The 115,343-nt window shown below is 38.2% G+C and carries 114 protein-coding genes, 1 pseudogene, 1 riboswitch and 2 other annotated features; of the genes and pseudogenes, 81 read left to right on the forward strand and 34 right to left on the reverse strand.

All coding sequences use genetic code 11. The features are described 5' to 3' along the window. Window positions 1–1,434: 1,434 nt before the first annotated feature. Entirely contained in the window at window positions 1,435–2,148 is a 714-nt protein-coding gene (locus AC1FXP_RS08330; RefSeq protein WP_480060263.1) for a YitT family protein, read from the forward strand. 275 nt (window positions 2,149–2,423) lie between these two features. Here the strand turns inward: AC1FXP_RS08330 and AC1FXP_RS08335 are convergent, their stop codons facing one another. Then, the gene (locus tag AC1FXP_RS08335) at window positions 2,424–3,467 is read right to left on the reverse strand and encodes a lactonase family protein (protein WP_480060265.1); all 1,044 of its coding nucleotides are present in this window, start codon (window positions 3,465–3,467) and stop codon (window positions 2,424–2,426) included. A 181-nt stretch (window positions 3,468–3,648) separates the two neighbouring features. Here AC1FXP_RS08335 and AC1FXP_RS08340 point away from each other — a divergent pair, with 181 nt between their 5' ends. Continuing rightward, a complete protein-coding gene (locus tag AC1FXP_RS08340; RefSeq protein ID WP_480060267.1) occupies window positions 3,649–4,485 on the forward strand; it encodes a tyrosine-type recombinase/integrase in 837 nt (278 codons plus the stop codon). A gap of 170 nt (window positions 4,486–4,655) precedes the next feature. Here AC1FXP_RS08340 and AC1FXP_RS08345 read toward each other — a convergent pair whose 3' ends face one another. Continuing rightward, window positions 4,656–5,285: a restriction endonuclease gene (locus tag AC1FXP_RS08345; RefSeq protein ID WP_480060269.1), complete on the reverse strand. Its 630-nt coding sequence runs from the start codon at window positions 5,283–5,285 to the stop codon at window positions 4,656–4,658. Between the two features lie 60 nt (window positions 5,286–5,345). Then, window positions 5,346–5,579 carry an SDR family NAD(P)-dependent oxidoreductase gene (locus AC1FXP_RS08350; RefSeq protein WP_480060271.1) on the reverse strand — a complete coding sequence of 78 codons (234 nt, stop codon included), beginning with the start codon at window positions 5,577–5,579 and terminating at the stop codon, window positions 5,346–5,348. A 248-nt stretch (window positions 5,580–5,827) separates the two neighbouring features. Here AC1FXP_RS08350 and AC1FXP_RS08355 point away from each other — a divergent pair, with 248 nt between their 5' ends. Both AC1FXP_RS08355 and AC1FXP_RS08360 read left to right on the forward strand, forming a co-directional pair. Beyond that, window positions 5,828–6,475, forward strand: a complete 648-nt coding sequence (locus AC1FXP_RS08355; RefSeq protein WP_480060273.1) for a restriction endonuclease — start codon at window positions 5,828–5,830, stop codon at window positions 6,473–6,475. A 54-nt stretch (window positions 6,476–6,529) separates the two neighbouring features. Continuing rightward, window positions 6,530–6,673: a hypothetical protein gene (locus AC1FXP_RS08360; protein WP_480060275.1), complete on the forward strand. Its 144-nt coding sequence runs from the start codon at window positions 6,530–6,532 to the stop codon at window positions 6,671–6,673. Between the two features lie 26 nt (window positions 6,674–6,699). On the opposite strand, the pseudogene AC1FXP_RS08365 reads toward AC1FXP_RS08360, so the two are convergent. Continuing rightward, window positions 6,700–6,954: pseudogene (locus AC1FXP_RS08365) on the reverse strand (deoxynucleoside kinase); the annotation flags it as partial. Window positions 6,955–7,000: 46 nt separating this feature from the next. Continuing rightward, complete coding sequence (locus AC1FXP_RS08370; RefSeq protein WP_480060277.1) at window positions 7,001–8,554, reverse strand: ABC-F family ATP-binding cassette domain-containing protein; 1,554 nt, start codon at window positions 8,552–8,554, stop codon at window positions 7,001–7,003. Window positions 8,555–8,837: 283 nt separating this feature from the next. Here AC1FXP_RS08370 and AC1FXP_RS08375 point away from each other — a divergent pair, with 283 nt between their 5' ends. From AC1FXP_RS08375 to ytkD, 5 genes are all read left to right on the forward strand, one after another. Beyond that, window positions 8,838–10,016, forward strand: a complete 1,179-nt coding sequence (locus AC1FXP_RS08375) for a MalY/PatB family protein (RefSeq protein ID WP_480060279.1) — start codon at window positions 8,838–8,840, stop codon at window positions 10,014–10,016. A 29-nt stretch (window positions 10,017–10,045) separates the two neighbouring features. Then, window positions 10,046–10,198 carry a sporulation histidine kinase inhibitor Sda gene (gene sda / locus AC1FXP_RS08380; protein WP_480060281.1) on the forward strand — a complete coding sequence of 51 codons (153 nt, stop codon included), beginning with the start codon at window positions 10,046–10,048 and terminating at the stop codon, window positions 10,196–10,198. Window positions 10,199–10,608: 410 nt separating this feature from the next. After that, entirely contained in the window at window positions 10,609–11,106 is a 498-nt protein-coding gene (locus tag AC1FXP_RS08385) for a YwpF-like family protein (protein ID WP_480060283.1), read from the forward strand. Between the two features lie 171 nt (window positions 11,107–11,277). After that, the gene (bcbE, locus tag AC1FXP_RS08390; protein ID WP_480060285.1) at window positions 11,278–12,489 is read left to right on the forward strand and encodes a bacillibactin exporter BcbE; all 1,212 of its coding nucleotides are present in this window, start codon (window positions 11,278–11,280) and stop codon (window positions 12,487–12,489) included. Window positions 12,490–12,655: 166 nt separating this feature from the next. After that, a complete protein-coding gene (gene ytkD / locus AC1FXP_RS08395) occupies window positions 12,656–13,129 on the forward strand; it encodes an RNA deprotection pyrophosphohydrolase (RefSeq protein ID WP_480060287.1) in 474 nt (157 codons plus the stop codon). A gap of 176 nt (window positions 13,130–13,305) precedes the next feature. On the opposite strand, the gene AC1FXP_RS08400 is transcribed toward ytkD, so the two are convergent. From AC1FXP_RS08400 to AC1FXP_RS08410, 3 genes are read right to left on the reverse strand one after another with little or no spacing between them, the layout of a single operon-like run. Then, a complete protein-coding gene (locus tag AC1FXP_RS08400; protein ID WP_480060289.1) occupies window positions 13,306–14,106 on the reverse strand; it encodes an ABC transporter permease in 801 nt (266 codons plus the stop codon). After that, window positions 14,090–14,860: an ABC transporter ATP-binding protein gene (locus tag AC1FXP_RS08405; RefSeq protein ID WP_480060291.1), complete on the reverse strand. Its 771-nt coding sequence runs from the start codon at window positions 14,858–14,860 to the stop codon at window positions 14,090–14,092. Before AC1FXP_RS08405 ends, AC1FXP_RS08400 begins: the two co-directional genes overlap by 17 nt. 13 nt (window positions 14,861–14,873) lie before the next feature. Then, window positions 14,874–15,869 (reverse strand): ABC transporter substrate-binding protein, encoded by a 996-nt coding sequence (locus AC1FXP_RS08410; protein ID WP_480060293.1) that lies wholly within the window; start codon window positions 15,867–15,869, stop codon window positions 14,874–14,876. Window positions 15,870–16,040: 171 nt separating this feature from the next. Here AC1FXP_RS08410 and AC1FXP_RS08415 point away from each other — a divergent pair, with 171 nt between their 5' ends. Then, on the forward strand, window positions 16,041–16,820 hold the full coding sequence (locus AC1FXP_RS08415) for an alpha/beta hydrolase family protein (protein WP_480060295.1): 780 nt from the start codon (window positions 16,041–16,043) through the stop codon (window positions 16,818–16,820). A 73-nt stretch (window positions 16,821–16,893) separates the two neighbouring features. After that, a complete protein-coding gene (locus tag AC1FXP_RS08420; RefSeq protein WP_480060297.1) occupies window positions 16,894–17,709 on the forward strand; it encodes an alpha/beta fold hydrolase in 816 nt (271 codons plus the stop codon). 33 nt (window positions 17,710–17,742) lie between these two features. Here the strand turns inward: AC1FXP_RS08420 and AC1FXP_RS08425 are convergent, their stop codons facing one another. Then, window positions 17,743–18,273 (reverse strand): phosphatase PAP2 family protein, encoded by a 531-nt coding sequence (locus AC1FXP_RS08425; protein WP_480060299.1) that lies wholly within the window; start codon window positions 18,271–18,273, stop codon window positions 17,743–17,745. 190 nt (window positions 18,274–18,463) lie between these two features. On the opposite strand from AC1FXP_RS08425, the gene AC1FXP_RS08430 reads away from it, so the two are divergent. From AC1FXP_RS08430 to AC1FXP_RS08440, 3 genes are all read left to right on the forward strand, one after another. Further along, complete coding sequence (locus AC1FXP_RS08430) at window positions 18,464–19,615, forward strand: glycosyltransferase family 4 protein (protein WP_480060301.1); 1,152 nt, start codon at window positions 18,464–18,466, stop codon at window positions 19,613–19,615. Between the two features lie 87 nt (window positions 19,616–19,702). Beyond that, on the forward strand, window positions 19,703–19,882 hold the full coding sequence (locus tag AC1FXP_RS08435; RefSeq protein ID WP_480060303.1) for a hypothetical protein: 180 nt from the start codon (window positions 19,703–19,705) through the stop codon (window positions 19,880–19,882). A 92-nt stretch (window positions 19,883–19,974) separates the two neighbouring features. Then, window positions 19,975–20,097 (forward strand): hypothetical protein, encoded by a 123-nt coding sequence (locus AC1FXP_RS08440; RefSeq protein ID WP_480060305.1) that lies wholly within the window; start codon window positions 19,975–19,977, stop codon window positions 20,095–20,097. Between the two features lie 65 nt (window positions 20,098–20,162). Here AC1FXP_RS08440 and pckA read toward each other — a convergent pair whose 3' ends face one another. Then, window positions 20,163–21,743: a phosphoenolpyruvate carboxykinase (ATP) gene (pckA, locus tag AC1FXP_RS08445; RefSeq protein ID WP_480060307.1), complete on the reverse strand. Its 1,581-nt coding sequence runs from the start codon at window positions 21,741–21,743 to the stop codon at window positions 20,163–20,165. A gap of 256 nt (window positions 21,744–21,999) precedes the next feature. On the opposite strand from pckA, the gene AC1FXP_RS08450 reads away from it, so the two are divergent. From AC1FXP_RS08450 to AC1FXP_RS08460, 3 genes are all read left to right on the forward strand, one after another. After that, window positions 22,000–22,374 (forward strand): hypothetical protein, encoded by a 375-nt coding sequence (locus AC1FXP_RS08450; RefSeq protein WP_480060309.1) that lies wholly within the window; start codon window positions 22,000–22,002, stop codon window positions 22,372–22,374. 261 nt (window positions 22,375–22,635) lie between these two features. Then, window positions 22,636–22,747: riboswitch (SAM riboswitch) on the forward strand. Between the two features lie 371 nt (window positions 22,748–23,118). Next, on the forward strand, window positions 23,119–24,324 hold the full coding sequence (gene metK / locus AC1FXP_RS08455; protein ID WP_480060311.1) for a methionine adenosyltransferase: 1,206 nt from the start codon (window positions 23,119–23,121) through the stop codon (window positions 24,322–24,324). A 503-nt stretch (window positions 24,325–24,827) separates the two neighbouring features. Further along, the gene (locus AC1FXP_RS08460) at window positions 24,828–24,983 is read left to right on the forward strand and encodes a DUF1540 domain-containing protein (RefSeq protein WP_480060313.1); all 156 of its coding nucleotides are present in this window, start codon (window positions 24,828–24,830) and stop codon (window positions 24,981–24,983) included. Window positions 24,984–25,076: 93 nt separating this feature from the next. Here AC1FXP_RS08460 and AC1FXP_RS08465 read toward each other — a convergent pair whose 3' ends face one another. Continuing rightward, window positions 25,077–25,604 carry a gamma carbonic anhydrase gene (locus tag AC1FXP_RS08465; protein ID WP_480060315.1) on the reverse strand — a complete coding sequence of 176 codons (528 nt, stop codon included), beginning with the start codon at window positions 25,602–25,604 and terminating at the stop codon, window positions 25,077–25,079. Between the two features lie 156 nt (window positions 25,605–25,760). Here AC1FXP_RS08465 and AC1FXP_RS08470 point away from each other — a divergent pair, with 156 nt between their 5' ends. Both AC1FXP_RS08470 and AC1FXP_RS08475 read left to right on the forward strand, forming a co-directional pair. Continuing rightward, window positions 25,761–26,543, forward strand: a complete 783-nt coding sequence (locus AC1FXP_RS08470; protein ID WP_480060317.1) for an alpha/beta hydrolase — start codon at window positions 25,761–25,763, stop codon at window positions 26,541–26,543. An 80-nt stretch (window positions 26,544–26,623) separates the two neighbouring features. Beyond that, window positions 26,624–27,679: a tetraprenyl-beta-curcumene synthase family protein gene (locus AC1FXP_RS08475; protein ID WP_480060319.1), complete on the forward strand. Its 1,056-nt coding sequence runs from the start codon at window positions 26,624–26,626 to the stop codon at window positions 27,677–27,679. Window positions 27,680–27,892: 213 nt separating this feature from the next. Here the strand turns inward: AC1FXP_RS08475 and mnmM are convergent, their stop codons facing one another. Both mnmM and mnmL read right to left on the reverse strand, forming a co-directional pair. Further along, a complete protein-coding gene (mnmM, locus tag AC1FXP_RS08480) occupies window positions 27,893–28,465 on the reverse strand; it encodes a tRNA 5-(aminomethyl)-2-thiouridylate-methyltransferase MnmM (RefSeq protein WP_480060321.1) in 573 nt (190 codons plus the stop codon). After that, window positions 28,462–29,412: a tRNA modification radical SAM protein MnmL/YtqA gene (gene mnmL, locus AC1FXP_RS08485; protein WP_480060323.1), complete on the reverse strand. Its 951-nt coding sequence runs from the start codon at window positions 29,410–29,412 to the stop codon at window positions 28,462–28,464. Before mnmL ends, mnmM begins: the two co-directional genes overlap by 4 nt. A gap of 166 nt (window positions 29,413–29,578) precedes the next feature. Here mnmL and AC1FXP_RS08490 point away from each other — a divergent pair, with 166 nt between their 5' ends. From AC1FXP_RS08490 to AC1FXP_RS08500, 3 genes are all read left to right on the forward strand, one after another. Beyond that, window positions 29,579–30,784, forward strand: a complete 1,206-nt coding sequence (locus AC1FXP_RS08490; protein WP_480060325.1) for an MDR family MFS transporter — start codon at window positions 29,579–29,581, stop codon at window positions 30,782–30,784. 57 nt (window positions 30,785–30,841) lie between these two features. After that, window positions 30,842–31,065: a binding site (T-box leader), on the forward strand. Window positions 31,066–31,189: 124 nt separating this feature from the next. Next, window positions 31,190–33,613: a leucine--tRNA ligase gene (gene leuS, locus AC1FXP_RS08495; RefSeq protein WP_480060327.1), complete on the forward strand. Its 2,424-nt coding sequence runs from the start codon at window positions 31,190–31,192 to the stop codon at window positions 33,611–33,613. A gap of 160 nt (window positions 33,614–33,773) precedes the next feature. Next, on the forward strand, window positions 33,774–34,238 hold the full coding sequence (locus AC1FXP_RS08500; RefSeq protein ID WP_480060329.1) for a hypothetical protein: 465 nt from the start codon (window positions 33,774–33,776) through the stop codon (window positions 34,236–34,238). A gap of 168 nt (window positions 34,239–34,406) precedes the next feature. On the opposite strand, the gene AC1FXP_RS08505 is transcribed toward AC1FXP_RS08500, so the two are convergent. Both AC1FXP_RS08505 and AC1FXP_RS08510 read right to left on the reverse strand, forming a co-directional pair. Continuing rightward, complete coding sequence (locus tag AC1FXP_RS08505) at window positions 34,407–34,586, reverse strand: H-type small acid-soluble spore protein (RefSeq protein ID WP_480060331.1); 180 nt, start codon at window positions 34,584–34,586, stop codon at window positions 34,407–34,409. 324 nt (window positions 34,587–34,910) lie between these two features. Then, on the reverse strand, window positions 34,911–36,182 hold the full coding sequence (locus AC1FXP_RS08510; protein ID WP_480060333.1) for a BaiN/RdsA family NAD(P)/FAD-dependent oxidoreductase: 1,272 nt from the start codon (window positions 36,180–36,182) through the stop codon (window positions 34,911–34,913). Between the two features lie 165 nt (window positions 36,183–36,347). Here AC1FXP_RS08510 and AC1FXP_RS08515 point away from each other — a divergent pair, with 165 nt between their 5' ends. The 5 genes from AC1FXP_RS08515 to AC1FXP_RS08535 all read left to right on the forward strand — a co-directional run bounded on the left by AC1FXP_RS08515 (window position 36,348) and on the right by AC1FXP_RS08535 (window position 42,655). Continuing rightward, window positions 36,348–37,991 carry a putative polysaccharide biosynthesis protein gene (locus AC1FXP_RS08515; protein ID WP_480060335.1) on the forward strand — a complete coding sequence of 548 codons (1,644 nt, stop codon included), beginning with the start codon at window positions 36,348–36,350 and terminating at the stop codon, window positions 37,989–37,991. Window positions 37,992–38,821: 830 nt separating this feature from the next. Further along, the gene (gene ftsW / locus AC1FXP_RS08520; RefSeq protein WP_480060337.1) at window positions 38,822–39,976 is read left to right on the forward strand and encodes a putative lipid II flippase FtsW; all 1,155 of its coding nucleotides are present in this window, start codon (window positions 38,822–38,824) and stop codon (window positions 39,974–39,976) included. 38 nt (window positions 39,977–40,014) lie between these two features. Continuing rightward, window positions 40,015–41,199: a rod shape-determining protein RodA gene (rodA, locus tag AC1FXP_RS08525; protein ID WP_480060339.1), complete on the forward strand. Its 1,185-nt coding sequence runs from the start codon at window positions 40,015–40,017 to the stop codon at window positions 41,197–41,199. A 69-nt stretch (window positions 41,200–41,268) separates the two neighbouring features. After that, entirely contained in the window at window positions 41,269–41,958 is a 690-nt protein-coding gene (locus tag AC1FXP_RS08530) for an NAD(P)-binding domain-containing protein (protein ID WP_480060341.1), read from the forward strand. Beyond that, window positions 41,945–42,655 (forward strand): pseudouridine synthase, encoded by a 711-nt coding sequence (locus AC1FXP_RS08535; RefSeq protein WP_480060343.1) that lies wholly within the window; start codon window positions 41,945–41,947, stop codon window positions 42,653–42,655. Before AC1FXP_RS08530 ends, AC1FXP_RS08535 begins: the two co-directional genes overlap by 14 nt. 84 nt (window positions 42,656–42,739) lie before the next feature. Here AC1FXP_RS08535 and AC1FXP_RS08540 read toward each other — a convergent pair whose 3' ends face one another. Beyond that, window positions 42,740–42,958 (reverse strand): DeoR family transcriptional regulator, encoded by a 219-nt coding sequence (locus AC1FXP_RS08540; RefSeq protein ID WP_250096752.1) that lies wholly within the window; start codon window positions 42,956–42,958, stop codon window positions 42,740–42,742. Window positions 42,959–43,237: 279 nt separating this feature from the next. Here AC1FXP_RS08540 and pepV point away from each other — a divergent pair, with 279 nt between their 5' ends. Next, window positions 43,238–44,656, forward strand: a complete 1,419-nt coding sequence (gene pepV, locus AC1FXP_RS08545; protein ID WP_480060345.1) for a dipeptidase PepV — start codon at window positions 43,238–43,240, stop codon at window positions 44,654–44,656. Window positions 44,657–44,784: 128 nt separating this feature from the next. Here pepV and cysK read toward each other — a convergent pair whose 3' ends face one another. After that, the gene (gene cysK / locus AC1FXP_RS08550; protein ID WP_480060347.1) at window positions 44,785–45,720 is read right to left on the reverse strand and encodes a cysteine synthase A; all 936 of its coding nucleotides are present in this window, start codon (window positions 45,718–45,720) and stop codon (window positions 44,785–44,787) included. 163 nt (window positions 45,721–45,883) lie between these two features. On the opposite strand from cysK, the gene thpR reads away from it, so the two are divergent. From thpR to AC1FXP_RS08575, 5 genes are all read left to right on the forward strand, one after another. Further along, window positions 45,884–46,444: an RNA 2',3'-cyclic phosphodiesterase gene (gene thpR / locus AC1FXP_RS08555; RefSeq protein WP_480060349.1), complete on the forward strand. Its 561-nt coding sequence runs from the start codon at window positions 45,884–45,886 to the stop codon at window positions 46,442–46,444. Beyond that, window positions 46,431–46,799, forward strand: coding sequence for a CidA/LrgA family protein (locus AC1FXP_RS08560; RefSeq protein WP_480060960.1), 369 nt, complete (start codon window positions 46,431–46,433; stop codon window positions 46,797–46,799). Before thpR ends, AC1FXP_RS08560 begins: the two co-directional genes overlap by 14 nt. Next, a complete protein-coding gene (locus tag AC1FXP_RS08565; RefSeq protein WP_480060351.1) occupies window positions 46,796–47,482 on the forward strand; it encodes an LrgB family protein in 687 nt (228 codons plus the stop codon). The genes AC1FXP_RS08560 and AC1FXP_RS08565 overlap by 4 nt, the downstream gene beginning before the upstream one ends. Window positions 47,483–47,547: 65 nt before the next feature. Beyond that, complete coding sequence (locus tag AC1FXP_RS08570; RefSeq protein WP_480060353.1) at window positions 47,548–48,483, forward strand: NERD domain-containing protein; 936 nt, start codon at window positions 47,548–47,550, stop codon at window positions 48,481–48,483. A 77-nt stretch (window positions 48,484–48,560) separates the two neighbouring features. After that, entirely contained in the window at window positions 48,561–48,881 is a 321-nt protein-coding gene (locus AC1FXP_RS08575) for a type II toxin-antitoxin system HicB family antitoxin (RefSeq protein ID WP_480060355.1), read from the forward strand. A gap of 170 nt (window positions 48,882–49,051) precedes the next feature. Here the strand turns inward: AC1FXP_RS08575 and purU are convergent, their stop codons facing one another. Then, window positions 49,052–49,921 (reverse strand): formyltetrahydrofolate deformylase, encoded by an 870-nt coding sequence (gene purU, locus AC1FXP_RS08580; protein ID WP_480060357.1) that lies wholly within the window; start codon window positions 49,919–49,921, stop codon window positions 49,052–49,054. Between the two features lie 181 nt (window positions 49,922–50,102). On the opposite strand from purU, the gene pulA reads away from it, so the two are divergent. Beyond that, a complete protein-coding gene (pulA, locus tag AC1FXP_RS08585; RefSeq protein ID WP_480060359.1) occupies window positions 50,103–52,256 on the forward strand; it encodes a type I pullulanase in 2,154 nt (717 codons plus the stop codon). A 133-nt stretch (window positions 52,257–52,389) separates the two neighbouring features. Further along, a complete protein-coding gene (locus tag AC1FXP_RS08590; RefSeq protein ID WP_480060962.1) occupies window positions 52,390–53,184 on the forward strand; it encodes a phosphotransferase family protein in 795 nt (264 codons plus the stop codon). A gap of 108 nt (window positions 53,185–53,292) precedes the next feature. Here AC1FXP_RS08590 and AC1FXP_RS08595 read toward each other — a convergent pair whose 3' ends face one another. Continuing rightward, window positions 53,293–53,544: a YtzH-like family protein gene (locus AC1FXP_RS08595; protein WP_480060361.1), complete on the reverse strand. Its 252-nt coding sequence runs from the start codon at window positions 53,542–53,544 to the stop codon at window positions 53,293–53,295. A 172-nt stretch (window positions 53,545–53,716) separates the two neighbouring features. Between AC1FXP_RS08595 and trmB the strand changes: the two genes are divergently transcribed. Together trmB and AC1FXP_RS08605 are read left to right on the forward strand one after the other, a co-directional pair. Beyond that, complete coding sequence (trmB, locus tag AC1FXP_RS08600) at window positions 53,717–54,358, forward strand: tRNA (guanosine(46)-N7)-methyltransferase TrmB (protein WP_480060363.1); 642 nt, start codon at window positions 53,717–53,719, stop codon at window positions 54,356–54,358. A gap of 127 nt (window positions 54,359–54,485) precedes the next feature. Next, on the forward strand, window positions 54,486–55,328 hold the full coding sequence (locus AC1FXP_RS08605) for a YtnP family quorum-quenching lactonase (RefSeq protein WP_480060365.1): 843 nt from the start codon (window positions 54,486–54,488) through the stop codon (window positions 55,326–55,328). A gap of 66 nt (window positions 55,329–55,394) precedes the next feature. On the opposite strand, the gene AC1FXP_RS08610 is transcribed toward AC1FXP_RS08605, so the two are convergent. After that, window positions 55,395–55,700: a PepSY domain-containing protein gene (locus tag AC1FXP_RS08610; protein ID WP_480060367.1), complete on the reverse strand. Its 306-nt coding sequence runs from the start codon at window positions 55,698–55,700 to the stop codon at window positions 55,395–55,397. 178 nt (window positions 55,701–55,878) lie between these two features. Between AC1FXP_RS08610 and AC1FXP_RS08615 the strand changes: the two genes are divergently transcribed. Both AC1FXP_RS08615 and AC1FXP_RS08620 read left to right on the forward strand, forming a co-directional pair. Then, window positions 55,879–56,952, forward strand: coding sequence for a M42 family metallopeptidase (locus AC1FXP_RS08615; protein WP_480060369.1), 1,074 nt, complete (start codon window positions 55,879–55,881; stop codon window positions 56,950–56,952). 113 nt (window positions 56,953–57,065) lie between these two features. Beyond that, window positions 57,066–57,587, forward strand: a complete 522-nt coding sequence (locus tag AC1FXP_RS08620) for a DUF84 family protein (RefSeq protein WP_480060371.1) — start codon at window positions 57,066–57,068, stop codon at window positions 57,585–57,587. A 458-nt stretch (window positions 57,588–58,045) separates the two neighbouring features. On the opposite strand, the gene AC1FXP_RS08625 is transcribed toward AC1FXP_RS08620, so the two are convergent. Continuing rightward, a complete protein-coding gene (locus AC1FXP_RS08625; RefSeq protein ID WP_480060373.1) occupies window positions 58,046–58,486 on the reverse strand; it encodes a YtoQ family protein in 441 nt (146 codons plus the stop codon). A 132-nt stretch (window positions 58,487–58,618) separates the two neighbouring features. Here AC1FXP_RS08625 and AC1FXP_RS08630 point away from each other — a divergent pair, with 132 nt between their 5' ends. The 7 genes from AC1FXP_RS08630 to murC all read left to right on the forward strand — a co-directional run bounded on the left by AC1FXP_RS08630 (window position 58,619) and on the right by murC (window position 67,483). Beyond that, window positions 58,619–59,128, forward strand: coding sequence for a hypothetical protein (locus AC1FXP_RS08630; RefSeq protein WP_480060375.1), 510 nt, complete (start codon window positions 58,619–58,621; stop codon window positions 59,126–59,128). A 33-nt stretch (window positions 59,129–59,161) separates the two neighbouring features. Beyond that, window positions 59,162–60,193, forward strand: coding sequence for a PTS sugar transporter subunit IIC (locus tag AC1FXP_RS08635; RefSeq protein WP_480060377.1), 1,032 nt, complete (start codon window positions 59,162–59,164; stop codon window positions 60,191–60,193). Between the two features lie 21 nt (window positions 60,194–60,214). Next, window positions 60,215–60,538, forward strand: coding sequence for a thioredoxin family protein (locus tag AC1FXP_RS08640; RefSeq protein ID WP_250096734.1), 324 nt, complete (start codon window positions 60,215–60,217; stop codon window positions 60,536–60,538). A 222-nt stretch (window positions 60,539–60,760) separates the two neighbouring features. Beyond that, window positions 60,761–61,555 (forward strand): DUF1444 domain-containing protein, encoded by a 795-nt coding sequence (locus tag AC1FXP_RS08645; RefSeq protein ID WP_480060380.1) that lies wholly within the window; start codon window positions 60,761–60,763, stop codon window positions 61,553–61,555. 350 nt (window positions 61,556–61,905) lie between these two features. Continuing rightward, entirely contained in the window at window positions 61,906–64,608 is a 2,703-nt protein-coding gene (locus tag AC1FXP_RS08650; RefSeq protein ID WP_480060382.1) for a DNA translocase FtsK, read from the forward strand. Between the two features lie 112 nt (window positions 64,609–64,720). Beyond that, window positions 64,721–65,818, forward strand: coding sequence for a nicotinate phosphoribosyltransferase (locus AC1FXP_RS08655; protein ID WP_480060384.1), 1,098 nt, complete (start codon window positions 64,721–64,723; stop codon window positions 65,816–65,818). 363 nt (window positions 65,819–66,181) lie between these two features. Further along, complete coding sequence (gene murC / locus AC1FXP_RS08660) at window positions 66,182–67,483, forward strand: UDP-N-acetylmuramate--L-alanine ligase (RefSeq protein WP_480060386.1); 1,302 nt, start codon at window positions 66,182–66,184, stop codon at window positions 67,481–67,483. 43 nt (window positions 67,484–67,526) lie between these two features. On the opposite strand, the gene AC1FXP_RS08665 is transcribed toward murC, so the two are convergent. Continuing rightward, complete coding sequence (locus tag AC1FXP_RS08665; protein ID WP_480060388.1) at window positions 67,527–68,642, reverse strand: aminopeptidase; 1,116 nt, start codon at window positions 68,640–68,642, stop codon at window positions 67,527–67,529. Between the two features lie 185 nt (window positions 68,643–68,827). Between AC1FXP_RS08665 and AC1FXP_RS08670 the strand changes: the two genes are divergently transcribed. From AC1FXP_RS08670 to AC1FXP_RS08700, 7 genes are all read left to right on the forward strand, one after another. Then, window positions 68,828–69,277, forward strand: coding sequence for a DUF948 domain-containing protein (locus AC1FXP_RS08670; RefSeq protein ID WP_480060390.1), 450 nt, complete (start codon window positions 68,828–68,830; stop codon window positions 69,275–69,277). Continuing rightward, on the forward strand, window positions 69,267–69,737 hold the full coding sequence (locus tag AC1FXP_RS08675) for a YtxH domain-containing protein (RefSeq protein WP_480060392.1): 471 nt from the start codon (window positions 69,267–69,269) through the stop codon (window positions 69,735–69,737). The genes AC1FXP_RS08670 and AC1FXP_RS08675 overlap by 11 nt, the downstream gene beginning before the upstream one ends. Window positions 69,738–69,976: 239 nt before the next feature. Then, window positions 69,977–71,053, forward strand: a complete 1,077-nt coding sequence (locus AC1FXP_RS08680) for a bifunctional 3-deoxy-7-phosphoheptulonate synthase/chorismate mutase (protein WP_480060394.1) — start codon at window positions 69,977–69,979, stop codon at window positions 71,051–71,053. A 356-nt stretch (window positions 71,054–71,409) separates the two neighbouring features. Further along, on the forward strand, window positions 71,410–72,411 hold the full coding sequence (gene ccpA / locus AC1FXP_RS08685; RefSeq protein WP_480060396.1) for a catabolite control protein A: 1,002 nt from the start codon (window positions 71,410–71,412) through the stop codon (window positions 72,409–72,411). A gap of 100 nt (window positions 72,412–72,511) precedes the next feature. Further along, window positions 72,512–73,324, forward strand: coding sequence for a flagellar motor protein MotP (gene motP / locus AC1FXP_RS08690; protein WP_480060398.1), 813 nt, complete (start codon window positions 72,512–72,514; stop codon window positions 73,322–73,324). Then, entirely contained in the window at window positions 73,311–74,081 is a 771-nt protein-coding gene (gene motS / locus AC1FXP_RS08695) for a flagellar motor protein MotS (protein ID WP_480060964.1), read from the forward strand. Before motP ends, motS begins: the two co-directional genes overlap by 14 nt. A gap of 171 nt (window positions 74,082–74,252) precedes the next feature. Beyond that, window positions 74,253–74,957: a 5'-methylthioadenosine/adenosylhomocysteine nucleosidase gene (locus AC1FXP_RS08700; protein ID WP_480060400.1), complete on the forward strand. Its 705-nt coding sequence runs from the start codon at window positions 74,253–74,255 to the stop codon at window positions 74,955–74,957. Window positions 74,958–75,050: 93 nt separating this feature from the next. Here the strand turns inward: AC1FXP_RS08700 and AC1FXP_RS08705 are convergent, their stop codons facing one another. From AC1FXP_RS08705 to AC1FXP_RS08715, 3 genes are read right to left on the reverse strand one after another with little or no spacing between them, the layout of a single operon-like run. Next, a complete protein-coding gene (locus AC1FXP_RS08705) occupies window positions 75,051–76,214 on the reverse strand; it encodes an acetoin utilization protein AcuC (RefSeq protein WP_480060966.1) in 1,164 nt (387 codons plus the stop codon). After that, the gene (locus AC1FXP_RS08710; RefSeq protein WP_480060402.1) at window positions 76,214–76,855 is read right to left on the reverse strand and encodes an acetoin utilization AcuB family protein; all 642 of its coding nucleotides are present in this window, start codon (window positions 76,853–76,855) and stop codon (window positions 76,214–76,216) included. Before AC1FXP_RS08710 ends, AC1FXP_RS08705 begins: the two co-directional genes overlap by 1 nt. Before the next feature lie 14 nt (window positions 76,856–76,869). Further along, entirely contained in the window at window positions 76,870–77,502 is a 633-nt protein-coding gene (locus AC1FXP_RS08715; protein ID WP_480060404.1) for a GNAT family N-acetyltransferase, read from the reverse strand. Window positions 77,503–77,710: 208 nt separating this feature from the next. Between AC1FXP_RS08715 and acsA the strand changes: the two genes are divergently transcribed. Beyond that, window positions 77,711–79,426: an acetate--CoA ligase gene (gene acsA, locus AC1FXP_RS08720; RefSeq protein WP_480060406.1), complete on the forward strand. Its 1,716-nt coding sequence runs from the start codon at window positions 77,711–77,713 to the stop codon at window positions 79,424–79,426. 46 nt (window positions 79,427–79,472) lie between these two features. Here acsA and AC1FXP_RS08725 read toward each other — a convergent pair whose 3' ends face one another. Together AC1FXP_RS08725 and AC1FXP_RS08730 are read right to left on the reverse strand one after the other, a co-directional pair. Then, window positions 79,473–80,105 (reverse strand): hypothetical protein, encoded by a 633-nt coding sequence (locus tag AC1FXP_RS08725; RefSeq protein ID WP_480060408.1) that lies wholly within the window; start codon window positions 80,103–80,105, stop codon window positions 79,473–79,475. Window positions 80,106–80,267: 162 nt separating this feature from the next. Further along, window positions 80,268–83,081, reverse strand: a complete 2,814-nt coding sequence (locus AC1FXP_RS08730; RefSeq protein ID WP_480060410.1) for a transglycosylase domain-containing protein — start codon at window positions 83,079–83,081, stop codon at window positions 80,268–80,270. A 145-nt stretch (window positions 83,082–83,226) separates the two neighbouring features. After that, window positions 83,227–83,460, forward strand: a binding site (T-box leader). A 51-nt stretch (window positions 83,461–83,511) separates the two neighbouring features. On the opposite strand from AC1FXP_RS08730, the gene tyrS reads away from it, so the two are divergent. Next, on the forward strand, window positions 83,512–84,753 hold the full coding sequence (gene tyrS, locus AC1FXP_RS08735) for a tyrosine--tRNA ligase (protein ID WP_480060412.1): 1,242 nt from the start codon (window positions 83,512–83,514) through the stop codon (window positions 84,751–84,753). Between the two features lie 277 nt (window positions 84,754–85,030). Here tyrS and rpsD read toward each other — a convergent pair whose 3' ends face one another. Next, on the reverse strand, window positions 85,031–85,633 hold the full coding sequence (rpsD, locus tag AC1FXP_RS08740; RefSeq protein ID WP_480060414.1) for a 30S ribosomal protein S4: 603 nt from the start codon (window positions 85,631–85,633) through the stop codon (window positions 85,031–85,033). A gap of 329 nt (window positions 85,634–85,962) precedes the next feature. Next, window positions 85,963–86,448, reverse strand: a complete 486-nt coding sequence (locus AC1FXP_RS08745) for a GAF domain-containing protein (protein ID WP_480060416.1) — start codon at window positions 86,446–86,448, stop codon at window positions 85,963–85,965. 228 nt (window positions 86,449–86,676) lie between these two features. Here AC1FXP_RS08745 and refZ point away from each other — a divergent pair, with 228 nt between their 5' ends. Beyond that, the gene (refZ, locus tag AC1FXP_RS08750) at window positions 86,677–87,330 is read left to right on the forward strand and encodes a forespore capture DNA-binding protein RefZ (RefSeq protein ID WP_480060418.1); all 654 of its coding nucleotides are present in this window, start codon (window positions 86,677–86,679) and stop codon (window positions 87,328–87,330) included. A gap of 6 nt (window positions 87,331–87,336) precedes the next feature. Here refZ and hisJ read toward each other — a convergent pair whose 3' ends face one another. After that, window positions 87,337–88,149 carry a histidinol-phosphatase HisJ gene (gene hisJ, locus AC1FXP_RS08755; RefSeq protein WP_480060420.1) on the reverse strand — a complete coding sequence of 271 codons (813 nt, stop codon included), beginning with the start codon at window positions 88,147–88,149 and terminating at the stop codon, window positions 87,337–87,339. A gap of 242 nt (window positions 88,150–88,391) precedes the next feature. Here hisJ and ezrA point away from each other — a divergent pair, with 242 nt between their 5' ends. From ezrA to AC1FXP_RS08780, 5 genes are all read left to right on the forward strand, one after another. Then, window positions 88,392–90,083, forward strand: a complete 1,692-nt coding sequence (gene ezrA / locus AC1FXP_RS08760) for a septation ring formation regulator EzrA (protein WP_480060422.1) — start codon at window positions 88,392–88,394, stop codon at window positions 90,081–90,083. Between the two features lie 198 nt (window positions 90,084–90,281). Then, on the forward strand, window positions 90,282–91,424 hold the full coding sequence (locus AC1FXP_RS08765) for a cysteine desulfurase family protein (RefSeq protein ID WP_480060968.1): 1,143 nt from the start codon (window positions 90,282–90,284) through the stop codon (window positions 91,422–91,424). After that, on the forward strand, window positions 91,421–92,623 hold the full coding sequence (gene thiI, locus AC1FXP_RS08770) for a tRNA uracil 4-sulfurtransferase ThiI (protein WP_480060424.1): 1,203 nt from the start codon (window positions 91,421–91,423) through the stop codon (window positions 92,621–92,623). Before AC1FXP_RS08765 ends, thiI begins: the two co-directional genes overlap by 4 nt. 257 nt (window positions 92,624–92,880) lie before the next feature. After that, complete coding sequence (locus AC1FXP_RS08775) at window positions 92,881–93,090, forward strand: alpha/beta-type small acid-soluble spore protein (protein ID WP_480060426.1); 210 nt, start codon at window positions 92,881–92,883, stop codon at window positions 93,088–93,090. 142 nt (window positions 93,091–93,232) lie between these two features. After that, complete coding sequence (locus tag AC1FXP_RS08780; protein WP_480060428.1) at window positions 93,233–94,822, forward strand: amidohydrolase; 1,590 nt, start codon at window positions 93,233–93,235, stop codon at window positions 94,820–94,822. 50 nt (window positions 94,823–94,872) lie between these two features. Here AC1FXP_RS08780 and AC1FXP_RS08785 read toward each other — a convergent pair whose 3' ends face one another. Beyond that, the gene (locus AC1FXP_RS08785) at window positions 94,873–95,682 is read right to left on the reverse strand and encodes an NAD kinase (RefSeq protein ID WP_480060430.1); all 810 of its coding nucleotides are present in this window, start codon (window positions 95,680–95,682) and stop codon (window positions 94,873–94,875) included. Window positions 95,683–95,782: 100 nt separating this feature from the next. Here AC1FXP_RS08785 and sppA point away from each other — a divergent pair, with 100 nt between their 5' ends. The 9 genes from sppA to AC1FXP_RS08830 all read left to right on the forward strand — a co-directional run bounded on the left by sppA (window position 95,783) and on the right by AC1FXP_RS08830 (window position 103,765). Beyond that, window positions 95,783–96,778, forward strand: coding sequence for a signal peptide peptidase SppA (sppA, locus tag AC1FXP_RS08790; RefSeq protein WP_480060432.1), 996 nt, complete (start codon window positions 95,783–95,785; stop codon window positions 96,776–96,778). A 13-nt stretch (window positions 96,779–96,791) separates the two neighbouring features. After that, the gene (locus AC1FXP_RS08795) at window positions 96,792–97,367 is read left to right on the forward strand and encodes an RDD family protein (protein WP_480060434.1); all 576 of its coding nucleotides are present in this window, start codon (window positions 96,792–96,794) and stop codon (window positions 97,365–97,367) included. An 89-nt stretch (window positions 97,368–97,456) separates the two neighbouring features. Further along, entirely contained in the window at window positions 97,457–98,116 is a 660-nt protein-coding gene (locus AC1FXP_RS08800; RefSeq protein WP_480060436.1) for a DUF2953 domain-containing protein, read from the forward strand. Between the two features lie 21 nt (window positions 98,117–98,137). After that, on the forward strand, window positions 98,138–98,605 hold the full coding sequence (gene ytfJ, locus AC1FXP_RS08805) for a GerW family sporulation protein (RefSeq protein ID WP_480060438.1): 468 nt from the start codon (window positions 98,138–98,140) through the stop codon (window positions 98,603–98,605). A 113-nt stretch (window positions 98,606–98,718) separates the two neighbouring features. Continuing rightward, a complete protein-coding gene (tpx, locus tag AC1FXP_RS08810) occupies window positions 98,719–99,219 on the forward strand; it encodes a thiol peroxidase (RefSeq protein WP_250096704.1) in 501 nt (166 codons plus the stop codon). A 213-nt stretch (window positions 99,220–99,432) separates the two neighbouring features. Next, on the forward strand, window positions 99,433–100,422 hold the full coding sequence (locus tag AC1FXP_RS08815; protein WP_480060440.1) for a class I SAM-dependent methyltransferase: 990 nt from the start codon (window positions 99,433–99,435) through the stop codon (window positions 100,420–100,422). 212 nt (window positions 100,423–100,634) lie between these two features. After that, complete coding sequence (locus tag AC1FXP_RS08820) at window positions 100,635–101,822, forward strand: acetate kinase (RefSeq protein ID WP_480060442.1); 1,188 nt, start codon at window positions 100,635–100,637, stop codon at window positions 101,820–101,822. Window positions 101,823–101,970: 148 nt separating this feature from the next. Beyond that, the gene (locus AC1FXP_RS08825; protein ID WP_480060444.1) at window positions 101,971–102,927 is read left to right on the forward strand and encodes an HD domain-containing protein; all 957 of its coding nucleotides are present in this window, start codon (window positions 101,971–101,973) and stop codon (window positions 102,925–102,927) included. 4 nt (window positions 102,928–102,931) lie between these two features. Next, window positions 102,932–103,765, forward strand: coding sequence for an EcsC family protein (locus tag AC1FXP_RS08830; RefSeq protein ID WP_480060446.1), 834 nt, complete (start codon window positions 102,932–102,934; stop codon window positions 103,763–103,765). Between the two features lie 236 nt (window positions 103,766–104,001). Here the strand turns inward: AC1FXP_RS08830 and AC1FXP_RS08835 are convergent, their stop codons facing one another. After that, window positions 104,002–104,313 carry a hypothetical protein gene (locus tag AC1FXP_RS08835; RefSeq protein ID WP_480060448.1) on the reverse strand — a complete coding sequence of 104 codons (312 nt, stop codon included), beginning with the start codon at window positions 104,311–104,313 and terminating at the stop codon, window positions 104,002–104,004. 237 nt (window positions 104,314–104,550) lie between these two features. On the opposite strand from AC1FXP_RS08835, the gene AC1FXP_RS08840 reads away from it, so the two are divergent. From AC1FXP_RS08840 to AC1FXP_RS08870, 7 genes are all read left to right on the forward strand, one after another. Beyond that, window positions 104,551–105,762: an argininosuccinate synthase gene (locus AC1FXP_RS08840; protein WP_480060450.1), complete on the forward strand. Its 1,212-nt coding sequence runs from the start codon at window positions 104,551–104,553 to the stop codon at window positions 105,760–105,762. Continuing rightward, window positions 105,762–107,138 (forward strand): argininosuccinate lyase, encoded by a 1,377-nt coding sequence (gene argH / locus AC1FXP_RS08845; protein ID WP_480060452.1) that lies wholly within the window; start codon window positions 105,762–105,764, stop codon window positions 107,136–107,138. The genes AC1FXP_RS08840 and argH overlap by 1 nt, the downstream gene beginning before the upstream one ends. Before the next feature lie 89 nt (window positions 107,139–107,227). After that, complete coding sequence (locus tag AC1FXP_RS08850) at window positions 107,228–107,377, forward strand: hypothetical protein (protein ID WP_480060454.1); 150 nt, start codon at window positions 107,228–107,230, stop codon at window positions 107,375–107,377. A gap of 162 nt (window positions 107,378–107,539) precedes the next feature. Next, entirely contained in the window at window positions 107,540–108,298 is a 759-nt protein-coding gene (locus tag AC1FXP_RS08855) for an SDR family oxidoreductase (RefSeq protein ID WP_480060455.1), read from the forward strand. A 238-nt stretch (window positions 108,299–108,536) separates the two neighbouring features. Beyond that, window positions 108,537–108,911, forward strand: coding sequence for a hypothetical protein (locus AC1FXP_RS08860; RefSeq protein ID WP_480060457.1), 375 nt, complete (start codon window positions 108,537–108,539; stop codon window positions 108,909–108,911). A 256-nt stretch (window positions 108,912–109,167) separates the two neighbouring features. Then, entirely contained in the window at window positions 109,168–109,755 is a 588-nt protein-coding gene (locus AC1FXP_RS08865; protein ID WP_480060459.1) for a cell wall hydrolase, read from the forward strand. A gap of 195 nt (window positions 109,756–109,950) precedes the next feature. Further along, entirely contained in the window at window positions 109,951–110,109 is a 159-nt protein-coding gene (locus tag AC1FXP_RS08870) for a hypothetical protein (RefSeq protein ID WP_480060461.1), read from the forward strand. 47 nt (window positions 110,110–110,156) lie between these two features. Here the strand turns inward: AC1FXP_RS08870 and AC1FXP_RS08875 are convergent, their stop codons facing one another. Then, window positions 110,157–111,254, reverse strand: a complete 1,098-nt coding sequence (locus AC1FXP_RS08875) for a M24 family metallopeptidase (RefSeq protein ID WP_480060970.1) — start codon at window positions 111,252–111,254, stop codon at window positions 110,157–110,159. 89 nt (window positions 111,255–111,343) lie between these two features. Between AC1FXP_RS08875 and AC1FXP_RS08880 the strand changes: the two genes are divergently transcribed. The 4 genes from AC1FXP_RS08880 to AC1FXP_RS08895 all read left to right on the forward strand — a co-directional run bounded on the left by AC1FXP_RS08880 (window position 111,344) and on the right by AC1FXP_RS08895 (window position 114,915). Then, on the forward strand, window positions 111,344–112,198 hold the full coding sequence (locus tag AC1FXP_RS08880) for a YitT family protein (protein WP_480060463.1): 855 nt from the start codon (window positions 111,344–111,346) through the stop codon (window positions 112,196–112,198). Between the two features lie 78 nt (window positions 112,199–112,276). Continuing rightward, window positions 112,277–112,960 (forward strand): metal-dependent hydrolase, encoded by a 684-nt coding sequence (locus AC1FXP_RS08885; RefSeq protein ID WP_480060465.1) that lies wholly within the window; start codon window positions 112,277–112,279, stop codon window positions 112,958–112,960. A gap of 309 nt (window positions 112,961–113,269) precedes the next feature. Then, entirely contained in the window at window positions 113,270–113,509 is a 240-nt protein-coding gene (locus AC1FXP_RS08890) for a hypothetical protein (RefSeq protein ID WP_480060467.1), read from the forward strand. A gap of 98 nt (window positions 113,510–113,607) precedes the next feature. Further along, window positions 113,608–114,915: a DRTGG domain-containing protein gene (locus tag AC1FXP_RS08895; protein WP_480060469.1), complete on the forward strand. Its 1,308-nt coding sequence runs from the start codon at window positions 113,608–113,610 to the stop codon at window positions 114,913–114,915. A gap of 94 nt (window positions 114,916–115,009) precedes the next feature. Here the strand turns inward: AC1FXP_RS08895 and AC1FXP_RS08900 are convergent, their stop codons facing one another. After that, window positions 115,010–115,294, reverse strand: a complete 285-nt coding sequence (locus tag AC1FXP_RS08900) for a YtpI family protein (RefSeq protein WP_480060471.1) — start codon at window positions 115,292–115,294, stop codon at window positions 115,010–115,012. Window positions 115,295–115,343 lie beyond the last annotated feature (49 nt).

Genomic DNA, 115,343 nt, shown 5'->3' on the forward strand with positions numbered 1-115,343 from the left:
GGCCGATGGTTACAACATGAGTAAGCTTCTCGAAATACTCCATGTCCCCCTGTGAGACGAACCCTTTCTCTTCGTAATACAACGTGAATTACTTCTAAGAATAACTCCATGAATAATCATCCCCGTAGAAGAGAAAGGGTGAGCCAGGACGTTGCCAGGCGGGAACGCACCTTATAGAAATAGGAGAGACGGACATACGCTGCATAATGGTAGAGCGCCTGAAGGAGCAACATCTTCTTTGAATAAGCCGATGGTTACATCGTGAAAAGACATCTTGAAAAACATCATGCCCCCCTGTGAGACGAGCCGTTTCTCTTCGTAAAACAACGTGAGAAACGTCGAAGAAATAACACCATGCCTAATCCGACCCCGTAGAAGAGAATTGGTGAGCCAGGACGTTGCCAGGCAGGGCACGCTCCGTATAGAAATAGGAGCGATGAGATCTAAGCTGCATGTAAGTAGAGTGCCTGAAGGAGCAACATCTTCTTTGAATGAGCCGAGGGTTACTACATGAATCACTTCTCTGAAAAAACATCGTGTCCCCCTGTGAGACGAACTTCTTTTTTTCGTAAACTTCACAGAGTACTTCTATGAAAAGTATCGTGCCTTCCTTGTAGAAGAAAAGAAGTAAGTCCGAACCCTTTCTCTTCGTAACACGGCATGAGACACTTCGAAGAACAACTGCATGCCCAATCATCCCCGTAGAAGAGAAAGGGTGAGCCAGGACGTTGCCAGGCAGGGCACGCTCCGTATAGAAATAGGAGCGAGGATCTAAGCTGCATGTAAGTAGAGCGCCTGAAGGAGCAACATCTTCCTTGAATGAGCCAATGGTTAATACATGAATAAACGCCTTGAGCTACTTCATGTCCCCCTGTGAGACGAACTTCTTTTTTTCGTAAACTTCACAGAGTACTTCTATGAAAAGTATCGTGCCTTCCTTGTAGAAGAAAAGAAGTAAGTCCGAACCCTTTCTCTTCGTAACACGGCATGAGACATTTCGAAGAACAACTACATGTCCAATCATCCCCGTAGAAGAGAAATAGCGAGCCAGGACGTAGCCAGGCAGGGCACGCTCGCATGGAAATAGGAGTGATATATATTAACTGTATGTTAGTAATGAGCTCGAAGTAGCAGCATTTTTTATAAATGCTAATTTAATAATGTACATCATCTCCTAGTAGCCTATGGTTACAACATGATTATACTTTTCTGAAAAAACTCAGTGCCTCCTGTGAGACGAGCGGTTTCTCTTCAAAATACAATGTTATGGAGTTGCTTCTAAGAACAACTCCATAAGTCAAGCAGGCTCCAACTTGACAGAAGTAATTGTTATAGTAGAGAAAAAAACAGATCATATCACTTGATATAACACTCGGAGACACTCAAAGAGAACCGACAGCAAGTGAACTACTTTAGAAAGCAAAAATTCCTCAGATGCAAACTAATAGAAAATGTATTATAGTATTAATATTCAGTTTTTTAAAGGAGGGAGGATTTACTATAAAACGCTTTATTCTTATTTCTATAGGCATTGTTAACTTCTCCCTCGCAACCATAATCTTTGCTGTTCCCAACACCATTATGGCGGGGGGGATTACGGGAATGGCAACCATGAGTTATTACTTATTCGATTTAAATATCGGATTAGGAATGTTTTTGTTTAATTTCCCTTTATTCTTAGCAGCCTTTATTTGGTATCGTGACCTATTTTATAAGTCGATTGTCAGCATGGTCTCTGCATCTATCCTTATTGGAATTCTTCAAGAGCCAATGATACGCTTCGGTGTTGAGAATATTGTAATCGGTGCTCTAGTTGGCGGGTTATGGATGGGAATTGGATTAGGTCTGATGGGAATAGCCAATTCAAGTTTAGGTGGCGGTTCCATGTTGGGAAAAATGATTAACTTAAAATACGGATTTTCTTTTGGTTTAGCAGTCTTTTTAATCGATAGTTCTGTTTTTCCTTTAAGCTTTTTCCTAATAGGTGCCAAAGAAACTCTCTTTTCACTTCTATTAGCAGCTTCTAGCGCATTTGGAATAACATTGGTAGGGAGAATTCACCAGGCATTGATTAAAAAGAAACTTATATTATCACCCAACCTCGGTTCAAAAGGCGTCTCTAAAGAGCGTGAATATATGAATGGTTAGGTAACTAGTGAAAAGCACCTTCCTTTTTATAAGAATATCCAAATTTAATGTTTTTTCATATAAGTGAAAATGATACTCACTTACAGTTCAGTCAAATTATAGCGATAGTCAGGGAGCTTACTAATTAAAATTGTTATATGCGTGACGGAATAATAACCAATTGAACAAAGAAACATGCAAACTAGCTGTGATTAACTAGCTAATAACATAAAAGGGGGTGTCTCAAAAACAAACCTTTTGAGACACCCTTTTTGAATATAGCAATATTATTAGAGTTAGCTTGTAAAAACAACACATACAGGGTTAGGTACGGAAACAGTAACACCTGTCGGACTTAACTTTCCTGTTGATTGATCAATTGTATATTGAACGATATTGCTTGTGTCTTGATTCGCGGCTAAAAGGAACTTTCCAGTAGGATCTATTGTGAAATCTCTTGGAAAAGATCCTTCCGTTGATGTATGGTCAACTAACGTAAGATAACCTGTGTCTGCATCGATTTGGAAGACTGCAATGCTGTCATGACCACGATTCGATGCATACAAAAACTTTCCATCAGCAGATAGCTTTATAGCTCCCCCGATGCTTTCTTCTCCAAAACCAGCTGGAAGAGAAGATATGTATTGAAGTTCATTAAATGAGCCAGTTTCAGAGTCATAGCTTAAAGCAATTACTTCTGAACTAAGTTCACCATTTACGTATGCAAATTTTCCACTTGGATGAAATTGAATATGTCTTGGACCTGTACCTGGTTTAAAAGTTTGTTCACTATGTTTCGTTAATGTACCATTATCGAAAGAGTAAACAACCATCTCATCAATCCCTAAATCTACAACACAAAGATAATTTTCGTCAGGAGTTAATCCAGCATAGTGAGCATGAGGCTTTTCTTGTCTTTCGTGTGGCCCATTTCCAGCATGTGTAACTGTTGATGTAACTGCTGCAATTTCACCGTTATCGGTTAACTTATAAGCAATTCCTGTACCTTGATGGTAATTGGCTGAGAAGAGGAAATCGTTATGATGATTTAAGCTAACGTGACATGGTGGGCTCCCATCAGCTACATCATAATTTAATAAAGATAATTGTCCATCTGGTTCGATCGAATAGGCTCCAACACCACCTTCATTTTCCACCTTCGTAACCGAATATAAATACTTTTGATCACTAGTAACTGCAAGGAATGTTGGATTTTCTAGTTCTGCAGCAACTTGAACATCATCTATCGTACCTGATGAGTCGTCCATAGATAAACGGTAAATCCCTTTGCTATCTCCCTTTGTATATGTTCCAATATAGGCTGTTAACTTATTAGTCACGACATATTCCTCCTTAGAAAGTACTCCTTTTAACTATAGCATAGGAAAAAGGGAAGTGCATTTATGTGTTATTTTAAATGAAAAAATTAATAAAAAATAACAATTTAAACCAATTGCTTGCGCAGAACTTGACAAACTTTGAAATCCCTTTTATAGTTATGGTAGTTAGGGGGAATTCATTTTGGATAAGAAATGCGCTGGAACCACAAAAGACGTCATAGATTCTTTTGCTGTCTATCTCTCTCAAAAAGGAAGGTCAGAAAATACAATTAAAACGTATTGTGGTGTGATCCATACATTTTCTAGCTGGTTAGAGGCCCAAGAAAAGGAACTACATGAACTTACACAGCAAGATGTACAATCGTATATTGACTTTTTGGAAACAGAAAAACGAAGTGTTTCAACAATTAATAAAATTTTTAATACAATAAATACTTTTGCCAAGTCACAAAACCGTCCAGAAATGACTGAAAATATCAAAAGGTCAAAAACAAAAATTGATTACGTTGCTCCAGATTTTCTAACGGAAGAAGAAGTTAATGTCCTTCTTAAGAAAGCGAAAGCTGATTCAAGCAAGCGCAATACAGCGATTGTTTTTGCCTTGCTTTATACAGGGGTACGAGTTTCTGAACTGTGTATGTTGAATCGAGCCGACATTAAATTAAATCATAAGAGCCAAACGGGTCAAATGGTTGTAAAAAATATAGAACAAGAAAATGAACGAATCATTCCTTTATCAAAAGAGCTCGTTCATAAGCTCCACGATTACCTTACGTCTAGAAATGATGAGCATGAAGCTCTTTTTGTTTCAAATTATCAGAAACGAATTGCAGCTCGTACAGTGCAGCACATGTTAAAAGAAGAGTATGGTGTCTATCCTCATAAGCTTCGCCATACGTTTTGTTATGACTTAGTTCGTAAAGGTGTCGATCTTTCTATTGTTGCACAACTATCCGGGCACTCAGATGTAAACGTGACACGACAATATTTAACAGCGATTGCTGATATAGTTAGTTAATTGGTTATAGACAACGCCTAGTCTTAACTCTGATCGATTCAGAGTTAAGACTAGGCGTTGTTGCAGCTTAGGAAAACTTGGTAATGCCCTGTGGGTGGATATGAGTAAAATATTAGACGAGTAAAAGAAATCGCTAGAATTTTTTTCTAGCGATTTTCTTATATCGAAGGTTATTCCTGTGTTTCTCTATTTACTTCATCTTTTATAAGCAGCGTACGGACACGTTGGATAAAACGGTGTGACTTTTTTTGTTCTAAGTATGCATCAAGCATAGCATCTAGTGAATCACGATCGATAAGAGTTATTTTATTTGCACGTGCAATACGTTTTGCTGATTTAGTAAAGTGACTATTTGTTACGATGATCACTCGTCTTGCTTGGTAATTTGGTTTTAAAGCAAGACTATCTTGGACAAAATTTGCACTTACTTGATTCGTTTGACGTTTAGCAACGACGATTGCTTTTAGTCCTTTTTTCCGAAGAATTAGATCTGGTTGTGTTTTGCGGTTCACTTTCGTTCTACTTACTGAATAGCCTTGTTTTTGAAAAAGTGGGACTAATAGTTGTTGAAATTCCCGATCAGGTATCTCATCAATATTTAATAACTCAGAAGATAGATGACGTGAAATCCATTTCGATGTTTTTAAGAGATGTGTGATTCCTAACGTGGAAAGGATCGCAGCAAGTACAAATCCAAATATCGTAAAACTGTAATTATATAAATGAACGAGAATATATGTAGTTAAAAAAAGATAGATAGGCAAAAGGGAATTTTGCTTTTTACGTTTAGGAGTTTTCATGCTTTTCACATCCTTTAGACGTTTTTCATCATTAGTCTATCCAATGATTGGATTAATATGTCATAGTTGACGACAGAAATAATTTTCTGTTACTGAGACAAAACGTTCAACATTACTAGGATTAGAAACATCTGTAGAAAGTGCAACGACCTCAACCCCGTATTTCTCCAATTCGTGTTGAACCGTTTTAATTTCGGTTTCCCCTCTAGCAGCACATATTGCTAAATTAGCTCCTCGCTTGGCAAAGTGTTGAGCAAGAGCATAGCCTAGGCCACGTGTGACTCCTGTTATCATACTTGTTTTTGATCAAACATTTGTTTAACTCCCTTCGTTTCTTTGATTACTCTCATTTTATGAAAACAAACAACAACCAACATCGAGAAGAAGACTGAAAAAACCTACAACTTTTTTCCTCGACTCTGCTAAAAATAACTTTTTAAATGCCGTCCTTTTGGATTAGGGGTCTGACCTATTAACAAACAAGTGTTTGCATTTTTGGTTTTCACCACTTAAGATAAAGAACGAAGGGAGTTGGGACGAGTATGAATGAAAGTGTACCAACATGGCTCGCTGTAGCGGGGATTAGTGTTCTCTTATTACTCATCGTTACAATAGTAGCGGTTATATTACATATTCGAAAAAAGAAACGCTTTGATGTAAGCAAGATTTCGATTACGGATATTGACCGAATGTCTGGTCACGAATTTGAGGATTATTTATATGTCTTATTTGTAGCTCTTGGGTATGATGAGACGTTTTTAACGAAGAAAAGTCGGGACTTTGGAGCGGACTTGCTTTTTCGGGATCGATTAGAGGTCCAAACCGTTATCCAAGCTAAGCGGATTACTGAAAAGATTGGTTTAGAAGCTATCCAGGAAATTTATGCAGCTAAAGCCTATTATGATGCCGATCAAGCTATTGTTATAACATCAGCGAATGATGTATCCGATCCTTGCAGGAAGCTTGCTGCAGCGACAAAAGTTAGGATCCTTACACGAGATGATTTGATTGAGGTTATCCGTTTGTTTAAAAAAGGGAGGCTGACCGAGGCACAAGCTGTCATTGAACTCCCATATGACGATATAGATTATAATGCAGAAGATAGCATAGACGACTTAGATCATCAGCGGGGACTAATTAAGGCTGGAGAATACTTTTATAAACTAACGAAAACAAGAAAAAGCATGTAGAGATCATAAGACAACTTCTTATTGGCATAACTTTCGATATGGGGGGATGTGCTTATGTTAAAAGGAGTTGATTGGCAAATGATCGCATTTGTTGGAGGGTCATTACTCCAAGAATATTTACGCTTTCCACATTTACCGCGTATTTATTATTTTTTAGAAAAAAAAGAAGACGAAGAAGAGGATGACCGGGTAGCTTAACAGCTCGGTTATCCTCTTCTCTTTAATTAAATCGTCACTTTTGAATTAATCGTATTGGAAATTCGCTCTATAATCAATTCAATGGCTTGTTTATCCTTTAACAAATCATATTCTTTAATATTTAGGCGCAATACCGGGCAAGAAGTGAAGTTATTAATCCATTCTTCGTAACGTCTATGCATTTCTTCCCAATAGGAAAGTGGAGTCTTTTGTTCCATCTCACGGCCACGTTTTTGAATACGGCTAATAATATTATCCAAGTCACCTTCGAGGTAAATAAGGGTCAGACCCCTCTTTACTACACTAAAGAGGGGTCTGACCCTTATACTATACTAATTTTGTTGTCCACGATTCGCAGTTCCAGACGTCTGTAGCAACATCTTGATAAAACTCTGGTTCGTGACTAATAAGCAAAATACTTCCTTTGTATCCTATCAGCGCGCGTTTTAACTCTTCTTTTGCGTCAACGTCTAAGTGATTTGTCGGCTCATCGAGAACAAGGATGTTTGTTTCACGATTGATTAATTTACAAAGACGGACCTTGGCTTTTTCTCCACCACTTAAAACGACAACCTTACTTTCAATATGCTTTGTCGTTAATCCGCACTTAGCGAGGGCTGCGCGCACTTCAGCTTGTGTGAATGAAGGGAAATCTTGCCATACTTCGTCAATACATGTTTTATCAGGGTCTTTTGCTTCCTGTTCAAAATAGCCAATTTCTTGATAATCTCCACGTTCAACGGTGCCATCTACAGGTTTAATTAAGCCTAGGATGCTCTTAAGCAATGTCGTTTTTCCTATCCCATTCGCTCCAACGAGAGCGACCTTTTGTCCACGCTCCATTCGAAGGTTGAGAGGGCGTGAAAGTGGCTCAGCATAGCCAATAACAAGATCCTTCGTTTCAAAGATCAGTTTGCTTGTCGTTCTTGCTTCTTTGAAGTTAAAATGCGGCTTTGGCTTTTCTTGAGCAAGTTCAATCATATCCATCTTATCTAGTTTCTTTTGACGAGACATTGCCATATTACGTGTCGACACACGCGCTTTGTTCCTAGCAACAAAGTCTTTTAATTGAGCAACTTCTTGCTGTTGTCTCTTGTAAGCTGCCTCAAGCTGCTGTTTCTTCATTTCATGTACTTCTTTAAAATGCTCGTAATCCCCTACATAACGATTAAGCTCTTGGTTTTCCATATGATAAATCAAGTTGATCACGCTGTTTAAAAATGGAATGTCATGTGAAATCAAGATAAACGCATTTTCGTACTCTTGTAAGTAGCGCTTTAACCATTCAATATGCTGTTCATCTAAATAGTTCGTAGGTTCGTCCAATAGCAGGATATCAGGTTTCTCGAGTAAAAGCTTCGCAAGCAATACCTTTGTTCGTTGACCACCACTAAGGTCTGTGACATCACGGTCTAATCCAACATCATCAAGACCAAGCCCTCTAGCAATTTCTTCAACCTTCGCATCAATCGTATAGAAGTCATTGTTTGTTAATGTATCTTGAATAATACCAACTTCTTCAAGCATCTTCTCGAGTTGTTCAGGATTAGCTTCTCCCATTTTGTCATACATTTCATTCATTTCAGCTTCCATGTCAAACATATATTGAAACGCGCTTTTTAACACATCACGCATGGTCATCCCGCGTTCTAAAACAGAATGCTGGTCTAAATAGCCGACACGAACCTTTTTAGACCATTCTACTTTTCCTGCATCAGGCATTAACTTACCTGTAATGATATTCATAAATGTCGATTTCCCTTCACCATTGGCACCAATTAAACCAATGTGCTCTCCCTTAAGTAAACGGAAGGACACGTCATGAAAAATCGCACGATCCCCAAACCCATGGCTTAAGTTTTTAACGGTTAACACACTCATTCCAAACACCTATCCTTTAGTAAATACGTACTTTTTTGCTTTTTTCATCTTATCATAAGAGAGGGTGAATGTCTGTTTGGAATTAGACTTTCTCACTGAATGTACTTTCCAAAATAACCACTCTTTTTTATCATTTTGAACTACAAGAATATTAAATAAAAATTTGAAAAAATATAAATTTAAAAAGGAATTGATTGTTCTTCGTTGAATAGTAAATATTGACCTAAAGGCAAAAAAAATATTTAATGGAGGTATGTGTTTTAATAGGGAGGAATTATAAGTTATGAGTAAGCAATTCGATGAAATAATTGAACGTCGTGGTACGAACTCAATGAAGTGGGATATGACCAAGCAACGTTTTGGTGAGGAAGATCTTTTGCCGATGTGGGTAGCAGATATGGATTTTCGAGCACCAAAAGAAGTATTAGATGCCTTACATGCTACAGTTGAACATGGTATTTTTGGATATCCTGCTCATTCAAAAACGGTCGATCAAGCCGTTCAAGGTTGGTTAAAAAGAAGATATAGTTGGTCGGTTGAAACAGACTCACTTATATATACATCTGGCATTGTGCCAACGATTAGTTACATTATTCAAGCATTCACTGAACCTGGTGAAGGTGTTATTATCCAAACCCCCGTTTACTACCCGTTTTATGATGTTGTGAAAAAAAATAATCGTGAGTTAATCAAAAATCCACTCTCATTTGACGGAGATCACTATGATATCGATTTCAATCAATTAGAGTCCGTAATTACAGATAACACCAAAATGCTTGTTCTCTGTCATCCTCATAATCCAGTTGGGCGCGTTTGGAAGCGTGATGATTTAGAAAAGCTCGCTGCGATATGTGAAAAGCATAATTTACTTGTTGTATCAGATGAAATCCATGCTGACTTATTGTTTAAAGAGCAAAAACATATTCCATTTGCATCGATTAGTAAAGATGCCTCAGAGCGAACATTCACTTGTTTAGCGCCAAGTAAAACGTTTAATTTAGCCGGGATTCAAACCTCATATGTGGTAGTTGAGAATGAACAATTGCGTCGCAAATTAGCTAACCATTTAGCTAACTCATTTGCTAATTCTGTTAATTCATTTGCAGAAGTGGCAACTGAAGCGGCTTATACACATGGGGAAGAGTGGCTAGAACAGTTAATGGACTATGTGCAAGATAACTATGATTATGTCCGAAAGTATATCTCTTTAAATATGCCTAAATTACGAGTAATGGATTCAGAAGGTACATACTTACTGTGGTTAGAATGCTCGAACCTACCATTATCAGCTTCAGAGCGGAAAAAATGGCTCGTTGAAGAAGCGAATGTAGCTTTAAATCATGGTCCAATCTTTGGTGATGAAGGAAAAGATTTTGAACGAATTAATTTAGCTTGTCCAAGAGAAACGTTAAAACAAGGTCTAGATCAAATGAAAAAAGCCTATGATAAGCGCGGTTTTTAAATAATTTTTTATAAGTGCGGTGAAAGGGAATGGATAGGTTAGAATATCGAGTGTTATTAGAAGCGTATGAACGTGCGATTCGTTTGGAGTTAGAAGAAGATTTTATTGAATTGTTGCGTGAAGAAATCAACGGGCGAAAAAAAAGAATAATCGTAAGCAAAAAGTCGAAAATTTTTATGTGAAGCAGTGAGGTTTGTAGCATTTTCTGTTGAAAGTAGGGGAAAGCTAACATATTTCGCGATTTGAACGCATAAATTGTCAGAGTGAGACCCTCGAGCAGTTGAGAAAAATCGACAAAGGAGACATTTACTATATGTTACAAGAAAATCTTTACCAAGAACTTATCGACGATTGTAAATGTAAGCTAAGGAGAGACCTTACTAGTGAAGAGGTGGAACTCATTAAGTGGATTCAAGAAAGACAATATGAGCTGTGCTTTCAAAGGATGAAAAGTTCATAAATAAACGTCTAGGGGGCTTGTTACAGGGCACTGAATAGGGAAGAAGCCTTATTCGGTGCTCTTTGAGAAGAAAGTCCCCTTTATTTTGGAATTTGACGGATTTATGATTTAATATTTGTAAAAAGGAGGGAAATGATTTTGAAAACATTTAAACTTTATTCGCTTAGCTTGCTTGAAGGTAACGGTGAATGTGTTGATCAAAAATTAATTCCAATTCAAGATGGACTAATTGTGAATATGGAAAACAAAAAGCAAACTTGGTATATTGAAGCCGTGATTAGCAAGGAATATTTTGATTACTTTAAAGGAGTAAAAGAAAAAAAAGGTCATATTCTTGTAGATGTGATCATTACAAGTAAGGACAATCACCCAGCTGCCATGATTACAAATGTTCAAACGATTACCGAATTATCTGATAACATTAGTGTATTATTTGAGGCAAAACTTGCGTTAAAAAGAGACGTAATTATTGAAGATGTTTTAAAAGATCTAGTTAACGAAGGTTACTCAGAAGAACAATTATTAGCAGAATTCCATAACAAGATGGAGAATTTAGCTGCGCATCCTCAAAGTGCTTTAAATACCATTTATCGTTCCATTAAAAAAAGTGGAGACTATAACTTACAATAATGAAAAGCATCTATTCTTAAATGGGTGTTTTTTTGTATTGTTACATTATTTTTGATTTAAATATAGTCTTTTTCTTCCTTGCTTATGTAAAGTTTAACGTGTATAGAACATGCACTCTTCCTAATACTAACAAGGTAATTTATTTTGAGTTAGGAACGGGGGAGCCTTACGATGCAAGAAAAAGATAAATGGGCTATTTTCTCGATTTCGTCTATACCACTTGTTATGACATTAGGGAATTCGATGCTGATTCCTGTGTTACCTCAAATCGAGAAAGAACTTGGAATTAGTTCATTTCAAGTAAGTATGCTCATCACGGTCTACTCCATTGTGGCAATCCTTTGTATCCCAATTGCAGGGTATATATCAGACCACATTGGAAGGAAAAAGGTCATCATTCCTAGTCTAATTATTGCAGGGATCGGTGGATTTATTTCAGGGTTTGCAGGATGGCAAATGGAAAATCCATACGGTATGTTGATTTTTGGTCGTTTCTTGCAAGGCATTGGAGCAGCTGGAGCAATGCCAATTGTGTTGCCATTAGTTGGTGATATGTATACAAATCAAAAAGACGTTAGTAAAGGCTTAGGAATGATTGAGACAGCCAATACATTAGGAAAAGTGTTAAGTCCGATATTAGGTGCTGCATTAGCGCTTATTGTTTGGTACATGCCTCTTCTTTCCATTCCTGTATTATGCTTTATTTCGATATTATCCATGTTATTTTTAGTGAAAGTACCTCCAATGAGTGGAAAAGCTGTCGGGTTTAAGGCTTTTGTAAAAACAACAAAAGTCATTTTTAAGCGTGAAGGACGATGGCTCTACGCTGTATTTGCCATTGGGGGCATATTGATGTTTGTTATTTTTGGTGTTCTTTTTTATTTATCAACAATGCTTGAAGATGAGTTTCAAATAGATGGAATTAAAAAAGGGATCATATTAGCCATTCCATTAGCTGCGTTATGTTTCTCTTCGTTTGCAACGGGAAAAGTTATTGGGCAAGATAAACAAAAAATGAAATGGTATACTGTTGCTGGTCTCGTGATTTTGACTCTTGCTATTTTTACGGTCTCTTTCTCAAAAGACATTTATTTATTATTAACTTGTCTTTTTGCAAGTGGTGTAGGAATCGGAATTGCCCTACCATGTCTTGATGCGTTAGTAACAGAAGGGATTGAGATGAAACAAAGAGGGACCATTTCATCCCTGTATAGTAGCATGCGTTTTGTTGGTGTGGCTCTTGGACCGCCGGTTTTCGCTGTACTGATGAAAACATCCCATTCCTTGATGTTTTTATCTAACACAGCCTTATGTGTTGTAACAGTGCTTATTGTTTTGTTGATGATAAAACCAGAAGATCCTGTCAAACCGACATGGGGATAAAAAGGCAGCAGAAAAAGTTCACTTTTCTTTTTTCTGCTGCCTTAAAAAGTTACGGAATTAGTGCATTTCATTTATCAAAAAAAATTCGTTTTTGTCTTTTTCATAGTTTCCCTTCTCTTTTTTCATCTGTATACTTAAGGTAAGAATTACAAAATGAGGCGAGTGTATGTATCAATTTCAGGATCAAAATGATTGTCAAGTCAGACTTACGTTTGAGGAGCCAGGTTTTGTGAAGAATGCTAAGCATATATGGGTAGTCTGTCGATACAATGATAGTTGGTTATTAACGAGGCATCGGACGAGGGGCCTTGAGTTTCCTGGGGGGAAAGTAGAGAAAGGGGAAACTCTTGTTGAAGCAGCAAAAAGAGAAGTTCTAGAAGAGACGGGAGCAGAGGTAGAAGCTTTGCATTTTATTGGTCAATATGAGGTTAAATGTAGGCAAAGTATTATGTATAAAACGATATTTTTTGCTACAATTTCAAACGTCGCAAAGCAAAGTCATTACTACGAAACGAATGGTCCTGTATTAATAGAAGCGTTACCTGCAGAGCTTTCTTCAGAATCAGAGTTTAGCTTTATTATGAAGGATCAAGTTCTTACGTATACAATGAAGCAAATAAACAAACTACAATTAATTTAGAGGATATGCAAAAAGGAAAACCGCCTTTTTGTCGGAGGTAGAGAGAAGCAGATTGGCAATGGCTCCGCGCGCCGTGCGCCTTTTGAGAAGAGCGCTCAAAAGGCTTAAGAGATTAACGTCGGCTCCGCGCATTGCTTAGAGGATATGCAAAAGGAAACCCACCTTTTGCATATCCTCTAATATTGTTTCAGTAATTTTTGTTCGAGGGCTTCGACGATTTTGTACATAATGGTTGCGAGGATGGCGATGACAAGTAGGCTCATGAGGACGAGTGTAAAGTTGAATACTTGGAAGCCGTAAATAATTAAATAACCGAGCCCTTTTTTAGATACTAGAAATTCTCCAACGATGACTCCGACCCAGGCTAGGCCTACGTTTACTTTTAATGTTGAGATAATGGTGGGAAGGGAAGCTGGGAAAATAACGTATCGAAACGTTTGTTTTTTTGATGCGCCAAATGTATTCATTACCTTTAAATAATTCGAATCGACTTCACGAAAGGCTGTAAAGACGACCATCGTTGTAATGACGACGGAAACGAGTGCTCCCATTGCAATGATCGACGTGAAGCCAGGGCCGAGCCCTACTATTAAAATCGGACCTAATGCGACTTTGGGCATAGAGTTTAAGACGACTAAATAAGGGTCGAGCACTTTTGATATGAATCTAGACCACCATAAGATGGCGGCGAGTAATGTACCAATCCCTGTGCCAAGCATAAAACCAAATAATGTTTCAAACAACGTCACAGAAGCATGAGTAAACAACGAGCCATCACTGACTCTTGATACAAGTAAGTTCCAAATTCGTGATGGCATACTAAACAGTAAAGGGTCAATCCAACGTTGCCTGGCTGCAACTTCCCAAAAAACAAAAAATGAGATAAGGATACTGAGTTGGACTACGAGCACTTGCCTATTTTCCTTTTTCAGGGAGGTGAGGTATTTTTTGTGTAAGGAATCAAGATGTTGATGCAAGGCTCTCCATCTCCTTCCATATCGATTGAAATTGATTGTTAAAATCTTTATGCTGCCTTGCTTCAAATGGCAAGGTTCCGGCTATGTCATTTGGAATGTTGAAGATACGATGAATGCGTCCGGGTCTTGGTGATAGCAAGATAACTCGGTCTGACATAGCAATGGCTTCGGCAATATCATGTGTCACTAAAATGGCCGTTTTTTTCTCTTTTTTTAATGTTTGAAAAACTAAATCCTCTAACTTTAGTTTCGTTTGATAATCAAGTGCAGAAAAAGGTTCATCTAAGAGCATCATAGCTGGATTTGTTGCGAGCATCCGAACGAGAGCTACTCGCTGCCTCATTCCACCAGACAGTTGATTAGGAAACAAATCCTTTTTATCGGCAAGGCCGAGCTGAGTTAACCAATTCAATGCGGCCGTCTTGGTTGAATCAGAATAGACTCCTTTTATTTTTAACCCTAATGTAATATTGTCTTCAATCGTACGCCAAGGAAAGAGATAGTCTTGTTGTAGCATGTAACCAATATTGCTATTAGCATTAATAGGTTGATTTCCTAGAGTGACTTGACCAGTTGTTGGGTTAAGAAGTCCTGCGATAATGGAAAGCAAAGTCGTTTTTCCGCAGCCGCTTGGGCCGAGGATGGAAAGAAACTCGCCATCCTCTACTGAAAAGGATATTGATTCAAGTGCTAACGTTGCCTCGCGCTTCGTTAAATAACCTAAGGAAACATCTTGCAATTGCAAAGTCGCCACCTAGATCAGCCCCCTAATTTGTTACACGTTCTGCGATCGTTGTATCCACTAATTCGGTGTAGTCAACTTGTTGTGGAAGCTCACCCGCTTCATCCATAATTAGCTGTAAATTGTCCCAAGCTTGTGGTTGGACGAGTGGGGAAGTAGCATAGGATCCTTGTGAGCGATAGCGATCTATGACTTGTGCGACAAGCTCAACATCTGTATCTTCAAAAAAGTCTACAATCGCTTCGGCAACCACTTCTACTGGTTGTTCATCTACCCACTGTTGTGCTTTGTAAAGTGCGCGGGTGAATGCTTCGAGCTTATCAACTTCAGATACCATGTAGCTTTGTTTCGCCATGAAAACGGTGTAGGGAACGCTTCCTGATTCAGTTCCAAATGATGCGACGATGTGACCGATTCCTTCATTTTCGAATAAGGTTGCTTGAGGCTCAAACAATTGAACGAAATCACCAGTTCCAGAGGCAAACGCACTTGGAATGTTCCCAAAGTCAATGTGTTGAATAAGGTTCAGGTCATTTCGGGGATCAATGCCGTGTTTCCTTAACACATGCTCCCCAACCATTTGTGGCATGCCACCGGTTCTTTGACCAAGGAAAGTGCTCCCTTTTAGGTCATCCCAATCAAAAGAATCTAGTTTGTCTCGTGATACAAGGAACGTGCCATCAGCCTGTGTTAATTGAGCGAAATTTATCGCTGGGTCAGTTGCGCCTTGAGCGTATACGTAAATAGATGTTTCAGCCCCGACTAGAGCGATATCGGCTCCACCTGATAATAGTGAAGTCATCGTGTTGTCTCCGCCCCAAGTTGTCGTCAGTTCAAGATTAATCCCCTCATCTTCGAAAAAGCCTTGTGATATTGCTGCATACAGTGGGGCATAAAAGATGGATCTAGTCACCTCTGAAACACGGATTGTATCTTTGTTTCCCCCGAAAGAACAAGCAGAAATTGAAATGAACAGTACAAGAGATAAGAGCAATAGAGCAACTTTTTTTATGACTTTCATGGCAGTCATCTCCTTAAAATGAAATACTAATTGTGATAGTCTATGTGAGTATTAGAAAATGTGTGTTTGCCCAATTTTATTTTTTTAGTCACATTTCTTTACAATGAGACCGATTTGTCACTTCAACGTTTTTCATGAGTCTATTGCTGAAGTAGAAAGGAATTAATATATATGAACGTAATTGAAAAGGTACGTATTCCGTCTCCGAACACTAAAATCAAACTATATGTAATCACTTATCTTAGTTCCGGATTGAAAGTAAAGGGCTATTTAGCCATACCAACTTGGGGTGAGCAATTCCCAGGGTTATTATACTTACGCGGAGGGATAAAAACAGTGGGGATGGTTCGAATTCAACGAGTCATTCAGTGGGCGGCAGAAGGAATGGTAGTAATTGCGCCGTTTTATCGTGGAAATAAAGGAGGGGAAGGCCAAGAGGATTTTTGTGGAGAAGATCGAGAAGATGCATTTGCGGCTTTCGACTTAATGAAAAGCATGTCCCATGTTGACTCTCGCTCCCTGCATATACTTGGTTTTTCTAGAGGTGGAGTAATGGCGTTGCTAACTGCGATCGAACGACCAGAGACGACATCTGTTGTATGTTGGAATGGTGTTTCTGATATGGTACTCACATATGAGGAAAGAATTGATTTACGAAAAATGATGAAACGGGTCATTGGTGGTACACCGAATAAATTTCCAGAAAGATATGAGCGGAGGACACCACTTTCAGAAATAAAAAACATTAGAGGAAACGTGTTAGTGATTCATGGCGAAAAAGACGAGCATGTGTCAATCGAACATGCGTATCGTCTTGAATATGCTTGTCATTCTTCGGGTGTGGACATAGAGACATGGTATTATCCTACTTTTCCTCATCATTTTCCAGCATCGAGTCAACGGCAGATTCTATCTGAGGCGGCAATGTGGATGAAAAGCTTAAGAGATTAACTAAAATCTAAGAATGATTAAAACAATATTTACAAATAATACCTTTAAAACACTATTGGAGTTGCTGCAGACAATGGACAAAGTGAAAAGGGAAACGATTTCCATTGCGGGTGTCGAAGTTTATTGTGAGTATCTAGTAAATGAAAAGCCGCCAATTCTTCTCATTCATGGCTTTGCTTCATCAACCTATACTTTTCATCGTCTTATTCCGCTTTTAAAAGAGAATTTCTCAATTGTTGCCATAGACTTACCTGGGTTTGGGCGAAGTGAAAAATCGAAAACGTTTATCTATTCTTTTGAAAACTATGCGATAGTAGTCGCCGAATGCATTAAGTACTTCAATCTTGAAGGTGTTACGATTGTTGGTCATTCAATGGGAGGTCAAATTGCTTTGTACACAGCAAAGAAAGTCCCTTCCGAAATATCAAAGCTAATTTTAATATGTAGTTCTGGTTATTTAAAACGAGCTAAAAAGCCGTTAATTTATTGTTCATATATTCCCTTTTTTCGATTTTTTGTAGAATATTACATTCGCAGGAAAGACGTAAAGAAAAGTTTAGAGAATGTCTTTTATAACCGAACACTCATAAATGAAGAAATGATGCAAGAGTTTGCAAGGCCTTTAAGTGAGAAAGGTTTTTACATTTCTTTACTAAGACTTTTACGGTATCGTGAGGGAGATTTGTCGAGTAAGCAACTAAGTGAAATCAACATCCCTACTTTATTAATTTGGGGAGAAGAAGATCAAGTCGTTCCATTGTCTGTTGGGAAACGGTTAGTCAAAGACTTACCCAATGCAGATTTAATCACTTTTGAAAAAACAGGACATTTAGTTACTGAGGAAAGAACAGAGGAGCTTTACGGTCATATCCTGTCCTATACGTCTTAAGAAGAAAGTAGAAAGACGGACCTGTCGTCTTTCTTACACATAGATAAAATAAACAGCAAGTATAGAACTAATTGTCCCAAGGAAAGCACCAATAAGACAGTCTGTTGGATAATGCAGGCCTATATACATTCGTGAAATAGCTACAATCATTGCTAAAGGCACGACAGTAAAGGCAAGGATAGGAGAGTGAAGAGCGAAAACAACTGCAATAGAAAAGGCAGCTGTTGTATGACCTGATGGGAATGAAAAATCTTTGAGTGGATTCGCGACTGTGTTTACATCTGGTAATTTTAAGTATGGACGCTTTCGGCCAAATGCTTTTTTAATGATTTGAACAACAACGAAGCTTATCGTTAATGAAATTAATCCATCAATGGCCCAATAACGCACATCGTTGGAAAAAATGAAAATCATTGTAAGTAGTATTGATAATGTAAAAGTTGCACCGCCAAGATGAGTGATTTTCGGTAAAATAAGGTCGAGAGGTTTGCACCGCCACTGTTTATTCACGACTAAAAACACTTTATCATCGTTTGTGGATAGCCAGTCGACTATTCGATTCATATGAACAACTCCATTAGAAAAGATCTAGTTACACATTTTATTATAATAGCATTTTTTTAAGTGATTGTTTGAAAAATGTTGAGTTTTTATGCTTGGAAATTCATAAGAAATTTACAGTATCTTTGTAAAATAATTCTTCCCTATGGAGTAAAGTGGAAGTAACGAAACTTTTACTGCAGGGGGAGAGAGCATGGACATACGCATTGCGATTTTCACTGATACGTATACACCTGAAATCAATGGTGTTGCAAGAACATTACAAAGGTTAGCGAGCTACTTAGAAAGGAGCAAGATTGAATTTAAGGTGTTTGCACCTGAAAGCAAAACAATGGTTCCTGAAGTTCCTCATATTCAACGGTTTGCCAGTCTTCCGTTCCTTTTCTATCCAGAGTGTCGAATAGCTCTTCCTAATCCCATTCAAATGAAACAATCCTTAGAGGATTTTAAACCATCCCTTATTCATATCGCTACCCCACTAAATTTAGGACTACATGGGCTCTATTATGGAAAAAAACATCATATTCCTATGGTTGCCTCGTATCACACTCATTTCGATGATTACTTAAAATATTATCATGTACCATTTCTTCAAAAATGGCTTTGGAAATATATGTTTTGGTTTCACCGTTCTTTTGAAAAAGTGTATGTTCCCTCAGAAAGTACGAAAGAAAAGCTTACTAATATTTCATTTCATGATGAGTTGGAAATATGGGGAAGAGGAATTGATCCTACCTATTATACCCCGAACAAGAAAACCGATGAAATCAGACGAAAATATCAAATTAAACAAAGAAAGATTATTTTGTATGTAGGTCGAATTGCACCTGAAAAAGAAATCGATATTGCCTTAAATACGTACGAAACTCTTCCTCTGTACCTAAGACAGGATACCCATTTTTTAATTGTTGGAGATGGGCCACAACTTAAATTATTAACAGAACATAACAATGACCAAATAACGTTCACGGGTTTTTTAGAAGGAGAAGAGCTCGCGAAGATTTATGCCTCTAGTGATCTTTTTTTATTTCCTTCATCTACCGAGACTTTTGGAAATGTTGTGTTAGAAGCGATGGCTTCTGGCTTACCAGTTGTTGGAGCCAATGCAGGTGGAGTACAGCATTTAATTAACCATGGCGAAAGTGGATTTTTATGTAAGGCTAGAGATGTTAAATGTTTTTCAGAATACACTGCAATGTTATTAGATGATAACGAGAAGCGGTATCTTTTTGCAAACAATGCACGGCAATTCGCCTTGACGCAATCATGGGATGAAATATTTGCACGTCTTATAAGAAGCTATTTTGAAGTGGTGAAGCGCAATGTAAAACGTTTTTCAGCTTAAGACGTATAAGAGAGGGTAAGTTCTTTCACCGTATTCTTATAGTTAGTTTAGCTCGTACACACTGTTATGAGTCTTTGCATTTAGAGTATGAATCTGACTAAAACGCAAAAGGTAAATACGAGTAATGAAGCAGTAAAGTCTCCAACGTATCCTAAACTTTCAATGATTACGCCTAATGCAACCATTGTTAGCACTATTGGTACAGAAGTAGGGAAAGAAAATAATGCTCTTTCTGCATATCAGAATACGCTAGCACCACCTACGTAAATGCGTAAGGTAAGTGAAAAGACAAGAGCAACAGGGAGAGAGGTGTTCTTAAGAGCTGGTTGTATAAGCTGTCATGCTGGGAGAACGTTTACGTGGATGTACATGTGGAAGGGATTGGTCATGAGTATTGGGTAGATAGAACGGCAGGTTTTACTGAAGAAGAGCAAGAAGCGTTAATTGATTATCTTCTTACAGAAACAAGTCCCAATGAATAGGGGGATTATAGTAGGAAATTTAGAAAACAGGGTCTCAAGACAAATTTGAGACCCTGTTTCTTATCCTATTTAGGACCAGCTTTCTTAATTCTGCTGCTAATAGAATTGAACTTTTGAAAGTTTTTCTTGAAATTAGCGGCTAATTCTTTTGCCTTTTGATCGTAGGCTTCTTTATCTGTCCATGTATCACGAGGTTTGAGAACCGAGTCAGGGACTCCAGGACAATGAATAGGAATGTGTAGTCCAAAAATAGAATCTGTAATTGTCTCTGCAGAACGTAATTCACCAGATAAGGCAGCCTGAACCATTGCGCGAGTATATTTTAGATTCATCCGTTTTCCGATTCCGTATTCTCCACCGGACCAGCCAGTATTAACAAGATAGACATTAACATCATGCAGGTCAATCTTTTCTCCTAACATTTCAGCATAACGAACCGCTGGCAATGGAAGAAAAGGTGCCCCAAAGCAAGTGGAAAAAGTAGCTTCTGGAGAAGTTACACCACGTTCTGTTCCAGCAAGTTTACTAGTGTATCCAGATAAGAAATGATACATTGCCTGTTCCTTTGTTAACTTACTAATTGGCGGCAAAACACCAAAAGCATCTGCTGTTAGGAAAATGATTGTTTTTGGATGTCCTGCAACACTTGGAACTAAAGCATTAGGGATTGCATCAATCGGATATGCCGCTCGGGTATTTTCGGTTAACGATGTATCATCGTAATTTGCATTGCCTGTTTCAACGTCAATAGCTACATTTTCAAGAACTGTTCCAAATCGAATAGCATTCCAGATTTGTGGCTCTTTTTCTTTTGAAAGGTTTACACATTTAGCGTAACAACCCCCCTCGATATTAAATACGCCATTACTTGACCAACCATGCTCATCATCTCCAATTAATGAACGAAGAGGATCAGCTGATAACGTTGTCTTGCCTGTTCCTGAAAGACCGAAGAACAGGGCGACGTCACCCTCTCTTCCTGCATTTGCAGAGCAATGCATCGAGAGTACATCTTGCTCGGGGAGTATGAAATTCATAACGGAGAAGATGGATTTCTTCATTTCGCCTGCATATTCCGTTCCGCCAATTAAAATAATACGTTCTTCAAAAGAAATGATGACAAATGCTTCTGAGTTTGTTCCGTCATTTATAGGATCGGCTTTAAAAGACGGAGCTGATATAATTGTGAACTCTTTCTGTGAAGGTTCCTTTTGATCTTTGGTAGGACGAATAAATAATTGACGTGCAAAAACCTGGTGCCATGCAAATTCGTTAATGACTTTTAATGGAATTTGATATCTGTTGTCAGCGCCAGCATAGCCATCGGATACAAAAATTTCACTTTTGTTTTTTAAGTGGTCAATCACTTTAAAATATAGGGAGGTAAACGTATCTTTATCAATCGGCTGATTGACCGTTCCCCATTCAATGCTTTCTTTTACACTTGGTTCGTTGACAATGAATTTGTCTTTAGGGGAACGACCAGTGTAAGCGCCAGTTTCAACACTAAGTGCACCTGTAGATGTGAGCTTCCCCTCACCGCACATTAACGACTTTTCAATTAATGAGGAGATAGGAAGATTAAGGTGAACCATGTCTGAGTTCACTAAGTTAATTAATTCGGAATGAAGGTTGATTGTATTCATTGTCGCAAAACCCTTTCTTTAATTTTTTGATTGTTAGCATTAAATACAAAATCTTGTAAATTAGTATAACATAATAAGTCTAATAGTCTATACTATTAATTGAATTTTCCATTTGTGATATATTTAATAGAAAATGTGTTTTCGTAGGATGTTTTTTTGGGTTACTGGCCACCAACTAATCAAATTGCTTTATTGTTCCTAAATTTCTTCTTCATGCATACAATCTAGGTAAAGAGAAATGAAGGAGGCGTTCTATTTGCAGCAAGTTTCTATGTTGGATGTCGCTACTGTTTCAGCAGTAGTAGCGGCGCTTGTAACGGTGATAGGAAATGCCTTTGGTATTGAAAAGCAATATCGTGCTCTATTAGCGATTGGAATAGCTGGTATACTTTGGTTTATTCCAAGGGAGTGGGGAGAACAAGTACTGATGGCACTTATTATTGGCTTAACAGCTAGTGGGGTTTATAGCCAAGTGAAACCTCGGGATAATGCAAATGAATTAATGAAAATGCAACTTCGAGAAGAACTTCGAAAAGAGCAAGAATTGGAGAAGGAAAGGGAGAAAAAGCAACAACAAAGGGAAAGACAAAATGAAAACCGTCAAGAGAGGCGAGATGATACACCGTACTAAAATAACAAAAGGCAAGGTTTGCTTAAAGGCCACTGAAAAAGGTCAAAACCGTACCTTTTTCAGTGGCCTCTTTGACTTCCTGCTTTTAGATCTTATATCTTTATTAGCAAGAATTATGATTAATACTCGTTTTTAGCATAGTATTAAATGAATCGTGCACAATAACAATAAATCTTAATGATAATTTGATTAAATTTTTAATAGGAGTCGGATATGTTGACACTAAACAACATGTGCGATATGATATGCGTCGAACGGATACTCTTATCCTGAGTAGGCGGAGGGACAGGCCCGAAGAAGCCCAGCAACCAACACTTTAAAGCCATGAGTGAAAAGGTGCTAACCTGCAAGGCTATGCCTTGGACGATAAGAGGCTAAAGGTAAACATTCAACCCTTTTCCTCTACAGGAGAAGGGTTTTTATCGTTTATACGGCTTTACAGGTAGGTATTTCCCATTCGATGGGGCATGAGTGCCGTCTCAAAGAAAAACACAAGCTTAGTACAAAGCGGTGTTTAAAGGAGTGTACTGAAAAAGAGGGGTTTTCTTTTTCAATGTACTCGAAGCAATGGAACGCAGCCGCTGCCAATGGTGTGAGAAATGTATCACACCTAGGAGTTTGCTATTAGTGGGTTTCTCATAGCAGACGAGCAGCGTGCGGAATCATTGCTACTTAATATAGAGACATTGAAAAAGGTGGGTTTGTACCTTTTTCAGTGGTTTCGTTTAAAGGAGGAATTTGATAATGACAGAATTGAAAAGCAGACGTTTGTTTACGTCGGAATCAGTAACAGAAGGGCATCCTGATAAAATTTGTGATCAAATTTCAGATGCAATTCTTGATGCGATTTTAACCAATGACCCGAATGCTCGTGTAGCTTGCGAAACATCTGTTACAACTGGCTTAGTATTAGTTGCGGGAGAGATTACGACAAGTACGTATGTCGATATTCCTAAGATCGTTCGTGAAACAATTAAAGGAATTGGTTATACTCGTGCAAAATACGGTTTTGACTATGAAACGAGTGCAGTACTTACATCAATTGATGAGCAGTCAGCAGATATTGCTCAAGGTGTTGACAAGGCACTAGAAGCTCGCGAAGGTCAAATGACGGATGAAGAAATTGAAGCAATTGGTGCTGGCGACCAAGGACTTATGTTTGGTTATGCTAATAACGAGACGAAAGAGTTAATGCCTCTTCCAATTTCACTAAGTCATAAAATTGCTCGTCGCTTAACTGAGGTACGAAAAGATGAGATTCTTCCTTATCTTCGTCCGGATGGGAAAACGCAAGTAACCGTAGAGTATGATGAGGATGGAAAACCTGTACGTATTGATACGATCGTTATTTCAACACAACATCATCCAGAAGTAACTCTAGAGCAAATTCAACGTAATTTAAAAGAATATGTCATTAACCCAGTTGTCCCAAAAGAATTAATTGATGAGAATACGAAATATTTCATTAACCCAACAGGCCGTTTCGTTATTGGGGGACCTCAAGGAGATGCTGGTTTAACAGGGCGTAAGATCATCGTTGATACATACGGTGGATATGCACGTCATGGTGGTGGAGCATTCTCTGGTAAAGATGCGACGAAAGTTGACCGCTCAGGAGCATATGCAGCTCGTTACGTAGCGAAAAATATTGTTGCGGCTGGTCTTGCTGATAAATGTGAAGTCCAGTTAGCTTATGCCATTGGTGTTGCACAACCTGTATCGATCTCTATTGATACATTTGGTACTGGAAAAGTATCTGAAGAGTCACTAGTGGCTCTTGTGCGTGAAAACTTTGATCTGCGTCCTGCAGGTATTATTAAAATGCTTGACTTACGTCGTCCGATTTACAAGCAAACAGCAGCATACGGACACTTTGGGCGTACAGATGTCGAATTGCCATGGGAACAAACGAATAAAGCGGCTGCTTTAAAAGAGCAAGCTGGACTATAAAAAAATTAAATAGAGACGTACTTATGCACACGATTTTTCTAGAAGAATCGTGTGCATCTTTTATTCTCATAATTCGTTTTTAAGGAGAGTAGGTGTGAAGACCCAAACGCGGGTGAAATTGAATGGATTTCATAAATGTGATGAAAGTCAAAAAGCGGTGAAAATTCAAGAGAAAGGGGGTGTCTCAAAAGGTCTGTTTTTGACCTTTTGAGACACCCCCGAAGCAATGAGCGGAGTCGCTACATCTTTTAAAAGCCTTTAGAGGAGTGGGTTTCTCCTCTAAAGGCGCGTAGCGAACGGAGCCATTCCTTCCTCTGTTCCGGACTTTTAGGACAGCCCCCAAACGCCGTTGAAAACCAAGGAAAGCGTCCTTCATTTCAGTTATGAAGGAAATGGAACCCCCTTTTGTTCCCAATATTAATAATACAATCTCTAATTATTTGACCTGTCCGTATGCTTTCTAGTTTTATTGGTCAAAATGAAAATCAGAGGGGGTGAGTGAAATGGCACAAGATGTTTTATGTGAAGTAAACAACTGTGTATACTGGGCTCAAGGAAACCAGTGTGAGGCTGACAGAATTTATGTAATAAGTCATACAGGAAAAGAAGCGGAGAAGCAAGAAGAAACAGATTGTAAAACGTTTGAACCACAACATTAATTTTGGCTAGAAAAGAGCGATGGCCATCGCTCTTTTCTTTCTTTATTATTGATAATAATAATCAATCTTATTCATTTGAAATAGAAAATCTTGTTATTTGTTTTTATCTTCCTGGAGAACTTGTTTATAATGTTGTCCTTTTTCTACATATTCACGCCTGATACGAGCCATATCAACCGTATCTTCTTCAGTCAGGTCACGAATGACTTTAGCGGGTCTGCCAAATGCCATACAATTATCTGGGATTTTCTTTCCAGGAGGAACAAGGCTTCCAGCACCGATAAAGGCACCTTCACCAATCTCAGCACCATCTAATACAATGGAGCCCATGCCAATTAACGCATTTTTACGGATTGTGCAACTATGTAGCATTACTTGATGACCTACAGTGACATCATCTTCAATGATTAATGGATATTTTGGACTTTGATGCAGCATTGACTGATCCTGAATATTGACTCTGTTACCTATTCTAGTAGGAGATACATCACCTCTGATAACCGTTTGAAACCAAATACTTGATTCATCTCCAATCGTAACGTCTCCAGTAATTGTCACTCCATCTGCAATAAAGGCACTGTCTGAAATTGTCGGAAATTTGTCTTGATAACGATAAATCATTCGTCCACATCCTTTTCGTTTAGTGAAAAAATCGCTATACTTATTTTAACGTAAAACGTAATGCCTGGGTTACTGAAAAAGGGAGAATTGTCATTTTCGTAACTTTTCATAACGCCATGGTCTTTTTTCAAATTATATCGTTAGGGGGAATACATTATGTGGAAATGGGAAGTGGCTGACCCAAGAGGAGTGGTCGTCATGGTTCATGGTGCTGGGGAGCATCATGGACGGTATTTGTGGCTAGCGAAGAAGTGGAATGATCATGGATTTGATGTGGTGATGGGCGATCTTCCAGGCCAAGGAAAAACAAGAGGAAAAAGAGGCCATATTCAATCGTTTAATCAATATATAGATTCAGTGGAAGAATGGTTAAATGAAGCAAGAACGAAAGGATTACCGGTCTTTTTACTCGGACATAGCATGGGAGGACTTGTTGTGATTCGCACGTTAATGGAGCGAAGTACAGCCATGATAAGCGCAGTAATATTGTCATCGCCATGTTTAGGTCTAAGTGAACCTCCTCCAAAAACAAAGGAATTTGCTACTAAAATTCTTCATCGAGTTGCACCTTCATTTAGTCAAAATTCAGGGATCCGTACTGAGTTAACGACACGTAATGAAGAGGTGAGAGAAGCCTATTTAAAAGATGAATTGCGAGTTACAAAGGTTTCAGCTAGGTGGTATCAAGAATTGGCAAAAGCAATGCGCTTAGCACATCGTTACCCAGAAAAGTTTCCGAATCTTCCTCTACTTGTTCTCCAATCAGGAGAAGATTACGTTGTGAATAAATATGAAGTGAGAGAATGGTTTAATCACCTTTCTTTACAAGAGAAATATTATAAGGAATGGGAAGGCTTCTATCATGAAGTGTTTAATGAGCCAGAACGAGAAGATGTTTTCCGTCATGCTATTGGGTTTGTTAACTTGCTAACTCCTTAAAAGTCCGTACAACTTAATTGTATGTACACTTAGAATATGCTAAGGTTCTAATTATGGAAAATGACTAGGAGGAATTTCGGTTGAGCGCACCAACAAGACCCATCCCGTTACTCATGAACATTTATAAAGAAGTTATTCCAACGGTCCATAAATACTTTGACCCATGGATAGAGAAGGCTGCATTAATACCAGATCCGAAGCTTCGTGCCCAAGCACTTGACGCCCTTAAAAAGAAAAAATTCCATTGTGAAGGGGGCGGGGTATACGGCCTCGTAGCAAAAGATCGTTTTGATGATTTGCTTCAGTTTATCATTGCCTATCAAATTGCTTGTGATTATTTAGATAACTTATGTGATCAAAGTCCATCCTTTGACCCGAACGATTTCAGATCGCTGCATCAAGCTTTGCTCGATGCATTAACACCAGGAGCAAGTTTGAAAAATTATTATCAATATCGTAAGGAACAAGAGGATGGAGGCTATTTACATGACATTGTAAAAACATGTCAAAACATCCTTTCTACGTTCCCTTCTTTTGATAAAGTGCAAGCCGCCATGTTAGAGTTAAGTGATTATTATGGGGATTTACAAGTACATAAGCACGTTGTTAAAGAAGAACGGATTCCACGTTTAGAAAAATGGTTTGCCGAGCACAGCCATAAAGTTCCTGATATGACTTGGTTTGAATTTTCAGCTTGTGCTGGATCGACATTAGGAATTTATACACTTGCTACTTATGCAACAAAATCTGACTTAACAGCAGAAACAGCAGAAGTAATAAAAGAGGGATATTATCCATGGATGCAAGGTGTTCACTTACTTCTTGATTATTTTATTGATCAGGAAGAAGATATTGCCGACGATGAATTAAACTTCTTATTTTATTATAAAGATGAAGAAGAGATGATTGAACGTTTTCGTTTTTTTGTAGAAAAGGCAGAACAGTTTATGTCGAAATTGCCTGATCCAAAATTCCATCGAATGATTATTCGAGGGGTTATCGCTATTTATATAGCTGACGAAAAAGTCCAAAAAGACAAAGAGTTAAAAAAGAAATCAAAAAAGATGGTTCAAATGGGTGGACTCCCAGCGATGTTATTTTTATTAAATAGCTGGATTTATCGTAGAGATCGTTAATATATGAAAAAGGTCTGATTCCTTAATGGTAGAATCAGACCTTTTGATTTTGAATGAGAATATCATATCTTCATATCCATTTATTAGTAAATCCAGTTGGGCTGTCTCGGGACAAATGACGAGCCCGTGGACGGAAACATCTTTCGGAAGCAGAGGGTGGCTCAAAATTCTGTTTGTTTATATTTTCAAACTATTGCTATAAATTGTAAACTATTACCTTTTTTCCACGGCAACAACAAATGGCGGATTATTTGATTGATTAATAAATTCATATTTAAGGACATGAGCTAGGCGTTGATCATATTGCTCAAGGAAAGAAAGGAGTGAGTCTTTTTCAGTTTTTCCTCCTTCATGGCCATGGTAGATCACTAGAACGATCGTACCTCCTTTTGGCATCATATCGAGCACTGCACTAAGTGCAGCAATGGTTGATGTTGGCTGGGTAATGATCGACTTATCCCCACCTGGAAGATAACCTAGGTTAAAGATAGCCCCTTTTATTTTATCTTGTTTGTTTTCTGGTATGACAGAGCGTACTTCTTCATGACCTTGCTGAAGCAATGTAACTCTCTCAAGTAATTGATGCTCTGTTAATTTTGCTGTTGTTGAAGCGATCGCCTCAGCTTGAATATCAAAGCCATACACATGCCCCTTATCCCCAACGAGATTAGCTAGAAAGACGGTATCATGCCCATTACCAACTGTACAATCAACAGCGATATCCCCCGGCGCTATAGCATTTTCTAACAAAAGTCGTGCAAAAGGTAACACTCCAAGTACTTTCATTTTAATGACACCCTCTCCGCTTGATAATATTTGCCTTGCCAACTATTGCGCCGCACAAGCTCTGCTTCAATTCCATTAAGAACACTCCATTTATTCATACTCCACATAGGTCCAATCATAATATCTCCAGGACCATCCCCTGTTAAGCGATGAATGACCATGGAAGGAGGAAGAATTTCTAGTTGATCAACAACAAGGTTAATATAATCGTCTTGACTCATAAATTGAAGCAAGCCTTTTTCATACTGCTTCACCATGGGGGTTTTTTTCAACAAATGAAGAAGATGAATTTTGATTCCTTGTACGTCAAGCTTTGCTACTTCTTGAGCTGTCATCATCATCATTTTGCGGTCCTCAAGCGGGAGCCCGTTAATGATATGTGCACATACATTAATTCCATGATTTCGTAATTTTTCTACTCCTTTGACATAGCATTCATAATCATGTGCTCGATTGATTAATAATGCTGTTCGTTCATGAACCGTTTGCAAGCCGAGTTCAACCCATAAAAACGTTCGTTCGTTTAATTCTGCTAGATAATTAACAACATCATCTGGTAAACAATCAGGTCTCGTTGCAATGGAAAGACCTACAACTCCTTCTTGCTTTAGAATTTCTTCAAAAAATTCACGTAATGTTTCAACTGGGGCATATGTGTTTGTGTAGGCTTGAAAGTAGCCAATGTATTTTCCGCTTTTCCATTTTTTATGCATTTTATTTTTAATCGTATTAAATTGAGTGACTAAATCATCTTTACGATCACCTGCAAAATCCCCTGAACCACGTTCGCTGCAAAACGTGCAACCTCCATGTGCGACATTACCGTCTCTATTCGGACAGTCAAAGCCAGCATCAAGAGGGATTTTAAACACTTTTTCACCAAATTGGTTTCTTAAATAGTAATTCCATGAATAATATCGCTTATCTCCATAATTTTGAATTGTCATTATATCACCTTTCTTTTTTAAGCAAAAAAGAACTTATCAGGTTCGTGTACCTACTATTGTAGCTTTAAAATTGTTTTAACAGCAAATAGTAGATAAAAAAGTTTGCAATTCCCAAGGAGATCACCTAAGATGGCTAAGGGATAAAGAGGAAGGAGGGGCTAATATTATGCCGAAATCACTTTGGTTATTAATAGTAGCTATGGCTATTAATGTAACTGGTGCCTCTTTTTTATGGCCATTAAATGCAATTTTTATTCATCAAGAATTAGGTCGGTCATTAACCGCAGCAGGGGTTGTTCTTATGTTGAACGCTGGTGCGGGTGTTTTGGGGAGTTTAATAGGTGGTCGGTTATTTGATAAGGTTGGTGCTTATCAAACGATGATATTTGGACTAATTGTCACAACGATTAGTGCGGTGGTATTAGTATTTTACCATAGTTATTATTTTTATATGTTTTTACTTATTGGGTTAGGTTTTGGTTCTGGAGTTATCTTCCCTGCTATGTATGCTTTAGCAGGAAGCCTGTGGCCAGAAGGAGGAAGAAAACCATTTAATGCGATGTATATTGCCCAAAATGTTGGGGTTGCTCTTGGGACAGCACTAGTAGGTGTTGTGGCAACAGTAGAGTTGACAGCTGTTTTTTCTGCCAATGCACTTATGTATGCTTTGCTAACTGTTTTTGTTGCGATTTGTTTTAAAAGCATTGGAGCGAAGGCACAACATGCAAGCACTTCCAATGTATTTGAACAAAAGACTTCATTACGTAGCAACTATAGAATGCATTCGCTTGCTTTGTTATCAGTTGCTTTTTTTATTTGTTGGGTTGCTTATACGCAGTGGCAAGCAAACGTGTCTGTCCACACGCAGTCACTAGGCATAAGTCTTCAGCATTACAGCGTTTTATGGACCATAAATGGCTTGATGATTGTATTTGCTCAACCTATCGTTTCGTGGTTGATTAAAAAATGGGTACAAACTTTAAAGCAGCAAATGATTGTTGGTGTCCTAATCTTTATTTTGTCATATACCGTTCTTTTGCAAGCAAGTGTCTTTTCCATGTTTCTTGTTGCTATGATCATTTTAACAATTGGAGAAATGTTTGTATGGCCAGCCGTTCCTACGATCGCAAGTAAGTTAGCGCCTAAGAATAAAGAAGGGTTTTATCAAGGAATTATTAATAGTGTCGCAACAGGAGGCAGAATGATTGGACCTCTTTTAGGAGGGATCATGGTCGATTTCTTTTCGATGTCGATGCTTATTATTGTACTTTTGATTTTGTTTGTCTTTGCCATCTTGATCTTATTCATTTACGATTTGCCGTTAAAACGGGTAATGGAGAGCAGACAACACGAAGCCCAAATTCCAGGTTAAGCTAAAACGGTTGCTTGACATGAGACGTATGAATTCATACAATACAAGTAAGTTCATATGTTGACGTAGAAAAGGAGTAGTAATCATAGTTGGGATGATAGAGAGCTGACGGGTGGTGCAAGTCAGTCGAACAAGTATGGTGAACTCGCCTTCGAGTTTTGAAAGTGAATGAAGTAGCTTTCGACGGGTCACGACCGTTATTTGTGAAGAGCGAATGAAGGATTGATATTCATTAATGTGGGTGGTACCGCGGGAAATATAAATTAACTCTCGTCCCTAACAAGATGTTAGGGGTGGGGGTTTTTTCTATATATACGGTGAAATTCCTTTATGAATTACCTTAACATACATGATAGCTCGAACCATATCGCCATTTGAACAACATACAATTAGGAGGAGTAAAAGATGTCGTTTTCGCATGATCAGATTGAAAAGAAGTGGCAGCAATATTGGGAAGAAAATAAAACGTTTAAAACAACAGAGGAACCAGATAAGCCTAAGTTTTATGCTTTAGACATGTTCCCATATCCTTCTGGGGCAGGGCTGCATGTTGGGCACCCTGAAGGTTATACAGCGACTGATATTTTATCTCGTATGAAGAGAATGCAAGGTTATAATGTTCTTCATCCAATGGGCTGGGATGCATTTGGACTTCCTGCAGAACAGTACGCATTAGATACTGGGAATGATCCAGCGATTTTTACGAAACAAAATATAAATACGTTTCGTCGTCAAATTAAATCATTAGGATTCTCCTATGATTGGGACCGTGAAATCAACACAACTGATCCAAACTATTACAAATGGACACAATGGATCTTTACAAAACTACACGAAAAAGGCTTAGCTTATATTGATGAAGTCGCTGTTAACTGGTGCCCGGCTCTTGGAACAGTTCTTGCGAATGAAGAAGTGATAGACGGGAAAAGCGAACGAGGCGACCATCCAGTTGAACGTCGACCTATGAAGCAGTGGATGTTAAAAATAACTGCTTATGCGGATCGCTTACTTGAGGACTTAGAAGAACTTGACTGGCCTGAAAGTATTAAGGATATGCAGCGTAATTGGATTGGTCGATCTGAAGGGGCCGAAGTTACGTTTAAAGTTGATGGACATGAAGGAGAAGACGTAAAAGTCTTCACGACACGCCCAGATACGTTATTTGGTGCAACTTATATGGTGTTAGCTCCTGAGCATAAGCTAGTTGATGTTATCACAACGGCAGAGCAACAAGGGCAAGTTGACACATACAAAGCTAAAGTAGCTGCCAAGAGTGATTTAGAGCGTACAGAGCTTTCAAAGGAAAAAACAGGAGTTTTCACAGGAGCTTTTGCTGTTAATCCTGTAAATGGTGAGCGCATTCCAATTTGGATCGCTGATTATGTGCTTGTAAGTTATGGAACAGGTGCGATCATGGCGGTACCAGCTCATGATGAACGTGACTATGAGTTTGCCAAGACGTTTGATTTAACGATACGCGAAGTTGTTGCCGGTGGAAATGTTGAAGAAGAAGCCTATACAGGGGATGGGGATCACGTAAACTCTGACTTCTTAAACGGCTTAGATAAAGAAACTGCGATTCGCAATATGATTGAGTGGCTAGAAGCAAATCAATATGGGAAAAAACAAGTGACGTATCGTCTTCGTGATTGGTTATTTAGCCGTCAACGTTACTGGGGTGAACCAATTCCAGTTATTCACTGGGAGGATGGAACGATGACGACAGTTCCTGAAAGTGAGCTGCCGCTCGAGTTACCAAAAATGAAAGAAATTAGACCTTCTGGAACTGGAGAATCTCCGCTTGCAAATGCGAAGGAATGGCTTGAGATCGTTGACCCTGTAACAGGAAAGAAGGGCCGTCGTGAAACAAATACGATGCCGCAATGGGCTGGTAGCTGCTGGTACTACCTTCGTTACATTGATCCAGACAACCGAGACGCTTTAGCAGATCCAGATAAGCTAAAGAGATGGCTTCCGGTAGATATCTATATTGGTGGTGCAGAGCACGCCGTTCTTCACTTGTTATATGCGCGTTTTTGGCATAAAGTCCTTTATGATATTGGTGTTGTTACAACAAAAGAGCCTTTCCAAAAGCTTTTTAACCAAGGAATGATTCTTGGAGAAAACAATGAGAAAATGAGTAAGTCAAAAGGCAATGTCGTTAATCCGGATGATGTTGTTGAAAGCCATGGTGCTGACACATTGCGTTTATATGAAATGTTTATGGGACCACTAGATGGTTCGATCGCATGGTCAACAAATGGTTTAGATGGGGCACGTCGTTTCTTAGATCGTGTATGGCGTCTCTATGTTGATGAAGCAACGGGTGAATTAAATAGTACGATTCAGGATGCAAAAGCAACAGAGAGCTTTACGCGTGTGTATCATCAATCGGTAAAGAAGATTACAGAAGATATGACTGAGTTGCGCTTTAATGTGGCGATCTCGCAAATGATGGTATTTATCAATGAGGGATATAAACAAGAAGTGCTTCCTCGTGAGCTAATGGAAGGTTTTGTGAAAATGCTATCTCCAATTGCACCGCATTTAGCGGAAGAGCTTTGGGAGAAGCTAGGACATACTGGTACGATTAGTTATGAACAATGGCCGACATTCGATGAGTCGTTGCTTGTTGAAAATGAAGTAGAAGTTGTCGTTCAAATTAACGGGAAAGTGAAAGCAAAGCTTCTCATTCCAGCGGATGCGACACGTGATCAAATGGAAGAGATTGCAAAGGATGATGAAAAAGTTCAAGTTGCCATTGGCGAAAAAAGCGTGCGAAAAATCATTGCTGTACCAGGTAAATTAGTTAATATTGTTGTTGGATAACGATCAAAATTTAGCCATAATTAAAAGCCCTAATAGCCGTTGCTATTAGGGCTTTTCTGCCTTTTTCCTAAAGCTTTCGCCAAGCATAGAAATAGCGATAATGAGCACGATATTTAGTGGGTATATATGTACCTGATTATGAGGAGCGGAGGTTTATAATATGGGAGAAAAAAAGCAATTGTTACTGTCGGCTGGACAAGGAAACGTACAGAATATAAATCTAACTGAAACAAAGGCATTGCTTGAACAGGCTAAGCAGGATCTCGAAACGGGAAGCGAACAACTCGTAAGTGCTGAACTACAAATTCAGCAAGAGCCACAACCGCCACAACAACCATCAGTACAAATGGATCCATTGCAACAAGCCCAACAAAACTTGCAAATGGAAAACCAACAGTTTCAAGATGCTCAACAAAAGATGCAAATAGCTCAGCAGCAAGTACAGCAACAGAAGATCTATTTACAAAATTTACATCAACAAGTAGAGCAAGGACAACAGTATCTACAAACGCTTCAAGGACAAGTTGAACAAGAGAAGCAACATGTACAGCAAGAAAAGCAACAAGTTCAACAAGCCCAACAACAAGTGTTTGATGCAATGCAGCAACAGAATAACCTTCAATAAAAGTTTGTAAACTGAAGGTTATTGGGAAAGCCTGAAAGCGAACACTAAGAAGAGCAATGGCTTCGCACGTCGCACGCTTTTCTGAGAAACCCACTCAAAAAAGGCTAAAAGTGAGGCGACGGCTTCGCGCATTGCTTCTAAGAAAAGCCGCATGCGCGGCTTTTCTTATTAAACTTCTTTTAATTCTGCAATATCTACATCAGAACGTTCTTCTAACGGTCCACGTAAATGAACTGTTGCTGTTTTACCATCCTCATGCAATTGGTCAATCCAAACGGATGTCCCATTATAGGTAACATTAATATCAGCTGAAGAAGATAATATTTGTTTGACTCGTTTTTCATCCATCTCATTCACTCCTCTTTTAGGTTCGTTTTATATTGTGTGGAAAAAGGTGAGATTATTCGGTAAGGAAGGAAAATGAAGGGTTATTTAAAAAATTATACAAAATGGAGTATGAATTGATTGAATATTGAGACTTTTGTAGGTTGAAAGGGGACTTATCACGGAAGAAAAGCTAACAAATACAGGTCTTTGTTACTTGTATATAGTGTGAATAAGATTGTGGATAACCCAATATATACACAAGTGCACATATTGGGCAGGCGAGGATTTTGTCGGAATATAAAAGAAATAGTCGCAATACTCTTTGTTTTGTGGATAATGTGGATATTATTTGTGAACAACTTGTTCAGCTGCGGATTTCCCAGCTGTATAACCTGTGGAAAAGGCAACAGTAATATTATAGCCACCTGTATAGCCATGAATATCGAGAACTTCGCCGCAAAAATATAAGCCTTTTTTCTTTTTAGAGTGCATGGTTTTCGGTTCGATTTCTTTAATAGAAATTCCACCTCCGGTAACAAATGCTTTTTCTATAGAAAGTGTACCGTTTACTTCAATTTCAAAATGCTTACAAATTGTTACGAGGGATCGAAAGCATTCATGAGAAATTGTAGATGCTTGTACCTGCGTATCAAAAGAAAGTTTATCATAAACGAATAATAAAAAACGCTCAGGTGCAAAGCCTTTTAATATGTTTTTCATTGATTTTTTCGGTTCGGCCTTTACCTTAGCCAGTAATTGTTGAAAGAGAGCCTCTTCGGACAAAGAAGGAAATAGATCAATTTCCATTTTAATTGTTTTTGTTTTAAACTTCTTTAATGCTTTTACAACATACTGACTACAGCGTAGTGCAGCGGGGCCAGAAATACCAAAGTGGGTAAATATCATATCACCATCGTGAGTTTTAATTTTTTTCCCTTTTGGGTTAAACACAGTTAACTCAATATCTCTTAATGACAAACCTTGCAGAGATTTGTTACGTATAAAGTCTTCACTTGAAGTAATAGGTACTTCTGTTGGATATAAATCTGTGATGGTATGTCCTGCTTTTTCAGCCCAAGGGTAGCCGTCGCCAGTACTGCCTGTGTGAGGAACCGATTTCCCACCAGTTGCCACAATGACTGTTGGGGTTGCTATGTGTTCACCATTATGTAATACCACTTCAGAAACGGATTCATCTGAATAGTTAATCGTTTTGACAGTTGTGTTCGTACGAATATCCACCCCTAACTCACGAATTCGGTTTAAAAGTGTTGCAACTACAGTTGTTGCTTTGTCATTTACAGGAAACATTCTTCCACGATCTTCTTCTTTTAATTGAATGCCTAGTCCTTCGAAAAAAGCAATGATGCTTTCGTTATTAAAGATAGAGAATGGACTGTGCATAAACCGGCCATTTCCTGGAATGTGCGCAATGAGATCCTGAATTTCCATGCGGTTTGTTACATTGCAGCGCCCACCGCCTGAAATAGCAAGCTTACGTCCAAGTTTGTTTCCTTTATCTAAAAGAAGCACACTAGCGCCATGTTCAGCAGCTGCAATGGATGCCATTAAACCCGAAGGTCCGCCACCAATTACAATGACATCATATTTCTTCATGTTTCTTCACCTCAATTTCTCTTTTTGAACACGCTCTTACAGTATCACTATTTATAAAAAAAAGGAATTCGTTGTTAACTCGAGCAACACTAAGAAGACTGTGGTAAAATGCAAAAGGAGTAAAATGATCATCTTAAATTTAGGGATTTAGGAAAGTAGGAATCAATGATGTCGGATTCAAAATTAATGCGCGGTACGATGGTATTAACAGCCGCTACGTTTGCTTCTAAAATATTAGGTCTTATTTATATTTTTCCTTTTACTGCTATTGTGGGCCAAACAGGGATTGCCCTATACTCATATGGCTATTTACCATATACCGTTTTATTAAGCCTAGCCACATTAGGTGTTCCAATAGCCGTTTCTAAATTCGTCTCAAGATATAATTCATTGGGTGATTACAGAACTGGACACAGATTGTTTAAATCAGGTTTACTATTTATGTCCATAACCGGGTTATTTGCCTTTCTCGTTTTATTTTTCGCAGCACCTTACATCGTACCTTGGATTATTGAAAATCCAACTGAGCAAGGAAATACATTTGATGAGATTGTCTTTACGATTCGAATGGTAAGTGTCGCTTTACTAGTTGTTCCGATTATGTCTATTATTCGTGGCTACTTTCAAGGGTTCCAATCAATGGGGCCTACGGCTGTATCGCAAGTGATTGAACAAATCGTTCGGATTGTCTTTATATTAGCCATTACGTTTTCAATTGTGAACATTATGGAAGGCAGTACGGGTCTAGCAGTTGGATTCGCTACGTTTGGCGCTTTTGTAGGGGCGCTTGGTGGGTTAGCTGTCCTATTAACATACTGGTTTAAAAGAAAAAAATATATTCATGAACAAATTGAGAAAAGCACGATGGATCATCAACTGTCACTAAGGTCCATGTATAAAGAGTTAATTACTTATGCATTGCCACTTTCCTTTGTAGGCTTAGCGATTCCGCTTTATCAACTAATAGATTTATTTACGTTTAATAATACATTGATTGGTTCACATTTGACACAGGATGAGTCAGAAGTTGCGTTTGCTGTGTTTTCAAACACGGCTCACAAAATCATTCTCATTCCAATGGCACTAGCAACAGCGCTTTCGATTACGTTAATTCCGACAATCACAAAATCATTTACCATAAAGGATACAGATTTGTTGCAGAAGCAAATTACTCAAACCTATCAAGTGATATTATTTTTGACGATACCTGCTGCAGTAGGTATGTCTGTGTTAGCATATCCAGCGTTTGGTGCGCTTTATGGACTTGCTGATTATGAAATTGGAGGATATATCTTACAATATTATGCTCCGATTACATTGTTCTTTTCACTTTTTGCTGTAACTGCAGCGATCCTCCAAGGTATAAACAAACAGAAAATAGCTGTCATCGCTCTATGTGTTGGTCTCGTCTTAAAACTTGTAGCAAATAGTTGGTTTCTATCTTTATTCGGACCGCTCGGAGGAGTATTAGCTACGTATGTAGGGTATACGGCCTCGATTGTCATTACAGTCTGGGCTATTGGGAAATATGCAGAATTTAGTTATAAATTAATCGCCAAACGAGCAATCTTAATCATTGTTTTTACGGCTGTAATGGCAGGAGGAGTCATGGTTGTAAATATAGGAATGCAACATTTACTTCCAGTTACATCGCAACTACGAGCATTTCCTAGTTTGATTGTGGGTGTCTTAGTTGGTGCAGCCATTTATTTGTTTTTAAGTTATCGTTCCAATTTAGCTGGGCAAGTACTTGGAGCAAGGTTTAGTTTTTTAAATAGGAAGAAGCAGAAAGAAAGGCAAGAGGGGTAGTTTTGGCCCATTTGCTTCCAGTTTTCAGGTTGGTAAGAAGCTAGGATTTGCTGTAGGTTGCTGACTTCGAAGGGTGGAGACAAAGTGTAAAGGAAGCTTACAGCCGCCTTCCTCATAGCTGAAAGGAAGAAGTACCTTTGTCTTCATCCTTTCAGTTATTTCGGGTGAGAGAGGGTGGAGTTTGGTTGGTAAGAAGAACTAAGGCTTCGTCCGGAGATTGCCGGCTTTGGTCGGGTGTGAGGGAAAGATGGGAAGTGAGGAATGGAGCTCAACTTCCCTTCATAGCTGAAAGGAAGAAGAAACTTCGTCTTCATCCTTTCAGTTATTCCGAGTGAGAGAGGTTGGAGTTTGGTTGGTAAGAAGAACTAAGGCTTGTGTAGCGGTTGCTGACGTCAAGTTGGTGGAGGATATAGAAGAGGAAGCTTACAGCCTCCCTTCATAGCTGAAAGGAAGAAGTAACTTCGTCTTCTTCCTTTCAGTTATTCCGGGTGAGAGAGGTTGGAGTTTGGTTGGTAAGAAGAACTAAGGCTTCGGCCGGAGATTGCCGGTTTTGGTCAAGTGTGAGAAATAAATTAAAAGTTTGTTTCTTTTTGGGGGGAGTCTGGCCGAAGCCTAGTTCTTCTAACAAATTCGACATTGTTTGGCAATGAAAGCCTCTTTTGCTTGTATGGGTGGTTTGATATAATAGAGAATGTTCTAAAAGTCCGAGTCTGCAGGCATGTTAGCTCGAGTTCTTTCTAGAAAAGCTGGAATGTTAGTTTTGTCTTCCTTTCTTGCTTTTTGGACTGGCGTTCATGATGAACGAAATATTGCTAGAGCAGGGGGGCGCGATGAAGTATTCATTTCGAAAAGATAATGATTGGCTGTTGATCATCACTACGTTCCTTTTGGCTGGATTCGGCTTGGTGATGGTATTTAGTGCAAGTTATCCTTTAGGGTTAGGACAGACGGTCCCAAATCCATATTCTTTTATACAACGACAGCTGCTTTGGTTTGTATTAGCTGTATTTGCTTTCGTAGTTGTGATGCATTTTCCATACCGATTTTATAGGAAGATGTCTCCAATCATCATACTGATTTCCATTTTTGCATTATTTCTTGTTTTGCTCCCGTGGTTTGGTGTGACGATTGGAGGGGCTCAGCGTTGGATTCAATTAGGTCCAATAAGGGTACAACCTTCTGAATTTGTCAAGATCGGCATGATTATTTATTTAGCTCAAGTTTATTCACAGAAACAAGCGTATATTGACCAGTTTGTAAAAGGCGTCATGCCGCCATTAGTTGTAGTTGGATTTGTGTTTGGATTAATTATGATGCAGCCAGATCTTGGAACGGCAACGTCGATTCTTCTTGTTACCTTTTTCCTAGTCTTTTTCTCTGGCGCTAAGTGGCGTCATTTAATTGGGCTTGGGGTGGTTGGGGTTACGCTTTTTGTAGTGTTTGCTATGTCAGCTCCATACCGTGTGAGGCGTCTTACGTCGTTCCAAGATCCATTTGCTGATCCAATGGGCGATGGACATCAAGTGATTCAATCCTATATAGCAATGGCACATGGAGGTCTAAGCGGTACAGGGTTAGGTCAAAGTGTTCAAAAGCTTTATTATTTACCAGAGGCGCATACAGATTTTATTTTAGCGGTCGTCGCTGAAGAATTAGGGTTATTAGGTGTATTAATAGTATTAGGCTTGCATGCACTTATTTTGATCCGAGGTGTTATGATAGGAGCAAGGTGCAAAAGTCCCTTTGGAAGTTTGTTAGCATTTGGCATAGTTTTTCAAATCGCTGTACAAATTATCTTTAATATAGGGGCAGTTACTGGAATGCTCCCAATTACAGGAATTCCACTGCCATTAATAAGCAATGGAGGATCCTCGCTGTTCTTTACACTCGTCTCTTTGGCTATCTTAGCGAATATTTCTCGCAATAACATACGTCAAAACAGACTCAAAGAAAACAAGGAAGAAACACAGCTTTCTGCTTCTTAATTAAGTCAGAGAGCTGTTTCTTATAGATGGAGGCTACAATGGAAGAGAGGAAAACGGGCTTTCAACAGATTGATTACACACTGTTATTTCTGTTGTTTGTACTCATGTGTATTAGCTTGTTAGCTATTTATAGTGGATCTGGTCAATATTTCAGTAATGACCCGACTTACTATGTTAAGCGCCAAGTTATTTGGTTTGTCGTAGGGATCGTCGTTATGGTAGGCGTTATGTTAATCGACTATGATATGTTTAAGAACTTCTCGATTCCCCTTTATGGGATTGGAATTACTCTATTATTACTTGTTGCTTATTCCCCTCTTGGTGTATTTCGAAATGGTTCTCAGCGCTGGCTTGATTTAGGGCCTGCTGAAATACAGCCATCAGAGTTTATGAAAATATTCTTAATTATTGCGCTCGCTCATATGTTGTATCGAGTGACGGCAAATAGAGCGACAAAAGACCTCAAATCAGATTTAATTATTGTGGGGCAGGTTATTGCGATCGGGCTTCCTCCATTTTTCTTAATACTAAAACAACCAGATCTAGGAACAGCACTTGTTATCGCAAGTATTATGGGGACAATGCTCTTAATGTCAGGGGTTGCCTGGAGGATCCTTTTGTTTTTAGGACTGTCGGCAGTGGCAGGGATCGCATCGCTTGTTTGGCTTCATAATCATAATTTCGAATTGTTTACGAAATTCATTGCATCGCATCAGCTTGATCGTATTTATGGTTGGTTGGATCCATACGAACATCAAGGTTCTTTTGGTTACCAACTTGTTAATGCGATGAGAGGGATAGGGTCCGGTCAATTACATGGAAGTGGCTTCATGCAGGGAGTACAAACGCAAAGTGACCGAATCCCTGAGATTCATACAGATTTTATTTTCACCGTAATTGGTGAAGAGTTTGGTTTTATTGGTGCAACGATTTTAATCGTAACGTATTTTCTTTTGTTCTATCGAATGATCATCATTGCGTTAACATGTAATAATTTATTTGGAACCTATTTAGTTTCAGGTGTTATTGGGTTGCTTGTGTTCCAAGTGTTTCAAAATATCGCAATGACGATTGGACTAATGCCTATTACAGGTTTGGCTCTTCCTTTTATCAGTTATGGAGGAAGTGCACTCTTAACCAATATGCTGGCAATGGGGATTATTCTAAATGTTAATATACGAACACGGCATTATATGTTTGAAACAGAAGAGTCTAGTATGTAAGAGTTGATAATCATTTTGATTTCAGCTCTTTCTTTTTTAAAGGTGTAATGCAAATAGGAGGTAGAGTCGATGAAAGTTATTATTGGATCGGGCCGTCTAGCTAGTATGCTTTTAACCGTTTTGAAGAAAGATCGAAATACGTATGTGTTCGGTCGGAATGAGCAAACTGTTGATAACTTAGTTGAGCTGTATCCTTATGTGAAAAAAGCTAGTGAAGCTAACTTAAGAGAGGCAAAAGTAATTTTTCTTTGTTTGCCAAAAAATGGTTATAAAGATTTCCTTGAAAAGTATGATCATTGTCTCCAAAAGGAGGTAACGATCTACCATATGGCTACAGCTGTAACAGCAGATGAGGTGAAGCAGCTTTGTGTTGATAAAAAAGTGGTCCCGCTAAAGTTGGCAGGACATGCGAAAGTAGTTAAAAAAGAGAAAAAAGGCTTGTTTGCATTGCCTGCACAACATCAGCGGGAACAAGCTAGGCTTACACAGTGGTTCCCTACGATGCAAATTGAAATTGCCGGAGAGGAAGTAGTACTTCTTGCTAATCAATTAGGAACAGAAGCAGCGATAAAAATGAGTGTAGAACTCGGGAATTCGCTAAAGGCGAACTATATACCTGAGGCAATTATTAAACAAACGTTTGATCAAACCGTCCATGGTGTGATTGATGCCTATCGATCAAATGATTTGGGAGGTTTTGCAAAAAAAATTGCTGATAGGTCACAGAAGAAAGGAGAACAAGCAAATGAGAATGGATAAATTACTTGCCAATATGGGCTTTGGAACGAGAAAAGATGTGAAAAAGCTAATGAAATCAGGAAGTGTCCATGTAAATGGGGAAGTAGTAAAGGAAGGCAAAACACATGTAAATCCAGATTCGGATTTGGTAACGGTTTTTGGGGAAGAGGTTAAATACAAACCGTATATTTATCTCATGCTTAACAAGCCTCAAGGAGTTATTTCTGCTACAGAGGATCCAGAGCATGAAACGGTCATTGATCTATTGTTATATGAACATGCAATGTATGAACCATTTCCGGTTGGACGTTTAGATAAAGATACGGAAGGGTTACTCTTAATTACAAATGATGGTCAATTTTCACATGCGCTTATGTCACCAAGAAAGCATGTTCCAAAAACATATACAGCAACAGTCCATGGCGAGGTGACGGACGAAGATGTCGCTCTTTTCAAACAAGGTGTAACATTAGAGGATGGCTATGTAACGAAACCAGCAGAGCTAATTATCTTAGAGCAGGGAGCTATTTCAGAAATTGAACTAACCATTACAGAAGGAAAATATCACCAAGTGAAACGGATGTTTGAGGCTGTAGGAAAAAAAGTAGTTGCACTTAAGCGATTGAAAATTGGAGAACTAGAGCTTGATCATGAACTAGAACTAGGTACATACAGAGAACTAACGGAATCTGAAATTGAGTTGCTTCTAACAAAATAAAGAAGGTGTCTCTATGGTTTTCTAAAAATCATAGAGACACCTTCTTTTTGGTTAGCTATTGCATATGGCTTTACACCATATATATTACGAAACTTGAGTCTTCTTTTTGGTTGCACTCCACTTACCACGCGTAGGACTCTCAACGAGATTGTTGTATTCAAGCACGTTTAGGTCACGTTGAATCGTCCGTTGAGTTATACCGAATTCTTCAACTAATTCATTCGTTGTGACGGTCCCCCTTTGTTTGATGTAAAGGTAGATAGACTTAATACGAGTCAGCATACGATCAGTTGAAGTTTTCAAAAAACCACTCCTTATTCATAATCATGACTTGTTCTTAGGTAGAGTCTATGTAATAACATGGTATATGATGCATGTTATTACAGCTGTCAAATGTCGTTAACATTTTACAGGGATGACCGCTCTCCTCTCTTAGTTGCATTTGCATTATAAGAAAGGTAATGTTGTAAGTGGTTCAGATGAAGCATGGTTCATTCCGTTTGTCTACATTTTACAATAATTCTAACAACTATGCAAAATTGGTGTACGAAAATGTTCCGTAGTTAATGGAAGGTGATGGAAATGATAGAAATAAATTGGCCTTTTGAAGTAGAAAAAAGAAAAGAGAAAATAATCAAAGAAACTCAAGATTTCCTACGTATTTCAAGTGTTTTAGACGAATCCACATCAATGGAAGAAGCACCATTTGGAGAAGGAATTGCACGAGCTTTAACATATTTTTTACAAAAAGGTGAACAAAATGATTTTTTTGTAAAAAATGTGGATGGTTTTGCTGGAATTATCGAATATGGGAAGGGCAATGAAAGTGTAGGGATCTTGTGCCACCTTGATGTCGTGCCAGCAGGAGAAGGATGGACGTCTCCACCTTTTTCAGCTGACATTCGAGACGGGCGTATTTACGCACGGGGAGCAATTGATAATAAAGGACCAACAATGGCAGCGTTTTTTGCCCTTTCAATTGTGAAAGAATTAAACCTTGAACTACATAAACGAGTGAGGATGATTCTAGGTACAGATGAAGAAAGCAATTGGCGATGTGTGGAACATTATTTTAAACATGAAGAAATGCCGACAGTAGGGTTTGCACCAGATGCTGATTTTCCTATCATTCATGCTGAAAAAGGAATTACCGATGTTAGTTTCCTGTGGGAAGCTAAGAGGGAGGATGAGATGGGAACGCTTATTCTCTCTACGTTTGAAGCCGGAGAAAGATTTAATATGGTGCCTGAACTAGCGCGTGCGACAATCATAGGAGAGAGCCGTCTTCTTAAGGAGATTGAAAAGAAATTTCAAAAGCATTTGCTTGAACATGGACATACTGGCAAGGCCGATATTACTGGTGAAAAAATACAATTGCGTTATGATGGTGTAGCAGCTCATGGATCAACACCTGAAAATGGCTTGAATGCCGGAACGTACCTTGCTCATTTTTTAGCGAAAGATAACTTTCAACAAGCAGCCAATGACTATCTTCAGTTTATTGTTAAGCATTGTGACTTTGGTGGGATGGGATTACAAATAGCAGTGAGTGATGAGGTATCGGGACCATTAACAATGAATGCTGGATTGTTTCAATTCCAAGCAAATGGTGAAAGCAAAGTTGGATTGAATATCCGCTATCCAGTTACAGCTTCAGGTGAAGAATGTTTAAATAAACTAAAAGAAGTAGCTAAGATCGAAAATTCTACATTGACGATACATGACCATATGGGTCCTAATTATGTTGAAGAAGATCATCCACTTATTGAAACTTTACAACGAGTTTATGAGCGTCAAACAGGAGAGGCTGCTAAGCTGTTAGCTATCGGAGGAGGGACTTATGCGAGATCTCTGAAAACAGGGGTTGCGTTTGGACCGATGTTTCCTGGAAGAGAAGATGTGGCTCATAAGAAAGATGAGTATATCGAAATTGATGATCTGTTAAGAATGACAGCAATTTATGCTGAAGCTATTTATGAGCTTGCAAAAACGGAAAGTTAAAAAAAGGGGTCTCGAAAGCCAGTAACAGAGGTGTTAATGACTCCATTCGCTACTCTCCTTGAGAGGAAAAATCCACTCCTCCCAAGGCTTTCAAACGAAGTAGCGACAAGCTCATTGCTTCGGATTAGTTAGTTCTCAAACTGAAACAAATCAGTGGAAAGATATCGTTCACCTGTATCACAAGCAATCGCAACGACAACATCATCTGGGGTTAGACGTTTGGCAACTTCCATTGCAGCAAAACAAGCAGCTCCAGAAGAAGGACCTACGAGAATGGCTTCTTTCCGTGCTAAGTCACGTGTAACTCGATAGGCATCTTCATCTTCAATTTTTAAAATTTCATTGTAAACATCTTCATTTAAAATGGGAGGGATAAATCCAGGGCTTGTGCCAACTAGTTTATGTGGTCCTGGTTGTCCTCCTGATAAAACCGGTGATCCTGCAGGTTCAACAACATGAATGGATGCTTCTGGGTAAAATTTCTGCAACTCTTCGCCCGTTCCTGTGATGGTTCCACCTGTACCAGAAGCAGCAACAAAGGCAGAGAGAGATCGACCGATTGAATCAAGTGATTGTTTAATTTCTACAGCGGTTGTATGACGATGGGCATCAGGGTTAGCTGCATTTTCAAATTGCATCGGGATAAAGCTATTAGGTATATCTTTAGCTAGCTCATGAGCCTTTTCAATCGCACCCGGCATTTTCTTATCTCCAGGTGTAAGAACAACTTCTGCACCATATGCTTTTAATATATTAATTCGTTCCGCAGACATCGTATCTGGCATCGTTAAAATGGCGCGGTAGCCTTTTGCTGCAGCGTTCATAGCAATACCGATTCCTGTATTTCCACTTGTAGGCTCAATAATCGTTGAACCAGGTTTCAGGTGGCCGTCCTGTTCTGCTTGAACGATCATGTTATAAGCTGCACGGTCTTTTACGCTGCCACTTGGATTTTGCATTTCCATTTTTAAATAGACAGTCGCACCATTAGGATCAGCAATACGATTAAGGCGAACAAGTGGTGTATTACCAATTAATTCTGCAATATTATTTACAACAGTCATAAGTACACTTCCTCTTATAGTTAATACATTTATTTTAGCATAGAAAAAATGTGATTTCCTAGTTGTTATAAGAAAGAGTAAAATGGTATAAAGTGGTTGTTATTAAGTGGATAAAATCAATTCCTTAAATCGAAATGTTTTTTGAGAAAGGGAGTATTTACATATGCAAACCCATTACTTTTTAGCTGTTCCTCTGCCATTAACATTGAAGAAAAAAATTGTAGAGTCTATCTCTCGAAAAGACCTACCTTTTAAACGCTGGGTTCATGAACAAGATCTACATTTGACACTCGTTTTTTTAGGTTCATGTACACAAGAACAATTTCAACAAATCCAGAAAAGGTGTCAATCCTTGGTAACCAATTGGGAAGCATTTACATTGGAACTCTCTACATATGGAACTTTTGGGTCAAAGAAAAAGCCGAGAATCTTTTGGATCGGTGTGAAAGATGAAGCAAAATTGTATCAATTGCAAAGAGAAGTGTCCAGGCTTTGCGAAGAAAGCGGCTTTGCACTTGATAAGAAGTCATTCTCTCCTCACATCACTTTAGCAAGACTATGGGCGTTAGATAATGACTATGAGCCTGCTGAAGGAAATCAAATGCAGGGAGTGCGATGGAGTGTAAATGAAATTATTTTATACAAAAGTGTTCTAACGGAAACACCTAAATATAATACGGTGCACAGGTTTCAGTTCAGCGGAGGGTATGATGCCCTTGATTAGAATTATGGTTCATATAGCTATTTTGACATGTTTTTATTTAATTGGTGCAAGTATACAACGACAGTTTGAATTAGCGATTCCAGGCAGCATCATTGGTATGCTGCTTTTGTTTCTTGTCCTTATTACAAAAATCTTGCCTGTACGTTATATCGAAGAAGGTTCTTCTTTTATTTTACGTCACATGCCACTTTTATTTTTACCAGTAACAGTTGGGATTTTGCAATTTCTTGATGTCTTTGCGGGAAAAGGATTTCTATTAATCTTAATTACACTAATTAGTACGATGATGGTAATGGTTATTTCCGGATTAATTGGACAGAATCTAGTAAAGAAAAAGGAGATTACGAAAAAATGAGAATCATGATGGCTCTTGCTTTTTTACTTTTAACGATTGGTGTCTATGCAGGTTTTAAAAAGCTTTATAAGCGTTATCCCTTTCCGTATATGCTGCCATTGCTTACTTCGACGATTGCTATGATCATCATACTACTTGTATTTCAAATTCCTTATGAAACATATGCACTTGGTGGGAAATGGCTGGAAATGCTCCTAGGTCCAGCGGTAGTTGCTCTAGCTTACCCTTTATATCGTCAATTGCCAATGTTGAAAAAGAATTTCATTCCAATTATGACTAGTGTTAGCATTGGGGCAATCATTGGGATTGCAAGTGGACTTCTGCTTTCAAAATGGATGGGATTAGAACAAGAACTAATTTATTCGCTGGTCCCTAAATCAGTAACGACTCCAGTAGCGATGGATATTGCTACAACAATTGGAGGGATTCCTCCTCTTTCGGCGGTGTTGGTTACGGTTGCGGGAATTGGAGGAGTTGTTACTGCTCCTTATTTATTTAAATGGTGTAAAATTGTGCATGAGATTGGCAAGGGAATTGGCACGGGCAGCGCTGCTCATGCGATAGGTACTGCTAAAGCGCTGGAGAATAGTGAGAAGGAAGGTGCATCTAGTTCGGTTGCAATGACTTTAAGTGCAATCATTGTTTCATTTATCGCTCCATTTTTTGTCTTTCTTTTTTACTAATGGACATGATAGGATTTGAAGAGTTGAAACTTGAAGTACATTAGGATAAGGCTGGAGGTACGAGCGTGGCCCATTTAGTCAAACTTGAAGATTATATCTCTCGTTATCAATTTGATTTGAACCGTTATCCAAGTCAATTTACTCGAATGAAAAAAGAACGCTGGTTTTATGTGAAATCAGAATGGGAAAAAATACAGTGTGATTCGACTTCCGCTGAAGAAATATTGGAGGAGGAGAAAGGGCGTTTCTTTAAAATACTACAAAAGGTGAAGAACTGGTCTAGATACACAAAAAAGAAACAATACGAAGATATAGATGAAAGTGATAGCCATTTAACCCAAAAGACGTTTGAGCAACTGAAAGAGGAGTTCTTACATGACTTGTATCTTTCGCAATTGCAGTGGGCAAGTTCATCTTTATTAGAAGAATCAAGGCTCCATCCGAAATATAAAAAAGATGACTGGCTGCAATTTTTCACTCAGCAACTTCCAGATAATTATTTTCTTATGTATAGGCCTGTTTTCTCTGTGAAACAAGCTCCGATAGAATTAGAAATTTTACTATTTAGTCCAACGGAAATTTATTGCATCTCTATCTTAGAAGGAGAAGCGCATAGTGTGTTTGAAGCTAGTTCTGATCGTTTCTGGATTGAATATGTGAATGAATGTCGTATGAAAAGATTAAGCCCTCTTGTTTCGCTATATCGCATGACAGGAGTTATCAAGCCGATTCTTGAGGAGTCTGGATATTCTTTTCCTATTAGAAACGTTGTTATTTGTAAAAACAGTATAATAGATAATAAGGTGCAAGGAGCGAAAGTCGAGTTTGTTGATCGAAGAACATTCACTATTTGGCATGAGAAGTTGAAGAAGCATCCTTCTCCGATTAAAAGTCAGCAAATGAAAGTTACATCTTTGCTTCTATCACATTGTCATACAAGTGCATATAAACGAGAGTTTAATCAAGAGGAAGGTCAACATACCGATAGTGATTTGAATTAGATTTAAATAGCGCGTATAATTACGAGTGCGTTTTGGTTAAAAAAAGATAGGGGGAACAAGTAGGAAGGAGAGGTAGGTTGATTGAGATAGAAAAACCATATGGGATTGAATGTAAACCAGAAGACTTCAACTGGAGAGTAAGGAAAGTTTACAATTGGCTAGGTGGAATGGAAGTGATGATTGAATTAGATCAACTTGATGGTTGTGTTAGTTTTGGTGAGACGGTAAAGGAAGCAAAAAAAGGCCTGCAAGAATCACTTTATTTATGGATTCGTATGTATGGAGAGCAACAACTTCCTGATATTCGGAACGAAGCGCAACTGATCTTCCTAGACCCACCAATGGAAGTAGAAGAATTTGAATACATAAACACTGAATTACTAACGTTTAAAAATTAATTAGCTTGAAAAAAGTAAGGATAGCACGTGTGAAAGGATGGTACCGAATAAGGAAAAGCCTCATTCAGTACTATTTTTATTCACAATAGGATTCGTTATTTTGAAGTGAAAAGAGAGGCAGTGTCAAAAGGTCAAGGAACGGACCTTTTGACACTGCCTCCTCAATTTTGTTAAAAAACGACTGTTTTATTTCCATGAACAATAATTTGGTCATTAATATGCCAAGTTACCGCTTTAGCAAGCGCAATCCGTTCTACGTTTCGACCTGCAACACGTAACTGTTCCGTCGTGTAACGATGGTTTACCCGTAGCACATCTTGCTCAATAATTGGTCCCTCATCTAGATCATCAGTAACATAGTGGGCCGTGGCGCCGATTAATTTTACCCCTCTTTCAAATGCTTTTGCATAAGGGTTGGCACCGATAAAAGCTGGCAAGAATGAATGATGAATATTGATGATTCGTTTAGGGAAAGTTCCGACAAAGTCAGATGAAAGTATCTGCATATATCTAGCTAAAACGATAAAATCAATGTTATGTTCGTGAAGCTTTTGTATCGCATCTTGTTCGGCTTGCTGCTTTGTTGCTTTCGTAACAGGGATATGGAAAAAAGGTATCCCGTATGATTCAACTTGTTCTTTTAAATCCGGATGATTACTTATAACAAGAGGGATGTCAACATCAATCTCTCCTGCTCTCCATCTCCATAGTAACTCAAGGAGACAATGATCTTCTTTTGAAACAAAGATTGCCATTTTTTTCTTGCGAGATGCCAGTTCCATACGCCAGTCCATTTCAAAAGAGTGGCCAATCGCCGTAAAGGCAGTACGGATAATCTTAATATCAAAGTCCGGGTCTAACATTTCAAATTCAATCCGCATAAAAAACATTCCACCAGAAGGATCTGTGGAGTATTGATCGGATTGGACGATGTTCGCTTTATATTGGTGTAAAAATGTTGAAACAGCAGAAACAATTCCAGGTTGGTCATGACAAGAAATTAATAATCGGACACTAGTGTTGTTAGTATTGTAGTTCATTTCGATCCTCCAAATTCAATCAATGCCTTCTCAAAATAAAAAGAAATAAGTAATAGAGTAAATGAATCGTTTTAGCTCATTCCTCATAATGTTATACAATAGTACTACAAATACATTAAAAGAAACAGTACGATACGTTCTTACGATATTCTTTAGACTTTAGAAAAGGGGGCTTTCATCATTGAAGCAAAAGAAGGAGTCATTTGTCAATCATCCGATAAAATTTGCAACGCTAGTCACCATTGACAAAATCCGCGTTAATATGGAAAGTTCCGTTGAGCATATTGAAGAAAATTGGTTTATTAGTAATGATTCTGGAAAATGGCCTCTTTTGTTAAAGGAAGTAAATGGTCAAGAGGTAGAACTTCAATTAACCGAGCCTTTTTGCTTTGAAAAAGATAACTATGTTGAATATGGTGAGCGAATCAGCTATGTCCAAATTACAGATGTGGTGAGGACAGAAGCATTTGATGAATTGTTTTATTATGCTGGAGATGATCTTGGCATCACTTATACAAAAGAATGGACAAAGATTGCAGTTTGGGCCCCTATTGCAACAAAAGTGAATCTCGTTCTTTACCAAAATTGGCATGATGAAGAAGGGGAGAGGAAAGCTTGTTATCGTGATGACAAAGGTGTATGGAGAATAGACCTCAAAGGCGATAGGGAAGGGATATGGTATTTACTTGAAGTATGTGTGAACCAATCTTGGCGTAAGGTTGTTGACCCTTATGCTAAATTCTTATCAGCGAATGGTCAAAAAGCAATGATAGGGGATCTAACCAAAACGAATCCGCCGAATTGGCCAAAGTTAGAGCCTATGCAAGCAAAAAATGATGTAATCATCTATGAGTTACATATAAGAGACTTTACAATTGGAAGATTGAACGGCATTAAGAAAAAAGGGCAGTATTTAGGAATGACTGAAACAAAAACTTTTGATAAAGAGAACCTAGTTACTGGGATTGATTACTTAGAAAGGTTAGGGATCACTCATGTTGAGTTGCTGCCGGTCCAAGAATTTGGAAGCATTGATGAGAGTGATAGGCAAAATCCTACCCATTACAATTGGGGCTACGATACAACCCATTTCTTTGTTCCGGAAGGGAGCTATGCAACCGATCCGTATAATGGCTATTCAAGAATTAGAGAACTAAAGTCACTCATAGCTAGTTTGCACGAAAAACAGCTTAGAGTAATAATGGATGTTGTCTTCAATCATGTATATATTTGGGAAGAGTCTCCTCTAGAGAATATTGTACCGGGGTATTTCTTTCGTTATACAGAAGAAAATGAAATGAGCAATGGAACAGGAGTAGGGAATGACTTTGCATCAGAGCGGAAAATGGCTCGAAAAATCATCGTAGATTCCATCTCATATTGGTTAAAAGAATTTAAGGTTGATGGATTTCGTTTTGATCTTATGGGGATTTTAGATGTTGAAACAATGAAGCAAGTAACAGAGGAAACTAGTAAGAGTAGCAAAGATATATTCGTACTTGGGGAAGGCTGGGATCTTCCAACGGCCTATCCAACTGAAATACGTGCTGTCACAGATCAAGCACGAGAATTAAAAGAAATTGGGTTTTTTCAAGATAAGTTTCGAGATGGGATAAAAGGTAGTACATTTGAATCGATACAGCCAGGTTTTATTAGTGGCAATCATTTTTCGATTGATGAAATACTGAGCGGTGTGAAAGGAAGCATTGAATTGTTTTCAAATCCAAGGCAGGCGATTAATTATGTAGAAGCTCATGATAATCATACTCTTTGGGATAAGTTAAAAAGAATTCATCCGTATGAAGAAGGAACTTTTCTAGAAAAGCGACACAGACTAGCAACTTCAATCATATTGCTCTCTCAAGGCATCCCTTTTTTACATGCTGGTCAAGAGTGGTTTCGTACCAAACATGGCATTGAAAATAGCTACAACCAACCAGATTGGGTAAATCAATTCGACTGGGGCCAACGAGCACATTTTGAAAAAACGGTCAATTATATTCGTGGGCTAATTAAAATCAGACGTTTCCACCCAGCATTTCGAATGGAAACGTACAAGTTAATTAAAGAACATTTTCATTTGCTTCTTGTAGAATCAGATTGTATTGCCTATCATTTAAGAAATCTTGGTGAACTGGATCGTTGGGATGATATTATCGTTATCCATAACGCTAGTCTTCATTCTAAACCGCTTTTGCTCCCAAAAGAGAACGATTGGTACGTAGTCATTGACGATCAGGCCGCATCTCTGATACCATTAAGCAAAATAGGAGAAGACTGTGTAAACGTTTCTCCATTATCGACTTTAGTTTGTGTGAATTATAAGACAAAATAGAGGCAAGGATTGTAATATAGTAAAAATTAACCGGCTGTCTCACTTTTGTATATATTTTTAAAAATGAAATAGGTAAAAGTCATCAAATACGATATAATACAAATATAAAGTAAGTTATGGATAGTTTATGAAATTGAGGGTGAATTGGGTGGAACAATTTTTAGGAGATGGCTGGAAAGTTCATCCAGCTGGTGGTGCAACAGGAGAAGCATATATAGCCCAGCAAGGTGAACAGACAGTTTTCTTAAAACGAAACTCGTCGCCTTTTCTTGCTGTCCTTTCAGCCGAAGGAATTGTTCCAAAGTTACTCTGGACCAGGCGCTTAGAGAACGGCGATGTTGTTACAGCCCAAAAGTGGGTGCAAGGTCGTGAGTTAAAGGCATATGAAATGAAAGAGAGCCGTGTTGCAACATTACTTGCAAAAATCCATGGTTCAAGTGAACTCCTGGATATGTTTAAACGGATTGGCAATGAACCACTGACACCATATGTCATTGTAGAGAATTTGCGTCGAAAGTTACAAGCCTTTCAAATAGAGGATGAAACGATCGAGCATGGAATGGCTTATCTATTGGATAAGCTGGAATCTGTGCTTCATGAACATTTTGTTGTTTGTCATTGTGATATTAACCATAATAATTGGATGCTCGATGAAGAAGAGCACCTTTACTTAATTGATTGGGATGGGGCAACTGTCTCGGATCCAGCTCTTGATCTTGGACTCCTGTTGTACTCTTATATTCCTCGGAATGAATGGGAGTACTGGTTACATCAATATGGTGTTGAGCTTGAAGATTCTTTGCGGAATCGGATGCATTGGTATGTCGTTTCTCAATCGATCTCTGTTTTACTATGGCATTTTGGCCGTGGTCAGTTTGAACAGGCAGAACAATTAAAAGATTATATAAAAAGCCTACTTGAAGATTAGAAGAGACTCACCGTTTCTAAGATGGTGAGTCTTTTGGTTTGTGTAGTATTAAAGATCTTCTCGGTTCATGTAGATATTTCCTGAGGAATAAATATAGATGCTGTCGAATTATTCAATTGTAAGAGCGTTTAACCATTGTTCGACATCATTTTGTTGAAACGGCTCATGGTTTAGCTGATGTTTTTCCTGAATTAAAGTTAAGGTTTGTGAAACGACAGGTTGTAAAGTGGGATCATCATTAAGAGAAGATAACAGTCGTTCAATTTGTTCAGCTTCATCTGTCGTCATGTAGTTCTCAGCAGCTTGATTTTCTAATAAGTCTTTAAGTAACCGTAATTTATCTTGATTTGTAATAGGCATGATCGTACACTCCTTTTATGTATTTCCTTACGCATTATTTTGTACTATGTAAGTAAAAGCTATTCGAAACTACATTATACTTGGCTAAATAATTATGAGGCGGACAAGTTTCATGTATTTAGAACATTCCGTTCATAATCAATTGTTAAATAAATAACTAGAGGTGATTTATTTGCGTTTACGTAATATACCAGGGGCAAAGGATGAGTTAAAACAATATCCGAATATTGTTGTCCAAGATCCAAGTCAACATAAGGGAAGTTGGAATGAGGTTTTTAATAACGATAATCCAATTCATGTTGAAGTAGGGACAGGAAAAGGACAATTTTTGGTTGGAATGAGTGAACTTCATCCAAATATTAATTTTATTGGAATTGAAAAATATGACAGTGTATTGGTCAGAGCTCTAGAGCAAGTAAAAGATCTAGATCAACCAAATCTTAAGTTTTTAAATGAAGATGTATCAGATATTCTTAACTTCTTTAATAAGGGAGAAGTTGAACGTCTTTTTATCAATTTTACAGACCCTTGGCCAAAAAATCGTCATGAAAAGCGTCGTCTTACTTATAAGGGTTTTCTAGAAATGTATGAGCAAATTTTAGTTGATGGTGGCGAGGTCCATTTTAAAACAGATAACCAAAGTCTATTTGAATACTCTTTGGAAAGCTTTTCTGGATTTGGAATGACGTTGCACAATGTAAGCTTAGATTTGCACCGCAGCGGAATAAAAGGGAATGTTATGACAGAATATGAACGTAAATTCTCAAGAAAGGGAATGAGAATTTATCGTTGTGAGTCAAAATTTAGATCATAAAGGACTAGCACAAAGGGGAGGATTCGAATAGGGGATTCTTTCCTTTTTTAGATGGAAGACAGGCTTTCATGATGCAAGAATAGAATAGGTTATGAAAACTTTAAATTATAGTGGGAGGCTGATCAAAATGGAACGAATTGAACGAAATGGGTTGTCCATCACTTGGCTAAATGGAGGCGCTACTCATATGGATGGAGGAGCTATGTTTGGTGTTGTACCGAAACCTTTATGGAGTAAAAGATATCCACATAATGAAAAAAATCAAATTGAACTACGCACAGATCCTTTTCTAATTGAAAAAGATGGCTACCGGATTTTAGTTGAAAGTGGAATTGGAAAAGGACGCTTAACGGATAAACAAAAAAGAAATTTTGGTGTGACTGAAGAGTCATCAGTTGAAAAAGATTTAGAAGCTTTATATCTCAATCGAAAAGATATTGATTTTGTCTTAATGACACATATGCATTTTGATCACGCCACAGGACTTGTCATGGATGTGGACGGCGAAGAGGTACCTGCCTTTGGTAACGCTATCATCATTACTTCTGAAGCGGAATGGAATGAGATGAAACATCCGAATATTAGGTCTATCAATACATACTGGGAAAAGAATTGGAAGGCGATTGAATCCAAGGTGCAAACATTTCAAGATGAAATTGAAATCATACCAGGTATCCGGCTTATTCATACTGGTGGACACAGTGATGGGCATAGCATTCTCGTTATTGAGCATGAAGGAGATACATTTCTTCATTTAGCCGATATTATGCCAACTGAAGCACACTCAAATGTATTGTGGGTTCTCGCATATGACGATTACCCGATAACGTCCATACGGGAAAAAGAGAGGTGGCAAAAGTTTGCAAAAGAAAAAGAAGCCTATTTTTTGTTTTATCATGATTACAAGTATCGAGCAATAAAATGGAATAAGAATGGAGAGATCGTGGATTCAATTGTTAGGAAATCTTAAAAAAAGTAGTCTTTTACAATATATTTAAAGGTGACTCGCTCTGTCTAGAGGAGAGTCACCTAAGCCTTAGGATGATTGTAGCTCAAGCAATGTGCCCGATTTTGTATCGACCAAAAATTCAAATTGAGCCGTTCCTTGTTCATTAGTAGTTGAAAGACCACCTCGATAAACGGAATAGGAGATGTTATTTCGTTCAACGTTTTCTGGGATCATATGAATCCATGAACCAGAGATTGCATACGTTTTTGATACAGCCTTTTTTACTTCTTTTAATGCTTTTTCCGGAGATATTTTATCACTTTTTAGCGTTGGACCAAGTAGATATCCTGCAGCTAAACCAATTCCTAATCCTGCAATGAAGCGTTTCACCATCACTTCTCATCCTTTCATATCTAGATTACTCTCACTGTGTAGTATATCCAAAATAGAATAACGGTTTCAATCTATATATGTTCTCTTCAGAATAAAGGTTACGGTGGAAATCAAAAAGTGTTTCAGATAAGATAAAGATGATACATACTTATTCGGGAATCGAAGGGAGTTTCATGACATGAATCAAGATACAATACAATTGTTCAAAACGTTAACAGAACTTCAAGGTGCCCCAGGATTTGAGCATGATATACGTAAATTTGTTCGCTCTGAAATGGAAAAATATACGGATGAAATTATTCAAGACAGATTAGGCAGTATTTTCGGTGTGAAGCGTGGGTTAGAGAATGGACCAAAGGTGATGGTAGCTGGTCATATGGATGAAGTTGGTTTTATGGTTACATCGATTAGCAAGAATGGTTTGATTCGCTTCCAAACATTAGGAGGATGGTGGAGTCAGGTCCTGCTTGCACAGCGTGTGCAAATTATGACAGATAATGGCCCGGTTATTGGTGTTATTGGATCGACACCACCTCATTTATTAGAAGAGGCTCAGCGCAAGAAACCAATGGATATTAAGCAAATGTATATTGATATTGGTGCTGACGATAAAGAAGATGCGACCAATATTGGAGTGAAACCAGGGCAACAAATTGTTCCGGTTTGTCCATTTACACCGATGGCTAACAACAAAAAAATCTTAGCTAAGGCTTGGGATAATCGTTATGGTGTTGGGCTTTCTGTTGAATTATTAAAAGAATTACAACATGAAGAAACACCAAACATTTTGTACTCAGGTGCAACCGTGCAGGAAGAGGTTGGACTTAGAGGAGCTCAAACGGCTGCTAATATGATTCAACCTGATATTTTCTTCGCGTTAGATGCAAGTCCGGCAAATGATGCGACAGGAGGAAAAGATGCGTTTGGTCAGCTTGGAAAAGGAGCTTTGCTTCGGATCTATGATCGCTCCATGATTACACACCGTGGAATGCGTGACTTTGTGCTAGATACAGCTGAATCAAATGAAATTCCTTATCAATATTTTATTTCTCAAGGTGGTACCGATGCAGGCCGGGTTCATATGTCTAGCGACGGGGTCCCATCTGCAGTCGTTGGTATTTGTTCTCGTTACATTCATACAGCAGCTTCGATCGTTCACATTGATGATTATGCAGCAGCAAAGGAATTGATTGTCAAATTAGTGAAAGCAACTGATAATAGTACGGTTAAGTCTATTAATGAAGGGGTATAAAAGGAAAAAATAAGGGTAAGAAGAAGTCCAAAGACTAAAATGAGGTTGGCAGCTTGGGATTAATCCTTGTAGGTCAACCTTGTTTTTTGTTGTTGAAAAGAAAGGAGTAAACAATGATTGTTGCCATAGGAACAAAAAACCCGGCAAAAGTACATGCCGTTCAAGATTCGCTAATACGAGAGGGTCATACGTTTATCAGTGTTAAAGCAAAATCAGGAGTAAGTGCACAGCCATTTTCAGATAACGAAACGTTAGAGGGAGCCCGAAATCGAGCGAAAAATGCACTTGCCATGACTGATGCTGACTTGGCTTTTGGGTTGGAAGGTGGGGTGCAAGAAACGGAATCGGGATTGTTACTCTGTAACTGGGGAGTTCTATCGCATAAAGAAGGAGCTGAATGGATAGCAAGTGGAGCAAAGTTTCCATTGCCTGATCAAGTTGCAAATAGACTACGGCAAGGAGATGAGCTTGGTACTGTAATGGCTGATGTAACAGGAGATATTCATACTAGAAAAAAAGAAGGAGCAATTGGAATATATACAGGTGGTTGGGTAAGTAGAAAAGAGCTTTTTGCCCACATAGTCAGGCTGCTATACGGACAATATGTTTCTTCATTAGTACAAGCAAAACATTAAGATTAAATAAAAATTGTATCATAGCGTCTATTATTTCCCATTAATTGTAAGGCGACAGGCGCAACTAGCTCCTTCATATTGGTGTGTGTGAATTTGATGTAAGAAGGAGTGGTGACAATGACTGGAGCAACTGTAGCTATTGTACTTTCTTTTTACGGGGGTCCATTTATTTAACAAGTATTGGGATGGCTATTGGAATGTTTAAATTGGCAGAAGGAACGAAAGAAGTGCAATATAAAAGGTAACTGCTACGTTTGGTTCTACTTAGCAGTTACCTCTTTTTACTAGAGAGTATACCAACGCCGGTTCAATCAAAGTGGCTTGAAAGTTTAGTCGAAGAAGTGCAATGGCTCCGCACGTCGCACGCCATTTTCTGAGAAGACCACTCAGAAAATGGCTAAAAAGAAAGCGACGGCTCTGCACATTGCATATAAGCAAAGCCGCATGCGCGGCTTTGCTTATTCAAAAATATATGAAAGTGCTTGAAGAGCTTGCTCGGGTGTCTCGACAACTAATTGAGCTTTGTTAGATAATTCTTTTAATGGATGGTGAAGCTTTTCATCACGAATAAGAATTACAGGTTTATTTAGAGTAATAGCAGTTGCTGCATCCATTGCACTATTCCATTGTTTATACTTTTCTCCAAAGTAGGCAATGACCACATCTGATTTGGAAAGTAGGATTTGTGTTCGTAAATTATTAATACTAGAAGCTGTTTCGTCTCGTAACACCTTATTTAGCTGTTCCCCTAAAATTTCCTCACCAATGTTGTCTGAACGATCATGATCTTCCATAGGGCCGGTAAAGACAAGTGGAAGGTTACGTTCATTAGCTTGCTTACGTAAATACTCACGCCATGAACTATGAATTTCTCCTGCTAGATAAACGGTTAATTTCATGATAATCACTCCTATTATGTAATGAGTCAGTTTTATTATATCAAGGATAGTGGAAAGTTGTCTTGTCAGCTAGTATCTACAGGGGTATTATTAGGTAGAATTGTGTAAGATAAGAAAAAAGGAGTGTAACAATTGATTACGAAATGTTGGAAAGTAGGTTTGTTTCTTACGTTCCTATTACTAGTTGTAGGTTGTCAAGTCACAGAAGAAGAGGCGTTAGAGTTAGGTCATCAAGCCTTTATTCATAACCTAGAAGATGATTCCCTTGAACCAAATACGGAGTTATCAATGTTTCATGTTTATTTGCCTAGAGGATTTGAAGTAATAGAGGATATTGAATACAATGCTCTATTTCAAAGTGGTGAGCAATTATTCGTTTTATTTCATCAACCAACAGAACCTTCAACAAGTAGCATTCATCTTCAACGTGATTTAGAAGCTGCAGGTAGTGCTTTGCTTTACGAGCTTTTAGAAGCAGAAGATCAGTTGGCCTATTTAATTGTAACTGAAGAAGATGAAGAGCAGTTATTTGTCATTGTAACAGTTGGAGGTGCAAAGTTATCAACGCTGACAACATATAATGATCTTCAGGGCAGCATTGAAGCGATGACTGAAATGGTTCAGTCATATCAAGCGAAATAATCAGATTTCTTTGGATGTAGGAGGATGTTATTTGTGACGACATTTTTAAAGAAAAAAGGAATTGACCTTTCGTGGCGAACATATTTCATAACCGCGTTAAGCCATATGGCATTAGGACTATTTGCTTCTCTAATTATTGGACTCATCATCCGAACAGTAGGGGAGCAAGTGGCTCTTCATACAGGAATGTTAACGGTAGGGACGTGGTTACAAGATGTTGGTTCCCTAGCAATGGGACTAATGGGACCAGCAATTGGTGTTGCGGTCGCTTATGGATTAAAGGCACCAAAACTCGTTGCTTTTGCGACGATTGTAAGCGGGGCAGCCGGAGCTCAGTTAGGTGGTCCAGCGGGAGCTTTTGTGGCAGCCGTCATATCGACAGAATTTGGAAAACTCGTTTCAGGAGAAACGAAGCTTGATATCATCTTAACGCCACTTGTTACCATTATTACAGGTTTCCTATCTGCTTCTATCATAGGACCTTGGATTCAAGCAGGCCTGCAGCAATTTGGTTCCCTAATCATGTGGGGGACAGAACAACAGCCTATTTTGATGGGGATAATTGTGGCAACGTTAATGGGACTAGCTTTAACAGCACCCATTTCAAGTGCTGCACTAGCAATCATGTTAGAACTTGAAGGAATTGCCGCAGGTGCAGCAACGGTTGGATGTGCGGCGCAAATGGTAGGTTTTGCTGTTAGTAGTTATCGTGAAAATGGTTGGTCTGGACTTGTTTCGTTAGGAGTAGGAACGTCGATGCTTCAAGTACCGAATGTTGTCAAGAACCCGTATATCCTTATTCCACCAACAGTTGCAGGTGCTCTATTAGCACCTGTTGCGACTGTTGGATTCGGAATGACGAACAATCCAGCAGGAGCAGGAATGGGAACGAGTGGGCTCGTTGGTCCGATTATGACATTTACACATATGGGGTTTTCCATGCATGTATTAATTGGTGTTGTTTTACTGTATTTCATTGGACCTGCTATAATTAGTTTACTCATAGTTGAATGGATGAGAAAAAGAGGTACCATTCGATTAGGAGATATGAAGATAGAACAATAAGTAAGGTGAGAGGTGTTTTAAATGGAAAAACTTCAAAGTGTTGAACAATTTAAAGAAATTTCGAGTAAGGAATCAGCTGTATTTATGTTTTCTGCTGATTGGTGTCCAGATTGTCGCGTAATTGAGCCAGTTTTACCGAGAATAGAAGCTGACTTCCCAAGTTTCTCATTCTACTACGTAGACCGCGATCAATTTATCGACTTATGCGGAGAATTAAATATTTTTGGGATCCCAAGCTTTCTAGCTTTTGTAAATGGGCAAGAAGTAGAACGATTTGTCAGCAAAGATCGCAAATCACAAGAAGAGATTGAAGAATTTCTTACAAAAGCAGAATCACATTTTTAAGAGTTTTTTATGAAAAAGGTCGCTTTTTACCTTCTTCATAAAAACTCGAAGCGATGAGCGGAGCCATCGCAGTATTTCGCACTTTCTTAGAAAAGTGCGATTTTTTTATTTTTGTATCAACTTTGATAATGTATAGGTTTTCAATCCTTTTTTAAATCAATCAATTTGGTTCGTCTTTTCCTTTCTGATAAAATAGGATAGATAGAAGGAGAGGATCGTTTTATGGAAATGAGACAGTTTCGAAAAGAGATTGAGCAGAGGTTAACAAGAGATGGGTGGACCATTATTTATGACCATAAGGAATCGACTTTACGAATAGAAGATGATGAAATAAAAAAAGGAGTGACTCTTTCGTTAAAACCGTTGCTTGCTAAGTGGGAAAGAAAAGAGTTTGGATCAATAGATGAAGTCGTTCGGTATGTAGAGATCGGACTAGAGGCGATGAAACATAAGCCTATGATTACAGGGAATGAAAAACGCATTTTACCTGTCATTCGTTCTACGTCTTTCCCGACGGAGTCAAAAGCAGGAGAAGCGCTGTTGTTTGACGAACATACTGCTGAAACGCGGGTTTATTACGTCATTGATCAAGGAGAGTCATACACCCTTATCCAGGAAAGCATGCTTGAAGGAACGTCCTTTACGAACGAAAAAATTCGTGAAGTAGCGATGTTTAACGTCCGGTCTTTGCCACAGCCTTTAAAAGAAGATACAGTAGCCGGGAATCGTTTCTTTTTCTTACGAGCAAAAGATGGATTTGATGCAAGTCGAATTCTCGATCAATCATTGTTAGAGAAAATGGAAATGAAGGCAACTGGACAATTAGCTGTTGCCGTTCCGCATCAAGATGTACTTATTTTTGCTGATATTGTGAATGAACGAGGGTATGATGTTCTTGCACAACTTGCTCTTCAGTTTTTTGGAGAAGGGAGAGTACCGGTTACGGCACTACCTTTCCTATATGAAGATGGGGAATTAGAACCAACATTTATTTTGGCACAAAGAAAACCAAAGTAGAATTAGGAAGATAAGCCCCGTCACAATAAGCTTAATTATGGTACAATGTTAAAGTTGCAGAGGAACAAAAAAGTCATTGTCAAAACGGAATGTCTTTCTAAAGAAAAGGTATGGATAAATGGTGTACATTCACTGTGAATTACCTATGTGAAAAAGATTTGTTTGCCAGAGACGATTGATATGAGATTGGTGCCATGTTCAAATAACTGTGATGATATAAGGTTGTCTCAAGTCCAATGACTCTGTTCGTATACTAGGAACAGATCACTTCTAACATTGATTAGATTGGTATGAGTCAGCCTTTTTCTATCGTTACCAAAAGAAATGATTGAAGAAAGAGAGTGATCACAATGGGAACATTGCATCGCTGGATGAGGAGACTCCAACAATTTTTAAGCGGAGAGCCTACGGAAGAAAAGGAAATCGAAGCGGGGCAGAATCGAGCGCAGACGACGTATAAGTCGTTTCAAGTAGAAAATAAAAAAAATGAGTCTAAGGTCGTTTATCAATATCCGAAAAAAGGGAATTTTCGCTTTCCTTTAATTGATGATCAACCACAACTAAAAGAGAGCACACCAAAGAAAAGGAAGCAAAAGTTTGAAAAAAGATCAAAAAATTCCACAGTGTACAAGGAAAAACGTGTGGAAAAGGTTGATCCAACATGGAACTCTAACTCGAAATCAGAGTTTAAGCTATCGGAGATTCCATCTCCAGTATATGGATTTAAAGCAAGAGAATCGGCAAAAAGTAAATTGGGTGATACCTTATCCGTTCTCCCATTCGAGAATAAAAGCAATAAGGAAACCAAACCTCATATAGGCGAACAATCAGAAAAGAAATTAGAGAAAAACGTCACAGAGAATTTACAAAATGAGATTAAGCCAATACTCGAACAAAAGAATCCTTTAGAAGAAATTCAAATTTCAAGTGAAGAAGTGATTCAAAAAGGCAAAGGTTCAACAAGTGAGCTTGAAATGGGCTCAAATGAAATGAAAGGAAAGCCCTATGGCGTACCAACCATTCTAGAAGAAGCGTTAGCACGAGCAACATCTCAGCAAGAAGAAGAAAGAATAGCACAGGAGAAAACTACAACTTTTGATACAGTTGTAGAAGAATTAGCGGGGAAAACAGAGGAAATAAGCGAAGCTGGTGTCGAAGAAACTGTAGAGGAAGTAAGAGAAGGAATTGAGGAAATTAATGAAAAAAATGAAGCGGAAATAGAACTAGAAGAAGGTATAGAAGTAGCACAACCAGTAGAAGAAGTAGAATTAACAGAAGTAGAACAATCAGTAGAACTAATAGAAGTAGAAGAATCAGTAGAACTAACAGAAGTAGAACAAGAAGAAAGAAAAGTTGAAGAAGAGAAATACATAGAGCCCGCTGCTTCGGAGTTGGAAGGGAATCAAGAGAGCTTTCTAAAAACAGATGAGAAATCTCCAAATCATAAAACAGGAGAAGTTGAAAGTTCTTCTGTTGAATCTATGAAACTAAAAAAGGAAAAACAGGATCACAAGACTTCTGAAGAGAGCAAACCTAAAAAAGCGGCAATTCCTTTTAATGTGATGATGCTGCCACAGGATCGAAAAAGGAAACAGACTCAAGTATCTACGCCTCCGCCTGAAAAAAGCCCAATCGATTACTCTTATCCTAGTATTCGACTACTTAATTACCCTGAATTACAGGAACAGGATGAGTCTGAATGGCTTAAGGAACAAGGTGCGATTTTAGAAGAAGCGTTGCAAAGTTTTCATGTTGATGCAAAAGTTGTTCACGTAACGAAAGGTCCTTCTGTTACAAGGTTTGAGGTTCAACCTGGGCGGGGTGTGAAAGTAACAAAGATAACGGGGTTAACCGATGATATGAAGCTGGCTTTAGCTGCCAAAGATATTCGAATTGAAGCGCCAATTCCAGGTAAAAACACGATCGGCATAGAAGTTCCTAATCGCACGTCTACCCCAGTTTTTTTACGTGAAATTCTACGTAGGAAAAACTTTATACGTTCTGAGTCACCATTAACGGTTGCACTAGGACTGGATATCTCCGGACAACCTATCGTCACGGATTTAAAGAAAATGCCTCATGGACTTGTAGCAGGTGCTACTGGTTCGGGGAAAAGTGTTTGTATTAATTCCGTTCTTATTAGCTTGTTATTTAAAGCGACTCCAGATGAAGTGAAGTTAATGTTAATTGACCCTAAAATGGTTGAATTAGCTCCATATAATGGACTTCCACATCTAGTTACTCCGGTTATTACAGATGCAAAACAAGCAACTGCTGCACTGAAGTGGGTTGTTCTGGAGATGGAACGTAGATATGAATTGTTTAGTCAACAAGGAGTACGTGATGTAGGCAGATATAATGAGATCTATTCTGAATCTCCTGATAAGCCTGCTCTTCCATTTATTTTAGTAGTCATCGACGAATTAGCTGATTTAATGATGGTTTCCCCACAAGAGGTGGAAGATTCAGTTTGTCGGATTGCGCAAAAAGCAAGAGCATGTGGAATTCACTTATTGCTTGCAACTCAGAGGCCATCAGTCGATGTCATTACTGGGTTGATTAAGGCGAATATCCCAACAAGAATTGCCTTCTCGGTATCCTCTCAAACCGATTCAAGAACGATTTTGGATATGGGAGGAGCTGAGAGATTGCTAGGTAAAGGGGATATGCTCTTTCATGAAAATGGCTCGCCGAAACCTGTTCGTGTTCAAGGAACTTTCGTATCTGATGAAGAGATTGAAGATGTTGTTGCGCACGTGAAGAAGCAAAGAGAGCCTGAGTACTTATTGCAAACGGAGCAATTAAAGCATGTTGCCCATGAAGCCGTTGATGATGAGCATTTTGAAGAAGCTTGTTATTTTGTTATTGACCAGGGATCAGCCTCAGCATCAAGTTTACAAAGACGATTCCGTGTTGGTTATAACCGAGCAGCTAGACTTATTGATATGATGGAGGAAAGAGGAATTGTATCTGAAGCGAAGGGGAGTAAGCCAAGACATGTACTTGTTGATGAAATCGAACTTGAGGAAGTTCTCTATCAAAAAGAGAGGTAACGTAGTTCTACTATATTTTACCTTGTCTTAATGGAAAAGGTTATATATGATAGTAAGATAAAAACGTTACCTATTCTACTGCTGAATGGTCTATTACAAGGAGTTTAGATGGATGAAAGAGATTACACGGAAATTGAATGGAGAAATAAAACGTTTAACAAACGAAACTTTCAAATTTGATGAACGTGTTCAAGAGGGCTGGTTCTCTGCCGTTTATTTTTTGAAAACAAGAGAGATTGTTGAAAAATATCGTCCAAATAACATTGTCACAATGCAATTTTTTCAAAAGGAACATGCGGTTTTATGTGGGACAGATGAAGTCATTGCATTAATAAAAACATTTGCCCAAAACGCAAGTGAGCTTGAAATTAGGTCTTTAGAAGATGGGGATAAAATTAAACCATTCGAAACAGTATTAACAATTACTGGGAAATATGAAGATTTTGGCTATTTAGAGGGGATTATCGATGGGATTTTTGCGAGGCGCACATCTGTAGCTACAAATGTCTATAATGTAGCTAAGGCTGCTAGACAATCTGGAATTCAAAAACCTATTATTTTCATGGGCGATCGTGATGATCATTTTACACAGCAATCTGGAGATGGCTATGCAGCCTTTATTGGAGGATCAAAAGCACAAGCGACACATGCAATGAACGAATGGTGGGGGAAAAAAGGAATGGGAACGATGCCTCACGCCTTAATCCAGCTGTTTCAAGGAGATGTTGTTGCTGCAACTCGTGCGTACAAAGAAACGTATCCAGAAGATGATTTGATGGCCCTTGTTGATTACAATAATGATGTTATTACGGATTCCTTAAAAGTGGCACGTGAATTCGGCACGGAGCTTAAAGGAGTAAGAGTTGATACATCGAGAACGATGGTTGATCAGTATTTTTGCCGGAAGCCAGAAGTCATGGGGGCTTTTGACCCGCGTGGTGCAAATCCGACTTTAATCTTTGCTTTAAGAGAAGCGTTAGATAAGGAAGGATTTGAGCATATTAAAATTATTGCTACTGGTGGCTTTACTGCTACAAGAATAAGAGAATATGAAGAAGCAGGCGTTCCAGTTGACATTTATGGTGTTGGAGGAAGCTTATTGAAGCTTAACATTGGTTTTACTGGAGACAATGTTCTGTTGAATGGTGAGCATCAAGCTAAGGCTGGTCGACGATACCGTGATAACCCAAGACTACAAATAGTAGAGTAAATTAAGGAAGTAACAATGGATCCGTGCGTTTTGCCTTACAATTCTAATTTCTATAATTATAGTTGTAAGGCGTAAGATATACTCACAATATCGGTTCCTTTTAAAGCGTAGAGGCTACAGAAAAGGAAAAAGTGAACCTTTTTCTGTAGCCTCTACTTAAGAGGGTCTTTTCTTCGTGTTATATCATATACTATGGGGTGAATACAGAAGAATGGCTCAAATTGGTGATAGCGTCGTTTTCTGATATAATGGGTCAATGCAAATGTATAAAAGGGTTGCTTCAATAAGAGAGAACATTTTTAACAAATGCAGTAATGACACCATTGGACGCAAGAAAACCATGTGAATTTTGGAGGTCCAAATATGACAAATTTCCACTTTATTGGTATAAAAGGTTCTGGTATGAGCGCACTCGCTCAAGTTTTACATGATATGAAAAAACAAGTTCAAGGGTCGGATGTTGAGAAACAGTTTTTTACACAGCGCCCTCTTGAACAAAAAGGAATTAATTTATTGCCTTTTGAACGTAACAATATTAAAAGTGATCAACAAGTGATTGTATCGGCAGCTTATGGTGATGATCATGAAGAAGTACAAAGAGCTCATGAATTAGGTATTGAAGTGAAAAAATACCCAATCTTCTTAGGCGAATTCATTCAAAACTTTACAAGTATTGCGGTAACGGGAGCCCATGGAAAGACATCAACAACGGGGTTGTTAGCTCACGTCTTAGGCTCAGCTTTTCCTACTTCTTATTTAATTGGTGATGGTACAGGAAAAGGAGAAGAGGATTCCACGTATTTTGCATTTGAGGCTTGTGAATATCGTCGTCACTTCTTGAACTATAAACCTGACTATTGTATTATGACAAACATTGATTTCGATCATCCAGATTACTTTAAAGATGTTCAAGATGTCTTTTCTGCATTTCAAGAAATGGCCATGCAAGTGAAGAAAGCGATTGTAGCATGTGGTGATGATGAACATTTACAGGGAATTCATGCCAATGTTCCTGTTGTATATTATGGTTTCGGAGAACATAACGACTTCCAAGCTAGAAATGTAGAGACAACAAATGAAGGTACACAATTTGATGTGTACGTTCGTAATAGCCTATATGGAACATTTATTATTCCAGGCTACGGAAAGCATAACGTCTTAAACGCCTTAGCCGTCATTGCGCTTTGTCATTATGAAAATGTACCGGCAGATGTGGTTGCAACGCACTTAAAGACATTCAAAGGTGTTAAACGCCGCTTTACGGAAAAAGTGATCGATAAACAAGTGTTAATTGATGACTACGCTCATCACCCAACTGAAATTGCAGCGACCATTGAAGCGACGAAACAAAAATACCCAGATTACAATGTCGTAGCTATTTTTCAGCCACACACATTTACAAGAACGAAAACATTTATTAACGAATTTGCTGAGTCCTTAAAACAGGCAGACGTTGTTTATTTGTGTGATATTTTTGGTTCAGCAAGAGAGCAAGCTGGGTCCTTAACGATTGGTGATTTAAAGGATCTAATTCCAAATGCACACTTAATAACGGAAGAATCGATCGATGTGCTAAAAAAGCACGAAAATGGTGTTCTTCTTTTTATGGGGGCTGGCGATATTCAAAAGTTTCAACAAGCTTATGAAAAAGCAATTTCCCATTAAGAACAGGGTGACTCAAACGTTGTGAGTCACCCTTTTTGTTTTTTTATTTTAAGTTCTCTGGGTTTAGAGCTTCTAGTTCTGGTACTACAAAACGACCATCTTTGCGAATGAGAACGTCGTCAAAATAGATTTCACCACCACCGTATTCTGGACGTTGAATCATCACGATGTCCCAATGAATGCTAGATGAGTTACCGTTTGAAGCTTCTTCATAACATTGTCCTGGTGTGAAATGAAAGCTTCCATCAATTTTTTCATCAAAAAGAATGTCTTTCATCGGATGTTGAATGTATGGGTTTACACCTATCGCGAATTCCCCAATAAATCTAGCTCCCTCATCAGTATTTAATATTTTATTAATTCTCTCAGAATCGTTTGCTGAAGCTTCAACAATCTTTCCATTTTCAAATGTAAATGAAATATTTTCAAACGTGAAACCTTGATATGGAGAAGGTGTATTGTATGTAATCGTTCCGTTAATTGAATCGCGAATAGGAGCTGTGTAAACTTCACCATCTGGTATATTGCGTTTTCCAGCACATTTGATAGACGGGATATCTTTTACTGAAAAAGTTAAGTCAGTACCTGGACCTTTCAGTTGTACTTTGTTCGTGCGGTCTAATAAGGCAACTAATGAATTCATCGCTTCATCCATTTTGCTATAGTCTAAATTACAAACATTAAAATAAAAATCTTCAAATGCTTCTGTACTTGTGTTAGCTAACTGTGCCATAGACGAGCTTGGATATCTTAAAACAACCCACTTTGTTTTAGGAACACGAATTTCTCTGTGAACCTTTGTACCAACTGTTCTGCCGTGTAAAGCCATTTTATCATTTGGAACATCGGAGAGTTCTGAAATATTGTCACCTGCACGCAGGCCAATGTATGCATCCATCTCGCTCATAACTTGAGCTTCAAAGGTAGCCATCAGTTCAAGTTGTTCTTCTTGTGCGCCTATTAGCAAAGAACGATCCACTTGATGATCCTTTAATAAGACAAATGGAAATCCGCCAGCAAGATAGGCTTCTTGTACAAGTGCAGTAACTAGCTCGCGTTGAAGACCGAAATTTTCTATTAAAACTTTTTCCCCTTTTTTTAACTCAACCGAATAGGTAATTAAATTTTTGGCTAATGTTTGAATTCTTGGATCTCTCATTCAAATTCCTCCTTAAATGTTCTGTCTTATTGTATACGATAAGAGGAAAACATAACAGTAATTGCGAAAAGATGCAGGAGATTCTGAGACAATCGCGAATTATTATTATATTGAGAGGTTTAATATCGCGTGAGATTGGGTATTACGAATTATAGATCGGAAAGTCAAGGAGGTGAAGATCTATAATGGAAAGTTTATTGTACATAAGTGCGTTAGTAGCTGCAATCGCCTTTGCAGTACTAGTCTTATATTTGGTTCGAACATTGAAATCAGCAAATCGAACACTTGATCATGTTGCGAATACAATGGCTGGATTAGAAAAACAAGTAACAGGAATCACAAAAGAGACTGAGGAATTGTTACATCGTACGAATCGCTTAGCTGATGATCTTCAAGAGAAATCGGAATCATTGAATACAGTATTTGCATCAGTAAAGGATCTTGGCGATTCGGTTGGGCAAGTCAATAAGTCCATCAGACATGTTTCTGATACAGTCTCAACTCAAGTTGTTAAACAATCGGATCAAATTGCAAAAGCCGTTCAATGGGGCAATGTCGCAATTGATTTATATTCAAAATTTAAACAAAAAAAAGAACAGAGTGAATTAAAGGAGGAGAAAGGTTATGAGCGATAAGAATAGCATGAACACAAAGGATTTTTTAATTGGATCATTAATTGGTGGGATTGTAGGTGCTTCAGCAGCCTTATTTTTGGCACCTAAATCGGGGAAAGAACTCCGTAGTGATATTAACGAACAGGCACAAATTGCACGTGATAAAACGACTCAATTAACATCGACTGCATATGATAAAGGAAACGAGTGGGCTACTTATGCAAAGGAAAAATCGTCCAACATTGCTAAAGTCGTAACCGATCAATCAGCACAAGTTGTTGACAAGGTGAAGGAGGCAACATCAAATTTAAAAACTGAGGTTGAAGAAACGGCAAACTCAGCTGAAGAAGTTGTAGGAGACCTAGCTGGAGAAGTTCAAAATTCTGGTGAAGAAATTGCTGAGACAGTCAAACAAGAAGTGAATGACATTCAATCAAAGATAGAAGAAGAAGCGGCGGCAGCACAATCACAATCGAAATAATCTTGTAATAACAAAACCTCTCATCCTTAAGGAATGGGGGGTTTCTTATTTTTGTTGGAAAGACCTTTACGCAATATATAAGATAATTAATAAGAAAAAATACAAACTAAAAACATACTTTAATACATAAAAGCTTAAAAGCTTAAAAGCGCTAAAGAAAAAAGTCGTGACATTCACTGAATTTTCATATATAATAAATTTAAATACAAAAGAAGCATTGTAAAAGGGAGTGGAGAATAGTGAGTAATGACCAATTAGATGTGTTGAGAACTGAGTTAGACGAGGTGAACCTAAAGCTTCTTGAAACAATCAATGAGCGAGCTCGTCTTGTTCAAGAAATTGGAAAAGTAAAAAGTACACAAGGTGTAAATCGATTTGATCCGGTAAGAGAGCGTAGCATGCTTGACCATATTGCCGCAAATAATAAAGGTCCATTTGAGACATCTACATTACAACATTTGTTTAAACAAATTTTCAAAGCAAGTCTTGAACTGCAAGAGGAAGATAACAGTAAGGCATTGCTAGTTTCACGTAAAAAGCACCCTGAAAATACCGTTGTCGATCTTAAGGGTGTTATGATGGGGGATGGACAGCAGCGTCTTGTTATGGGGCCATGTGCAGTTGAGAGCTACGAGCAAGTATTAACCGTTGCGAAAGCTCTTAAAGAACGAGGAATTAAGTTGTTACGTGGGGGAGCGTTTAAACCTCGTACGTCTCCTTACGATTTCCAAGGTTTAGGATTAGAGGGGCTGAAAATCTTAAAGCAAGTTGCTGATGAACTCGACATGGTAGTTATTAGTGAAATCGTAAATCCATCTGATATTGAAACAGCTGTAGATTACCTAGATGTAATTCAAATTGGTGCTCGTAACATGCAAAACTTTGAGTTATTAAAAGCTGCTGGTGCGGTTGATAAGCCTGTATTATTAAAACGTGGACTATCTGCAACAATACAAGAATTTATCCATGCTGCAGAATACATCGTAGCAAAAGGGAACAGCAATTTAATGTTATGTGAGCGTGGGATTCGCACATACGAGACAGCTACTAGAAATACGTTAGACATCTCAGCGGTTCCAATCTTAAAACAAGAAACTCACTTGCCAGTGTTAGTTGATGTGACACATTCTACAGGCCGTCGTGATCTTTTACTCCCTACAGCTAAAGCAGCATTAGCTATCGGTGCAGATGCAATCATGGCAGAGGTTCATCCAGATCCTGCAGTAGCTTTATCTGATTCAGCACAACAAATGGATATTCCTCAATTCAATAAATTTATTGATGATTTGAAAGCTTCGGGATTATATAAGGGGTAATACTTAGAGACTGTAAAAGTGCGGAACAGAGGTAGCAATGACTCCGTTTCGCTACGCGCCTTGAGAGGAGAAAAACACTCCTCTCAAGGCTTTTTAAAGATGTAGCTACTCCGCTGATTGCTTCGGGGATGTCCTAAAAGGTCAAAGCAGACCTTTTAGGACATCCCCTCTCTTTTTGTCAATAAGAAGCGAAAATTGGAGAATGAACGCAGTTTTTTTTGAAAATACTATGAAAAATATTTGAAGGTTGTCGATATAAATAGTGTAGAACATTGCGGACCTCTTCATAGTATCGTATGATATCTATACAATCATGAAAACGAAAAGATTATTTTCAAAAATTAAGGAGGATCCTAGTGAATACAACAATCTATGATGTAGCAAGAGAAGCAGGTGTTTCGATGGCGACCGTTTCACGTGTCGTAAACGGAAATCCTAATGTAAAACCAGCAACAAGAAAGAAAGTGTTAGAAGCAATTGAGAGACTTGGTTATCGCCCGAATGCTGTGGCAAGAGGACTCGCTAGTAAGAAAACGACAACTGTTGGAGTGATTATACCTGATATTTCAAGTATTTTCTTTGCTGAGCTAGCACGAGGTATCGAGGATATTGCCACAATGTATAAGTACAATATTATCCTTTGTAACTCGGATCAAAACCAAGAGAAGGAAATCCATTTAATTAATACATTACTTGAGAAACAAGTAGACGGTATTGTGTTTATGGGTGGTCACATTACTGAAGAGCATGTTGAACAATTTAAGCGTTCACCAGTTCCTGTTGTTTTAGCGGCTACACTTGATGCCAATAGTGAAATTGCATCAGTAAACATTGACTATAGACAAGCTGTATATGATGCCATTTCGAATTTAATAGAAAAGGGTCATACTCGTATTGGAATGCTTTCAGGTACGCTTGATGATCCGGTTAATGGGTATCAGAAGTTCTTAGGGTATCGCGAAGCAATTGAAGGAGCGGGACTTTCTTTTGATGAGGAATTAGTTGTCATCGGAGATTACACATATGATTCAGGTATAGAAGCAATGAATTCATTTTTGGAGCTAGAAAACAAACCTTCTGTCATCTTTGCTTCTACGGATGAAATGGCATTAGGTGTAATTCATGGTGCCCAAGACCAAGGGTTATCAATTCCGGATGACATTGAAGTGTTAGGATTTGATAATACGCGTCTCGCTACGATGGTTCGCCCAACGTTGTCTACAGTTGTCCAACCAATGTATGATATTGGTGCCGTTTCGATGCGTTTATTAACTAAACTCATGAACAAAGAAGAAGTAACAGATCATGTTGTTGTGCTCCCGCACCGAATTGAATTTAGACAATCAACGAAATCATAAGGGTAGCTAAATTTGATTCTGGCAAACGAACTACGTTGGGATAATTGAAACGTAGAAGGACGTACTCAGAACGGAATGAAGCGCCCACTGGGAGAGGATTATGAAAAAATTTGATATTATGACGCCAATAGGAATCTTGCTAGGTGTGATTGTTATTCTATTGGCTGTCTTCTCAAACTCTGGACCATCTGGTTTTATTTTCTTTATTCAGATCGCTTCAGTTCTTATCGTAATTGGAGGACTTGTATCAGCAATTATAATTACGTTTTCTTTGGCAGAATTAAAATTGGTTCCCAAAGTATTAGGGGAAGCATTTCGTACAGAAAATCACGATTTAGAGAATTTAATTGATACTTTTGTAGACCTCTCAACAAAGGCGAGACGTGAAGGGTTATTAGCTTTAGAAGCAGGTTTAGATGAGGTGGAGGACCCTTTTATTAAGAAAGGTGTTCTACTTGCTGTAGATGGAATTGAACCGGATGTCATTAAGGATATTATGATGGCAGAAGTAGTTGCAATGGAAGAACGTCATCGTAAAGGACGGGCTATTATCGAAAAAGCAGGAGAGTATGCACCAGCTTGGGGGATGATAGGAACGTTAGTTGGTCTTGTTCTTATGCTACAAAATTTAAATGACCCTGCTACACTTGGTCCAAATATGGCTGTAGCCTTATTAACAACTCTTTATGGAACGGTTCTAGCTAATCTAGTCTTTTTGCCAATGGCTACGAAACTAGGTAATAAAACGGATGAAGAAGTATTTATTAAACAAATCATTATTGAGGGTGTTATTGGTGTTCAATCTGGACAAAACCCGAAAGTCCTTCAAGAAAAATTAAGTGCTTTTTCAGTTGTAAATAATAAAGCAAAAAATGAAGAAGGCGTTCTAGGTGAAGAAAATGTTGCCTCGTAAGCGCCAGCGCCAAGAAGAAAAAGGCGCACCAAAGTGGATGGTGACATTTTCAGATCTTATGACCCTCATTTTAGTCTTTTTTATCCTGCTGTTTTCCATGTCAGTTGTTGACGCTCAGAAGTTTAGAGCAATTGCTGATTCATTTAATCAAAGACAAATTTTTGAGTATATGCCATCAGCTATTGAATTTGAAAATCCTAGTCAAGAGCGGGGAGAAGAGAGAAAAGATCCCTTTGCTGAAGGGGAGTTGGGTAGGGAGACAGCCCCTTTGAATGAAACAAATGTAGCGATGGATGAGCTTTTAAAAGAAGTTAATGACTTTCTAGAACAGAATGAGCTGAAAGAATTGATATCAGCAACGCGAGATGACCGTGGAGTTGTTCTCGTGTTACAAGAACGAACGTTATTTGAAACAGCTGAAGCAGAATTACTTCCTGAAGCAGAACCATTCTTAAGTAAAGTTGGTACATTACTAAAAGCAATTCCAAATAGTGTAAAGGTGGAAGGACATACAGATAGTAGGCCCATTTCGACTTATCGTTATCCGTCTAATTGGGAACTTTCTGGTGCAAGAGCAAGTAGTGTAATTCGTTTTCTAATAGATACACATAACCTTGAGGCTAAGCGTTTTATTGCAACAGGATACGGCGATACAAGACCAGTTGTACCAAATACGACTGTTGAAAACTTACAGTTAAATCGTCGAGTAGTCATTGTCATCTCAGATCCTTCTCATGAAGACGCTAACTCATATTAAGGTGACTAAACCCTGTAATCACTATTATCACGATAGAAGTTTAGAACTTGACGCTTCTTTACGGCATATTGTGTTTGCCGATTACAGTAGAGATACACATAAAGGCGAAATCTGTCTTTTTCAGTACCTCTACATTAGTCACTTTTTTTATGTTCCTATAGGAGGGTAAAAATGAAAATTGGAATTATTGGTGCAATGAATGAAGAAATTGAAAGAATGAAATCAGAAATGAACGTCATAAGTACTCATACTATCGCTACTGTGACTTTTTATGAAGGTACGATGCATGAGCAAGATATCATTCTATGTAAGAGTGGAGTAGGTAAGGTAAATGCAGCTCTTACAACTCAAATTCTTATTGATAAGTTTGCTATTTCTCACCTTCTTTTTACTGGTGTTGCAGGTGCTGTGGACGAATCGTTAAATGTAGGAGATTTAGTTATATCTACAAGTGCAATGCAGCATGACCTTGATGTAACTGCATTAGGTTTTAAAAAAGGTCAAATTCCGTATTTTGACGGGTCATCTGATTTCCAGGCTGATGAAGAACTTGGAAGAATAGCAGTTCGTGCAGCAGAGACATTGACGAAACGCCATGTTGTTCAAGGAAGAATTGTTAGTGGAGATCAATTTATCGCAGATAAAGATTATGTAAAAAGCTTACGTGAGCAATTTACTGCAGCCTGTGTTGAAATGGAAGGAGCCTCAGTAGCTCAAGTTGCGGTGATGAATGAGGTTCCTTTTGTCATTATTCGTTCGATGTCAGACAAAGCAAATGGAGAAGCTTCTATTAATTTTCAAGAATTTACAGAGCTAGCGAGTGAACAATCGCATCTTCTTGTGTCAAATATTGTGGAGATGTTAACAAGATATTAAGAAGTTTAAAAAAGAAACATATGAGGGTACTGAGAAAGGTGATTTTCCCTTTTTCAGTACCCTCTCTCGTTTTTTTTTGATGCTACAAAAAGATCATCGTTTCATCTCATTCCTTATGTGAAACAAGGCTTTTTCTAATGTTTTATTATTTTTATCTGTGATCTCTGGTTTGCGAGGGATATTCGGTACGATGTTGCCATCCTCCCATAATGTAGGTAATGGATCTTCTGATTGATCAGACCATTTTTGAATCCACGATGGTGGGATTTCATGATCAAGATGATTCAATTGATTAGTCATGGTAAGCCATATTAAGGCCCAAGCTCGTGGCACAACTCTCCAGATATCATAACCTCCGCCACCTACTGCAATCCACCTACCATCACAATATTCATGAGCTAACTCATGAGCTAACTTAGGTATATATTTATACGTTTCGATCGTTGAACAGAGGTGTGTTAACGGATCATAGTGATGAGCATCTGCACCATTTTGAGTAAGGATTACATCAGGTTTAAAAAACTCGACAATTTCACGAAAAGCAGTATCATAAACTTTTAAAAAAGACTCGTCCTCCGTGAAAGCATCAACGGGAACATTGATCGAGAAGCCATAGCCTTTCCCAGATCCTTTTTCATGTACCTGGCCCGTGCCAGGAAAGAGGTATCGACCTGTTTCATGAATACTGAGTGTACAAACATCAGGATCATCATAGAACGACCATTGTACTCCATCTCCATGGTGGGCATCTGTATCAATATATAATACACGTGCATCATATTTTCTTTTCATATATTCAATTGCGATTGAGCTATCATTATAAATACAAAAGCCTGATGCTTTTCCTTTAAAACCATGATGTAATCCTCCACCAAGGTGTAGCGCATGGTTCGCATTGCCGGACATGACTTCATCTACTGCTTGCAATGTACCACCAACTAGTAAGGACGCCGCTTCATGCATATGGGGGAATATAGGAGTATCTTCGGTTCCAAGCCCATAATTTGAAGCAATAGCTTCATCCAATGTTCCTTTACTAGCAGATTTAACCGCATGAATAAATTCTTCATCATGAATAAGAGCAATTTCGTCTTCTGTAGCCATTCGAGGAGGAAGAATGAGACTTGAGTCTAGTGCATGTAAACTTGTAAGTAAATCAAATGTGAGCTGAAGGCGTAAGTGATTGAAGGGATGTTTATCATTAAAACGGTATGCAAGTTGTTCATTAGAAAAAATAAATACCGCATCCTTTTTCATCATACAATCCTCGGCTCACTTGGCCAAATTACATCATATCCTTTTTCCTCAATCACTTTAACTACTTTTCTCGGATCAATCGTTTGGACTCGGAATACAAGTATTTTGTGAGCCGGATCTTGATGAGGGTAAACTAAAACACTTGTTATATTCATATTTAACTCTTTAAAAATAGCAGCAATATCTGAAAGTTTTCCAGTTATATTCTCAACTTTCACCTCAATATGAGAACTAGGTTGATGGGCTCCCATTAACTCTACTAATGTATGAAGCATGTCAGTTTCTGTAACAATACCTACTAACTCATCATCGTCTAAAATAGGTAAGCATCCAATATGATGTTCATAAAAAAGGGTGGATACTTCTTCAACAAAATCAAGTGGATGGGCTGTAATAACATTTTGTTTCATGATTGATGAGATAGGTTTTTGAAAATCTTCAAGGTGATCAGTGAAATGAAAAATAGAAGGACTTGCATCTCGAATATCACTGTCTGAGACAATCCCTACAAGTTTCTTGCTTTCATTCACAATAGGGATGTGTCGAAATTGGTGTTGCTCAAGAAGTTGCATTGCTTCTTTTATCGTTGATGTTTCAGTAAGAGTGATAACACTACGTTTCATAATATGTTCAATAATCATTGATATACACCACCTTAGTACATAAATCGATTTTGAAAGCGAAGTTGATCAAATTGCTGAATGGAGTTTGTATCCACGCGTTTTCCAATTCGAGCCATTAAACAATTAGCTGGGTGGGAACAGATCTCAGGATCATCCGTTGCAAACCATTCTAGGCCGCCCGCATTCATCATTTTCTCCATCATTTTTCTATATTCCCAAACGTCCAAACCGCTGCCTTTTAAATCCCAATGCCAATAGTATTCAGTCGTAATAATAATATAATCTTCCATTGCATCATCTTGTACGGATAAACGTAGAAGGTTCTTTCCAATTTGGGCCCCACGATATTCCGGTGCAATTTCAATTGCGCCCAGTTCTATTAAATTAACCATATTCCCTTCAGACCAACGTTCCATAGGATCAGGGTACACAAAAGTGACGTAGCCAACAATTACATCGCCATCTCGTACGACATTAATTCGTCCTTCTGGTAAATCAGCTATACCTAACAATGCTTCTTTTTGTTGATTGGGGGGGCGAAAAGCAACAAGACCTGAATGGAAGTCATAAGACTGTATGCTCTCAGAAGAAAGAGGACCTTCTAATACAAGAGTACGGTCTTGAAACGGGGCTTCCATTGAGTAATATGTCTTTTGATGAATCATGATTATGTAACCACCTTTACAGAGCCTATTGTGTTATATTATACATGATGTCGGCAGACTAGTGTTTAATCGTCATTGTTTTGTCACGAAAACGCTTTATAAAACTTTTTTCCTAAAAAATGGCTTTTGTTAAAATTTGAAATTGATATAATATTCTGGATGTATTATACTATAAATTGAAAATACATAAAAGAGAGGAAGATGTACTATGGCTATGCAAGCGCTTCCATCTGTAAAAGGAAACCACAATTTAGAGAACTATGAAGAGACTGTACAGTCTTTCGATTGGAAGACAACAGAATCACAATTTACTTGGAGTAAAACAGGAAATGTAAATCTAGCATTCGAAGCGATTGATCGCCATGTAGAGGAAGGCAAAGCTAGCAAAGTAGCACTCTACTATAGTGATGCCAATCGTGAAGAGCAATATACATTTGCTGATATGAAAAAATATTCGAATAAAGCAGGAAATGTCTTGAAAGATGCAGGGGTTGAAAAAGGCGATCGTGTGTTTATCTTTATGCCTCGTTCACCTGAACTTTACTTTTCTGTGCTTGGTGCAATAAAAGTAGGGGCGATAGTTGGGCCTTTGTTTGAAGCATTTATGGAAGGAGCAGTACGTGATCGTTTAGAAGATAGTGAAGCGAAGGTACTGATTACAACGCCAGCTCTACTAGAGAGAGTTCCAGTAGACGATTTACCGCATCTTGAAACGGTATTTATTGTTGATGAATCACATGAAGAGAATGGGTGCTATTTAAATTTACTAACTCGCTTGAATGCTGCAAGTGAAGAATTAAATATTGAGTGGGTTGATAGAGAAGATGGGTTAATTTTACATTATACATCTGGATCAACAGGAAAGCCTAAAGGTGTCTTGCATGTGCATAATGCTATGCTTCAGCATTATCAAACAGCAAAATGGGTATTAGATTTAAAGGATGACGACGTATATTGGTGCACGGCTGACCCTGGTTGGGTAACGGGAACATCTTATGGAATTTTTGGCCCATGGCTAGTTGGTGTGTCAAATGTCATTCGTGGAGGAAGATTCAGTCCTCAGGATTGGTATGAAACTTTAGAAAGGTATAAAGTTTCTGTTTGGTATAGTGCGCCAACAGCATTTAGGATGCTAATGAGTGCGGGGGATGAGGTCGTAAAGAAATATGACCTTTCAAACCTACGCCATATGTTAAGTGTCGGTGAACCTCTTAATCCAGAAGTTGTTCGTTGGGGCAAGAAAGTGTTTGATCTTCGCATTCATGATACGTGGTGGATGACAGAAACAGGGGCACAAGTTATTTGTAACTACCCATCAATGGACGTACGTCCTGGATCAATGGGTAAACCGATTCCAGGTGTGAAAGCAGCAATCATTGATGATAAAGGAAATGAGCTACCTCCTAATCGCATGGGTAATCTTGCAATTAAAAAGGGTTGGCCATCTATGATGCGTGCTGTTTGGAAGAACGAAGAGAAATACAACAGTTACTTTGAAGTTGAAGGTTGGTACGTCTCAGGAGACTCTGCTTATATGGATGAAGATGGCTATTTCTGGTTCCAAGGACGAATTGATGATGTAATTATGACTTCAGGTGAGCGAGTAGGACCATTTGAAGTAGAGAGCAAGTTAGTCGAACATCCTGCTGTTGCAGAAGCTGGTGTAATCGGTAAACCAGATCCTGTAAGAGGGGAGGTTATTAAAGCGTTTGTTGCTTTAAGAGACGGATATGAAGTAACGGATGAGCTAAAAGAAGATATTCGTAACTTTGTAAAAAAAGGTCTTGCAGCACATGCGGCTCCTCGTGAAATTGAGTTTAGAGCAAAATTGCCGAAGACGCGTAGTGGTAAGATTATGAGACGTGTATTAAAAGCATGGGAATTAGACTTACCAACAGGGGACTTATCAACAATGGAAGATTAATCGAGAAAAGCCTACACTTATTTGGTGTAGGCTTTTTCGAATGACATTATTCATCAATAACTATAATCATATGTGGTGTTGTTTGAGCGGGTATGCTTCGTGTTGTAATTGTATAAAAAACTAGTAATGTATTACCTGATATGTCAAATTCCTCTATTGTTTCTCCCTGAGTATTAATGATAACCGTATCACTACTAATATGTAGCTTAAGTTTATCGTCTTCGCTAACTAAATTTGGACCAAAGGTATCTAGCTTTACTTGCTGCAGGTCAGACTCTTCTCCAACAACAATGATATCTGGTGTAATTGTAGGAGGATAAATCATTGGTACTGGTTTGTTGGAATTGTAATAAACTTCAACAAATTGGCCTTCGATGAGTTCGGGATTACGTTTTCCTGTATTTGCTGATACAACAAGAGTCTCATTTGCAAGAGGAAATATCATTTCTGCCTTTTCATCTTTAACGTTGAGAGATATGGAGTCATGTTCTTGTTTAACTTTTGAAATGACTCCAGCAAACGAAAGAAACTTCTTTTTAGAAACAACTTCCTTGTTGCTAGAATCAGAAAACTCCATATTTTCAGTTGATCCTGTTGCATTCGCTACTACTACTAGATAGCTAGTAAATATTCCACCAATTATGAATGAAATGGCAGCTAGTAATTTTAACTTGCTCATATTATCACTCCTTTTATAACTAATAATAGAACGGAAAAAAACTAAATAAGTTTCATTTTTCAATAAGACTATATTGAAAAAACTGTACCCCAATTCTAACAATTGGAGTACAGTTCAAAACGCTCTCAGATTCAGTTAATAAGTTATCCAGCCATTACTAGATTAATCCTCATCGTCATCGTCATCGTCATCGTCATCGTCATCTTCTTTATCTTTTTTGTCTTTATCTTCTTCCTCATCCTCATCCTCATCCTCATCCTCTTTTACTTCTGGCTTAGGTTCTGGAGAATAATTTTTCCCTTCAACTATAGAGGAAGCAGAAGATTCACGGCCGGCTGCATCGACGGCAGTAACAAAATAAGAATAGTTTTTTCCATTCACATTGAATGAGGTTGATTCATTACCTCTAACATGATTATAGAAACGGTAATCTGTACTTTCATTTTCGGCTCTGTAAATTCGATAACCGATAATATCGTTATCGGAGTGTTTAGACCATGAAAGAGTTTCGCTATTTAACTTAACTCCACTAACAGCACCTGGAGTATTTCCGTTGTCAGGAGCTTTTTTATCTGGAATTAAATTTTTCATATTATCTGGTAGATACTTAGAAATATCACCCATACCAGAAAAATCATCTGACACCATAACGCCTTCTTGTGTAAATTCAGAAGGTGTGTTTGATAGAGCTAAATAGTTTTGTCCATTTATCGTAACGTAGCGAGCATTTTCCAAGCTATCGTCCGTTTGATTTGGAACAAATCTAGCGTCAAATAAATCGGTCGTTACAAGGCCTGCTTGTTGACAAATTGATGAAGGAAGAAGACCTGTTAGACTGCATATCGAACGAGACACAATCCCGTCAGGACGTGAAAAGCGTTCACTTGGAGCCATTAACTCTTGATTTTTACTATGTGCGGCATTAGCAATATTCGCCCAAATTTGTTGAGTTCTTGGGCCGTAACGTAATCCGTTAACCGTAGTAGAGATTGGTTCTGGCCTGTCATAGCCGATCCACACGCCTAATGTTACATTTGGATTCGTACCAACGAACCAGGAATCACGCGTATTACTAGTCGTACCTGTTTTTCCAGCCCAATCTGCATTGAAGTTTAGTCTACCTGGCAATGTGCTTGCTGTTCCGCCAGGTTTTAATACGTCTCTAAGCATATCTAACGTAAGGTAAGAAGCTTGAGGACTGAACACTTCTACTTCTGAAGGCTCATGCTCATAGATAACCTCTCCAGCTGCTGTTTCAATGCGTTCAATCATATACGATTCGACGTACTTTCCACCGTTTGCAAAAGTAGCATACGCATTTGTGTTTTGTTCAACAGTTACGTTGTTATCTGTTGAACCGAGTGGAGCAGAAGGGTATGGTTCACCGCTATTAAGTTTAAATCCTAATTTTTGTAGGATATCGCGTGACTGCTCATGTGGAACCATTAAGAACGAACGAACAGCTGGAATGTTTCGTGATCTAGCAAGAGATTGTCTAACCGAAAGCAATCCTTGATGACCGTTATCAAAGTTTGATAATGGTTCGCCACCAGGATAAGTAGTAGGTGTATCAGGTACAACAATACCTGGTTGAATAGCACCGATATCCATTGCTGGAGCATATGCTAGTAATGGCTTCATTGTTGATCCATTCTGTCTGTACGCTCCTGTAGCTCGGTTAAACTCCCTTCCATAAACTTCCTCACGTCCACCTACAAAGCCTTTAATGGCTCCTGTGCGATTTTCAATTAATAGAGCACCGACTTCTTCTTGTTGACCATTTTTTTCAGGGCCAAATAGGTGATCTGTTTTCACTGCATCCTGCATCGCATTATAAATATCTTCATCAATGGTCGTATGAATATGATAACCATTATTTCGTAACTCACTTCTAGCCTGTTGTTTATATTTTGCTTCGACTTCAAGAAGTTCTTCTGTACTAAGCTCGGCAAGTTCTTGATCACTATTATTTAACAGTTGCTCAGCTAACACATCAGCTGCACGGCTTAACACTTCGTTTGTTAAATAAGGATATTTTTCAATCGGAGCAGGAGTTCTTTCAGTAAAGTCTCCGGCAATATCATAAGCAAGTGCATCCATTAACTCTTCTTCCGTAATAAAACCAGACTCATGCATTCTCGAAAGAACTGTTCTCATTCGGTTCATACTTGGATCAAGATTCTCTTTCACCTCACCACCAGGTAAAAAAGGTGTATAACCAAATGGACTTTGAGGCAAACCTGCAATATAGGCAGCCTGTGGAATCGACAGTTCACTGGCATCTACCCCGAATATTCCATTCGCTGCAGCTTGAACTCCAGCAATTTGACGGCCGGAAGAATTACGACCAAATGGAACAATATTTAGATAAGCTTCAAGAATTTCGTCTTTATCCAAAAAGTGTTCCAAACGCATGGCGAGCAAAATTTCAGTAGCTTTACGATCGAAAGATACTTCACTTGTTAAAATTTGATTTTTGATAAGTTGTTGTGTGAGCGTACTTCCACCAGTTTGTAAGGACGAGTTAGCAAATTCTTGGAATGTTGCACGCATGATCGCCTTAGGTACAATCCCTTCGTGTTCGTAGAAATACTCATCTTCAGTTGCAATGATGGCATTTTTAAGATGTGGAGATATGTCCCCTAATGCTACTTGGTAACGCTCGATGTCTGAAGGCAGTTCACCCAAATATCGATCATCAGCAAAATAGGCAACGCTCGTTTCTTCATAGTCATAAATTTGTGTTCGCATTTCATCCGCTGTTCGTAATGGTTCATCTTTTACTAATGCTGCGAAATATCCAGCTGCAGTACCACCAACGAAAAAGAGCGTCATACATCCGACAAGTAAGAATACAAGGAATAAGTTCCAAAATACTTGGTATGTAATGCCGATCTTACGGAATACCTTTAATTCATGTAATTTTTTTGGAAACCCTTTAAGTTTCTCTATAAATGATGATTCGTTATGATTCATAGCAAACCTCCCATATTTCAGTAAATATTATATCATATGGTGTCGAATGACGATATGGTAGAAATAGGATTGACAATGCAGTTTTGTTATGGTAAAAAAGAAGCATTGCTATTGGTTGTACTACACTACATAAAAAATATATATTTTAAAAGCGAAGAATGATCGAAGTAGTCCTTATCTTCCCTGTAAAAGAGAGCTAATGGTCGCTGTGAATTAGCACATAAGGTTAGGATGAATTACAGTCAGGAGCTTTCTTTGTCATAAGCAAAGAACGGTCATACCGTTAAATAAATGAAGTGGAAGAAAAAAATATACATGTAAGAAAAATGTGCATTTTTCTCTTCAACAAGGGTGGTAACGCGAAGACCTCGTCCCTTATTTAGGGGAGAGGTCTTTTTTTTATATAAAAAAATAGAATGGGGTATGGATCATGGAAAAAGAATTTACATTAACAGAACAACAGCAAGCAGAAGTAGAGCGGCAACTCGCTTATTTACAACGTGGAGTCGTTGAGATTGTTCCAGAAGCTGACTTTAGAAAGAAGATTGAAAAATCTGTAGCGACAGGGAAGCCTTTAAAAATTAAATTAGGAATGGATCCATCAGCACCAGATGTTCATATTGGTCATACGGTTCCACTTCATAAATTACGTCAGTTTCAAGAGTTAGGACATGAGATTCAAATGTTGATCGGTGATTTTACAGGAAGAATTGGTGATCCAACAGGTAAGTCAGAGACGCGTAAGCAGCTAACAGATGAAGAAGTAAAGAAAAATGCAGAGACTTATGTTGAACAATATGGAAAAATTTTAGATATGGATAAAGTAACGATTTACTACAATTCTGAATGGTTAAAACCATTGCAGTTTGAAGATGTGGTAAAGCTTGCTGCGAATATGACCGTTGCTAGAATGTTAGAGCGAGATGATTTTGAAAAACGTTACAAATCAGGTCAGCCTATTTCTGTCCATGAATTTTTCTATCCACTAATGCAAGGTTATGATTCGGTCGCATTAGATACGGATATTGAGGTTGGGGGAACCGATCAGAAATTTAATCTATTAATGGGAAGAACATTGCAAGAAGCTTATGGAAAAGAAAAGCAAGTGGCTTTGACATTGCCTTTAATTGAGGGTCTTGATGGAGAACGAAAGATGTCTAAGTCATTAAACAACTATATTGGCATCGACGAAGCGCCGAATGAAATTTTTGGTAAGTCTATGTCTATTCCTGATGAGTTAATGATAAAATATTATAAGCTAGCAACTGATTTACCGATGGAGGAGATTGAAAAGTTAGAAGCGGGTTTAGCAGATGGTAGTGTACATCCGAGAGATGCGAAAATGAATTTAGGAGCGCTCTTCGTTGAGATGTATCACGGGAAAGAAGCAGCAGAAGAGGCTAGAACTTACTTCCAAACAGTCTTCCAAAAGCGCTCTTTGCCAACAGATCTTCCTGAAACAAAATGGGAAGGCGACACATCTGTTTGGATCGTTGATCTTCTTGTAGAACTAAAGATGATGAGTTCAAAAGGTGAAGCGAGAAGAATGATTCAAAATGGCGGCGTGAAGATCAATGAAGAAAAAGTAGAAGACGTTCAACTTCAAGTAAAAATAGAAGATGGTTTAATTCTTCAGGTTGGAAAACGTAAATTCATGAAACTAACTAAATAAAACGAAAATATAGAAGAAGAGCCCTTCATCAGAAAAATGAGAGAATTAATGGATTTAAGAAGAAGCTAACGTCCTTCTTAGCTAGAATGAAGGGCAAATTACCATTAAGATAAAGTCTTTCATAAGTTCTCATTTATAACTGCAATAAAAAAGAGACGTAAATCGAAGCGATTTTTCCGTCTCTTTTTTTATATCCATAAGCCATTTTGCTCTTGTTATATATTCTTTAAGAAAAGAAAAAAAGTCAGTCCCGCAAGACTGACTTTTTCTAATAATCTTAACGTGAATAGAATTCAACGATAAGAGCTTCTGTGATTTCAGCAGGAAGTTCAGAACGTTCTGGCAGACGGCTGTAAGTTCCTTGTAAGCTATCAGCATCAAAAGTTACGTAAGCTGGAACGAAGTCGTTTCCTTCAAGAGCTTCCTTAATTACATCAAGGTTGCGTGACTTTTCACGAACACCGATTGCTTGACCAGGCTTAACGCGGTAAGATGGGATATCTACGCGGCTTCCATCAACTAAGATGTGACCGTGGTTAACTAATTGACGAGCAGCACGACGAGTACGCGCAAGACCCATACGGTAAACTAGGTTATCAAGACGAGACTCAAGAAGAATCATGAAGTTCTCACCGTGAATTCCAGTCATTTTACCAGCATCATCAAAGATGCGACGGAATTGACGCTCATTTACTCCGTACATGTGACGAAGCTTTTGCTTTTCGTGAAGTTGTAAACCATATTCAGAAAGCTTTTTGCGTTGGTTTGGACCGTGTTGCCCTGGAGCATACGGACGCTTTGCTAATTCTTTACCCGTACCGCTTAGTGAAATTCCTAAACGACGAGATAATTTCCAAGATGGACCTGTATAACGAGCCATAATTTGACTCCTCCTTGTTATTTTGATGTTGCAAAATAACAACCGGCTGGTAATCTCTAACAATGTTCATTTTGCTTTCATGCATCTTCGCTTCGACAGCTAGAAGTTACACGATGCACCTCGTCAATATGCAGCCGCATCGAGGAACAAAATGAAGGAACATTGTATGTTTACCGTGGCTGTCTTATTTCACACAAATTCTATTATATGAAGATTATATTTAAATGTCAACCTGACATTGTCTAAAAACAAGTTTCAGATCTGCAAACTTTCTAGAATGAACGTTTTGCATCTTAACATGGGGCTAATGAGACAACCTCATTTCTTATTTATAAAACGATATGTTTTTCAAGAACTGCTACAAATTCCTCTAAATAACGTTGGTCTTCTTCTGTAAACCTTGCTAGAAGAGGGCTGTCAATGTCTAAGATGGCAACTAGTGAATTGTTTTGACGTATTGGGATAACAATTTCTGAACGAGACGCTGCATCACATGCGATATGGCCAGGGAATTGATGAACATCCTGAACTAGCATCGTTTCATTTTTTTCTACAGCTGTTCCGCACACTCCTTTTCCTACTGGGATTCGTACACACGCAGGTAAACCTTGAAACGGTCCTAATACTAAGCCTTCCTTCTTCAATAAATAAAACCCTACCCAATTCACCTCGTCTAGAAATTGAGCTAGTAGTGCACTTGCATTTGCTAGATTGGCGATAAGATCTTTCTCACCAGTTAATAAAGCATCTAGCTGCTTTGAAAGCGTCATATATTGTTCTTCCAACGTACCTTTATATACTTCTTTTGCGAACATGTCCATCCTACCTTTCTTTTTATAAATTCTATTGTGACATTTTACATGAAATTATTTATAAAGGATACTCAAAAGAAAACCAAGAGGGGGACGTAGAGACGAAAATGATTGGATAAAGCAAGAATTTTGTTGAAAAGTCAATGATTTTTGTCGAGCGATTCATAGAGGAAAATGGATTACTAGCACGAAAATTTTAAGAGGAAGGATATACAAGGAGGGCTACCACTTATGAAGGAAACAAAAAAAGATAGAATAATTGATGCTGCTGTTCGACTTTTTCATACTCAAGGTTTTGATGGTACCTCGGTTCGAGATATCGCTAGTAAGGCTAACGTCAATGTTGCCCTTGTCTCCTATCATTTTGGTGGAAAAAAAGGCCTCTATGAAGAGCTGATGACTCAATTTCTTGAAGGACATCTTCAAATAATAAAAAACGAACTAGAGAAATCACTTAATTCTACAAAAGAACAGTTACTTTCACTAATAAAAGCACTTCTTCAATATCAATCTGAAAATCATTTTGTCGCTCGTATGGTTCATCGTGAAATGACTATGGATTCAGTTTTAGTGCGTGAACTTATGACGACATATTTAAGAAAAGAAAAACATGACTTAGAAGAGCTTATTCGCTCTGGTATGAGAAGGGGAGAATTTCGGAAGCAACCACTTGACTTTGCGGTTATTCATCTACGAACGATGATTATTATGCCTTTCCAATCTCCCCATTACTTAAGCGAGCTCTACCAGATTACAACAACAGAACCGTACTTTATTGAAAGATATATGAAGCATATTAGACATTGGATTGATCTTTGGCTATGCAAGAGTCAGCAAGAGTATACAACTACGACTACGTATTTACTGCCAAGGTCTATTTCATAATAAGGATTAGGGTCTCGTAAAACATGCTTTTGGATAAAGTTGGTCGATTCCTGACATTAATCCCTTCGCTTGATGTGCGTCTGATCCATATACAAGTGGGATAGCAAGATCGATGGCCTTTTTTATAATAAGTTCATTAGGGTAGGGCTCCTTACATAATGGTTTGGTATAACCCGCGCCATTATAATCGAGCTCATACCCTTTTTTCTTGATTTGATGCAGAATTAAATTAGTTTCTTCGGAGAAGTTACTGGCTACTGGGAATTTCTGAATGAATTTTCTAGCTAGTGTTATATGACCAATGCGCTTAGGTTTAAAAGGACCTAAGTCCATTTCGATTGACTTAGTAACCGATTGGTAATAAAGCTTATGAACTGATTCCGTTGATCCTAATTGTTTAATGGCATCTGAAAAAACATCAGGGCTGTAATCAATACAAAGGTAATTCTCATCAATTTTTAAAAAATGGACGGATAAAATACTGTCATCTAAAAGCGGACCAATTTCATTTAGAAAGTTCGATGTTTCTTTTTCATAACCTTCAATATAATCAATTTCTAATCCAGCATAAATAGTAAGATGTCTATTGTAATACCGTTTTAGTGCTTGAATTTCCCTAAAATAGTCTTGCAAATCTTCTGGATTCATCCCACTATCTTTTAAGGGAGTTGGATCTTGAAAAGAAGGAGGGAGAGGAGCATGCTCTGTGAAAGTAATTCCTTTGATATTTTTTTGAATTGCCAACTCACAATACTTCTCAAACGAATCTTTCGTACCATGAGGACAATAAGGACTGTGAACGTGACCATCATGTATCATTCATTTCTCTCCTTACTAATGAGAATGAAAAGTGAATTTCTCTCGTTTTGTTTTTTATTTTACATATTTGAACTTATAAAATGGATACAAACTAGCTATTTCATGGTATCATAGAAACTATCAAAATCGTAAAAATTTTAGACAAATTTGTCAAAAATAGAGGATTTTTGTTTTATTTGCAGAAACAACAAGAAGCTATATTGAAATGTAAAGACTACTGAGCAAAAGAAGGGAGTCCTCCTATGTTTTATTACTTAATATACATTGTTATAGCCATTGTTGCTATTTTTATAATTGTTAGTTCCGTTATACGAAAGCGTGTGTATAAGGAAGTAGACCGATTAGAGGAATGGAAAAATGGTATATTAAATCGAGATATTCCTGATGAAATTGGCAAAGTAAAACATTTACATATGTCAGGTCAGACAGAAGAAAAATTTGAAACATGGCGCAATGAATGGGACGAAATTGTTGGGGGGATCTTGCCAGATATTGAAGAGAAGTTATTTGATATAGAGGATCTTGCTGGAAAAAGCCGTTTTAATAAAGCCAAACAGCTGTTAGAGCTAACAGAAAAGCGTCTCGTTAGCATCGAAGAACAAATAAAGACCTTATTAGATGATGTCAGAAGCCTTGTTCAAAGTGAAGAGCAAAATAGAAGTGAAATTGATGAAGTGCGTACAGCTTATAAAGACCTTTTTTCAACGATTACGAAGAAGCGTGGATCTTTGGGTCCTGGTCTTGCGTCGTTTGATGAGAAAATGGACCAAATTAACGAACAGCTTGAAATGTTTGATCAGGCAACGGCTGATGGTAGTTACTTAAAAGCTAGAGAACACCTTGTTTCCGCTAATGAAATAGTTACTCATTTAGAAAAATTAATAGAGCAGTACCCTAAGCTCCTTGTGCAGGTTGAAACAAGAATTCCGGCTGAAATGAAAGAAATAAGAGATGGGATGGAAGAAATGGAGTCAGCTGGCTATCAGCTAGAGCCATTTTCACTACATTCAAGACTAGAGCAAATGGAACAAGAACTTGATAAAGTTAAAGAGGACTTAGTTGTTTTAAAATGTGATGGAGCCGAGGAAAGGCTTTTTGAACTCTCAAATAAAATTGAACAACTTTATGATACATTAGAGTTTGAGGTTGAATCGAAACAGTATGTTTTTGACCAACTAGAGCAATTGAAAACTCAAATAGAAGAAAGCGAACAAAAAGTCGAGGCGTTGTATAACGAGACAACAGATGTACAAAAAAGCTATTTTGTATCTAAACAACAGCTGAGTGCTCAAAAACAAATTAAAGACAATGTTCATGATTTAACGAACCAGCTATATGTTTTAACGGATTTAGCAGAGCATCAAAAGCAGACTTATACATCGATTCGAGAAATGGTAGATGTATGGCAAAATGAAATGAACAAGCTTACTGAAGAAATTGAAACAGAGAAAGAAACGTTGTTTGCTCTAAGAGAAGATGAACGAACGGCTAAGGAGACCCTACAGTCTCTTCAAGACATCATGATGGAAACGTATCGTGTTCTAAAAAAGAGTAATATTCCAGGAATGCCACAACATGCATTAGATCATTTAGAAAGTGCTGATGAAACGTTAGTTCGTGCAACTGATCAATTAACTCAAGTACCGCTTGAGTTAGGCAGGGTGACAGTGTTAGTTGAAGAAGCAGCATCGATTGTTAAAAAGAATCAAGAGATGGTCATTGAGATGGTAGAGGTCGCTGATTTAGCAGAAAAAGTCATCCAATACGGCAATCGCTATCGAAGTCGATCAGAAGATGTTGCTGCAGGCTTGTTGGAGGCTGAATTGTTGTTTAGGCAATATGAATATGAAGAGGCTTTAAACTGTGCTGTCTCGGTCATTGAGAAATATGAGCCAAATGTATTGGATGTTGTCAAAGGGTATATGCCCGTATAGTTTATAAGCTAGCTCCGACAAAAAGTGTCGGAGCTAGCTTTTTTATTCAGTCACTCTCACCTTTTTTTAAAATCGGTGCTTTTTCGTACTATCATGTGAATAACTGGCAATATTGATAATGCACCTTGTTATTTAAAGATTTTATGCTAACATATATGGATGCGTAAAATAAAAAATGAGGTATAGGGGGAGTAAATGATGATTTACTTAGATAATAGTGCAACAACTAAACCGTTTCAGGAAGTGGTTGAAACGTATGCGAAAGTTGCATCGACCTACTTTGGAAATCCATCTTCCCTTCACACTCTCGGTATGCAGGCAGAAGGGTTAATTGGTGAATCTAGAAACCGTATTGCCCAACTACTTGGTGTAGGAGCTAATGAAATCATATTCACTTCTGGTGGAACAGAAGGAAATAATATAGCAATAAAAGGGACTGCTCAAGCAAAAAAAAATCGAGGAAAGCACATAATTACAACTCAAGTCGAACATGCATCAGCTAATGAGGCGTTTCTCCAGCTTGAAAAAGAAGGATTTGACGTAACGTATTTACCAGTTGATCAAGATGGTAGCGTATATCTAGAACAAATTAAAAAAGAAATTCGTTCAGATACAATCCTTGTTTCAATGATTCATGTAAACAATGAGACAGGAACGATCTTACCTATTGAAGAAATCGGTCAGCAGCTAAAAAGTTACCCTCAAATTCTTTTCCATGTTGATCATGTTCAAGGGGTCACGAAAGTCCCTTTAGAATTGTGTAAATCTGGAATAGACTTATGTACGTTTTCTGCTCATAAATTTCATGGACTAAAGGGAAATGGCTTTTTATTTGTTAGAGAAGGATTGAGAATTGATGCTCTCTTCCATGGCGGAGCGCAAGAAAGCCGCCTTAGAGCGGGTACGGAAAATGTAGCAGGGATTGTCGCAATGGCAAAAGCATTACGATTATCGTTTGAACAAGATAACAAACGAAAAGAACTCGAACAATTACGTCATTATTTGATTACACAGTTAAAGGAATTAGATGGAGTTGTTATTAATAGTCCAGAACATAAGGCAGCTCCTCATATCGTTAATTTCTCAATTCCAGGTGCGAAGCCAGAAGTAATTGTTCAATCATTAACAGCAAAAGACATCTATGTATCTACGAAATCAGCTTGTTCATCAAAGGCTTCAGAACCGAGCCGAGTCTTGCTAGCGATGGGTTTAAGTGAGGAAAGAGCAAACTCAGGAATACGTGTTAGTTTCTCTTTTGAAACAACGGCTGCTGAGTTGGATCAATTAATAGCTGAATTAAAAGTTATTATTCCGGAATTATTGGAGGTTGTAAATTCATGACATATGATCATATTTTAATTAGGTTTGGAGAGTTAGCCTTAAAAGGAAAAAATCGCTCCATCTTTGAAAAATCATTGCAGCAAAATATTAAAATGAGCTTAAAGTCATTTTCTAACTTACAAATTAAACGCACATATGGTCGAATTGTTATCGAATTAAATGGAGAAAACCACGAACTTGTTGTTGATAAATTAAAACACATTTTTGGTATCCATTCATTTAGTTTAGCATTGAAAGTCGAAAATGACATTGAATCGATGCAAAAAGGTGCTCTTCAAGTATTGAAGGATCATGAAGGTGTTCAAACCTTTAAAATTACTGCAAGAAGAGCTTATAAACCTTTTCCACTTGATACAATGCAGTTAAATCGGGAAATTGGCGGATATGTCTTAGCGAATTCGGATGGAATCACAGTGGATGTTCATAATCCAGACGTAGACATTCGAGTGGAAGTGCGTGAAACAGCAACCTACGTAACTTCAGGTTCTTATGCGGGAGCAGGAGGCTTGCCTGTAGGAACGAGTGGAAAAGTATTATTGTTATTATCGGGTGGAATTGATAGTCCGGTTGCTGGCTATTTAACGATGAAACGTGGAGCAAAAATTGAAGCTATTCATTTTCACAGCCCTCCATATACAAATGAGCGAGCAAAGCAAAAAGTTATTGATCTGTCAAAGGCATTGACGAGATATGGAAGCTCTGTCGTGTTGCATCTTGTCCCTTTTACAGATGTGCAAAAGCATATTCATCAACACATCCCAAGTAATTTACAAATGACAATTATGAGAAGAGTCATGCTTCGTATTAGTGAAAAAATTGCACAAGAACGAAAAATCCTTGCTCTTGCTACTGGAGAAAGTCTAGGACAAGTTGCGAGTCAAACGTTGCATAGTATGAATACAATTAACGAAGTGACGAACTTGCCAATCATCCGTCCGTTAGTTACAATGGATAAGCTTGAAGTCATTGATATTGCTAAAAAAATAGAAACGTATGAAACATCAATTTTACCATTTGAGGATTGCTGTACAATCTTCTTACCACCAGATTCAAAAACAAGACCAAAAAGAGAACAAGCTAATAAATACGAACAATACATCGAAGTAGAAAAATACGTAAACGATGCAGTTGAACGAACAGAAAAACTCATCCTAACAAGCTCAACACCAGTAAATAAAGATGTAGAAAATTTGTTTTAGTTTCATCAAAAAGGCGATCTTCCTTTTTGATGGAACGAAGCGCTGAGCGGAGCCGCTGCCGTCTTTTAAGCCTCAAGGAGCGATCTTCTCCTTGAGGCGCGCAGCGAGAGAAGCCAGCGCAAAGATGTTCGCACTATTCCCGCCAAAAGGGCAGTTAAATGGTGTTTTTGGTTATATTCTCAACAATTACCAGCTAACCTTGTGTATGTTTTGACCTTCTCCTACTCATTCTATGAGTACAGAAGGAGGTGAGAAACATGGCAAACAACAACAGCGGTAATTCAAACCAGCTTGTTGTACCTGGTGTACAACAAGCTCTAGATCAAATGAAGTATGAAATCGCTTCTGAATTTGGTGTTCAACTTGGAGCAGATGCTACTTCTCGTGCTAACGGTTCTGTTGGTGGAGAAATTACAAAGCGTCTAGTTCAAATGGCTGAACAACAAATGGGTGGTAGCATCCAATAATTAGATATATTATGGCTGAGAGAAGGGTGTTTAACTACACCCTTCTCTTTGTTTTTTGAGAAAATTACGTGAAAGTGACATAATAAAATATAAAGGATAAACGTGTTACATTTTTACATAGTAGTTGAGGAGGAAAGGTATCATGGGAACGCTTTGGTATAATGGAACGTTTTTTACAATGACAGAAGAAGGAGAAGCGGTTTCCGCTCTTTATGTTCAAGATGGTCGAATATATGATTTAGGTAACAAAGAAGATTTGGAAAATCGGTATGCTCATTTAATTGAGAGAAGGCATGATTTGTCTGGAGCCTTTGTTTATCCTGGATTTGTTGATAGTCACCTACATATTATCGGTCACGGTGAAAAGCTGATTCGGCTTGATCTATCTGAAGTGAACCAAGCCGAAGAAATGAGGTCTTTACTAGAGAGAAAGTATAACCAATCAAGCGGTGACCAATGGATTTTCGGGGAAGGTTGGAATGAAAATAACTTTCCTGATAGAAAAATATTTCATCGCTTGGAACTAGATGAAATATCACCAAATAAACCAATGTTTTTAACAAGAGTATGTCGACATGCGGCGCTTGTAAACACAAAGGCTTTAGATATGGCAGGGATAACAAAGGAAACAAAAGACCCAACGGGGGGAGTCATTGTTCGTGATGACCATGGAGAGCCAACTGGGTTTCTTCTTGATACAGCAGCGGACTTAGTGAAAGAAAAAATTCCAAAAGTCACAGATGAATATGTGAATCACGCTCTTCAAGTAGCAGTTAACGATTTATTACGAGTAGGGTTAGTTGGTGGTCATACAGAGGATCTACATTACTATGGAGGATTTAAACAAACGTTTGATCAATTTATGAATGTCATAGACGGCAAACAAACGAAATTTCGTGCTCATCTCCTTGTTCATCATGAAGCAATCGATGAAATGGAAAAAGAAAATTATGATAAAGGGTCAATCACACCTTTTATTGAACTTGGCGCAGTGAAAATATTCTCCGATGGCGCGCTTGGAGGGAGAACGGCTTATTTACGTAGTCCCTACACTGATGACCCATCAACATCAGGTGTAGCAATACATACGGAAGAAAGTTTACTGATGCTTGTAAGAGAGGCACGAAAAAAGAATCGGCCTGTTGCCATTCATACGATTGGAGATGCTGCTATTGATATGGCTCTAACAGCTCTAGAGCAATATCCAGTGACAGAAGGAAGAGACCGACTGATCCATGTTCAAGTAGTCGATGATACGCTAATTGAACGAATGAAGAAGTTGTCGGTGATTCTCGACCTGCAACCAAGATTTGTTGCTTCGGATTTTCCTTGGGTGATGGAACGATTAGGAGAGGAACGAATTAAATATTCGTTTGCGTGGAAAACGTTACTTGAAAATGGGTTACACTGCGCTGGTGGTTCAGATGCACCAATTGAGCCTGTTGATCCACTTCTTGGAATTCATGCGGCCGTAACGAGAACTCGAATAGGAGAGAATCATGAAGGGTACTTACCAGAGCAAAAACTTACCCCGTTTGAAGCAGTACAACTTTTTACATCAGGAAGTGCATATGCAATTGAAAAGGAAAATGAACGAGGAAAAATAGCTAAGGGCTTTGTTGCGGATTTCACGATTCTTGATCAAAACTTATTTACAGTTAAACCTGATGAAATTTTAACTACGAACGTGGTAATGACTGTTGTAGATAATACAATTATGTATGAAAAATAATAAATGGCCTGTCCGAGAGTTTTCAGAACGGACAGGCTTAATTTGTATAGTTATTTTGGTTTACTTAGAAAATTCCTTTGCACTTTTTCCCAAAAAGAGTTGTTTTTTAATTTTAATACTTTAATTGATTGATCAGCAAGACGGAGTTTTAATTGTTTGGCATGACGAATACTAAGTGCTTCATTATCTACTCCAACAATAGGGTGATCATTTCCATCTTGGACGACTTTTAATGTTAATGATCTGTTTTGTCCAAGGAGAAAGGATGTACCAAGTGTACGATATTGGTTGTTATTTAATGAAGCGATTTCACTAACTTGTAAAGAAGGAAGGGTTGGATCGACAACAGCCCCATTAACAGACATGTTATAAGCCGTGCTTCCAGTTGGTGTGGATACGATCATACCATCCCCTCGGAATGTTTCAAAATGCAAATCGTCAATAAATACATCAATGACAAATGTTTTGATTACATTTGAACGAATTGAGCATTCATTTAAGCAAAAAAATGGTTTCTCGTTATCTACTGTCACTTCAAGAATTGGATAACGTCGTACTTCCACCTCAGCGTTTTTCATAGCTTGAATCATTTGTTCCATGTTTTGAATAGAAAAATCCGTATAAAATCCTAACGAATCCGCGCTAACTCCTACATATAGGCAATCTTGCTGAAAGCCAGTCTTTCGAGTTGCTTGCAAAAAAGCATTATCACCGCCTATGCTTGCAATAATATTTGCCTCTTCAACATTAGAAACGATGTTAAATTCATTCTCCTCAGCAAGAGTACGTAACTGATTTACGATTTCTTCCATTTCATTTATACGCTTATAGGATAAATACAGGTTGGTTCTAGATGGCACAATTTTCATCCTCTCTGAAATGTCCTTTTATCAATTTTATGTTATCATATCCATTGATTGGGAAAAAGAAACGAAAAAGTGAAATTAGAGGAGTGAGGGAATGAGTCGTAAACGTTGGCTAGCATTAATTGCTGTGGCTATGCTATTGGTGGTTTCGCTCGTGGTAAATGCAGCGACATCCATGATTTTTTCAAATACGAGTTCGTTTATGGATTCCATGGGACATGATTGGACTGAACAAATCATTGAGACAGGGGAAGAATTTGGAGGTCAAATTGTTGTATTAGAAGTTAATGGGGTCATCCAAGATGTAGGCGATGAAGGTTTTTTTGCACCAACTGGTTATAGACATCAAATGTTCTTGTCGCAAATTGAACAAGCGGGGAAGGATCCAAATGTTGAAGGGATTATTATTCGAGTAAATACCCCAGGTGGTGGCGTTGTGGAAAGTGCTGAAATACACGAGAAAATTGTTGAAGCCCAAACGACTTATGATAAGCCAATCTATGTTTCAATGGGAAGTATGGCAGCCTCAGGAGGATATTACATAGCTGCACCAGCTGATAAAATTGTAGCCAACCCTCAAACGATAACCGGGTCAATTGGTGTCATAATGGAATCAATTAACGTAACAGAACTAGCTGAAAATTATGGAGTGAAAGTGAATACAATTAAAAGTGGTCCATATAAAGATATTATGTCTGCAACAAGAGAAATGACGGAAGAAGATAGAGCAATCCTTCAATCTTTAATTGATGAATCGTATGATGAGTTTGTTCGAGTCATTGCAGAGGGAAGAAACATGAGTGAGTCTGAAGTTCGTACAATTGGGGACGGACGAATTTATAGTGGAAATCAAGCTTTGGAGCTTGATTTAATTGACGAGCTTGGAACTTTAGATGATACGATTGCTATGATGCAAGAACATGTTGGAAATTTTGATGTGATTAAATATGAGCCGCATATTGGTTTCCCTGGCTTTCTTTCTTTATCGATGAAGCAATTGTTCGGTAATGATACTGGAGAACTAGCAACACTTGAACGAATCTTAGCTACACATCGTTCACCAAGTTTAAAATATATCTATACAGATTAAGGAGGGGAGAACATTGAGTCAATTAGTTGCACGAGCACTTCCACCAAAACGAAAACGTATCGTCAACAGTCGTTTACGAAATCGAATGGTTCAAGACATTCATTCTCCTCCTGAAATTAATAAAGATGTGGAGAAAGCAGAAACCTCCCTATATTTTGCCGGCTTTTGGATGCGGCTTTGGGCATTTCTTCTAGATATGATAACAGTATTCTCATTAAATGGATTACTTGTATACCCACTGCTGCGGCTAACGAATGTAAATGGATTGTTATCACTTGGTCCCTTCAACCTTGAGACAGTCTTATCAGCTGTCGTATTCTTCTTATATTTTGCGATTATGACAAAAGTTTACGGTCAAACCATTGGGAAGATGATTATGGGGCTCCGCGTGATCTCGTTAAAGAACGAGGAATTAAGTTGGACACAAATTATTTTTCGAGAAGGCGTTGGGCGCTTCATACATCAATCTTTCTTTTTACTTTATGTTATTTACGTTATGGTTGCTTTTACAACAAAAAAACAAGGCCTTCATGATGTGATTGCAGATACATGCGTTATACATGAACGTGATGAACCGTCCATTATGTAAGTTTGAATAAACCTGCCAAAACTGGCAGGTTTATTCTGTATAAAAAAGGAGAAACTAGGTACAATCGAACTTTGTAAAAGGGGTATTGTATGGTTTGGATGATAATTATTTCAGCACTAATAATCTTGTTTACCATCATAATTTTTTCAAAGGTGAAGATTTATGTAGATTATCGACATAATCAAGATGATGACTTACTTGATGCCAAAGTCACGTTTTGGGGGATGAGAATTTATACATTTTCGGCACCTGTAATAAAAATTGATGATGATTCCGCTTCTTTAATTGTAGAAGAAGAACAAAAAATTGCGGGCATTGAATCAAAAAAAGCAATTCCTGTAACGCCAGAATTGCTTCAAGATTATTTTCGATGGTTTAAAGATTTTTTAGACCATGTAGTCGGACTGCATAAAATCGTAAGGAAATTTTTAAAAAAGGTCAGCGTGAATTCTTTTACGTGGCATACAGATATTGGGGTTGGTGATGCAGCTCATACGGCTCAACTGGCTGGAGCAATTTGGGGTGTGAAAGGGAATATTATTGGATTAGTTGGCAACTATATGAGAATGAAGTTCATGCCAAAGCTAACAATAGATCCACATTTTCAAGCGATGGTATCTCATACGTACCTTTCATGCATGTTTTCGTTCAGAATCGGACATGCTATCGTTGCAGGTCTAATGTTACTCAAGCATTGGAGACGAAGACCGAAAATGTCTAAAACAAATTCGGTTGAAAAAAATATGTAATTTATGAAGGAGGAAACGATCATGACAGACCATCCTATTCAAGGTTTAATGAAGACGGCTATGGAAAATTTAAAAGAAATGGTCGATGTAAACACAATTGTTGGTGACCCAGTTGAGACTCCTGATGGCAGTGTCATTATGCCCGTATCTAAAGTAGGTTTCGGTTTTGCAGCTGGTGGTAGTGAATTTGTTATCGAAGAACGTGGCCCAAAAGAAGAGCATAAACATCCTTTTGGTGGAGGTAGTGGTGGTGGAGTATCCATTACACCGATTGCCTTTTTAGTTGTAAACAGTGAAGGTGTTAAGATGGTACATTTAGATAGCAACACTCATTTGTATGAGAAGTTACTTGATTTTGCTCCACAAGTTGTTGAAAAAATCCAACAAATGGTTGGTAATAACAATAATAGCAACAGTGGTTCTAACGAGAGCTCTACTACTGTTACAAGTACAACAACAACAAATCCAAATAACCAATCACCACTTTAAAGAATGGGGACAACCCCATTCTTTTCTAATTAGAAGTTTTATGCATATAACTGGCATATTTTCCTAGCCTCATGTAAGATGAACTTGTACATAATGAATAGGAGGGGTAACAAATGGCTGAAATTACGTTTAAGAATAATCCGGTTACACTATTAGGTACTGAAGTAAAGGTTGGAGAAAAAGCACCCAATTTTACGGTTCTAGCGAATGACTTATCAGAAGTTACTTTAGATGATTCAAAGGGGAAGGTACGCTTAATCAGTGTCGTTCCGTCAATTGATACGGGAGTGTGTGATCAACAAACACGTCGCTTTAACGAGGAAGCGGCAGGACTTGAAAATACACAAGTGTTAACAGTCAGCGTCGACTTACCATTTGCTCAAAAGCGTTGGTGTGCAGCTGCAGGAATTGAAAATGTTCAAACGGTTTCCGACCATCGTGATCTTTCATTTGGAGAAGCGTTTGGCGTTGCGATCAAAGAATTACGTCTGTTAGCTCGTGCAGTATTTGTTATCGATTCTAATGATGTTGTTACGTATGCTGAGTACGTTTCAGAAGCAACGAACCATCCTGATTATGAAGCGGCAATTGAAGCTTGTAAATCTGCAAAATAATAATAATCATGAGGGTCTGCCTGACTAGCTAAAGACAAAATGTTAAGCTAGAGGGTGGACCTTTTCTATTTTCTTTCTACCTGTGCAGCTAACTTTCTGTATGAAAGAGTAGCTATCTGTTAAAAATGGATTAGTACTGAATCAAAGTAGTATTGATAACTCAATTTTGCTAAAATAGTGGGATGAAGTGAGTGTTAAAAGGGGAGAAGGTTCTTGAATAGTACGAAAATGGAAGAATTATATACATATATAGATGATGTAGCATTTTATTTAGAGACGAATGGGGAAGTGACGTATTTAGAAGGACTCGCAGAAGCTGGAGAAAATCTTTTTAGTGGAGAAGTATGTCAAAGTGTCAATCCAGAACAAAAAGAGTGGCTTTTTGATAAATTGAGCAGTATGGACATGGAAAGTGTTTCAAAAGAGGATATAAGAAAAGCCTTTCAACTAGCAGTATTAAAAGGGATGAAAGGGGCAGTACAGCCTCACCACTCTATGACGCCTGATGCTGTATGCTTATTTTTAAGCTATCTAGTTAATAAAGTGCTTGATAAGAGTGAAGAACCTGCCGTACTTTTAGATTTAGCTGCAGGTTCAGGTAATTTAGTAAATGCCATTTTAAATCAATCCAATAAACGTCTTTCAGCTGCTGCTTTCGAGGTAGATGAGACGTTGTTAAAGCTAGCATTTGTTAGTGCTAATTTACAAAAGCATGAGCTTCAGTTGTTTCATCAAGACAGTGTTGAACCGATTGCTTTTCAAGAAGTGGATCTAGTCGTAACAGATTTGCCTGTAGGTTATTATCCAAAAGATCAAATAGCGCATGACTATGTAAATAAAGCAGAAGAAGGTCACTCATTTATTCATCATTTAATGATTGAGCAAGCCATCAATAAGACAAAAGCTGGTGGATTTTTGTTCTTTCTTGTTCCTAATTTCCTTTTTCAAAGTGAACAAGCTAAGCAGTTGCATGAATATGTGAAAGGTGAGGCGAACATTTTAGGATTGCTGCAGTTGCCAAAGAGTATGTTTCAATCTGAACAATTTGGAAAAAGTATCTTTATGCTTCAAAAGAAAGGGGAACAAACTAGACAGCCGAAGCAGGCACTTCTAGCAGAACTTCCTTCTTTCAACAAAAAAGATTCACTTGCTGATATGATGAAGCAAATAAATAAGTGGTTTCAGGAAGAGTTACGTATATAAAATAGAAAGAGTGTGACCTTAAGCTTGAAGGTACACTCTTTTTTTGCTTTTAAATAACTACTGTTTTAAAAAAGCGATTTCATTTCTGAAAATAAAGAATATAGACGAAAAAAGTAGAAAAAAGGCGAATAAACTTGAAATGATGAATCGCTGGTGCTTAAATGGAAGAGGATAAAAGAAGTTAAAGAGGAAAAAAGGAGCGGTCAAAGCGAATGGCAAAAATTATTGCAATTAATGCAGGTAGTTCTTCATTGAAATTTCAACTTTTAAATATGCCTGAAGAAACAGTTGTTACAAAAGGTTTAGTAGAACGTATTGGTTTAGAAGATGGTGTATTTACCATTGAAGTAAATGGAGAGAAGAATACAGAAACATTGGATATCCCTAATCACGCTGTTGCTGTAAAAACGTTACTAAATAAGCTAACAGGCCTTGGAATTATTCAATCTCTTGATGAAATTGATGGAATTGGTCACCGTGTTGTACATGGTGGAGAGAAGTTTAATGATTCTATTTTAATAACGGATGAAGTGTTGGCAGGAATTGAGGAAGTGTCTGAGCTAGCCCCTTTACATAACCCTGCTAACGTAGTTGGAATTAAAGCGTTTAAAGAAGTATTACCAAATGTACCAGCTGTAGCTGTATTTGATACAGCATTTCATCAGTCGATGCCTGAATCTTCTTTCTTGTATAGTTTGCCGTATGAATATTATGAGAAATATGGAATTCGCAAATATGGGTTCCATGGTACATCACACAAATATGTATCAGAGCGTGCAGCAGAACTACTAGGTCGCCCTATTGAGCAACTACGCTTGCTGTCATGTCACTTAGGAAATGGAGCAAGTATCGCAGCCATAGAAGGAGGTAAATCAATTGATACGTCAATGGGGTTTACTCCACTTGCAGGTGTAACAATGGGAACACGTTCAGGGAATATTGATCCTGCGTTAATTCCATATATTATGGAAAAAACAGGCCAAGACGCTAACGGTGTCTTAGATACGTTAAATAAACGTAGTGGACTACTAGGTGTTTCTGGTTTCTCAAGTGATCTTCGTGACATTGAAGGAGAAGCGAAGAGTGGTAACGAACGTGCTGAATTAGCTCTTGAAGTATTTACTTCACGTATTCACAAATATATTGGCTCTTATGCGGCTCGTATGAGCGGTGTAGATGCAATTATTTTCACGGCAGGTATTGGAGAAAATAGTGATGTCATTCGTGAGCGTGTATTAAAAGGTTTAGAGTTCATGGGTGTTTATTGGGATCCAGCTTTAAACAAAGTTCGTGGGAAAGAAGCCTTTATTAACTACCCTCATTCTCCAGTAAAAGTAATTATTATTCCAACAAATGAAGAAGTAATGATTGCACGAGATACAGTTCGTTTATCAAAGTAATAAAACGAGTATCCTCAAACCCTCCGATTCTTAGGAGGGTTTTTCTTTATCCATTTGTTTTTGCTTTTATGACGTATCAACGCTATCATTAGACTGAAATCTTACTATGGCGCATAGAATGGAGAATGAGCGATAGGGGGGATTGCAATTGTTACAGTTGCAAGAAGGAGAAACAATTACAACTTTTTTTCTTATCAAAGAGAGAGAAATAAAACAAGCATCAAATGGTAGTGATTATGCGAACTTTAAGCTAGAGAGAAACTTAGAGGTCATTCCTGCAAGACTATGGGACATTACTGCAGATCAAATAGATCTACTGCAAAGAAAAACGATCGTAAAAGTAGAGGGTACCGTTGTTAATTATCGTGAAAAATTACATTTGGCGATTCAAAGAATTCGTCTTGCTACAGAAGCAGACCAAGTTAATGTTTCAGAATTAATTTCTAAAAAGGGAGTTCAGAGAGAGGCTCTTTGGCATGAGCTCAGGTTAATGATGGAAGAAGTTGAATCGGAGACAATGCGTCAGGTCATTAAACAGTTATATAGCCGTAAAGCGTTGAGAGAAAAATTAACAACTATTCCAGCCTCTAAAAACTATCATCATACGTATTATGCTGGATTGCTTGATCATATCGTTCATGTCACACAATCTGCCCTTCAGCTTTTACCCCTATATCCAAAAATTAATAAAAGCATTGTTATCGCAACGTGTCTCATTCATGATCTAGGAAAAACAGAGGTTTTTACAGAGGCGGTTGCACCAGAGTATTCATCGGCAGGAGAGTTTTTAGGACATATAGCACTAAGTCTCGAACTCGTGCAAGATGCAGCAAAAGAAGCAGGAATCCCAAGGGGAAATGACGAATTATTAGCTTTAAAGCATTGTATAGCCAGTCAATACGGGGATGTAAGTCAAGGATTTGGAAGTACGGCCTCTCCGAAAACTGCGGAAGCAATCTTTTTTCAGCATATTAAACAAATGAATGCGACATTACAAGCTTTTGAAATGGTACAAGAGAGAGCAAATGAACAATGGGTGTATTCCCCAATGTTAAAAAGAAAATTGTATACGAATATGTATGATCATAGTAATAAAGAGGGATAAAACAATGAGAAAAACAAACCAATTACAAATGCGACTACACGAAATAAACGAATGGGAAGAAACATTCTTTTCATATGAAACGACAGATCTTAAAACAACGTATACTAGGTGGACAGAGCAAGTTTTTGATCAGTTAGGTGAGAAGACTAAAAAAAAGTGGCTTACAGCCATGGATACATGCTTATTGCATTTGCAAGCTTGGCTACACCATTCTAGGTCCTATGAAGAAACGAAACGAAGAGTCATCTCTCATGCACGTACGTTCGATCCTACAATTTCAACGATAGATGACTTACAAAGTCTCCCGCTAGAGCAATTAGACTATTTAGCAGATCAGTTAATGGCAAAGCAAAGATTGCTTGCTTTAGGTCAAGGCGGGTTAACTGGAATGGGAGGGGCCTTTCTCTTGCTTTCAGATTTACCCGCTTTAGCAGTTATCCAGCTACGCTCTCTGCAGCACCTTGCTTTAGTTTATGGATATGATGTGAGACGTCCTGTCGAGTTAATGAATATGTTAAAGCTATTTTATGTTGCAACAATTCCAAACTCCTACCAAGCAACGGAATGGGACAAGTTAATTACTGAAGTGGAAGAACAAGACCGGGATCATGTCTTTTATAGTGGAGATGATGTCATTTTGAAAGACGCCATTTTTGAACAACTAACAAAACAACTTGTGAAAAGCTTTGTTATTACTATGCTTAAAAAGAAACTTATTCAAGGTGTTCCTTTAGTTGGAATAGTAGTAGGTGCCGGCATGAACTATCGCTTCTCCCAACAAGTCATTGATGTTGGACAACATTTTTACCAAAAGCGTCGATTAATAGAAGAAATGTAAAAAAAGAGCTGTCTGAGATGAGATGTTTCAGACAGCTTTTTTAGAGGGGAATGAAAAAGGCAAACCGTCCTTTTAAGTGCCCAAGGTAGCAATGGCTCCACTCGATGCGCGCCTTCTATGAGAAGCCCATACATAGAAGGCTATTTAAAATATTGCACATTCCCCTCTTTTTTTCTTGTTTATTGAATTTTTTAGGGAATACAGGCAACATCTGTGGTGGTTTTACTATGATGTTACTAGGCAGCTGTTGGTGTAAGCGTTGGTGTGGTGCGGAACCAAATCCATAAGTCATTAATCATTGAAGCGAGTTCAGCCATCTCCAAGTTTAATTCACAAGAACGCTCAAAATCTTCTTCTGAAGTTAATTGGTTGTGGACCAACTCTATTTGTCGTTCAATTTCTTTAACCCGGTCAGGAATGGTTCCTCTGATCGTTTCCCACCTTGCTAAAACCTTCTCTTGACTGTCTCTATCTAGTTCAGTCCAAGATTCTTGGATAACAGGCAAGGACAGACGAAGTCGTGAATCATAATTGAATATTTCACTCATGTAATCACCTCAATGTCAATTTTAAAAGAGGAAGACGAAAAATGGAAACAAAAACAAAAAAAAAAGCAAAAAATATACTTGCCAAAACCAATCACCCCTGTTAAAGTTATGAATATTAATAAGAATTGTGTTTGGTTTTATGCAAAGAAGTGCAAGCAAGTATAGCACTCATTTTTTTGAATAAGGATGTATAAAAATAATATTTGAAGTATTAATATTCATTGGAGGTTTTGAGAAATGAGCAAAGAGAAAGTAGTTTTAGCATATTCAGGCGGGTTAGATACATCAGTTGCAATCAAATGGTTAGCAGATAAAGGTTATGACGTTATTGCAGTTGGATTAGATGTAGGTGAAGGAAAAGATTTAGACTTTGTTAAACAAAAAGCTTTAAATGTAGGTGCCATTGAGTCTTATTCAATTGATGCAAAAAAAGAATTTGCTGAGGATTTTGTTTTACCAACATTACAAGCTCATACAATGTATGAAGAAAAATACCCACTAGTATCGGCTCTTTCTCGCCCGCTTATTTCTAAAAAGCTTGTAGAAATTGCTGAGAAAACAGGTGCTTCTGCTGTTGCACACGGTTGTACAGGAAAAGGTAATGACCAAGTTCGTTTTGAAGTTTCTATTCAAGCGTTAAATCCTAATTTAAAAGTCCTTGCTCCTGTTCGTGAGTGGGGTTGGTCACGTGACGAGGAAATAGCTTATGCAAAAGAAAATAACATTCCAATTCCGATTGATTTGGATAATCCTTACTCAGTTGACCAAAACTTATGGGGACGTGCAAATGAGTGTGGAATTTTAGAAGACCCATGGGCTACTCCACCAGAAGGTGCGTATGAGTTAACAAATGCTATTGAAAATACACCAGATCAAGCTGAAATTGTTGAAATTGGTTTTGAGCAAGGAGTACCTGTTACATTAAATGGAAAATCATATCAATTAGATCAATTAATTCTTGAGTTAAATCAAGTAGCTGGTAAGCATGGTGTTGGACGTATTGACCATGTGGAGAACCGTCTTGTTGGAATTAAGTCTCGTGAAGTGTATGAGTGCCCAGGAGCGATGACGTTAATTAAAGCGCACAAAGAGCTTGAAGATATAACGTTAACGAAAGAAGTTGCACACTTTAAACCAGTTATTTCTAAGAAGTTATCTGAAGTGATCTACGATGGTCTTTGGTTCTCACCAATCACAAAAGCATTGCAAGCATTTTTAGAAGAAACGCAAAAAACTGTAACAGGTGTTGTTCGTGTTAAATTATTTAAAGGGCATGCGATCGTGGAAGGACGTAAATCACCGAATTCTTTATACAATGAAAAACTTGCTACGTATTCAACGAATGATGAGTTTGATCACAGTGCAGCAGTTGGTTTCATTTCATTATGGGGTTTATCAACAAAAGTAAATAGCATGGTGAACAAAGAGAAGAAGGAGGTCACTCAGTAGTGGCTAAACTTTGGGGTGGACGTTTTACAAAAACAGCTGAAGAGTGGGTCGATGCATTTGGTGCATCGATCGGCTTCGATCAAGCACTAGTTGATGAAGATATTGAAGGAAGTCTTGCACATGTCACAATGCTTGGCAAATGTGGCATTCTTCCAGCGGAAGAAGTAGAACAGATTAAAGCAGGACTTAACACATTACGTGAAAAAGCTAAGAACGGAGAACTAGAGTTTTCTGTTTCTGAAGAGGACATTCATTTAAATCTTGAAAAGATGCTTATTGATGAAATCGGTCCAGTTGGTGGAAAGCTGCATACAGGGCGCAGTAGGAATGATCAAGTTGCAACGGATATGCATCTTTATTTACGAAACAACACGAAAGAAATCATGGGAGCAGTAAAGAAGTTACAAGAAGCGTTGTATAATCAAGCAACGAATCATGTTGAAACATTAATACCTGGTTACACACATCTTCAACGTGCTCAACCTGTTTCTTTTGCTCATCATCTTCTAGCTTATTTTTGGATGCTAGAGCGCGATTATGGCCGTTATGAAGACAGTATGAAACGGTTGAACATCTCACCACTTGGAGCAGGTGCATTAGCTGGTACAACGTTTCCGATTGACCGAGCGTATTCTGCCGAGCTATTAGGTTTCGATGATATTTATCATAATAGTCTTGATGCGGTGAGTGATCGAGACTTTATTGTTGAGTTTTTAAGTGCCTCTTCTGTTCTAATGATGCATTTGTCTCGTCTTTGTGAGGAGTTAATTCTTTGGTCAACACAGGAATTTCAGTTTATTGAGATGGATGATTCGTTTGCAACAGGCAGCAGCATTATGCCGCAGAAGAAGAACCCAGATATGGCTGAGTTAATCCGTGGAAAAACAGGACGGGTCTATGGAAATCTTTTCTCATTATTAACAACATTAAAAGGATTACCGTTAGCTTATAACAAAGATATGCAAGAAGATAAGGAAGGGATGTTTGACACAGTTGAAACAGTCAAAGGTTCACTTAATATCTTTGCTGGCATGATTGAAACGATGACAGTTAATACAGATACAATGGAAAAAGCTGTTCATCAAGACTTCTCAAATGCAACAGAGCTTGCTGATTATTTAGCAACAAAGGGGATGCCTTTTAGAGAAGCGCATGAAGTAGTAGGAAAACTAGTACTTGTTGCGATACAAAAAGGTGTGTTCTTGCTAGATCTACCTTTCTCAGACTACAAAGAAGCCAGCAATTTATTTAATGAAGATATCTTTGATGTTCTACATCCAAAAACAGTTGTTGCTCGTCGAAATAGTGCAGGAGGAACTGGATTTGATCAAGTGAAAGTAGCCCTTAAGAAGGCTGAAAAATGCTTAAATATTTAAGAGAAGGTTTGCTTATGTGAACACATAAAACTAGTTGGTCTGCCCCATACTAAGTAGGCGATTGAATACTTAGAAGGGGGTACATCAACATGAAAGAACATAAATTAACGAACCACGTTTACGATGCAGAAGGAGAAATGTCCGTGCATCAGCAATTAATGGATTCTTATAGTCAAGGGACGCATGAACAGCGTCATCAAGACGAGATGGAGCACCAATACGATAAAACAAAGTATTAACTGCTATCCATATCATCATTAAAAGAGACTGTATTCATAGTCTATAGATAAACCTTATAACAGGTTTATCTATAGTAGCTATGGAACAGTCTCTTTTTTTACTATCTGTCTAAAACATAGTATCATTTACATGTAGAACCATATGGGTGAGGAGGAGTAGACATGCGTCATGCCTTCATTACGGCTGGAACGAAGGGATTAGGGGTACAAGTGACAGAATCTCTACTTGCTAAAGGATATTCTGTTACTGTAACATTTCGAAGTGATAAAGAAGTTGTGAAATTTTTGGAAGAGAAATGGGAGAAGTATACTGATCACCTGCAATTTGTTCAAGCTGATGTAACAAAAAAGGAAGATATTCATCGGGCAGTAGGTCTAGCAATGGAACGCTTTAAAAGAATTGACATCTTGATTAACAATGCAGGTCCTTATGTGTTCGAACGGAAGAAACTCGTTGATTACGAAGAGTCAGAATGGTACGAAATGATTGAAGGCAACTTAAGTGCTGTCTACCATTTATTACGGAACGTTGTCCCTATTATGCGAAATCAAAAATTTGGACGAATTGTTACATACGGTTTCCAAGGAGCCAATAGTGCACCTGGTTGGATATATCGATCAGCTTACGCGGCAGCTAAAGTCGGTCTAGTTTCGCTAATGAAGACCGTGTCAATTGAAGAAGCTGAATATGGTATTACAGCGAATATGGTCTGCCCTGGGAACATTTTAGGAAATATGAAAGAAGCCACGATTCAAGAGGCTAGGCAGCAGCCAGATGGTGACACCCCGATTGGTCGATCTGGAACAGGGGAAGATATCGCAAGGTCCATTTTGTTCCTTTGTGATGAAAATGCAGACATGGTCACGGGTACGGTTCTTGAAGTAACTGGAGGAGTCGATGTGATTCATCGGTATCGGTGATAGAGGCCCATCAAAAAAAGGAAGAGCGTCTTTTTTTGAAGAAGGATCAGGGAAGAGTGGCAATGGCTCCCCACGCTGCGCGCCTAAAGGAGAAGATAGCTCCTTTAGGCTTAAAAAAGCAGGCAGCGGCTCCGCACATTGCCAAGAGGCCCATCAAAAAAGGAAGATCGTCTTTTTTTGATGGGCCTCTTGTATAACATTCCATTATTTAACACACTTTAATGATGAGGTGATGTTTATGATGAAATGGTATGTTGTGTCTTTTGTTATGGTAGTTATTTTGGGTTTATGTTTGCCGGTTCAGGCGGCTGGGACAGAGCTGATGACAGCATTTTCTCTTAGGGTAACAGTTGTTGAAAATGGTGTTAATTATGAATGGGAATATGATAGTCCGAATCATTATGAATATGAGCAAGGAGAGCGGGTAGTAAAGGGTGCAGAGGCAAAAGAGAAAGTGGAAGAGATCGTCCAAGAATTAAAGCTGGATGAACATGCTGATGTAGACGATTTAGTAAAACGCCTAAAAAACTCATTTCATCCGGACATTGAGCGCCTAGATATACGCTATATGAATCAAGATAGTAAGTTGTTCACATGGGTTTGGGAAGCGTAGCAATTTTAAAGAGAAATCATGAAGTCATAGAGTAACGGCGTTTAGAGAAGGAAGATCATAAAAATATAATATTTTTAAGACCAAAATCGTGTTGATTTGGTCTATTTTTTTTTTATAAAGCCGAAGATTCCAAGAAATTTGCTAAACCTCTAAACAAATTGGTAAGCCTACCAATCATCTACTAATGAGATTCTTACGAAAAACTGTTAGTCTTTTTAAATGAGCCTGTATCATTACAAAAACAGGAGGGTAAACAATGAAAATTATATTTGTCTTTCTCATGACAGTAATCGTAGTAATCGGTTCCTATACTGCAAATAAAGTAAAAGCCAAAGCAAATGTGTCTAGTCAACTAGGTGACGTTTTGGAATTGTTGTGCGTGAAATATGGTTTTAACCAATTTGAAGAGAAGATAAAAAACGCATGTTTTGAGGACGAGCCTAATCTATTTATGACCTTAAAAGAAAACCGAGATGATGAGCTAACAATCTCTGATGAAGAAAAAGATTTACTTGCTCAACTCGTTCACGCCGAAGCAAAAGGAGAGCCATATGTTGGTAAAGTGGCAGTGGCAGAGGTCGTGCTCAATCGTGTGGAACATGAAGAGTTTCCTGATACAATTGAGGAAGTTATTTATGAAACGAATGCATTTGAACCTGTGCTAAATAACTCCATTAATGAACCAGCTGATCAGGATGCGTATGATGCTGTGGAAGAAGCGTTAGCCTATCAAGGAATTGAAGGCGACGTTGTTTTCTTCTATAACCCTGAGACAGCAACAAGCGATTGGATTTTTACGCGTGAAGTTGTAAAGGTAATAGGAAACCACGCATTTGCTATTTAATAAAAGGCCGTTCGGTGGATTCGTTTAATTAAAAAAAGAGAAAGCTGCATTCCGTTGTGATCTAACATTTGGGTGCAGTTTTTTTATTTCTAAGGTATTCATTTAGGTTCTAAAAGTGATCTTCAGTCACTCAAGCAGGAATGTTGAATGACGTTTTCGAAAGTAATAGAACGATAAAAAGAGGTGGGAGAAACGATGGCTAACGTTCAATTAGATAAACATAAAATCGATTCTCATAGGGAAGTTAACTGGTTACTGAATATTAGTATTTGCGTGGTAATGGTCTTGATTATGATGGTATATAATTGGTCGAAAGTACCATATGAGTGGAAGAAAGACAACAAACCTGAATAAAAAATGAAAAGTTTAGGGCACTGTTTTTCTCAGTGCCCTAGAAGCCATTACTTAATGACTTGTAGTTCTTTTGGGAATTCTGTTAAGCATTCATAGCCATCTGCCGTAATCAACACATCATCTTCAATTCTAACGCCACCTGTTTTTGGAACGTAGATTCCAGGCTCAATGGTAAAAGTCATTCCGACTTGTAGCTGATCTTTATTAGTTTCGTTAAGTGAAGGGAGCTCGTGGACTTCTGTCCCTAATCCATGACCAATTCGATGAGGAAAATAAGAGCCATAGCCAGCATCTGTAATAATGGACCTCGCTTTGCGGTCTAAATCGCCCAAAACGGTGCCGGCTTGACATAGCTTTAATGTCTCTGTTTGTGCATGCAATACGGTATTGTAGATGTTTTGCTGCTCTTCCGTTATTTGACCAAAGGCAATGGTTCTTGTTATATCAGAACAATAGCCTTCTAACACAACTCCTAAATCAAATAAAACAAACTCACCTTCCTGTAGGCGTTTCATACTTGGTTTGCCATGAGGATTAGCAGACCGCTCACCGCTAAGTACAAGAGTTCCAAATGACATTTCAGCAATTCCTTTTCGCTTTAACTCAAACTCAATCATTGCCAGTACGTCCATTTCCGTCCGTTCAGTCGAAAGAGCGTGCACGCCAACTTCAATACCATAGTCTGCCAGCTTTGCAGCCTCTCGTAAAATAGCAATTTCTTCATCACTCTTAATTAGGCGTAGATTCATTATTTTCGTTTCACAACAGATGAAGTCTGTTCCTCTTGAAAGCTCTCTTAATTGTTCCGCTCTAGCTACAGAGAGCAGACTTTTTTCAATGGCAATGTTGGAACCATCTATTTTTAATGAAGCTACATATTTTGAAATGAGCTCCCATGGATTTTCATGGTCACTATAACCAATAATATGATATTTCCACCCAGATTGTCGTACAAGGTCCTTCTCCATGTTTGGACAAATGAGGATAGGTTCTTCATTTTGAAAGACAAGCAAAGAAACTAGCCGTTCATGAGGCTCGCATCGAAACCCAGTAAGATAAAATAAATTGGCTTTTCCTTGAATAAAAGCATACGCTCCACTTTCGCCTTTTAACCATGTTTGCAAAGTTTGTAATCGATTTTCTATCATGATAACTCCTTTCAAAGCTTGTATGATTATTCTTAATTTAACATCATATGTTAAAATAAGATAGATAAGGAGAAGAGGGGAAACAAATGAAAACATTTTTTAATTACCTTACTTTAACGATTGGTTCGATCATCGTTGCAGCCGGTTTGGAACTAATTCTAGCACCGAATGGCCTTGTTGATGGTGGTGTAACGGCAATAGCGATCATGGCAAATTCTCAATTGGGATGGCCTATCTGGGCTGTATACCTAGCTTTGAATGTCCCTACTCTTCTTATTTCTGGACGGTTTATGGGGAGGAAATTTGTGATACGGACTTTATATGCTAATGCCGTGACAACGGCGGCGTTATGGTGGTTGGCTCCGATGCAAGCCATTACATCTTCAGAAGTATTAATTGTCTTATATGGAGGTTTGATGCTTGGTTTAGGAATAGGACTTGTCGTAAAAGCTGGAGGAGCAGTTGACGGAACGGAAATGGTTGCGATTTGGGTTAATAGACGTTTTCATATTTCAATTAGTACGTTTTTATTAGCTATTAACGCGATTATCCTTACAGCAGCTGCCTTTGTATTTACATTGGAGCAAGCGATGTTTAGTATTGCTGTTTTTTATATCGTTTCTAAAATGATTGATTTTGTTTTGGATGGTTTAAACCAGGGCAAATCGGTGATGATTATTTCAGAGAAACCTCATGTTATAGGCAACAAACTATTGGAAGAACTCGATGTATCCATCACATATTTGTATGGACAAGGTGGCTACACAGGAGACGAAAGATTAATTATTTATTGCATAACAAATCGGTTTATGTATCCGAAATTAAAAGATATCGTTCTCTCAATTGATTCAACAGCGGTATTAGAAGCTTCGTATGTGACAGAGACAACAGGAGTGAAAAAGCAAACGCTCTTTCAAAGTGGAGAAAGAAAAGAATCATAAATAGTTGCAGGAAATCTAGTAGTTGTTGGTTAAATAAATTGATAGGGAAAAAGATTATTTAAAAGGAGTCGATATTTAGTGAAGGTTAGTTATCATGGACATTCTGTTGTACAAATTGAAACGAAAAATAAGAGAATTATTATTGATCCATTTATTACAGGAAATCAGCTTACAGATTTAGATGCAAAAGAGCTCAAAGTTGATGTTATCCTATTAACACATGGACATAATGACCATGTTGGGGATACTGTTGAGCTTGCAAAGAAAAACGATGCCCTTGTTATTGCTCCTTTTGAGCTTGCTACATATTTAGGATGGCAAGGTGTCAAAACCCACCCAATGCATATTGGCGGATCTCATCAGTTTGAATTTGGTACAGTGAAGCTAACACAGGCATTTCATGGGTCATCATATACCGTTGAAGAAGAACAAAAAATTGTGTATACAGGAATGCCTGCAGGGATTATATTTACAGCTGAAGGGAAGACAATCTTTCACGCAGGAGACACGGCTTTATTTAGTGATTTAAAATTAATTGGTGAACGAAATTCAATTGATATAGCATTTTTACCAATTGGTGATAACTTTACAATGGGGCCAGAGGACGCCTCAGTTGCTTCAGAATGGCTTCAAGCTAAGCGCGTCGTACCAATCCATTACAATACGTTCCCTGTTATTGAACAAGACCCAGTTGAGTTTGCTGAGAACTTATCAGGAAAAAAAGGTCTTGCCTTAGCCGTTGGAGAGTCGGTTGAGTTGTGAGTTAGAAACATAGTTTCAGGGAAGGGTGAAGTATATGCTTCACTCTTTTTTCATTAATTGCTTCGAGCCTATTGAAAAAAGGGAAGAACACTCTTTTTTCATATTTTGAGAGAGCGAACAAGTGAGCAATGGCTCCACACGCCGTGCGCCATTTGAGAAGCCCGCTCAAATGGCTTAAAAGAAAACAGCGGCTCCGCTCATTGCTTCGAGCCTATTGAAAAAAGGGAAGTGCACCTTTTTTCAATAGGCTCTTGGTCTTTTCTGTTGTTTGGTGCATAGAATGTACAAACATGTAGTGGGGTGATGTCTTTGAAACAACGGTTGTTTTTGTCCTTTTTACTTGCCGTAGCAATGGTTGTGTATGGATTAGAATACTTACCGTTTGATGGCTCTGGAATGGACAGGGTGTTTGCTTGGTCATGGCTCGTGTTTGCGATGTTTGTGATTAGTGGAAATGGTCTCCACCTGTTATACCAAAAAAGACGTAGAAGACGCGTGGCTGTACCTATTCGATATGAAAGCCCATCACGTGAAAAACTGCGTGGCTAATAAGAGAGCCTTGATAGTCCGAACTTTCAGACGTATAATGGCATTAGTACAGAATACGTGTATCAGTACAACAGCTGAGTGAAAGTGTGGTGGCTATCATGGCTACAAAGCATGAGCAAATCATTGAATATATTACGAATCTTACAGTAGGAGAGAAAATCTCCGTACGTTCGATCGCGAAAGCTCTTACAGTTAGTGAAGGAACAGCTTACCGAGCAATTAAAGAAGCTGAGAATCAAGGGTTAGTTAGTACGATTGAACGGGTTGGTACCGTTCGAATTGAAAATAAGAAAAAAGAAAATATTGAAAAGCTTACATATGCAGAAGTCGTCAACATTGTAGATGGACAAGTATTAGGTGGTCGAAACGGGCTTCATAAGACGTTAAATCGTTTTGTCATTGGGGCAATGAAACTGGAAGCGATGATGAGGTATGTAGATCCAGGAAACCTCTTAATTGTTGGAAATCGTGATCAAGTCCATAAGGTTGGCTTAGAAGCTGGGGCTGCCGTTCTGATTACAGGTGGGTTTGGAACAAGTGACGAAGTGATTGAGTTAGCAGATGAGCTTGAACTGCCTATTATTTCAACGAGCTATGATACTTTTTCGGTTGGGTCAATGATTAACCGTGCGATTTATGACCAACTCATAAAAAAAGAAATTGTTTTAGTAGACGATATTTTGATCCCTTTTCAAGATACATTCTATATGACCACGCAAAACACGGTTGAGAAATGGCATGATTTAAATAACAAAACAGGCCACAGCAGATATCCTGTTATCGATGGAAATTTGAAAATTCAAGGGATGGTTGCAGCAAAAGATGTACTCGGCGCTTCAAAACAGACGTCAATTGAAAAGGTGATGACAAAGAACCCTATTACCGTAAATGAACGGACGTCTATTGCAGCAGTGGCGCATGTCATGGTTTGGGAAGGAATTGAATTACTTCCTGTTATTGATACTAAAAGAAAGTTACTAGGTGTAATCAGCAGGCAGGATGTCTTAAAAGCACTGCAAATGGCTCAGAAGCAGCCGCATATCGGTGAAACGATTGAGGATATAGTTACAAGCCGAGTACAGGATATTTCAACTTCAGAGGAATTAACCTTTGAATGTGAAGTAACGCCACAAATGACCAATCAGCTAGGGACAATTTCTAATGGAGTTATTACAACACTCGTAACGGAAATAGGCAGTCGTGTCATGCGGAAGTTTAAAAAAGGGGATTTGGTTGTCGAAAACATTACATTGTATTTTCTAAGACCAGTGCAAATTGATAGTGTGATTACAATCAAACCTAAGATTCTTGAAGTTGGACGAAAGCATGGAAAGATTGATGTTGAGCTATATCACGAATCAGCTATCGTTGGAAAGGCAATGATGATGGCTCAAGTGATTGACTAACGAACTAAACAATGGAAGGGTCTGCTCCGTATGGCATGTATGTTGGATATACAACATACATCATATCCTGGATGCAAGCCCTTCCTGTTTTTGATTAATCCTCTAATTGTGCGACGTAATGACGAGAAGCACGGTATCCATAAACGATGTTTGCAACACCAAGAATGGCAAACATCGCACCTACTACAAGGTCAACTACGCTTCTATTATAGATGAGTAGATTTGCACCAAACGCCGTTAGGAAAAATCCTAATGACAAAGAAGATTTAGTTTGATAAATTCGTTTTAATAAAGATTCTTTTGAGCGCCACATTCTAATCTTATTATATAAGAAAAAGACAGCTGAAATAATGATAATAATTGTTAACAGTTTATCCAACAAATGAACCTCCCTAAAATCTAGTTGGTTAAAAAAACTTATCGATCGT

The sequence above is a fragment of the Halalkalibacter sp. HAAS-P013 genome, assembly GCF_056619925.1.

What these genes read in the sequence shown, in the direction of transcription:
- AC1FXP_RS08330 (WP_480060263.1), top strand. Translation starts at nt 1,435, where the DNA reads ATGCAAACTAATAGAAAATGTATTATAGTATTAATATTCAGTTTTTTA.
- AC1FXP_RS08345 (WP_480060269.1), bottom strand. Translation starts at nt 5,285, where the DNA reads ATGAAAACTCCTAAACGTAAAAAGCAAAATTCCCTTTTGCCTATCTAT.
- AC1FXP_RS08350 (WP_480060271.1), bottom strand. Translation starts at nt 5,579, where the DNA reads ATGATAACAGGAGTCACACGTGGCCTAGGCTATGCTCTTGCTCAACAC.
- AC1FXP_RS08355 (WP_480060273.1), top strand. Translation starts at nt 5,828, where the DNA reads ATGAATGAAAGTGTACCAACATGGCTCGCTGTAGCGGGGATTAGTGTT.
- AC1FXP_RS08360 (WP_480060275.1), top strand. Translation starts at nt 6,530, where the DNA reads ATGTTAAAAGGAGTTGATTGGCAAATGATCGCATTTGTTGGAGGGTCA.
- AC1FXP_RS08370 (WP_480060277.1), bottom strand. Translation starts at nt 8,554, where the DNA reads ATGAGTGTGTTAACCGTTAAAAACTTAAGCCATGGGTTTGGGGATCGT.
- AC1FXP_RS08375 (WP_480060279.1), top strand. Translation starts at nt 8,838, where the DNA reads ATGAGTAAGCAATTCGATGAAATAATTGAACGTCGTGGTACGAACTCA.
- sda (WP_480060281.1), top strand. Translation starts at nt 10,046, where the DNA reads ATGGATAGGTTAGAATATCGAGTGTTATTAGAAGCGTATGAACGTGCG.
- AC1FXP_RS08385 (WP_480060283.1), top strand. Translation starts at nt 10,609, where the DNA reads ATGATTTTGAAAACATTTAAACTTTATTCGCTTAGCTTGCTTGAAGGT.
- bcbE (WP_480060285.1), top strand. Translation starts at nt 11,278, where the DNA reads ATGCAAGAAAAAGATAAATGGGCTATTTTCTCGATTTCGTCTATACCA.
- ytkD (WP_480060287.1), top strand. Translation starts at nt 12,656, where the DNA reads ATGTATCAATTTCAGGATCAAAATGATTGTCAAGTCAGACTTACGTTT.
- AC1FXP_RS08410 (WP_480060293.1), bottom strand. Translation starts at nt 15,869, where the DNA reads ATGAAAGTCATAAAAAAAGTTGCTCTATTGCTCTTATCTCTTGTACTG.
- AC1FXP_RS08415 (WP_480060295.1), top strand. Translation starts at nt 16,041, where the DNA reads ATGAACGTAATTGAAAAGGTACGTATTCCGTCTCCGAACACTAAAATC.
- AC1FXP_RS08420 (WP_480060297.1), top strand. Translation starts at nt 16,894, where the DNA reads ATGGACAAAGTGAAAAGGGAAACGATTTCCATTGCGGGTGTCGAAGTT.
- AC1FXP_RS08425 (WP_480060299.1), bottom strand. Translation starts at nt 18,273, where the DNA reads ATGAATCGAATAGTCGACTGGCTATCCACAAACGATGATAAAGTGTTT.
- AC1FXP_RS08430 (WP_480060301.1), top strand. Translation starts at nt 18,464, where the DNA reads ATGGACATACGCATTGCGATTTTCACTGATACGTATACACCTGAAATC.
- AC1FXP_RS08435 (WP_480060303.1), top strand. Translation starts at nt 19,703, where the DNA reads ATGAATCTGACTAAAACGCAAAAGGTAAATACGAGTAATGAAGCAGTA.
- pckA (WP_480060307.1), bottom strand. Translation starts at nt 21,743, where the DNA reads ATGAATACAATCAACCTTCATTCCGAATTAATTAACTTAGTGAACTCA.
- metK (WP_480060311.1), top strand. Translation starts at nt 23,119, where the DNA reads ATGACAGAATTGAAAAGCAGACGTTTGTTTACGTCGGAATCAGTAACA.
- AC1FXP_RS08460 (WP_480060313.1), top strand. Translation starts at nt 24,828, where the DNA reads ATGGCACAAGATGTTTTATGTGAAGTAAACAACTGTGTATACTGGGCT.
- AC1FXP_RS08465 (WP_480060315.1), bottom strand. Translation starts at nt 25,604, where the DNA reads ATGATTTATCGTTATCAAGACAAATTTCCGACAATTTCAGACAGTGCC.
- AC1FXP_RS08470 (WP_480060317.1), top strand. Translation starts at nt 25,761, where the DNA reads ATGTGGAAATGGGAAGTGGCTGACCCAAGAGGAGTGGTCGTCATGGTT.
- mnmM (WP_480060321.1), bottom strand. Translation starts at nt 28,465, where the DNA reads ATGAAAGTACTTGGAGTGTTACCTTTTGCACGACTTTTGTTAGAAAAT.
- mnmL (WP_480060323.1), bottom strand. Translation starts at nt 29,412, where the DNA reads ATGACAATTCAAAATTATGGAGATAAGCGATATTATTCATGGAATTAC.
- AC1FXP_RS08490 (WP_480060325.1), top strand. Translation starts at nt 29,579, where the DNA reads ATGCCGAAATCACTTTGGTTATTAATAGTAGCTATGGCTATTAATGTA.
- leuS (WP_480060327.1), top strand. Translation starts at nt 31,190, where the DNA reads ATGTCGTTTTCGCATGATCAGATTGAAAAGAAGTGGCAGCAATATTGG.
- AC1FXP_RS08500 (WP_480060329.1), top strand. Translation starts at nt 33,774, where the DNA reads ATGGGAGAAAAAAAGCAATTGTTACTGTCGGCTGGACAAGGAAACGTA.
- AC1FXP_RS08505 (WP_480060331.1), bottom strand. Translation starts at nt 34,586, where the DNA reads ATGGATGAAAAACGAGTCAAACAAATATTATCTTCTTCAGCTGATATT.
- AC1FXP_RS08510 (WP_480060333.1), bottom strand. Translation starts at nt 36,182, where the DNA reads ATGAAGAAATATGATGTCATTGTAATTGGTGGCGGACCTTCGGGTTTA.
- AC1FXP_RS08515 (WP_480060335.1), top strand. Translation starts at nt 36,348, where the DNA reads ATGATGTCGGATTCAAAATTAATGCGCGGTACGATGGTATTAACAGCC.
- ftsW (WP_480060337.1), top strand. Translation starts at nt 38,822, where the DNA reads ATGAAGTATTCATTTCGAAAAGATAATGATTGGCTGTTGATCATCACT.
- rodA (WP_480060339.1), top strand. Translation starts at nt 40,015, where the DNA reads ATGGAAGAGAGGAAAACGGGCTTTCAACAGATTGATTACACACTGTTA.
- AC1FXP_RS08530 (WP_480060341.1), top strand. Translation starts at nt 41,269, where the DNA reads ATGAAAGTTATTATTGGATCGGGCCGTCTAGCTAGTATGCTTTTAACC.
- AC1FXP_RS08535 (WP_480060343.1), top strand. Translation starts at nt 41,945, where the DNA reads ATGAGAATGGATAAATTACTTGCCAATATGGGCTTTGGAACGAGAAAA.
- pepV (WP_480060345.1), top strand. Translation starts at nt 43,238, where the DNA reads ATGATAGAAATAAATTGGCCTTTTGAAGTAGAAAAAAGAAAAGAGAAA.
- cysK (WP_480060347.1), bottom strand. Translation starts at nt 45,720, where the DNA reads ATGACTGTTGTAAATAATATTGCAGAATTAATTGGTAATACACCACTT.
- thpR (WP_480060349.1), top strand. Translation starts at nt 45,884, where the DNA reads ATGCAAACCCATTACTTTTTAGCTGTTCCTCTGCCATTAACATTGAAG.
- AC1FXP_RS08560 (WP_480060960.1), top strand. Translation starts at nt 46,431, where the DNA reads ATGCCCTTGATTAGAATTATGGTTCATATAGCTATTTTGACATGTTTT.
- AC1FXP_RS08565 (WP_480060351.1), top strand. Translation starts at nt 46,796, where the DNA reads ATGAGAATCATGATGGCTCTTGCTTTTTTACTTTTAACGATTGGTGTC.
- purU (WP_480060357.1), bottom strand. Translation starts at nt 49,921, where the DNA reads ATGAACTACAATACTAACAACACTAGTGTCCGATTATTAATTTCTTGT.
- AC1FXP_RS08595 (WP_480060361.1), bottom strand. Translation starts at nt 53,544, where the DNA reads ATGCCTATTACAAATCAAGATAAATTACGGTTACTTAAAGACTTATTA.
- AC1FXP_RS08605 (WP_480060365.1), top strand. Translation starts at nt 54,486, where the DNA reads ATGGAACGAATTGAACGAAATGGGTTGTCCATCACTTGGCTAAATGGA.
- AC1FXP_RS08610 (WP_480060367.1), bottom strand. Translation starts at nt 55,700, where the DNA reads ATGGTGAAACGCTTCATTGCAGGATTAGGAATTGGTTTAGCTGCAGGA.
- AC1FXP_RS08615 (WP_480060369.1), top strand. Translation starts at nt 55,879, where the DNA reads ATGAATCAAGATACAATACAATTGTTCAAAACGTTAACAGAACTTCAA.
- AC1FXP_RS08620 (WP_480060371.1), top strand. Translation starts at nt 57,066, where the DNA reads ATGATTGTTGCCATAGGAACAAAAAACCCGGCAAAAGTACATGCCGTT.
- AC1FXP_RS08625 (WP_480060373.1), bottom strand. Translation starts at nt 58,486, where the DNA reads ATGAAATTAACCGTTTATCTAGCAGGAGAAATTCATAGTTCATGGCGT.
- AC1FXP_RS08640 (WP_250096734.1), top strand. Translation starts at nt 60,215, where the DNA reads ATGGAAAAACTTCAAAGTGTTGAACAATTTAAAGAAATTTCGAGTAAG.
- AC1FXP_RS08645 (WP_480060380.1), top strand. Translation starts at nt 60,761, where the DNA reads ATGGAAATGAGACAGTTTCGAAAAGAGATTGAGCAGAGGTTAACAAGA.
- AC1FXP_RS08650 (WP_480060382.1), top strand. Translation starts at nt 61,906, where the DNA reads ATGGGAACATTGCATCGCTGGATGAGGAGACTCCAACAATTTTTAAGC.
- AC1FXP_RS08655 (WP_480060384.1), top strand. Translation starts at nt 64,721, where the DNA reads ATGAAAGAGATTACACGGAAATTGAATGGAGAAATAAAACGTTTAACA.
- murC (WP_480060386.1), top strand. Translation starts at nt 66,182, where the DNA reads ATGACAAATTTCCACTTTATTGGTATAAAAGGTTCTGGTATGAGCGCA.
- AC1FXP_RS08665 (WP_480060388.1), bottom strand. Translation starts at nt 68,642, where the DNA reads ATGAGAGATCCAAGAATTCAAACATTAGCCAAAAATTTAATTACCTAT.
- AC1FXP_RS08670 (WP_480060390.1), top strand. Translation starts at nt 68,828, where the DNA reads ATGGAAAGTTTATTGTACATAAGTGCGTTAGTAGCTGCAATCGCCTTT.
- AC1FXP_RS08675 (WP_480060392.1), top strand. Translation starts at nt 69,267, where the DNA reads ATGAGCGATAAGAATAGCATGAACACAAAGGATTTTTTAATTGGATCA.
- motP (WP_480060398.1), top strand. Translation starts at nt 72,512, where the DNA reads ATGAAAAAATTTGATATTATGACGCCAATAGGAATCTTGCTAGGTGTG.
- motS (WP_480060964.1), top strand. Translation starts at nt 73,311, where the DNA reads ATGTTGCCTCGTAAGCGCCAGCGCCAAGAAGAAAAAGGCGCACCAAAG.
- AC1FXP_RS08700 (WP_480060400.1), top strand. Translation starts at nt 74,253, where the DNA reads ATGAAAATTGGAATTATTGGTGCAATGAATGAAGAAATTGAAAGAATG.
- AC1FXP_RS08705 (WP_480060966.1), bottom strand. Translation starts at nt 76,214, where the DNA reads ATGAAAAAGGATGCGGTATTTATTTTTTCTAATGAACAACTTGCATAC.
- AC1FXP_RS08710 (WP_480060402.1), bottom strand. Translation starts at nt 76,855, where the DNA reads ATGATTATTGAACATATTATGAAACGTAGTGTTATCACTCTTACTGAA.
- AC1FXP_RS08715 (WP_480060404.1), bottom strand. Translation starts at nt 77,502, where the DNA reads ATGATTCATCAAAAGACATATTACTCAATGGAAGCCCCGTTTCAAGAC.
- acsA (WP_480060406.1), top strand. Translation starts at nt 77,711, where the DNA reads ATGGCTATGCAAGCGCTTCCATCTGTAAAAGGAAACCACAATTTAGAG.
- AC1FXP_RS08725 (WP_480060408.1), bottom strand. Translation starts at nt 80,105, where the DNA reads ATGAGCAAGTTAAAATTACTAGCTGCCATTTCATTCATAATTGGTGGA.
- AC1FXP_RS08730 (WP_480060410.1), bottom strand. Translation starts at nt 83,081, where the DNA reads ATGAATCATAACGAATCATCATTTATAGAGAAACTTAAAGGGTTTCCA.
- tyrS (WP_480060412.1), top strand. Translation starts at nt 83,512, where the DNA reads ATGGAAAAAGAATTTACATTAACAGAACAACAGCAAGCAGAAGTAGAG.
- rpsD (WP_480060414.1), bottom strand. Translation starts at nt 85,633, where the DNA reads ATGGCTCGTTATACAGGTCCATCTTGGAAATTATCTCGTCGTTTAGGA.
- AC1FXP_RS08745 (WP_480060416.1), bottom strand. Translation starts at nt 86,448, where the DNA reads ATGTTCGCAAAAGAAGTATATAAAGGTACGTTGGAAGAACAATATATG.
- refZ (WP_480060418.1), top strand. Translation starts at nt 86,677, where the DNA reads ATGAAGGAAACAAAAAAAGATAGAATAATTGATGCTGCTGTTCGACTT.
- hisJ (WP_480060420.1), bottom strand. Translation starts at nt 88,149, where the DNA reads ATGATACATGATGGTCACGTTCACAGTCCTTATTGTCCTCATGGTACG.
- ezrA (WP_480060422.1), top strand. Translation starts at nt 88,392, where the DNA reads ATGTTTTATTACTTAATATACATTGTTATAGCCATTGTTGCTATTTTT.
- AC1FXP_RS08765 (WP_480060968.1), top strand. Translation starts at nt 90,282, where the DNA reads ATGATTTACTTAGATAATAGTGCAACAACTAAACCGTTTCAGGAAGTG.
- thiI (WP_480060424.1), top strand. Translation starts at nt 91,421, where the DNA reads ATGACATATGATCATATTTTAATTAGGTTTGGAGAGTTAGCCTTAAAA.
- AC1FXP_RS08775 (WP_480060426.1), top strand. Translation starts at nt 92,881, where the DNA reads ATGGCAAACAACAACAGCGGTAATTCAAACCAGCTTGTTGTACCTGGT.
- AC1FXP_RS08780 (WP_480060428.1), top strand. Translation starts at nt 93,233, where the DNA reads ATGGGAACGCTTTGGTATAATGGAACGTTTTTTACAATGACAGAAGAA.
- sppA (WP_480060432.1), top strand. Translation starts at nt 95,783, where the DNA reads ATGAGTCGTAAACGTTGGCTAGCATTAATTGCTGTGGCTATGCTATTG.
- AC1FXP_RS08800 (WP_480060436.1), top strand. Translation starts at nt 97,457, where the DNA reads ATGGTTTGGATGATAATTATTTCAGCACTAATAATCTTGTTTACCATC.
- ytfJ (WP_480060438.1), top strand. Translation starts at nt 98,138, where the DNA reads ATGACAGACCATCCTATTCAAGGTTTAATGAAGACGGCTATGGAAAAT.
- tpx (WP_250096704.1), top strand. Translation starts at nt 98,719, where the DNA reads ATGGCTGAAATTACGTTTAAGAATAATCCGGTTACACTATTAGGTACT.
- AC1FXP_RS08820 (WP_480060442.1), top strand. Translation starts at nt 100,635, where the DNA reads ATGGCAAAAATTATTGCAATTAATGCAGGTAGTTCTTCATTGAAATTT.
- AC1FXP_RS08830 (WP_480060446.1), top strand. Translation starts at nt 102,932, where the DNA reads ATGAGAAAAACAAACCAATTACAAATGCGACTACACGAAATAAACGAA.
- AC1FXP_RS08835 (WP_480060448.1), bottom strand. Translation starts at nt 104,313, where the DNA reads ATGAGTGAAATATTCAATTATGATTCACGACTTCGTCTGTCCTTGCCT.
- AC1FXP_RS08840 (WP_480060450.1), top strand. Translation starts at nt 104,551, where the DNA reads ATGAGCAAAGAGAAAGTAGTTTTAGCATATTCAGGCGGGTTAGATACA.
- AC1FXP_RS08850 (WP_480060454.1), top strand. Translation starts at nt 107,228, where the DNA reads ATGAAAGAACATAAATTAACGAACCACGTTTACGATGCAGAAGGAGAA.
- AC1FXP_RS08855 (WP_480060455.1), top strand. Translation starts at nt 107,540, where the DNA reads ATGCGTCATGCCTTCATTACGGCTGGAACGAAGGGATTAGGGGTACAA.
- AC1FXP_RS08860 (WP_480060457.1), top strand. Translation starts at nt 108,537, where the DNA reads ATGATGAAATGGTATGTTGTGTCTTTTGTTATGGTAGTTATTTTGGGT.
- AC1FXP_RS08865 (WP_480060459.1), top strand. Translation starts at nt 109,168, where the DNA reads ATGAAAATTATATTTGTCTTTCTCATGACAGTAATCGTAGTAATCGGT.
- AC1FXP_RS08870 (WP_480060461.1), top strand. Translation starts at nt 109,951, where the DNA reads ATGGCTAACGTTCAATTAGATAAACATAAAATCGATTCTCATAGGGAA.
- AC1FXP_RS08880 (WP_480060463.1), top strand. Translation starts at nt 111,344, where the DNA reads ATGAAAACATTTTTTAATTACCTTACTTTAACGATTGGTTCGATCATC.
- AC1FXP_RS08895 (WP_480060469.1), top strand. Translation starts at nt 113,608, where the DNA reads ATGGCTACAAAGCATGAGCAAATCATTGAATATATTACGAATCTTACA.